95 protein-coding genes, 1 other RNA gene and 1 pseudogene (2 of these 97 only partly in view) are annotated in these 115,343 nt (G+C 48.1%); 89 read left to right on the top strand and 8 right to left on the bottom strand.

Annotation, left to right across the window (positions count from 1 at the left end; all coding sequences use genetic code 11):
• Positions 1–47, bottom strand: partial view of a helix-turn-helix domain-containing protein gene (locus DXD02_RS02075; RefSeq protein ID WP_022462523.1) — the start only. 187 nt of this gene lie to the left of the window's left edge; only the first 47 of its 234 coding nucleotides appear in the window; the start codon lies at positions 45–47; its stop codon lies beyond the left edge, outside the window.
• Between the two features lie 237 nt (positions 48–284).
• On the opposite strand from DXD02_RS02075, the gene DXD02_RS02070 reads away from it, so the two are divergent.
• From DXD02_RS02070 to rny, 27 genes are all read left to right on the top strand, one after another.
• Positions 285–1,058 carry a DUF6062 family protein gene (locus DXD02_RS02070; RefSeq protein WP_118666313.1) on the top strand — a complete coding sequence of 258 codons (774 nt, stop codon included), beginning with the start codon at positions 285–287 and terminating at the stop codon, positions 1,056–1,058.
• 31 nt (positions 1,059–1,089) lie between these two features.
• A complete protein-coding gene (locus DXD02_RS02065) occupies positions 1,090–3,159 on the top strand; it encodes an LTA synthase family protein (RefSeq protein WP_118666312.1) in 2,070 nt (689 codons plus the stop codon).
• Between the two features lie 121 nt (positions 3,160–3,280).
• Complete coding sequence (locus DXD02_RS02060; protein ID WP_022462526.1) at positions 3,281–4,912, top strand: ABC-F family ATP-binding cassette domain-containing protein; 1,632 nt, start codon at positions 3,281–3,283, stop codon at positions 4,910–4,912.
• A 2-nt stretch (positions 4,913–4,914) separates the two neighbouring features.
• Complete coding sequence (locus DXD02_RS02055) at positions 4,915–7,278, top strand: DUF2298 domain-containing protein (RefSeq protein WP_118666311.1); 2,364 nt, start codon at positions 4,915–4,917, stop codon at positions 7,276–7,278.
• 116 nt (positions 7,279–7,394) lie between these two features.
• Positions 7,395–8,069, top strand: coding sequence for a polysaccharide deacetylase family protein (locus DXD02_RS02050; RefSeq protein ID WP_158580099.1), 675 nt, complete (start codon positions 7,395–7,397; stop codon positions 8,067–8,069).
• A gap of 113 nt (positions 8,070–8,182) precedes the next feature.
• Positions 8,183–9,505 (top strand): replication-associated recombination protein A, encoded by a 1,323-nt coding sequence (locus tag DXD02_RS02045; RefSeq protein ID WP_118666309.1) that lies wholly within the window; start codon positions 8,183–8,185, stop codon positions 9,503–9,505.
• 14 nt (positions 9,506–9,519) lie between these two features.
• Positions 9,520–10,467: a TIGR01212 family radical SAM protein gene (locus DXD02_RS02040; protein ID WP_118666308.1), complete on the top strand. Its 948-nt coding sequence runs from the start codon at positions 9,520–9,522 to the stop codon at positions 10,465–10,467.
• Positions 10,464–10,982, top strand: a complete 519-nt coding sequence (locus DXD02_RS02035) for a DUF4364 family protein (RefSeq protein ID WP_022462531.1) — start codon at positions 10,464–10,466, stop codon at positions 10,980–10,982. The genes DXD02_RS02040 and DXD02_RS02035 overlap by 4 nt, the downstream gene beginning before the upstream one ends.
• A gap of 107 nt (positions 10,983–11,089) precedes the next feature.
• Positions 11,090–12,682: a peptide chain release factor 3 gene (locus tag DXD02_RS02030; protein ID WP_117804017.1), complete on the top strand. Its 1,593-nt coding sequence runs from the start codon at positions 11,090–11,092 to the stop codon at positions 12,680–12,682.
• A gap of 38 nt (positions 12,683–12,720) precedes the next feature.
• The gene (sdaAB, locus tag DXD02_RS02025) at positions 12,721–13,404 is read left to right on the top strand and encodes an L-serine ammonia-lyase, iron-sulfur-dependent subunit beta (RefSeq protein ID WP_117804018.1); all 684 of its coding nucleotides are present in this window, start codon (positions 12,721–12,723) and stop codon (positions 13,402–13,404) included.
• Complete coding sequence (gene sdaAA / locus DXD02_RS02020; RefSeq protein WP_055228454.1) at positions 13,394–14,266, top strand: L-serine ammonia-lyase, iron-sulfur-dependent, subunit alpha; 873 nt, start codon at positions 13,394–13,396, stop codon at positions 14,264–14,266. Before sdaAB ends, sdaAA begins: the two co-directional genes overlap by 11 nt.
• Before the next feature lie 70 nt (positions 14,267–14,336).
• A complete protein-coding gene (locus tag DXD02_RS02015; protein WP_022463352.1) occupies positions 14,337–14,729 on the top strand; it encodes an Asp23/Gls24 family envelope stress response protein in 393 nt (130 codons plus the stop codon).
• 127 nt (positions 14,730–14,856) lie between these two features.
• Positions 14,857–15,294, top strand: coding sequence for a transcription antitermination factor NusB (nusB, locus tag DXD02_RS02010; RefSeq protein ID WP_022463351.1), 438 nt, complete (start codon positions 14,857–14,859; stop codon positions 15,292–15,294).
• On the top strand, positions 15,284–16,510 hold the full coding sequence (xseA, locus tag DXD02_RS02005) for an exodeoxyribonuclease VII large subunit (protein ID WP_117509110.1): 1,227 nt from the start codon (positions 15,284–15,286) through the stop codon (positions 16,508–16,510). Before nusB ends, xseA begins: the two co-directional genes overlap by 11 nt.
• Positions 16,511–16,532: 22 nt before the next feature.
• Positions 16,533–16,778, top strand: coding sequence for an exodeoxyribonuclease VII small subunit (gene xseB, locus DXD02_RS02000; RefSeq protein WP_226906307.1), 246 nt, complete (start codon positions 16,533–16,535; stop codon positions 16,776–16,778).
• Positions 16,756–17,670 carry a polyprenyl synthetase family protein gene (locus DXD02_RS01995; protein WP_330410087.1) on the top strand — a complete coding sequence of 305 codons (915 nt, stop codon included), beginning with the start codon at positions 16,756–16,758 and terminating at the stop codon, positions 17,668–17,670. Before xseB ends, DXD02_RS01995 begins: the two co-directional genes overlap by 23 nt.
• An 11-nt stretch (positions 17,671–17,681) precedes the next feature.
• Positions 17,682–19,559 (top strand): 1-deoxy-D-xylulose-5-phosphate synthase, encoded by a 1,878-nt coding sequence (dxs, locus tag DXD02_RS01990; protein ID WP_118666307.1) that lies wholly within the window; start codon positions 17,682–17,684, stop codon positions 19,557–19,559.
• On the top strand, positions 19,556–20,365 hold the full coding sequence (locus tag DXD02_RS01985) for a TlyA family RNA methyltransferase (RefSeq protein WP_117804021.1): 810 nt from the start codon (positions 19,556–19,558) through the stop codon (positions 20,363–20,365). The genes dxs and DXD02_RS01985 overlap by 4 nt, the downstream gene beginning before the upstream one ends.
• Before the next feature lie 19 nt (positions 20,366–20,384).
• On the top strand, positions 20,385–21,242 hold the full coding sequence (locus tag DXD02_RS01980; protein WP_117804022.1) for an NAD(+)/NADH kinase: 858 nt from the start codon (positions 20,385–20,387) through the stop codon (positions 21,240–21,242).
• Positions 21,243–21,270: 28 nt separating this feature from the next.
• Complete coding sequence (argR, locus tag DXD02_RS01975) at positions 21,271–21,747, top strand: arginine repressor (protein WP_022463344.1); 477 nt, start codon at positions 21,271–21,273, stop codon at positions 21,745–21,747.
• A 64-nt stretch (positions 21,748–21,811) separates the two neighbouring features.
• Positions 21,812–23,503 (top strand): DNA repair protein RecN, encoded by a 1,692-nt coding sequence (gene recN / locus DXD02_RS01970; RefSeq protein WP_118666306.1) that lies wholly within the window; start codon positions 21,812–21,814, stop codon positions 23,501–23,503.
• A gap of 165 nt (positions 23,504–23,668) precedes the next feature.
• The gene (gene spoIVB / locus DXD02_RS01965) at positions 23,669–24,889 is read left to right on the top strand and encodes a SpoIVB peptidase (protein ID WP_158580098.1); all 1,221 of its coding nucleotides are present in this window, start codon (positions 23,669–23,671) and stop codon (positions 24,887–24,889) included.
• 206 nt (positions 24,890–25,095) lie between these two features.
• Complete coding sequence (spo0A, locus tag DXD02_RS01960; protein ID WP_055218233.1) at positions 25,096–25,896, top strand: sporulation transcription factor Spo0A; 801 nt, start codon at positions 25,096–25,098, stop codon at positions 25,894–25,896.
• Between the two features lie 192 nt (positions 25,897–26,088).
• Entirely contained in the window at positions 26,089–27,531 is a 1,443-nt protein-coding gene (gene glgA, locus DXD02_RS01955) for a glycogen synthase GlgA (RefSeq protein ID WP_118601205.1), read from the top strand.
• Positions 27,532–27,804: 273 nt separating this feature from the next.
• Positions 27,805–28,872 (top strand): recombinase RecA, encoded by a 1,068-nt coding sequence (gene recA, locus DXD02_RS01950; RefSeq protein ID WP_022463338.1) that lies wholly within the window; start codon positions 27,805–27,807, stop codon positions 28,870–28,872.
• Positions 28,873–29,499 (top strand): regulatory protein RecX, encoded by a 627-nt coding sequence (locus DXD02_RS01945; RefSeq protein ID WP_055218226.1) that lies wholly within the window; start codon positions 28,873–28,875, stop codon positions 29,497–29,499.
• Between the two features lie 148 nt (positions 29,500–29,647).
• Entirely contained in the window at positions 29,648–31,213 is a 1,566-nt protein-coding gene (gene rny, locus DXD02_RS01940; RefSeq protein WP_117800851.1) for a ribonuclease Y, read from the top strand.
• Between the two features lie 112 nt (positions 31,214–31,325).
• Here rny and DXD02_RS01935 read toward each other — a convergent pair whose 3' ends face one another.
• Entirely contained in the window at positions 31,326–32,156 is an 831-nt protein-coding gene (locus tag DXD02_RS01935; protein WP_118639918.1) for an AraC family transcriptional regulator, read from the bottom strand.
• 187 nt (positions 32,157–32,343) lie between these two features.
• Between DXD02_RS01935 and DXD02_RS01930 the strand changes: the two genes are divergently transcribed.
• From DXD02_RS01930 to DXD02_RS01885, 10 genes are all read left to right on the top strand, one after another.
• Entirely contained in the window at positions 32,344–34,926 is a 2,583-nt protein-coding gene (locus DXD02_RS01930) for a glycoside hydrolase family 3 protein (protein WP_117800854.1), read from the top strand.
• A gap of 214 nt (positions 34,927–35,140) precedes the next feature.
• On the top strand, positions 35,141–35,716 hold the full coding sequence (locus tag DXD02_RS01925; protein WP_022463333.1) for a stage II sporulation protein M: 576 nt from the start codon (positions 35,141–35,143) through the stop codon (positions 35,714–35,716).
• 111 nt (positions 35,717–35,827) lie between these two features.
• Complete coding sequence (gene xerD, locus DXD02_RS01920) at positions 35,828–36,709, top strand: site-specific tyrosine recombinase XerD (RefSeq protein ID WP_118601207.1); 882 nt, start codon at positions 35,828–35,830, stop codon at positions 36,707–36,709.
• A 288-nt stretch (positions 36,710–36,997) separates the two neighbouring features.
• Positions 36,998–38,524, top strand: coding sequence for a response regulator transcription factor (locus DXD02_RS01915; RefSeq protein WP_118601208.1), 1,527 nt, complete (start codon positions 36,998–37,000; stop codon positions 38,522–38,524).
• Positions 38,524–40,326, top strand: a complete 1,803-nt coding sequence (locus DXD02_RS01910; RefSeq protein ID WP_118601209.1) for a sensor histidine kinase — start codon at positions 38,524–38,526, stop codon at positions 40,324–40,326. The genes DXD02_RS01915 and DXD02_RS01910 overlap by 1 nt, the downstream gene beginning before the upstream one ends.
• Before the next feature lie 329 nt (positions 40,327–40,655).
• Complete coding sequence (locus tag DXD02_RS01905; protein ID WP_118601210.1) at positions 40,656–41,588, top strand: ABC transporter permease; 933 nt, start codon at positions 40,656–40,658, stop codon at positions 41,586–41,588.
• A 24-nt stretch (positions 41,589–41,612) separates the two neighbouring features.
• Positions 41,613–42,521, top strand: a complete 909-nt coding sequence (locus tag DXD02_RS01900; protein ID WP_118601211.1) for a carbohydrate ABC transporter permease — start codon at positions 41,613–41,615, stop codon at positions 42,519–42,521.
• 46 nt (positions 42,522–42,567) lie between these two features.
• On the top strand, positions 42,568–44,106 hold the full coding sequence (locus tag DXD02_RS01895) for an ABC transporter substrate-binding protein (protein ID WP_118601212.1): 1,539 nt from the start codon (positions 42,568–42,570) through the stop codon (positions 44,104–44,106).
• A 332-nt stretch (positions 44,107–44,438) separates the two neighbouring features.
• Complete coding sequence (locus DXD02_RS01890) at positions 44,439–45,263, top strand: MBL fold metallo-hydrolase (RefSeq protein ID WP_118666304.1); 825 nt, start codon at positions 44,439–44,441, stop codon at positions 45,261–45,263.
• 38 nt (positions 45,264–45,301) lie between these two features.
• Positions 45,302–46,648 carry a glycoside hydrolase family 30 protein gene (locus DXD02_RS01885; protein WP_118666303.1) on the top strand — a complete coding sequence of 449 codons (1,347 nt, stop codon included), beginning with the start codon at positions 45,302–45,304 and terminating at the stop codon, positions 46,646–46,648.
• 115 nt (positions 46,649–46,763) lie between these two features.
• Here DXD02_RS01885 and DXD02_RS01880 read toward each other — a convergent pair whose 3' ends face one another.
• The gene (locus tag DXD02_RS01880) at positions 46,764–47,798 is read right to left on the bottom strand and encodes a 3-deoxy-7-phosphoheptulonate synthase (protein ID WP_118601215.1); all 1,035 of its coding nucleotides are present in this window, start codon (positions 47,796–47,798) and stop codon (positions 46,764–46,766) included.
• Between the two features lie 211 nt (positions 47,799–48,009).
• A complete protein-coding gene (locus tag DXD02_RS01875; protein ID WP_118666302.1) occupies positions 48,010–49,371 on the bottom strand; it encodes a polysaccharide biosynthesis protein in 1,362 nt (453 codons plus the stop codon).
• 158 nt (positions 49,372–49,529) lie between these two features.
• Between DXD02_RS01875 and DXD02_RS01870 the strand changes: the two genes are divergently transcribed.
• The 36 genes and pseudogenes from DXD02_RS01870 (at position 49,530) to DXD02_RS01695 (ending at position 87,835) form a co-directional block, all read left to right on the top strand.
• Positions 49,530–49,985 (top strand): RrF2 family transcriptional regulator, encoded by a 456-nt coding sequence (locus DXD02_RS01870; protein ID WP_022463329.1) that lies wholly within the window; start codon positions 49,530–49,532, stop codon positions 49,983–49,985.
• 6 nt (positions 49,986–49,991) lie between these two features.
• Positions 49,992–51,173 (top strand): cysteine desulfurase NifS, encoded by a 1,182-nt coding sequence (gene nifS, locus DXD02_RS01865; protein ID WP_118666301.1) that lies wholly within the window; start codon positions 49,992–49,994, stop codon positions 51,171–51,173.
• Positions 51,174–51,280: 107 nt separating this feature from the next.
• Positions 51,281–51,718: a Fe-S cluster assembly scaffold protein NifU gene (nifU, locus tag DXD02_RS01860; protein ID WP_022463327.1), complete on the top strand. Its 438-nt coding sequence runs from the start codon at positions 51,281–51,283 to the stop codon at positions 51,716–51,718.
• Positions 51,719–51,720: 2 nt separating this feature from the next.
• Positions 51,721–52,815, top strand: a complete 1,095-nt coding sequence (gene mnmA / locus DXD02_RS01855) for a tRNA 2-thiouridine(34) synthase MnmA (RefSeq protein WP_118666300.1) — start codon at positions 51,721–51,723, stop codon at positions 52,813–52,815.
• Positions 52,812–53,612 carry a histidinol-phosphatase HisJ family protein gene (locus DXD02_RS01850; RefSeq protein ID WP_055226510.1) on the top strand — a complete coding sequence of 267 codons (801 nt, stop codon included), beginning with the start codon at positions 52,812–52,814 and terminating at the stop codon, positions 53,610–53,612. Before mnmA ends, DXD02_RS01850 begins: the two co-directional genes overlap by 4 nt.
• A gap of 263 nt (positions 53,613–53,875) precedes the next feature.
• Entirely contained in the window at positions 53,876–54,889 is a 1,014-nt protein-coding gene (gap, locus tag DXD02_RS01845) for a type I glyceraldehyde-3-phosphate dehydrogenase (RefSeq protein ID WP_022463324.1), read from the top strand.
• A gap of 211 nt (positions 54,890–55,100) precedes the next feature.
• Positions 55,101–56,294: a phosphoglycerate kinase gene (locus DXD02_RS01840; protein ID WP_022463323.1), complete on the top strand. Its 1,194-nt coding sequence runs from the start codon at positions 55,101–55,103 to the stop codon at positions 56,292–56,294.
• Between the two features lie 35 nt (positions 56,295–56,329).
• Complete coding sequence (gene tpiA, locus DXD02_RS01835; RefSeq protein ID WP_022463322.1) at positions 56,330–57,082, top strand: triose-phosphate isomerase; 753 nt, start codon at positions 56,330–56,332, stop codon at positions 57,080–57,082.
• Positions 57,083–57,328: 246 nt separating this feature from the next.
• Positions 57,329–58,609, top strand: coding sequence for a type I restriction endonuclease subunit R, EcoR124 family (locus DXD02_RS01830; RefSeq protein ID WP_442859394.1), 1,281 nt, complete (start codon positions 57,329–57,331; stop codon positions 58,607–58,609).
• Positions 58,610–58,693: 84 nt separating this feature from the next.
• Positions 58,694–60,202 carry an ATP-binding protein gene (locus tag DXD02_RS01825; protein WP_118666299.1) on the top strand — a complete coding sequence of 503 codons (1,509 nt, stop codon included), beginning with the start codon at positions 58,694–58,696 and terminating at the stop codon, positions 60,200–60,202.
• 347 nt (positions 60,203–60,549) lie between these two features.
• On the top strand, positions 60,550–60,933 hold the full coding sequence (locus tag DXD02_RS01820; protein WP_055218381.1) for a RidA family protein: 384 nt from the start codon (positions 60,550–60,552) through the stop codon (positions 60,931–60,933).
• A 13-nt stretch (positions 60,934–60,946) separates the two neighbouring features.
• A complete protein-coding gene (locus DXD02_RS01815; RefSeq protein WP_117509088.1) occupies positions 60,947–62,236 on the top strand; it encodes a homoserine dehydrogenase in 1,290 nt (429 codons plus the stop codon).
• 180 nt (positions 62,237–62,416) lie between these two features.
• Entirely contained in the window at positions 62,417–63,958 is a 1,542-nt protein-coding gene (gene gpmI, locus DXD02_RS01810; protein ID WP_022463319.1) for a 2,3-bisphosphoglycerate-independent phosphoglycerate mutase, read from the top strand.
• A gap of 577 nt (positions 63,959–64,535) precedes the next feature.
• Positions 64,536–65,879: a phosphopyruvate hydratase gene (gene eno / locus DXD02_RS01805; protein ID WP_022463318.1), complete on the top strand. Its 1,344-nt coding sequence runs from the start codon at positions 64,536–64,538 to the stop codon at positions 65,877–65,879.
• 86 nt (positions 65,880–65,965) lie between these two features.
• Positions 65,966–66,202 (top strand): preprotein translocase subunit SecG, encoded by a 237-nt coding sequence (gene secG, locus DXD02_RS01800; RefSeq protein WP_117760392.1) that lies wholly within the window; start codon positions 65,966–65,968, stop codon positions 66,200–66,202.
• 223 nt (positions 66,203–66,425) lie between these two features.
• A complete protein-coding gene (gene rnr, locus DXD02_RS01795; protein ID WP_442859393.1) occupies positions 66,426–68,255 on the top strand; it encodes a ribonuclease R in 1,830 nt (609 codons plus the stop codon).
• A gap of 19 nt (positions 68,256–68,274) precedes the next feature.
• A complete protein-coding gene (gene smpB / locus DXD02_RS01790; RefSeq protein WP_022463315.1) occupies positions 68,275–68,745 on the top strand; it encodes an SsrA-binding protein SmpB in 471 nt (156 codons plus the stop codon).
• Positions 68,746–68,873: 128 nt separating this feature from the next.
• Positions 68,874–69,231, top strand: a transfer-messenger RNA (tmRNA) gene (ssrA, locus tag DXD02_RS01785).
• A 745-nt stretch (positions 69,232–69,976) separates the two neighbouring features.
• A complete protein-coding gene (locus DXD02_RS01780; RefSeq protein ID WP_118666297.1) occupies positions 69,977–71,437 on the top strand; it encodes an RNA-binding domain-containing protein in 1,461 nt (486 codons plus the stop codon).
• 13 nt (positions 71,438–71,450) lie between these two features.
• Positions 71,451–71,888, top strand: a pseudogene (locus tag DXD02_RS16180) (DUF188 domain-containing protein).
• A 220-nt stretch (positions 71,889–72,108) separates the two neighbouring features.
• The gene (locus DXD02_RS01770; RefSeq protein WP_118666296.1) at positions 72,109–73,461 is read left to right on the top strand and encodes an ABC transporter substrate-binding protein; all 1,353 of its coding nucleotides are present in this window, start codon (positions 72,109–72,111) and stop codon (positions 73,459–73,461) included.
• 35 nt (positions 73,462–73,496) lie between these two features.
• Positions 73,497–74,345 (top strand): carbohydrate ABC transporter permease, encoded by an 849-nt coding sequence (locus tag DXD02_RS01765; protein WP_055266562.1) that lies wholly within the window; start codon positions 73,497–73,499, stop codon positions 74,343–74,345.
• 21 nt (positions 74,346–74,366) lie between these two features.
• Positions 74,367–75,131, top strand: a complete 765-nt coding sequence (locus tag DXD02_RS01760) for a carbohydrate ABC transporter permease (protein WP_147326093.1) — start codon at positions 74,367–74,369, stop codon at positions 75,129–75,131.
• Between the two features lie 16 nt (positions 75,132–75,147).
• Positions 75,148–75,768: a hypothetical protein gene (locus tag DXD02_RS01755; protein ID WP_022463309.1), complete on the top strand. Its 621-nt coding sequence runs from the start codon at positions 75,148–75,150 to the stop codon at positions 75,766–75,768.
• A gap of 607 nt (positions 75,769–76,375) precedes the next feature.
• Positions 76,376–76,969: a type IV toxin-antitoxin system AbiEi family antitoxin domain-containing protein gene (locus DXD02_RS01750; protein WP_118666295.1), complete on the top strand. Its 594-nt coding sequence runs from the start codon at positions 76,376–76,378 to the stop codon at positions 76,967–76,969.
• 116 nt (positions 76,970–77,085) lie between these two features.
• Positions 77,086–77,562 (top strand): LURP-one-related/scramblase family protein, encoded by a 477-nt coding sequence (locus DXD02_RS01745; protein ID WP_117509084.1) that lies wholly within the window; start codon positions 77,086–77,088, stop codon positions 77,560–77,562.
• 38 nt (positions 77,563–77,600) lie between these two features.
• Positions 77,601–77,777, top strand: coding sequence for a YccF domain-containing protein (locus DXD02_RS01740; protein WP_082424435.1), 177 nt, complete (start codon positions 77,601–77,603; stop codon positions 77,775–77,777).
• A 201-nt stretch (positions 77,778–77,978) separates the two neighbouring features.
• Positions 77,979–78,524, top strand: coding sequence for a hypothetical protein (locus tag DXD02_RS01735; protein ID WP_117509083.1), 546 nt, complete (start codon positions 77,979–77,981; stop codon positions 78,522–78,524).
• Between the two features lie 164 nt (positions 78,525–78,688).
• Positions 78,689–79,597 carry an aminoglycoside phosphotransferase family protein gene (locus DXD02_RS01730; RefSeq protein WP_147326092.1) on the top strand — a complete coding sequence of 303 codons (909 nt, stop codon included), beginning with the start codon at positions 78,689–78,691 and terminating at the stop codon, positions 79,595–79,597.
• 313 nt (positions 79,598–79,910) lie between these two features.
• Positions 79,911–81,461, top strand: coding sequence for an ATP-binding cassette domain-containing protein (locus DXD02_RS01725; protein ID WP_118666294.1), 1,551 nt, complete (start codon positions 79,911–79,913; stop codon positions 81,459–81,461).
• Positions 81,462–81,684: 223 nt separating this feature from the next.
• Positions 81,685–82,974 (top strand): ATP-binding protein, encoded by a 1,290-nt coding sequence (locus DXD02_RS01720; RefSeq protein WP_118594709.1) that lies wholly within the window; start codon positions 81,685–81,687, stop codon positions 82,972–82,974.
• 40 nt (positions 82,975–83,014) lie between these two features.
• Positions 83,015–83,419, top strand: coding sequence for a hypothetical protein (locus tag DXD02_RS15675; protein WP_243106329.1), 405 nt, complete (start codon positions 83,015–83,017; stop codon positions 83,417–83,419).
• A gap of 105 nt (positions 83,420–83,524) precedes the next feature.
• The gene (locus tag DXD02_RS01710; protein WP_118666293.1) at positions 83,525–84,628 is read left to right on the top strand and encodes a glycerol dehydrogenase; all 1,104 of its coding nucleotides are present in this window, start codon (positions 83,525–83,527) and stop codon (positions 84,626–84,628) included.
• 259 nt (positions 84,629–84,887) lie between these two features.
• On the top strand, positions 84,888–85,571 hold the full coding sequence (locus DXD02_RS01705) for a response regulator transcription factor (protein ID WP_055218183.1): 684 nt from the start codon (positions 84,888–84,890) through the stop codon (positions 85,569–85,571).
• Positions 85,568–87,166: a sensor histidine kinase gene (locus tag DXD02_RS01700; protein WP_226906309.1), complete on the top strand. Its 1,599-nt coding sequence runs from the start codon at positions 85,568–85,570 to the stop codon at positions 87,164–87,166. Before DXD02_RS01705 ends, DXD02_RS01700 begins: the two co-directional genes overlap by 4 nt.
• 120 nt (positions 87,167–87,286) lie before the next feature.
• Positions 87,287–87,835 (top strand): TetR/AcrR family transcriptional regulator C-terminal domain-containing protein, encoded by a 549-nt coding sequence (locus DXD02_RS01695; RefSeq protein ID WP_055226495.1) that lies wholly within the window; start codon positions 87,287–87,289, stop codon positions 87,833–87,835.
• 21 nt (positions 87,836–87,856) lie between these two features.
• On the opposite strand, the gene DXD02_RS01690 is transcribed toward DXD02_RS01695, so the two are convergent.
• Complete coding sequence (locus DXD02_RS01690) at positions 87,857–88,879, bottom strand: hypothetical protein (protein WP_118666292.1); 1,023 nt, start codon at positions 88,877–88,879, stop codon at positions 87,857–87,859.
• Positions 88,880–89,175: 296 nt separating this feature from the next.
• On the opposite strand from DXD02_RS01690, the gene DXD02_RS01685 reads away from it, so the two are divergent.
• The 11 genes from DXD02_RS01685 (at position 89,176) to DXD02_RS01635 (ending at position 104,250) form a co-directional block, all read left to right on the top strand.
• Positions 89,176–89,976, top strand: a complete 801-nt coding sequence (locus DXD02_RS01685) for a PHP-associated domain-containing protein (protein WP_055218178.1) — start codon at positions 89,176–89,178, stop codon at positions 89,974–89,976.
• A gap of 93 nt (positions 89,977–90,069) precedes the next feature.
• A complete protein-coding gene (locus tag DXD02_RS01680) occupies positions 90,070–91,242 on the top strand; it encodes a metallophosphoesterase (RefSeq protein ID WP_022463295.1) in 1,173 nt (390 codons plus the stop codon).
• A 387-nt stretch (positions 91,243–91,629) separates the two neighbouring features.
• Positions 91,630–92,964 (top strand): aspartate--tRNA(Asn) ligase, encoded by a 1,335-nt coding sequence (gene aspS, locus DXD02_RS01675; protein WP_330427168.1) that lies wholly within the window; start codon positions 91,630–91,632, stop codon positions 92,962–92,964.
• 323 nt (positions 92,965–93,287) lie between these two features.
• Positions 93,288–93,746, top strand: coding sequence for a hypothetical protein (locus DXD02_RS01670; protein ID WP_117800885.1), 459 nt, complete (start codon positions 93,288–93,290; stop codon positions 93,744–93,746).
• Positions 93,747–93,976: 230 nt separating this feature from the next.
• The gene (locus tag DXD02_RS01665; RefSeq protein WP_055226489.1) at positions 93,977–95,434 is read left to right on the top strand and encodes a radical SAM protein; all 1,458 of its coding nucleotides are present in this window, start codon (positions 93,977–93,979) and stop codon (positions 95,432–95,434) included.
• 185 nt (positions 95,435–95,619) lie between these two features.
• Positions 95,620–96,531, top strand: coding sequence for an AAA family ATPase (locus DXD02_RS01660; RefSeq protein WP_117800888.1), 912 nt, complete (start codon positions 95,620–95,622; stop codon positions 96,529–96,531).
• Between the two features lie 11 nt (positions 96,532–96,542).
• A complete protein-coding gene (locus DXD02_RS01655; RefSeq protein WP_118666291.1) occupies positions 96,543–98,330 on the top strand; it encodes a cobaltochelatase CobT-related protein in 1,788 nt (595 codons plus the stop codon).
• A gap of 236 nt (positions 98,331–98,566) precedes the next feature.
• Positions 98,567–99,028, top strand: coding sequence for a MarR family winged helix-turn-helix transcriptional regulator (locus DXD02_RS01650; protein WP_242991099.1), 462 nt, complete (start codon positions 98,567–98,569; stop codon positions 99,026–99,028).
• Complete coding sequence (locus DXD02_RS01645) at positions 99,022–100,770, top strand: ABC transporter ATP-binding protein (RefSeq protein ID WP_117760378.1); 1,749 nt, start codon at positions 99,022–99,024, stop codon at positions 100,768–100,770. The genes DXD02_RS01650 and DXD02_RS01645 overlap by 7 nt, the downstream gene beginning before the upstream one ends.
• Before the next feature lie 3 nt (positions 100,771–100,773).
• Positions 100,774–102,699: an ABC transporter ATP-binding protein gene (locus DXD02_RS01640; protein WP_118659129.1), complete on the top strand. Its 1,926-nt coding sequence runs from the start codon at positions 100,774–100,776 to the stop codon at positions 102,697–102,699.
• Between the two features lie 240 nt (positions 102,700–102,939).
• Positions 102,940–104,250, top strand: coding sequence for a M18 family aminopeptidase (locus DXD02_RS01635; RefSeq protein WP_118666290.1), 1,311 nt, complete (start codon positions 102,940–102,942; stop codon positions 104,248–104,250).
• A gap of 94 nt (positions 104,251–104,344) precedes the next feature.
• Here DXD02_RS01635 and DXD02_RS01630 read toward each other — a convergent pair whose 3' ends face one another.
• The 3 genes from DXD02_RS01630 to DXD02_RS01620 all read right to left on the bottom strand — a co-directional run bounded on the left by DXD02_RS01630 (position 104,345) and on the right by DXD02_RS01620 (position 109,038).
• Positions 104,345–107,938, bottom strand: a complete 3,594-nt coding sequence (locus DXD02_RS01630) for an ABC transporter ATP-binding protein/permease (protein WP_118666289.1) — start codon at positions 107,936–107,938, stop codon at positions 104,345–104,347.
• A 189-nt stretch (positions 107,939–108,127) separates the two neighbouring features.
• Complete coding sequence (locus DXD02_RS01625) at positions 108,128–108,451, bottom strand: helix-turn-helix domain-containing protein (RefSeq protein ID WP_118666288.1); 324 nt, start codon at positions 108,449–108,451, stop codon at positions 108,128–108,130.
• Positions 108,452–108,669: 218 nt separating this feature from the next.
• A complete protein-coding gene (locus tag DXD02_RS01620; protein ID WP_117509071.1) occupies positions 108,670–109,038 on the bottom strand; it encodes a DUF1292 domain-containing protein in 369 nt (122 codons plus the stop codon).
• Between the two features lie 278 nt (positions 109,039–109,316).
• Between DXD02_RS01620 and DXD02_RS01615 the strand changes: the two genes are divergently transcribed.
• The 5 genes from DXD02_RS01615 to DXD02_RS01595 all read left to right on the top strand — a co-directional run.
• Positions 109,317–110,381, top strand: coding sequence for a branched-chain amino acid aminotransferase (locus tag DXD02_RS01615; RefSeq protein WP_117509070.1), 1,065 nt, complete (start codon positions 109,317–109,319; stop codon positions 110,379–110,381).
• Positions 110,382–110,495: 114 nt separating this feature from the next.
• Positions 110,496–111,956, top strand: a complete 1,461-nt coding sequence (locus DXD02_RS01610; protein WP_158554953.1) for an aminotransferase class I/II-fold pyridoxal phosphate-dependent enzyme — start codon at positions 110,496–110,498, stop codon at positions 111,954–111,956.
• An 81-nt stretch (positions 111,957–112,037) separates the two neighbouring features.
• On the top strand, positions 112,038–112,793 hold the full coding sequence (locus tag DXD02_RS01605) for an exodeoxyribonuclease III (protein WP_117509068.1): 756 nt from the start codon (positions 112,038–112,040) through the stop codon (positions 112,791–112,793).
• Between the two features lie 96 nt (positions 112,794–112,889).
• Positions 112,890–114,785 carry an alpha-amylase family glycosyl hydrolase gene (locus DXD02_RS01600; RefSeq protein WP_118659132.1) on the top strand — a complete coding sequence of 632 codons (1,896 nt, stop codon included), beginning with the start codon at positions 112,890–112,892 and terminating at the stop codon, positions 114,783–114,785.
• On the top strand, positions 114,763–115,343 hold the 5' portion of the coding sequence (locus tag DXD02_RS01595) for a DUF5662 family protein (RefSeq protein ID WP_243106343.1). 37 nt of this gene lie beyond the right edge of the window; the window shows 581 of its 618 coding nt (coding positions 1–581); it begins with the start codon at positions 114,763–114,765; its stop codon lies beyond the right edge, outside the window. The genes DXD02_RS01600 and DXD02_RS01595 overlap by 23 nt, the downstream gene beginning before the upstream one ends.

Raw genomic sequence — 115,343 nt, 5'->3', positions numbered from 1 at the left:
ATGGTAAGACCGAGGAGGCGCATCTCCTCCGTATGACGTTCTCCCATTGCTATGGCTCCTTTCTGAACAGAGTGATACAAAGACTTATATAATATTTATCTTAAACGATTAAATACCAAAAAGAAACAACTTTAAATTTTTATAATGCACATGTAAATTGTGCAAAATATAGAAATTATCCATCAGAATAATAGGAAAACAGGAAAAAGAGTTCTTTTGACAAATGAGAGGTTTTTGTGTATGCTGTAGAAAGCACCAACAAATAAAATCGGAGGTTTTTGCATATGAAAGAGTCGATCCATACCATTCCGCTGATGGATGCATTCAAGGCGGAAGATGAGTGCCCGTTCTGCTATCTGGAGCGGGAAGCAGAGCAGCATGCGATTTCGTTTGCGCTCGGTTCCGGCGCATCCTATATGGAGGATGATGTGCGTGCGGAAACAGACGCGATGGGATTCTGCCGCCACCACTATAAAATGATGTACGATTACGGAAACCGTCTCGGAAGCGGTCTGATTTTATCCACCCATCTGAAAAAACTGAACCAGGAGTTTGCCGCACAGATGGATCTGTTTGCACCGGGAAAATCCTCGGTGTTCAAGCGGATGCAGAAGACATCCCTCGACAAACAGGGCCGTGAGACTGCGATCGGCCAGTGGATTGATGAGAAGACGCATTCGTGCTACGTCTGCGATCACTTCAAGGCAAACTATAACCGCTATCTTGATACGTTCTTTGATCTCTACAAAAAAGACGAGGAGTTTGCAAGACTGTTCCGCGAGGGAAAAGGCTTCTGTCTGCCGCATTTTGCGGATCTGGTAGAAACGGCGGAGAAAAAGCTGAATGATAAACAGAAAGCGGAATTTTACCCGGTTCTGTTCAAAATCATGAAAGAAAATTACCAGCGGCTGCAGGAAGAGGTAACATGGTTTACTGACAAATTCGATTACCGCAACAAGGATAAGGACTGGGGAAATTCAAAAGATTCCATCCAGCGCTGTATGCAAAAATTAGGCGGCGGCTATCCGGCGGACGAGCCGTTTACGGAAGGATTATAATTCTTGTTTATAAAAGGAGCATAAAGTTTCGATGCAGAAGTTTTATCAGAGATTAAAAGAGAATCAAAAGGAGCGCGCCCGGTGCGCGTTTCTTGTTTTGTATTTCGGCGTGCTGGCGGTACTGCTGTTTCTGGCGCGCCCGCTGCTGGATACGACGGCGGCAGACCGGGAGTGGAGTATTCACTTTCTGTTCCCGTGCCTGCTGGCGTGTATCATACTGACGACAGTCGTCAGTTTCTGCTGGTTTGCTGCAAAGCCGGACCAGAAACCAAAACCGCGCTATGTGGGATGGAAACAGCCGATTCTGATGCTGGCAAACGCAGCCTATCTGTTTGCCACACTGGAATTTGTCACAAACAGCCAGTTCCGGGAGATGAAATGGTATTATGCGTTGTTGAATATCGGTGTCATTTTCGTACTTTCCATTCTCGTTTCCCTCTTTCTGAACTCCATCCGCCGCGCGATGATTTTCATGAACATCTTTTATTTCTGCATGAGTCTGGTATTCTACTATGTTTATCTGTTCCGCGGAGAAGCGTTCCAGCTCATCGACCTGTACAGCATTGCGACGGCGGCGGACGTAGTCGGCGGCTACAAATTCGAGATCACAGGTGAAATCGTGACTTCGTTTATCACGATGATGCTCGTTGTGCGCCTCTGGCTGCAGAGCCGGGAATACCGTTTTGCACGGAAAACGAGGAATAAAATTCTGCTCCGCGTGGCTGCTGCTGCGCTGACGCTCGGAACATACCTGGCGTACATGAATCTGAACTGGAACGCCGAGTTCGGTGTCATCAGTGACCTCTGGAATCCGGCGAAGACATACCGCCAGTACGGAACGACAGTCGGTTTTACCGCGGTCGCCAAATACATGCGCCTGACACCGCCGGACGGCTATTCGAAAGACGAAGTGACAGCGATTGCCGATACGAGCGAGAAAGAGACGAAAACAGAAGATCTTCGAAGAGATAATGCGGATAGCGTGACACCCGTCAACATCATCGCGATCATGAACGAGTCGTGGTTTGACTACCGTTCCGTCGGCGATCCGCAGACGAGCGAGAGCTACATGCCGTTCCTCGACTCGCTGACCGAAAATATCATCAAAGGGCACACGCTGACGTGTACCAAGGGCGGCGGAACAGCAAAGACGGAGTATGAGTTCCTGACCGGAAACTCCTGCAAGCGGTTCCCGGGCATGGTGCCGTACGTCAGCTACTTTACGCACAGCCAGTATTCCCTTGTCACGACGTTAAAAGACCAGGGTTATCAGGCAATTGCGATGCATCCGAACAAGGCGACAAACTGGAAGCGGAGCACGGCATACCGTTTCCTTGATTTTGATGATTTCATCTCGATTGATCAGTTCTCCGATACGGCCAAGCGGTACCGCGGCATGATCAGCGATCAGGCGAACTATGAGAAGATCGTGGAAACCTACGAGAACAAGGAGCCGGGCAGCCCGTTCTTCCTCTTTGATGTGACGATGCAGAACCACAGCGGCTACACGAACCGTTATTTCCAGGCGGATATCAACTGCAACGGCTACGACAGTGATGAGGCCGATCAGTATTTCTCCCTGTTAAAGCTTTCCGATGAGGCAATTTCCTATCTGATCCGGTATTTCCAGCAGGTGGACGAGCCGACGATGATCATTATGTTCGGAGATCATTCCCCGAAACTGCCGGATGCGTTTGAAACATGGATTGCCGGAGACGCCTATCAGAATCTTTCGGTCGAGGATCAGGAGAAGTTCTATGGAACCCCGTTCTTCATCTGGACCAACTACAGCATGAAATCCGAGAGCAATGTCTGGATCAGCACAAACTATCTCTCAAGCTATGCGTTAAGCCTTACCGGCCTGGAACTGACGCCGTACAACGAGTATCTGCTTGACCTGCGCGAGAAGATGCCGGCGCTCAATCACCTCGGCTTTTTAGCAAGTGACGGAACCTGGTACCGCTGGAACGACAGCGATGCGCCGGAGGAGGATCTCGAGTACGAACGGCAGTATGAATGCCTGCAGTACAATGAACTGATCGACAAAAAAGACCGGGATGACAGCTTTTTTACAATTTCCGGTGAAAAAGACGAAGAATAAGGGCTTTCCCTACTTGCCAGAAAACGGAAATCTATGGTAGACTATACTCCGTATGACCGGGAAACCCCGGCGGTAACTTCACGTTTACAATTAAGAATAAGAAAATGAGGTTTTAAAAAGTATGATTGCAGCAAATAATGTGACACTTCGTGTCGGAAAAAAAGCGTTGTTTGAAGATGTCAATATCAAATTCACCGAGGGAAACTGCTACGGCATGATCGGTGCCAACGGAGCGGGAAAATCAACCTTTCTGAAAATCCTGTCCGGCCAGCTTGAACCGACAAACGGAGACGTAACCATCACACCGGGCCAGCGTCTTTCCTTCCTCGAGCAGGACCACTTCAAATACGACAGCTATCCGGTACTCGACACCGTTATCATGGGAAATGCCCGTCTCTATGAGATCATGAAAGAGAAAGAGGCGCTGTACGCAAAAGAAGACTTCACCGATGAGGACGGTATCAAAGCGAGCGAGCTCGAGGGTGAGTTTGCAGAGATGAACGGCTGGGAGGCAGAGACCGATGCAGAGCAGCTCTTAAACGGCCTTGGCATTGAGCCGGAACTGCACTACGCACAGATGGCAGACCTGACCGGCAGCCAGAAGGTCAAAGTTCTTCTTGCAAGAGCCCTGTTCGGAAACCCGGATATCCTTCTTCTCGACGAGCCGACCAACCACTTGGACCTCGATGCGATCGAGTGGCTTGAGGAGTTCCTGATCAACTTCGAGAATACCGTTATCGTTGTATCCCACGACCGTTATTTCCTGAATAAAGTCTGCACCCAGATCGCAGATATAGATTACGGAAAAATCCAGCTCTATGCCGGAAACTACGACTTCTGGTTTGAGTCCAGCCAGCTGCTGGTAAAACAGATGAAAGAGGCGAACAAGAAGAAAGAGGAGAAGATCAAAGAGTTACAGGACTTCATCTCTAGATTCAGTGCCAACGCATCGAAGAGTAAACAGGCTACTTCCCGTAAGAAAGCCCTAGAGAAAATCCAGCTCGACGATATCAAACCGTCCAGCCGGAAATATCCTTACATCGATTTCCGTCCGAACCGTGAGATCGGAAACGACGTTCTGCAGGTAGAGGGACTGACCAAAACCGTAGACGGCGTGAAAATCCTGGATAACTTAAGCTTCACCCTCGGAAGAGAAGATAAAGTTGCTTTCGTCGGAAGCAACGAGCAGGCGATCACCATGCTGTTCAAGATTCTGACCGGAGAAGAAGAGCCGGATTCCGGTTACTACAAATGGGGCGTAACCACTACACAGGCTTACTTCCCGAAGGACAACACCGCAGAATTCGACTGCGACCTGACGATCGCAGACTGGCTGACCCAGTATTCCGAGATCAAGGACGTAACGTATGTCCGCGGATTCCTCGGAAGAATGCTTTTTGCCGGTGAGGACGGCGTGAAACGTGTCAGAGTCCTTTCCGGAGGAGAGAAAGTGCGCTGCCTGCTCTCCAAGATGATGATTTCCGGTGCAAACGTTCTCGTTCTTGACGAGCCGACCAACCATCTGGATATGGAGTCCATCACTGCACTGAACAACGGTCTGATCAAATTCCCGGGCGTGCTGCTGTTCACCTGCCACGACCATCAGTTTGTACAGACTACAGCAAACCGTATCATGGAGATCCTTCCGAACGGCGCGCTGATCGATAAGATGACCACCTACGACGAGTATCTTGCAAGCGATGAGATGGCAAGAAAACGTCATGTCTATACAATGACAGAGGAAGATAATTAAAGATGAGCAAAAAGACGACAGTTTCCGGCATTCTGCTGGTGTTGCTTGTGCTGGCCACAACGCCGCTTCTTGGAACGGACAACGTTTCGTTCCTGAAGTGGTGGCTTATGACCCTGGTGCTCGGTATTGGATTTTATCCGGCTGCCGCAGCGCTGTTTCCGCGGTTTCATGACCGGGGATGGATGTTTTCTAAAGTGCTTGGCATCGTTGTTTCCGGTTTTGCTGTATTTGCTCTTGGAAGCTTCGGACTGGTTCCGTTTACCGCACCGGTCTGCCTGATCACAGTCGGTGTACTGATCCTGGCTTCTTGGATTTTCGGATGCTTTAAGGTACGCGTCCATGCGCCGGAAATCGACTTCCTGATGATGGAAGAAGTGTTGTTTTTCGCCTTTTTCCTTCTCTGGACCTACCTTGCGGGCTTTCACCCGGAGGCACACGGAACCGAAAAATTCATGGATTATGGTTTTATGAAGGCCATGATGCGCAGTACCGCCGTTCCGGCAGAGGATCTCTGGTACAGCGGAAGCAGTATTAACTACTATTACGGCGGCCAGTTCTATGCCGTATTTCTGACGAAGATTACCTTCACGGATGTAAAGCAGACATACCATCTGATGCGTACGATGGTGGCATCGTTCGCGTTTGTTCTGCCGTTTTCGATCACCTACCATCTGGCAGAGTCGCGTGCGTGCCACCGCATCCGGAAAGAGGGCGGCAATAAAAGCCAGATTGCACCGGTGCTTGGCGGTCTTCTTTCGGGAGGCGCCGTTTCCCTTGCCGGAAATATGCACTATGTGATTTACGGCTGCATCCGACAGTGGCTGGGACTGAACGAATCGGCTTACTGGTTCCCGAGTTCGACCCGCTATATCGGGTATGACCCGCTTGTGGAAAATGACCGCACGATTCATGAGTTTCCATCGTATTCCTTTGTGCTCGGCGACCTGCATGCCCATGTGGTGAATGTCATGTTCGTCCTGCTGGTGCTGGGCCTTTTATATTCCTACGTGAAAAATACCTGCCGTGATCCGGAAAAAGAGTGGAAATGGTCGTTAAAAGACGTTCTGTTTCAGCCGCAGATCATCGCGGCGGGCTTTCTGATCGGTGTGTTCCACTGGTCCAACTACTGGGATTTTGTTATCTATTTCGTCGTGATTGCAGGCTTCTCTCTGTACGGTGCGCTGTACCGGTATCATGCGCGGGCGAAAGAGACGATCGGAACGGTTCTCCTGCAGGCTGCAGAAGTTTTTGCAATTGGAACGATTGTCGCCCTTCCGTTTACAATGAAGTTTGAGACGATGGTTTCCGGTGTCGGCATTGCCAAGCACCATTCGATGCTGTATCAGCTGGCGATTCTCTGGGGCCTTCCGACGGTGCTCGTTGTGCTGTTTATCGCAGCCGTTCTGCTAGCATGGCGGAAAAACTGTCATCTTCCGGGCATGGAGCGGCAGGGACAGATTGTACTTGCCGATGGAAAGACGCAGGAAGAGGTGGAAGAGCAGGCCGTTGCCCTGATTCTGGGAGAGAAAAAACCGGAGCCGGGCGAAAAAGAAACGGCGGAAAAGCCCAAAAAAGTTTCTGCCTTCTGTAATTTCTGGAGAGAGATTGCGGTGAGCGATATGGTGATCGGTATTTTAGGCCTCTGTGCCATCGGCCTTATCATCATTCCGGAACTCGTCTATGTGCGCGATATCTACGAAGAATCGTATGCGCGCTCCAACACGATGTTCAAGCTGACGTATCAGGCATTTATCCTGTTCGGCATCTGCATGAGCTACATCATCACGCGGTTCCTGCTCTGGAAAAAAGAGCGGATTCTGCAGGTGTTCGGCGGAATCGGGCTGGTACTGCTTTTATGGACCTTCGGCTATTTTGGAACGAGCGTGTACTCCTGGTTCGGAAATATTTTCGATCTGTCCGAGTACCGCGGACTCGATGCGACAGCGTATCTGGAAAATGTCTTTTCCGAGGACGCAGGTGCCATCCGCTGGCTGGATGAAACAATAGAAGGACAGCCGGTTGTGCTTGAGGCGAACGGCGACAGCTACAGCGATTACGAGCGCGTTTCCGCAATGACCGGTCTTCCGACCGTGCTTGGATGGTATGTCCATGAATGGCTCTGGAGAGGGGATCCCGCAGACTTAAATGTCCGCGCCGAGGATGTGAAACAGATGTACACCTCGACCGATACGAATGAAGTGCTGCGCCTGCTGGAGCAGTATCATGTGACCTACATTTTTGTGGGAAGCAAAGAAAAGGAGAAATATGGCGATGCGCTGAACGAATCGCTGCTGCAGTCCATCGGAGATATCGTTTACCAGGATACTGCGTCCGGTACGTATATTCTTCAGGTACAGGATACATAAAGAACAAAAACAGGAGAAAAGAACCGCCGGGTGCGGCATCTTTTCTCCTGTTTTTCATATAATACAGAGAATGCAGAAGAAAGTGCGAAGGGCAGACCATGCGGAGATTCCGAAAAGTGCGGCACGTTCCTCTGCCGCTTCTGGCTGTGATGATGGCGGCTATTCTGTTTGCAGAGCTGGCACGGTGTGAAAGAGAAGGCGCGAAAGAGACAGCGGCGGAAGTAGAAAAAAGTGTGCCCCGCCGTGCGGCGCTGACATTTGATGACGGGCCGAATGCGTGCTATACGCCGGAGGTGCTTGAAATTTTAAAAGAAAATGAAATTCCGGCAACGTTTTTTCTGCAGGGGCAGTGTCTTGCCGGAAACGAAGAAATCGTCCGCCGGATGCATGCGGAAGGCCATCTGATCGGAAATCATACGTTTCATCATGTTCAGCTTACGAAAGTATCAGAAGAGGAAGCGAGGGAGGAGGTCGTGAAAACAAGCAATGCAATCTACGAGATCACAGGGGAATATCCCGTCTATATCCGTCCGCCGTTCGGGGAATGGAGAGAGGGGCTGGACCTTGCAGTGACGATGATCCCGGTACTCTGGGATGTGGATTCCCGCGACTGGGAGAGCCAGAACACTGCGTCGATCTGCAGCGCGGTGCTTCCGAATGTGAAGGATGGCAGCATTATTCTCATGCATGACGGCTACCGCGCGACGGTGGAAGCGCTGCGGCGGATCGTAAAAGAATTAAAAGAAGAGGGATACACGTTTGTGACGGTGCGTGAGCTGATTGAAGAATAGCTTCCGCGGATTCCATCGAACATAGTTGCGGAGAATCCGAGATTAAGGGGTTGAGGATACCCGCCAAAATGTGATAAGATAAATGGCAGGAAGAAAAATGGGGTGAAAAATACATGGATTTGTTTGATTATATGAAAGAAACCACAATGGAAAAAGAGTCCCCTCTCGCATCGCGCATGCGCCCGACAACGCTGGACGAGGTGGTTGGACAGGAGCACATCATCGGCCCTGGAAAGCTGTTGTACCGTGCGATCAAGGCGGATAAACTCGGCTCCGTCATTTTCTACGGCCCTCCGGGAACGGGAAAAACGACGCTTGCCCGCGTCATCGCCAACACGACAAGCGCAGAGTTTACCCAGCTGAATGCCACGACAGCCGGCAAAAAGGATATGGAAGAAGTCGTAAAAGAAGCGCAGCAGCGGATCGGCATGTACGGCAAAAAGACGATTCTTTTTGTCGACGAGATCCACCGCTTCAACAAGGGGCAACAGGATTATCTGCTTCCGTTTGTGGAGGACGGCACACTCGTTCTGATTGGCGCGACGACGGAAAACCCGTATTTCGAGGTCAACGGGGCGCTGATTTCGCGTTCCATTATCTTTGAATTAAAGCCGCTCGAAAAAGAGGACATCGAAAAACTGCTGGAGCGCGCGGTGACGGACCCGGTAAAGGGGCTCGGGACGTACAACGTTGTGCTCAATGCGGATGCAAAAGAGTTCCTTGCCGACATCGCAGGCGGTGACGCGAGAGCGGCCTTAAATGCAATCGAGCTGGGCGTCCTCTCAACGGAACGTCAGGCGGACGGAAAAATCCATATCGATCTCGAAACGGCATCGGAGTGCATCCAGAAGCGCGTCGTGCGGTACGACAAGACGGGCGATCAGCATTACGATACGATCTCTGCATTTATCAAGAGCATGCGCGGTTCTGACCCGGATGCGGCGGTCTTTTATCTGGCCAAAATGCTGTATGCCGGGGAGGATATCAAGTTTATCGCCCGCCGCATCATGATCTGCGCGGCGGAGGATGTCGGCCTTGCCGATCCGAATGCCTTAAATGTAGCAGTTTCCGCGTCCCTTGCCGTGGAACGCGTCGGCATGCCGGAGGCGCAGATTATTCTGGCGGAGGCAGCCACGTATGTTGCCTGTGCACCAAAGAGTAATTCTTCGTGCGAGGCAGTCTTTGCGGCGATGAAGACGGTCGGAAGTGTGCGGACGTCGGTTCCGCCGCATCTGCAGGACTCCCATTACAAAGGTTCTGCAAAACTCGGCCACGGTCAAGGCTATCAGTATGCACATGATTACCCGAATCACTACGTCGAGCAGCAGTATCTGCCGGACGAGATCTTAGGAAGCCGTTTCCTTCATCTTGGAACGAACGGCTATGAGCAGAAGATCCGGGAAAACTTCAAAAAAATTGGAAAAGACATCGAATAAAAGGGGAAGAAATCATGACAGACTGGCTTGGAAAGCCGTATTATTCGCTGGACGCCTATCTGAAAAAGACGTTCGGGGAAAAAGTGTACAAGCTCTCGCTCGACGGCGGGATGACGTGTCCGAACCGGGACGGCACCTGCGGTGACCGGGGCTGCATTTTCTGCAGTGCGGGCGGCTCCGGTGATTTTGCCGGGGACAGAAACAAATCCATCCCGGAACAGATCCGGGAGCAGAAATCCCTCCTGCAGCAAAAGCGGCCGGTGCATAAGTTCATCGCCTATTTCCAGGCGTATACGAACACGTACGCGCCGGTGGAATATCTGGAAAAAATTTTCCGGGAGGCAATTTCGGACGAGGAGGTCGTGGCCCTTTCGATCGGAACGAGACCGGACTGCTTAGGGGAAGAGGTTCTTTCTCTGTTAGAAGAGCTGAACCGGATCAAACCGGTCTGGGTGGAGCTGGGACTGCAGACGATGCATGAAAAAACGGCACAGTATATCCGAAGGGGCTATCCGCTTTCCTGTTTTGAACAGGCAGTAAACGAGCTGCACAGGCGGGGGATTCCCGTGATTGTCCACACGATCCTCGGTCTGCCGGGGGAGGGACAGGAAGAAGTCTTTGCAACAATGGATTATCTGAATGGACTTTCCATTTTCGGCATCAAGCTTCAGCTGCTTCATGTGCTGAAAAACACGGATCTTGCGGCGGACTACGCGGCCGGAAAATTTGAGGTGCTGGAGCAGGATGCGTATCTTACCCTTGTCATCGACTGCCTGCGGCGTCTCCGTCCCGATCTTGTGATCCACCGTGTGACGGGAGACGGCCCCGGGGATCTTTTGATTGCACCAACATGGAGCCAGGCAAAACGCACCGTCTTAAATGAGCTGCATCATCGCATGAAAGAAGAACATGCGTATCAGGGACAGCTTCTGGACGAAGAAAAAGGAGGAAACACACCGTGATTGAATCATCCTTTACGTTATACAAACTGATTATTCTCTACATGCTGCAGAATGTGAATTTTCCGCTGTCAAATACACAGATTTCGGATTTTATCCTGGAAAAAGAGTACACGAACTACTTTCATCTCCAGGAGGCGTTAAGCGAGCTGCAGGATACAAAGCTGATCGAGATCGAGAAGGTGCGCAACACCTCGTACTACCACATGACTGAGGAGGGCAGCAAGACGCTTTCCTTCTTCGAAAACGAGATCTCTCCGGAAATCCGGGAGGAAATCGACCGCTATATGAAGGAGCACTCCTATGAACTGCGGAAAAAAGCGTCCGTTGTGGCCGATTACTACAAGACCGCGGGAGATGACTACGAGGTCCGCTGTCAGGCGAGAGAGCGGAAGACAACTATTTTTGAGATTGTCGTGACGGTTCCGTCCGAGGAGGCGGCCAAAAAGATCTGCAGCAACTGGGAAAACCGGAGTCAGAAGATTTATGCTTCGATTATGAATGAACTGTCAAGATAACGATTGACAGGAATGGTGGCATATAATAGAATAAATTAGTATGTCTAAAAAGCATAAACATGGAAAACATAGTAAATAAGATTTTATATTCCAAAGGAGATAAAACTGTGCCTGATTATACAAAAGAAATTGAAAGACGGCGTACCTTTGCCATCATTTCCCACCCGGATGCCGGTAAAACCACACTGACTGAGAAATTCCTGCTGTACGGAGGAGCGATCAATCTCGCCGGTTCCGTAAAAGGAAAAGCGACTGCGCGCCATGCCGTATCCGACTGGATGGAGATCGAGAAAGAGCGTGGTATTTCCGTTACCTCTTCCGTTCTGCAGTTCAATTACGACGGCTACTGCATCAACATTCTGGATACCCCGGGACACCAGGACTTCTCGGAGGATACGTACCGTACCCTGATGGCAGCCGATTCCGCCGTCATGGTTATCGATGCATCGAAGGGTGTCGAGGCACAGACCAGAAAGCTGTTTAAAGTCTGTGTCATGCGCCACATCCCGATCTTTACCTTCATCAACAAGATGGACCGCGATGCGAACGATACCTTCGAGCTGCTCGACGAGATCGAAAAAGAGCTCGGCATTGCAACCTGCCCGATCAACTGGCCGATCGGTTCCGGAAAGAAATTCCGCGGTGTTTACGACCGTGACAAAAAGAAAGTCCTTACCTTCTCCGATACAATGAAGGGAACGAAGGAAGGTATCGAGGAAGAAATTGATATCGACGATCCGCATCTTCTCGATGTGGTCGATGAGGACCAGAAAGAACAGCTTATGGATGAGATCGAGCTGCTCGACGGCGCAAGTGCAGAGTTTGACCAGGAGCTTGTCAGCAAGGGAGAGCTCTCCCCGGTATTCTTCGGATCTGCGCTCACCAACTTTGGTGTGGAGACTTTTCTGCAGCACTTCCTCACGATGACGATGCCGCCGCTTCCGCGTACGGCAGACTGCGGCGTGATCGATCCGGTCAAAGAGGATTTCTCTGCGTTTGTCTTTAAAATCCAGGCAAACATGAACAAAGCACACCGTGACCGTATCGCATTCATGCGCATCTGCTCCGGCAAATTCGACGCCGGAATGGAAGTCTTCCATGTGCAGGGAGGAAAGAAAATGCGTCTTTCCCAGCCGCAGCAGATGATGGCGAGTGACCGTCATATTGTTGATGAAGCATACGCCGGCGATATCATCGGTGTATTTGACCCGGGTATCTTCTCCATCGGAGATACGATCTGTATGCCGGGCAGAAAATTCGCATACGAGGGAATTCCGACCTTCGCGCCGGAGCATTTTGCAAGAGTGCGCCAGCTCGATACGATGAAGAGAAAACAGTTCGTCAAGGGAATTTCCCAGATTGCACAGGAAGGTGCGATCCAGATTTTCCAGGAGTACAAAGGCGGCATGGAGGAGATCATCGTCGGCGTTGTCGGCGTCCTGCAGTTTGACGTTTTAAAATACCGTCTGGAGAATGAGTACAACGTGGATATCCGTCTGGAGAACCTGCCGTATGAGCACATCCGCTGGATCGCAAACAAAGAGGAGATCAACCTGGACCGTATTCAGGGTACATCCGATATGAAGAAGGTCATGGACCTCAAGGGAAATCCGCTGCTTCTCTTTGTCAATCCGTGGAGTGTCGGCATGGTACAGGATCGAAACAAAGACCTTGTGCTGACCGAATTCAGCAAAAACTAAGAACAAAAGAGCGGGATGCCGCTTAAAAAGGAGAAGGAATGAACTTATTCGATATTCTGGGCCCTGTGATGGTCGGTCCGTCGAGTTCGCACACAGCGGGGGCAGTGCGGATTGGATGGATGACGCAGAAACTTCTCGGGGAACAGCCGGTGGAAGCAAAAATACTGATGTACGGTTCCTTTGCCGCAACGGGAAAGGGCCATGGAACGGACCGCGGTCTCGTCGCGGGTCTTCTCGGCATGCGGCCGGATGACGAGCGGATTCCGGACAGCTTTGAAATTGCCCGGAAGATGAGTCTTTCCTATTCATTCGGCATCGCCAATCTGACGAGTGCCCATCCGAACAGCGTCGTTCTGGAAGTAAAGGGAAAGAGCGGCCGGACGCTCGAGGTGCAGGCGTGCTCCCTTGGCGGCGGCCGTATCATGATCAACCGCCTCGACGGGCTGGATGTCAACTGCAGCTGCGAGATTCCGACCCTGATCGTCCACAATCTGGACCAGCCGGGCCACGTAGCCGAGGTTACGTCGATGCTGGCACATAAGTCAGTCAACATTGCGAATATGTCCCTCTACCGCGACAAGAGAGGCGGATCGGCCGTCATGGTCGTGGAGATGGATCAGCCGCTTCCCAAAGAGTCGCTGGAATGGCTGGAGCATCTTGAGGGCATTGTAAAGGTAACATACATCAACGTAACGGAAGGAGAAGAGGACGATGTCTTATAATTCACTGGAAGAAATTGTCCGAGAGTGCCAGGAAAAAGACCTGCCGTTTGATGAAGTCATCCTTCTGGACGATATGAATGAGAGAAATGTAAGCCGCGAAGAGTCCATTGAGACGATGCGCGGCATGTGGGAAGCCATGAAAGGCGCTGAACGGAATTATGACGGTTCGCTGCAGTCGAGAAGCGGTCTTGTGGGCGGCGCCGGAAAGACGATGCGCGCGTATGTCGAGAGCGGGAACACGCTCTGCGGACCGTTTGTCGGAAAAGTTATGGCATCTGCACTTGCGATGGGTGAGTCAAACGCCTGCATGAAGCGGATCGTTGCAGCACCGACCGCAGGAGCGTGCGGTGTGCTTCCGGCTGTGCTCGTGAATTACCAGAAAGAGAAGGGGACAGCGGATGAGCAGATCGTGCGTGCGCTCTACACGGCAGCCGGTATCGGCCAGGTCGTTGCGGCGCGGGCCTACATTGCGGGCGCTTCCGGCGGCTGCCAGGCCGAAATCGGAACAGCAAGCGCGATGGCGGCAGGCGCACTGACCGCACTTGGCGGCGGCACTCCGTCCCAGATCACGCATGCGGCAGCGATGGCATTAAAGAACCTGCTCGGTCTCGTGTGTGACCCGGTCGGCGGTCTTGTCGAGGTCCCGTGCGTCAAACGGAATGTGATCGGTTCCGTGAATGCACTTTCTGCGGCGGACATGGCACTTGCGGGAATCATAAGCCGCATTCCGCCGGATCAGGTGATCGATGCGATGCGGGAAGTCGGCGACCAGATGCATCCGAGTCTGCGCGAAACCGGCCAGGGCGGCCTTGCCAACACGCCGGCAGCACGCGAGTGGTGCGCGGCACAGGAAGAAGAATAAAAAAAACTTTTATTTTCGGAAAACTTTTGGTATAATAAAGGAAAGTCAGCCAAGGAGGAGGTTCTTTAAGATGGCAGAGGCAAAAATTCAGAAAAGAAACACTTATACGATATATGATGACGAAGGAATCGGAACCGTGCAGATTGCAGACGAGGTGGTAGCTATTATCGCAGGACTTGCGGCAACGGAAGTGGACGGGGTAGCCTCCATGGCCGGAAATATTACCAACGAATTAGTCAGCAAGCTTGGCATGAAAAATCTTTCCAAGGGTGTCAAAGTTGATGTACTCGACGGCGTTGTCTGCGTGGATCTTGCCCTCAATCTCAAATATGGATACGAGATTCCGGCAACCTGCAAAAACGTACAGGAAAAAGTAAAAACAGCGATCGAGAATATGACAGGCCTGGAAGTTTCCGATGTCAATGTAGCCATTGCAGGCGTGAATATGGAACAGACGAAATAAAAAACAACGAACCGCGAGGGAATAAGGCGACCCCTTACAACCCCGCGGTTCTTGTTAACTATTCAGAGCCAGATGAAATGGAAGAAAAATAGTTAATTAACTATACAGGAAGGAATTAAAACAGACAATGAACAGAAGCAAACTTCGCGAAAATATTTTTAAACTTCTCTATACCGCAGAGTTCCAGGAGAAAGAGGAGATGCCGCAGCAGATGTCTCTTTACTTTACGTACTCTGACGACAACGACGAGGATGAAGAAGTAACCGTAAGCGAAAAAGATCAGACCTATATGGAAGAGAAATACCATCATGTGACCGAGCACATCCCGGAAATCGACGAGATGCTGAACCGTACTTCCGAGGGCTGGAAAACGACCCGTATGGGAAAAGTAGACCTGGCGATCCTGCGTCTTGCCGTTTACGAGATGAAATTCGACGAGGACGTTCCGGTCGGTGTAGCCATCAACGAGGCCGTTGAGTTGGCAAAACGCTTCGGCAGAGACCAGTCTCCGTCCTTTATCAACGGTATTCTTGGAAAACTGGCAAGAGAAGAAGATGAGAAATAAAAATCAGAATGTTTACACCGTAGGCCAGGTCAATTCATACATCAAAAACATCTTTGACCAGGACTATATGCTCCGCCGGATTTACGTCAGCGGAGAAGTAAGCAACTGTAAATACCATCCGTCCGGCCATATCTATTTTTCCTTAAAAGATGCGGAAGGAACCATTTCCTGTGTCATGTTCGCCGGTTCGCGGCGCGGCCTTGCCTTCCCGATGCGGGACGGCGATAACGTGATTGTCGGCGGCAGCATCAGCGTCTATGAGCGGGACGGAAAGTATCAGATCTATGCAAAAGAGATCACAAAAGAGGGCGCCGGCCTTTTATACGAAAAGTATCTGGCCCTAAAAGCAGAACTGGAAGAGATGGGCATGTTTGCCCCGGAGTACAAGCAGCCGATTCCTGCGTATGTAAAGAAAATCGGCGTTGTCACAGCACCGACGGGAGCTGCTGTGCAGGATATCAAAAACATTGCACTCCGCCGGAATCCCTTTGTCCAGATCATCCTCTACCCGGCCCTGGTGCAGGGAGAGGGAGCGGCGGACAGCATCGTGGAGGGCATACGCCGTCTGGACGTACTGAATCTGGATGTGCTGATCGTGGGCCGCGGAGGCGGTTCGATCGAGGATCTTTGGGCGTTCAATGAGGAAAAAGTAGCGCGTGCCGTTTTTTCCTGCCATACGCCGGTGATCTCCGCCGTCGGCCATGAGACCGACACAACGATCATCGATTTCGTGGCAGATCTGCGCGCCCCGACCCCGTCCGCAGCGGCGGAGCTGGCGGTCGCTGATGTCCGCGCGGTACTCAACACACTGGAAAATTATAAAAGCCGCATGAACCATGCGATGGCAAACCAGACGCAGAGAGCGAGAAGCCGCCTTCTGCAGTACGAGACAAAGTGGAAGTATCTCGGACCGGAAAATAAGATCCGTGACCAGAGAGCACGCCACGCCGAGCTGGAGCGTCGGTATACAGATGCGATGGAAGAAAAGCTCAAAGAAGCGCGCCACCGCCTTGCCCTTTACATTCAGGCGATGAAGGGTCTGTCCCCGCTGGACAAGCTGAACCAGGGCTATTCCTACGTGGAAAAAGAAGGAAAAGCCATCACTTCGGTGCAGGATGTCAAAGAAGGTGATCTGCTTGAAATCTGTGTATCAGACGGAAAGATCACAGCGCGCGCAGAGAAGACATCGGCCGTATCCTGGATGGAACAATCGTGAAAAAGCAGAGAATCGAGAAAACATGGGAAATATGGAAGCAGAAGAGAGAAAAGAAGAAGGAACCCCTTCCGGTGAGACACTGGAAGCAGCATTTGGAAAACTGGATCAGATGCTCGAAACGCTGGAGAGCAGCGATGTCAGCCTGGAAGACTCCTTTCGTTTATACAAGGAGGGAATGGAGCTTTTGAATGAATGCAGTCAGAAAATTGACCGCGTCGAGAAAAAAATGCTCCAGATGAATGAGGATGGAACATTCAGAGAATTTTAAAGCGGTACTCGAAGAAAAAACGCGGGAAACGGAAAGTATCATTGCCGCTTACCTGCCGAAAGAGGAAGGCTTTGCAAAGGAACTGGCAAAAGCCATGAATTACAGTATGACAGCGGGCGGAAAGAGGCTTCGTCCGCTGCTTTTGCAGGAGAGTTTCCGTCTGTTCGGCGGAACCGGGGAGGCAGTAAAACCATTTATGGCAGCCATGGAGATGATTCACACCCATTCCCTGATCCACGATGATCTCCCTGCGATCGACAACGACGATTACCGCCGCGGCAGAAAAACGACCCATGTCGTCTTCGGGGAGGCCGTCGGCGTGCTGGCAGGAGATGCCCTTTTAAACTATGCATACGAGACAGCCTGGAAAGCCTTTCCACTGGAGGAGCACACCGACCGCGTAGTGCGTGCTTTTGGCATTCTCTGTCAGAAAACCGGAATTTCCGGCATGTTGGGCGGTCAGAGTGTTGACGTGATGAATGAAAAAGCCGGCCATTTCGCCATCGACCGTGAGATGCTGGACTACATTTACGAGAACAAGACTTCGGCGCTTTTAGAGGCTGCCATGATGGCAGGTGCGGCACTTGCAGGAGCAAACGACGATGATCTTGACGCGCTCTGCCGGATTGCCTCCAAAGTCGGAATCGCGTTCCAGATCCGGGACGACATCCTGGATGTCACATCCACGATGGAGGAGCTTGGAAAGCCGGTTTTCAGTGATGAAAAGAATGAAAAAACAACGTATGTGACGATGTTTGGCACAGACGGGGCGGAGCAGGAGGTAAAACGGCTCACGAAAGAGGCCGTAGACGAACTGAAAAATCTGTCCTGTCCGGGAGATAAAATATTTCTGGAAGAGCTGTTTGAATCTCTGACTTCCAGAAAAAAGTAAGGGATGATTTCATGTTAGAAAAAATACAGAAACCAAACGATATTAAGAAGATTCCGGCGGACCAGCTTCCGGCGCTTGCAGAGGAAATCCGGGAATTTATTATCGAGTCTTTGAGTAAAACCGGCGGCCATCTGGCGTCCAATCTTGGTGTCGTGGAACTGACGATTGCGATGCACCGCGTCTTCGATCTTCCAAAAGACAAGCTGATCTGGGATGTGGGACACCAGTCCTACACGCACAAGATTCTGACCGGGCGGAAAGACGGGTTTGAAACGCTGCGCCGGGAAGGCGGCATCAGCGGATTCCCGAAGCGGAGCGAGAGTGACTGCGATGTATTCGACACCGGCCACAGCTCGACCTCGATTTCCGCAGGCGTCGGCTATGTGCGTGCACGGGAACTGAAAAAAGAAAATTATTCCGTTGTTTCGATCATCGGAGATGGTGCGCTGACCGGCGGCATGGCGTACGAGGCGCTGAACAATGCGGCCAGCCTGAAATCGAATTTTATTATCGTTTTAAATGACAACGAAATGTCGATCACCGAGAATGTCGGCGGTATGTCATCGTACCTGTCCGGCCTTCGGACGGCATCGGCGTACACGGATTTCAAGATGGACGTCACAAAGGCATTGAACCGCATTCCGGGCATCGGACCTGGCATGGTGGATGCGATGCGGAAGACGAAAAGCAGCATCAAACAGATCATCATTCCGGGCATGCTGTTTGAGGATATGGGACTTACGTATTTAGGTCCTGTGGACGGCCACAACATTCCGCAGCTGATCAAGACCTTCCAGGAAGCAAAACGGTTTGAAGGACCGATTCTGGTGCATGTCCTGACACAGAAGGGCCGCGGCTATGAGCCGGCGATGCGCCACCCGGCAAGATTCCACGGTGCGGGTCCGTTCGATGTGAAAACAGGATTGCCGGTTGGAAAATCCAATCCGACGTACACGGATGTCTTTTCCACGGTCATGCGGAAAATGGGAGATCGAAGAAAGGATGTTGCGGCAGTCACGGCGGCGATGATGACCGGTGTCGGACTGAAACGCTTCTCCAACATGTTCCCGGACCGCTGTTTCGATGTGGGAATCGCAGAAGAGCACGCGGTGACATTTGCAGCGGCACTGTCACTCGGCGGCATTACGCCTGTCGTTGCGATTTATTCTTCATTCCTGCAGCGGGCGTACGATCAGATCATGCATGACGTCTGTATGCAGAATCTCCATGTCGTCTTTGCGATTGACCGCGCCGGTCTTGTGGGCTACGACGGGGAGACACACCACGGCATTTTCGACCTTTCCTATCTGGGTTCGATGCCGAATATGACAATTCTTGCACCGAAGAACCTCTGGGAGCTTTCGGATATGATCAAATTTGCGGTCGATTACGACGGCCCGATCGCGGTGCGCTACCCGAGAGGGGAAGCGTATACGGGATTAAAAGAGTTCCGTGCGCCCATCTGCCTCGGAAAATCAGAAGTGATCCATGAGGGAAGCCGTGTTGCACTTCTTGCCGTCGGCAGTATGGTAAAAATGGCAGAAGAAGTGCAGAAACAGTTAAAAGAGCGGATGGATATGGATGCGGCGCTTGTGAATGCGCGGTTCGTCAAACCAATCGATGAAGAACTTCTTCGAAGCTTTGCCGATACGTATGAGCTTGTCGTAACACTCGAGGAAAATGTAAAAGACGGCGGCTTTGGAGAGCGCGTCCTTGCTTTTGCCGAGGAAGAAGACCTTCCGTTTGGCGTGGAGATCATTGCACTGCCGGACCGCTTTATTCCGCACGGAAGTGTATTATACCAGATGAAACAGGTCGGCTTTACGCCGGAAGATATCTGCGGCAGAATTGAGGAATACTACAGAAAACAGGGGCAGGAAGAAAGATGAAAAAACGATTAGATGTATTACTGGTAGAACGGGGCCTTGCCACATCGCGGGAAAAAGCGAAAGCCATGATTATGGCAGGAGAAGTTCTGGTGGACAATGAGCGGGAGGACAAAGCCGGTTCCATGTTCCCGGAAGAAGTGGAGATTGTCTTAAAAGGAAAACCACTGCCGTATGTGAGCCGCGGCGGCTTAAAGTTAGAGAAAGCAATGAAAAACTTTGACCTTACCCTGGATGGAAAGGTCTGCATGGATGTCGGAGCATCCACCGGCGGCTTTACCGACTGTATGCTGCAGAACGGCGCCGTCAAGGTATATTCCGTGGATGTCGGCCACGGCCAGCTCGACTGGAAGCTGCGGAACGATCCGCGCGTTGTCTGTATGGAGCGCACGAACATCCGTTACGTCGTGCCGGAGGATATCGAGGAGAGACCGTCCTTCGTATCGATCGACGTATCGTTTATCTCCCTGACCAAGGTGCTGCTTCCGGTCCGGAATCTGATGGAAGAGAACGGCGAAATTGCAGCTCTGATCAAGCCGCAGTTTGAGGCAGGACGCGAAAAAGTCGGCAAAAAAGGTGTTGTCCGTGATCCGGCTGTACACAAAGAAGTCATTGAGATGGTCATTTCCTATGCGAAAAGCATTTCCTTCGGCGTGCGCCATCTGGAATTTTCTCCGATCAAAGGACCGGAGGGAAATATCGAGTATCTCGTTCACCTTGTCCGGCTGCCGGACGGCGTGACAGAGGAAGAGACCAATGTCGATGTAGACGCCGTTGTAAAGAGCGCACACGATACACTGGATAAATAAAAGGGTTAAGGAGCATGATATGGAGCGATTTTACCTGATCACAAACAGAGCAAAAGACCCGGACCTTACCGTGACAGACCAGATCAGGCAATATCTGGAGGAGCGCGGAAAAACGTGTCTTCTCTGCGATAACAGCGAAAAAGGGGAAAAATACCATTATACGGATCCGGCGAAGGTTCCATCAGATATCGACGGCATTCTGGTGCTCGGTGGTGACGGCACGCTTCTGCAGGCAGCAGGCGACGTGGTGGATTTACAGATTCCACTGCTCGGCATCAATCTGGGAACGCTCGGCTATCTTGCGGAAATCGACCGTGACACGCTTTATCCGGCGCTGGATCATCTGATGGCGGATGAGTATACGATTGAGCACCGCATGATGCTCTGCGGATCGATTTACCGGGACGGAAAGCTGATTGCGGAGGACACGGCACTCAACGACATTACGATCACCCGTGAGGGAAACCTGCGTGTCGTCCGGTTCGACAATTACGTTAACGGGGAGTTTTTAAATTCCTACAGCGCCGATGGCATCATCATCGCAACGCCGACCGGTTCGACCGGCTACAGCCTCTCCGCGGGCGGCCCGATCATCTCACCGTCAGCCAGCCTGATGCTGATGACACCGCTTGCCCCGCACACCCTGAATACGAGAAGCATTGTCTTTCCGGCAGAGGATGTGATCGAGGTGGAGCTCGGGCCTTCGAGAGACGGCGGCATTGAACAGGGCATGGCCTATTTTGACGGCGACACCCGCGTTCCGATGAAAACCGGCGACCGGATCGTGATCAAAAAGGCCAGACGGGATACTCTGATTGTGAAGATCAGCAACATCAGTTTTCTGGAGACATTAAGAAAGAAAATGGCAAACATTTAAGATATAGTTACTGGGGAAGGATATTGAAATGAAAATCGCGAGACATGCACAGATTATCAAATTAATTAACCAATATGACATTGAAACACAGGAGGAGCTGGCAAAGAAGCTGGAGGAGAGCGGCTTTGCCGTAACGCAGGCGACGATTTCGAGGGATATCCGCCAGCTGAAGCTCACAAAAGTACCAAAAGAGAACGGCGGAAGCCGCTATGCGGTTCTGCAGAACGCACCGTCCGAGGTTGGGAGCCGCTATGCGCGCGTGTTAAAAGACGCGTATATTTCCGTTGATCTTGCCAAGAATATTCTGGTCATCAAAACCGTGTCTGGAATGGCGATGGCGGCGGCAGCGGCTTTCGATGAGATGAACTGGAATGAAATTGTCGGCTGCATCGGCGGAGACGATACGATTCTCTGCGTGGCAAGAGACGATGATGCGGCGCTTGTGGCGGCAGAACGACTGAAAAAAATGGTGGACGGCATGGAGGAGACGGGCGAAGAGTTCTAAAGAACGCACGTCTCTGCAAAAAGAGACAAAAAGATGACAGCAGGTGTGACACCGGAGGAAAAGAATGCTCACAAACTTACACGTAAAAAATCTGGCCCTGATCGACGAAGCGGAAGTGGAGTTCGGTCCGGGCCTGAATATACTGACCGGAGAAACCGGAGCCGGAAAATCCATCCTGATCGGTTCGATCAACGCGGCGCTTGGAAAGAAGATATCCCGCGAGATGATCCGGACGGGAGAGACAAGCGCGCTGGTGGAACTGGTCTTTGAAACCGAAAATCCGCATGTGCTGGAGCTGTTAAAAGAGATGGATCTCGAGGCGGAGGAGGGACAGGTGATTATTTCCAGAAAGATCACCGGATCCCGCAGCGTCTGCCGCATCAACGGCGAGGCATGCAATATCTCGCAGGTAAAAGTCCTTGCGTCCCTGCTACTCGACATCCACGGCCAGCATGAGCACCAGTCGCTGCTCTATCCGGACCGGCAGATCGCGATTCTTGACGCGTTTGCGGGAACCGAGGCGGCCACGGCAAAAGGAGAGGTCCGGGCGCTGTACCAGGAGTGGAAGAATGTCCGAAAGGAGCTCTCGGCGTACGAACTCGACGAGGAGGCAAGAAAGCGGGAGGCAGCATTTCTTACGTTTGAAATCAACGAGATTGATCAGGCAGAGCTAAAAGAGGGCGAGGACGAAGCGTTGGAAACTGCGTACCGGAAAATGGGCCATGCGAAAAAGATCGCGGAATCTCTGCAGACGGTATATGCGATCACCGGCTACGGTGCAGAGAACAGCGCCGGGGAGCAGGTCGGCCGCGCAATCCGGGAGCTGCAGCAGGCCGCGGTGTACGACGATGCACTTTCCGGTCCGTCGCAGACCCTTTCCGATATTGACGGACTGCTGAATGATTTCAACCGCGAAATTTCCGCATATCTTTCCGAACTGACCTTTTCCGAAGAAGAGTATTACGAGACGGAAAAGCGGCTCGATGAGATCAACCGCCTGAAAGCAAAGTATGGAAAGACGATGGAAGAGATCACCGCATATCGCGAAGAACAGCAGAAAAAACTGGAAAAACTGGAAAACTTTGAGAGCTGCCGTGCCGCACTGCAGGAGCAGTTACAGAAAACGGAGCAGAAACTGGATGCGGCCGCACATAATCTGTCCAAAATCCGCAGAAACTATGCAAAACGGCTCGAAACACAGATTATCGAAGGTCTGCGCGACCTGAATTTCCTGCATGTCGCATTTGAAATTTCATTTGAAAAGACAAAAAGCTACACCGAAAACGGAACCGATGCTGTGGAGTTCTTAATCTCCACAAACCCGGGCGAAGCGATCCGTCCGCTGGCGAAAGTTGTTTCCGGCGGTGAACTGTCGCGAATCATGCTTGCAATCAAGACGATTCTTGCCGACCGCGACGAGACAGAAACCCTGATTTTCGATGAAATCGACACCGGAATCAGCGGAAGGACGGCGCAGAAAGTTTCCGAAAAAATGGCACAGATCGGGCAGCGCCATCAGGTCATCTGCATCACCCATCTGCCGCAGATCGCAGCGATGGCAGATTCTCATTTTGAAATCGAAAAAAACGTCGAAGAAAACGAGACCGTCACATCGATCCATCCATTATCCGAGGAAGATTCTGTCAGAGAACTGGCAAGAATGCTCGGCGGCGCGAAAATTACGGATTCTGTTCTGGCAAATGCCAGCGAGATGAAGGAATTGGCACAGGTACAAAAATCTGCAAGACTCAAATAAAGAGAAGTCCGCATACTAAGAGGGAAATCACGAAACAAAGCGTGGTTTCCCTCTTTTTCGCGGGCGGCGAGTCAAAGTCCGTGCCTGCACGAGAACTTGACGACCGCCGCGAAAACAAAAGAAATGCCGCAGTTCTGCCCTGCGGCGGAAAGGATGGGAATGCAAATGACGAGAAAACAAAAATACCGAAGAGTCCTGCTTGCGCTGGCGGCGCTGTTTCTGATCCTCGCTGTTCTTCTTGGCTACGATGCCATGCGCGAATCCCTGCCGGATACGATGTATGTGGATGAGAACAGCGAAAGCCCGTTTCAGCCGCTCACGAAACATCCGCTTCTGACGATTTCGGAAGATACGAAGGAAGCAGAAAAAACCGAATTCGGAGAAACGGGAGAAACGGTTGTAGAATGTTCCGCCGCCGGGATCCCGCTGAAAAAGATCCGTGTGATCCAGGAAGAACGGCCGAAAGTTGCCGTCTGCGGCGCGCCGGTCGGTATCTATATGGAGACCGACGGTGTGATGGTGATCCGTACAGCCGAAATCCGTTCGTCCGACGGAACCGTCAGCCGTCCGTCAGAAAATATTCTGCGGGAAGGCGACTATATCACAAAAGTAAACGGACAGAGCATCCGCAGCAAGCAGGAGCTGATTGATGCAGTAAAAGTATCAAACGGTTCCCCGGTGTGTCTTTCCCTGCTTCGGGACGGGGAAACGATCGAGGTGCAGGTGACACCGCAGAAAAGCCAGGACGGCACCTGCCGCCTCGGGGCCTGGGTCCGCGACAATATGCAGGGAATCGGAACACTGACTTTCGTGGAACCGGATGGAACCTTTGCAGCGCTCGGCCATGGAATCAGTGATGTCGATACCGGAAAAATGCTCCAATTGAACGGCGGAGAATTGTATCTGACACAGATTCTGTCTGTGATCCCGGGAAAAGAGGGTGTACCGGGTGAACTGCAGGGTGTGATCCATTACGAAGAAAAGAACCGTATCGGATCAGTGGCGGAGAATACCATCTACGGTATCCACGGCGTTCTGGACAGGGAAAAAAGCAGTGCACTGCCGCTTACCGTGACGGAAATTGCCTATCGGCAGGAGATCGAGACGGGCCCGGCCACCGTGCGGATGTGCGTGGACAATACGGTAGAAGAGTATGAGGCGGAGATTACGGAAATCGATCTTGGAAGCGAGAATACGAACAAAAATTTTGTGCTCGAAATTACCGATCAACGGCTGCTACAGAAAACCGGCGGCATCGTACAGGGAAATTCCGGCTCGCCGGTGCTCCAGAACGGAAGGCTGATCGGCGCCATTACCCATGTTTTCGTAAACCATCCAGAAAAAGGCTACGGTGTCTTTGCGGAAAACATGCTTGCACGGAACTGAAAAAATATGCGTTAATTTGGTTGAAATTGTTACAAACTTCCGAATTTTTACGGAAAATGTCGATCGAATTTTCAAAAATTTACGGGAAATATATTGAAAATGCGAAAAAATAAAATTATAATGTCTGTGTGATTGGAAAAAGTTCAGAAGAAAACGGATGCAGTGAAATTCCGGAAAGACTATGAGTTTTTGCAAAGGAGAGCTTTATGGAAAAGATCAACATTGCCATCGCGGATGATAACGAACGCATGCAGGAAATGCTTGGGAACGTCATAAAACAGGATGACACGCTTGAACTGATCGGGCAGACCGGAAACGGAAATGATATCTACAGTATCATCCGCGACAAAGAACCGGACGTCGTACTGCTTGACATTTTCATGCCGAAAATGGATGGTCTGACTGTAATGGAGAAAGTCAATGAGGATAAAAATCTGAAAAAAAGACCTGCCTTTATCGTTGTCTCCGCCGTAGGAGAGGAGAGGATCACCGAAGATGCGTTCCGGCTCGGTGCTTACTATTACGTCTTAAAACCGTTCGACAACGAAACTCTTCTGAACCGGATCAAAGCAACAAAAGGAATGACAGCAGTAAGAAGATACCATCCAAGAAATTTTACAAACCCTGGAAAAGAGCCGATCTGTCCGCCGGAAAACAGTCTGGAAATCGATGTGACAAATATGATCCACGAGATCGGCGTTCCTGCCCATATCAAAGGATACCAGTACCTGCGCGATGCGATTCTGCTTTCCGTAGAGGACACGGAAATGCTCAATTCCATTACCAAGATTCTCTATCCGACCATCGCGAAACGCCACCAGACAACGTCAAGTCGTGTCGAGCGTGCCATCCGCCATGCGATTGAAGTGGCCTGGAGCCGCGGCAAAATGGACACAATCGACGAGCTGTTCGGCTATACCGTGAACAACCGCAAGGGTAAACCGACAAATTCTGAATTTATTGCATTAATTGCAGATAAAATACGTCTTGAACTGAAAAATCAGTAAAAAGTAACAAAAAAATCCGAACAAACGGAGAAATTACAGAAGTTTAGACTTTTTTTTCTGGACAAAGTACGGTATAATACAGACAGGACGTTGATTATCCTTTCGCGTTTCATAGGATCGTGACAAAAAGGAAGGAATTACAGAAAAACAAAGATGCGATAATCAGCATGAAATTACAGGAGGATTCTTTTCATGAAAAATATTTTGTTCGTGGCTTCAGAGTGTGTACCGTTCATCAAAACAGGCGGTCTGGCGGATGTAGTAGGTTCTCTGCCGAAATACTTCCCGAAAGAGTATTTTGATGTGCGCGTGGTGATTCCAAAATACGCAGGAATCAAAGAACAGTTTAGAAATCAGATGCAGTATGTGACAAACTTCTACATGGATCTGAACTGGAGACAGCAGTATGTCGGCATTTTCGAGATGGAATATGAAGGCATTAAATTCTACTTTATCGACAACGAGGAGCATTTCGGAGGAAGCACTCCATATGCGGGCATGCCGTGGGATCTGGAAAAATTTGCTTACTTCAGCAAAGCAGCGCTTTCCATTTTACCGACCATCGGCTTCCGCCCGGACCTCATCCACTGCCACGACTGGCAGACCGGTCTCGTTCCGGTTTACCTGCACGAGCGTTTCCAGGCAGATGAATTCTATCGGGGAATCAAAACCGTCATGACGATCCACAACCTGAAATTCCAGGGCATCTGGGACCGCAAGACGATTCAGAGCATTACCGGCCTTTCCGACTACTACTTCACACCGGATAAGCTGGAGTTCAAACACGATGCCAGCTACTTGAAGGGCGGTCTGGTTTACGCAGATGCGATCACCACCGTCAGCAATACATACGCGCAGGAGATTCAGACCCCGTTCTATGGCGAAGGACTCGACGGTCTGATGTGTGCAAGAGCAAACGATCTGCGCGGTATTGTAAACGGACTCGACTACAATGAGTGGAACCCGGAGACAGACGCTCAGATTGCAAAGAATTTCAATGTAAAGAACTTCCGTAAAGAGAAAGTGAAAAATAAACTGGCACTGCAGGAGGAGTTAGGACTCGAGGTCAATCCGAAGACGATGATGATCGGTATCGTATCCCGTCTGACCGATCAGAAGGGCTTCGACCTCATCAGCTATATGATGGATGAGATGTGCCAGGATGCCGTACAGTTTGTGATCCTTGGAACCGGCGAGGAGCGCTACGAGAACATGTTCCGCCACTTCGCATGGAAATATGACAAGAAGGTTTCGGCAAACATCTACTATTCCGATGCAATGTCGCACAAGATCTATGCATCCTGCGATGCCTTCTTGATGCCGTCCCTGTTTGAGCCATGCGGACTCTCCCAGCTCATGAGCCTCCGCTACGGAACCCTTCCGATCGTCCGCGAGACCGGCGGCCTCAAAGACACCGTAGAGCCGTACAATGAGTACGAGGGAACAGGAACTGGATTCAGCTTCACAAACTACAATGCGCATGAGATGATGGGTACCGTGCGGTACGCAGAGCGCATCTATTACGACAAAAAACGCGAGTGGAACAAGATGATCGACCGCGCAATGGTACAGGATTTCTCCTGGGCGAATTCCGCAAAACAGTACGAGGAAATGTACAACTGGCTGATCGGATAAGCTGGTCTGCATTCTGAAAAATAAGAAAAAAATCCCGAAATGGCAGAAGAGGAAAGAAAAGCCGTTTCGGGATTTTTTTGCAGTATTTTTGGGTTGCAGCAGGAGAGTGGAATATGCTACACTTGTGCATAAGGATATATTCGAAGCAGCTCCGGTGCAGAGGATTTGGGAGCTGAAAAAAGACACAAGAAAAACAGTTGACAACAAAGCAGATTTGTAATAGTATGGATACAGAAACGAACGGACGTTCGTATAGTAAGGAGAATATTCAGTATGGGAAATAATAACGAAGATAAACTGCGTGCACTCGATGCCGCACTTGGACAGATTGAAAAACAGTACGGAAAAGGAGCTGTCATGAAGCTCGGAGATTCCGCAGCAAACATGAACGTGGAAACCATCCCGACCGGCTCTTTAAGCCTGGATATCGCACTCGGTCTTGGCGGTGTGCCGAAGGGAAGAATTATTGAGGTATATGGACCGGAGTCTTCCGGTAAAACAACCGTAGCGCTCCACATGGTAGCCGAAGTACAGAAACGCGGCGGAATCGCCGGCTTCATCGATGCAGAGCATGCGCTCGATCCGGCCTATGCCAAAAACATCGGTGTTGATATTGAAAACCTTTATATCTCACAGCCGGACAACGGCGAGCAGGCACTTGAGATCACCGAGACGATGGTTCGTTCCGGTGCGGTAGACATCATCATCGTGGACTCTGTTGCAGCCCTCGTTCCAAAAGCCGAGATCGACGGCGACATGGGAGATTCCCACGTCGGACTGCAGGCGCGTCTGATGTCTCAGGCACTCCGGAAACTGACTGCAGCGATCAGCAAATCCAATTGTATTGTTATCTTTATCAACCAGCTGCGTGAAAAAGTCGGTGTCATGTTCGGAAATCCGGAGACCACAACCGGCGGCCGTGCACTGAAATTCTATTCTTCCATCCGTCTCGATGTCAGAAGAATTGAAGCCTTAAAGCAGGGCGGAGAGATGGTCGGAAACCGTACCAGAATCAAAGTCGTGAAAAACAAAGTAGCTCCGCCGTTCCGCGAGGCAGAATTTGATATCATGTTCGGAAAAGGAATCTCCAAAGAAGGAGACGTTCTGGATCTGGCAGCTTCCGTCGGCATCGTACAGAAGAGCGGCGCATGGTTCGCATACGGCGGCGACAAGATCGGCCAGGGACGCGAAAATGCGAAAGCATACCTGCGCGAGCATCCGGAAATCATGGATGAGATCGAGCACAAAGTGCGCGTGGCTTACGGCCTGATCAAGGAAGAAGCGCCGGAAGGCACAGAGGAAACAGCAGCAGTTCCGGAAACCGAAGGAGACGACGAATAAATGTTTGTGACAGAGATTCGTCCTCTGAATAAAAAGAAATCACGGATCCTCTTCGATGACGGAGAGGATCTGGTTCTTTATAACGGGGAAATCCGCGCTTCCCGCATCAAAGAGCAGGAGGAGCTTCCCGATGAGGTTTACGAAAAGCTGGCAGGGGAAGTGCTGACTAAAAGGGCCAAACACCGCGCGATGTATCTGCTGCTCGGACAGATGCGGACGAAAAAAGAGCTGGAAGATAAGTTACGAAAAGACGGCTATCCCGAGAGAGCCATTGAAGAGGCTGTCTCGTACGTGGAGAGCTTTCACTATATCGACGACCGCGCATACGTGGAGCAGTATCTTGCGGGCAGCGGTGCGAAAAAAGGGAAAAAGGCAGTCCTCTATGCGCTGGCACAGAAAGGCGTGGACCGGGAACTGGTGGAATCCGTCCTGGAAGAGCAGGAGGATGCCCGCGATGAGTATGAACTTGCAAAAAGTGCCGCCTTCGCAAAGCTCGGCACGCCGCACCGGCTGGATGAAAAAGAGTACCGCCGTGCTGCCGGTTTTCTGACGCGGAAGGGATTCGGCAGTTCCGAAATCCGTCGGGCACTGGAAGAATACCAAGATTCCGCTGACGAAGAATCCTGAATATTCCCGGCGATTCCGCCACATGCCGCGAAATTATGTGCAATAAATTACATGAATATTTTTAAAACATTGACAAATTTGTGAAAACAGTATAAAATTGTAGTGTTGTAAATGTGCAATGAAAACTAAATAAGGAGGTGCTCCGGTAATGAGTACAGGTATTACAATTCTGCTGGTATTCATTGCTGTAGTAGTCACGCTGCTTATTGCGGTTCCTGTTACCAGGAAAATTGCTGTGGACAATAAAATCAAGCAGGATGCTGAAAAAATTGGCACAGCGGAAGAAAAGGCGAGAAACATCATAGATGAAGCACTGAAAACTGCCGAAACTAAGAAACGGGAAGCCCTGCTGGAGGCGAAGGAGGAGTCTCTTCGTACCAAAAATGAAGTAGAAAAAGAGACCCGAGAGCGCAGAGCGGAACTGCAGAAATATGAAAAGCGCGTTTTATCGAAAGAAGAATCTGTAGATAAGAAAGCGGACGTATTGGAGCGTCGTGAAAACGAAATTGCAGCAAAAGAGGCAAGCGTCAGAAAGAAAGAAAAGGAAGTAGACGGTCTACACGAAAAAGGAGTACAGGAACTGGAAAGAATTTCCGGTTTTACCTCCGAGGAAGCAAAAGAGTATCTGTTAAAATCTGTGGAAGACGAAGTAAAAATCGACACAGCAAAGCTCTACAAAGAGCTGGAGAGCAGAGCAAAAGAGGAAGCAGGCCGTAAGGCAAAAGAGTATGTGGTAACAGCTATTCAGAAATGTGCTGTCGATCACGTATCCGAGAGTACCATCTCCGTGGTACAGCTTCCGAGCGATGAAATGAAAGGCCGCATCATCGGCCGTGAAGGACGAAACATCCGTACACTCGAAACCATGACAGGCGTTGACCTGATCATCGACGATACACCGGAAGCAGTCGTTCTTTCCTCGTTCGATCCGATCCGCCGTGAGGTGGCAAGAATTGCTCTGGAAAAACTGATCGTAGACGGAAGAATCCATCCGGCCCGCATCGAAGAGATGGTAGAAAAGGCCCGCAAAGAAGTAGAACAGAATATTCGTGAGGAAGGCGAGGCAGCCGCATTGGAAGTCGGTGTACACGGACTTCATCCGGAGCTGATCCGTCTCCTTGGAAGAATGAAATTCCGTTCCAGCTACGGACAGAATGCATTAAAGCATTCGATCGAGGTAGCACAGCTTTCCGGTCTCCTCGCAGGAGAGGTAGGATGCGATGTCCGCATGGCAAAACGTGCCGGGCTGCTTCATGATATCGGTAAATCCATCGACCATGAGGTAGAAGGATCTCACATTCAGATCGGTGCAGATCTCTGCAAAAAGTACAAAGAATCTCAGATTGTGATCAACACAGTAGAATCACATCACGGGGATGTAGAGCCCCAGTCTCTGATTGCATGTATCGTTCAGGCAGCGGATGCAATTTCCGCAGCAAGACCGGGTGCAAGAAGAGAAACACTCGAAACATATACCAACAGATTAAAACAGTTGGAAGACATCACGAATTCGTTCAAGGGTGTCGAAAAATCTTTTGCTATTCAGGCTGGTAGAGAAGTCCGCATCATGGTTGTTCCTGAGCAGGTATCCGATTCTGAAATGGTACTGCTCGCAAGGGATATCTCGAAACAGATCGAAGCTGAACTGGAATACCCGGGACAGATCAAGGTCAATGTTATCCGCGAGAGCCGTGTAACGGATTATGCGAAATAAAAGACTTTCTACAAAACAATTTAATAACGAAATCAAAAAGAGGCTGTGGACATGAGCAATCATGTTCCACAGCCTTTTCAGTGTGTATAAGAACAGTAAGTTTCAAAAGAATTTATACGTGCCGTATCCGGTTCGAGCGCATTTTCTGAGGTGTAGAGCCATACAGCTTTTTGAAGGTCCGCATAAAAATTTTGTAATTCGACAGCCCGTTTTTCTCCATCAGTACCGTGATCGTTTCGTCGGAATTCTGTAAATCTTCGTACAGGTGCATCGTGCGCACATCGTTCAGATATTCGAGAAAGGTCTGTCCGGTATACTTTTTAAAGAGCCGGCAGAAATACTCCTTCGAGAGTGCCAGGGAATCTGCGGCTGTTTCGAGGCTTAACGGTTCCGGGTAATGCACTTTCACCCAGTTCATAACGTGTGTCACGCGCTGCAGATCGCGCTGTGAACCCGTGAGGGATGCCGAAGGGATCTGGTGGGAATACGACCGGCAGAGATGGTACAGAAATTCGTACAGTCGTGAGGTAAAGAGAAGCTGGTATGAATCGGAAGGATTCTGCCGGATCTCGTTCATCTCCGAGAGCAGTGCGGGGAGCGGAGCCGGCTGTTCCGAGCAGGGAATGATCGTGTCGAAACGCATCGTATCAAAGTCCGGCAGATATTGGCGCATCTGGCTTGCGGAAATCTGCAGCAGAAGATATGTACAGGTGTTGGAGCGCGTCATATGGAGGTCGCCGGAGTTGATGATAATCAGATCACCCTCGTTTAACTGATACTCCGTTGCCTGGACAATCGCGGAAAACTGTCCCCTGATCAGATAGAGAATTTCCACATATTCATGCCAGTGCGCGGGAAAAACAAAAGTGAGTGCATCCAACTGTTCAAAACGGACATGCAGCAGATCGGTTTCGTGGATTGTTTCGTAAAAGCAGGATTCCATAAGTACCTCCAGGATGTGATAGAAATATACGTCAATTATAATCAAAAAAGATAAGAATATTGTACCAGAAATTGGGCGAAATATCAATATCAACCAGAGAAAGGACAAGAAAGGAACTAGAAGTTACACGAAAAAGGGAAGATAATGGAGACATTAGCACGAAACAAAGTTTGGGAGGAACAAAGACATGAAAGCAAAGGTAAGAACCTTTAACGGAACTACATCTCCGGAAGTAACCCAGCGTGAAACAGATCACCGCAAACTTGCCCGCGAGGCAGCAGCAGAGGGATTCGTTCTTCTGGAAAACAAAGATCATTTCCTGCCGCTGGCAAAGGGCAGCAAGGTAGGTCTTTACGGAGCAGGTGCGATCCGCACCATCAAAGGAGGCACCGGTTCCGGCGATGTCAATGAGCGTGACAGCGTTAATATTTTCCAGGGCATGAAAAATGCAGGCTACGACGTAACAAGCAGTGAATGGCTGGAGGATTACGATAAACTCTACGTACAGGCAAGACTGGACTGGAAAAATGAGATTTTCACAAAATTGAACGGAGACGACACAAAATTCTTTGATGCTTACTCTGCAACCCCGTTCTTTATGCCATCCGGAAACCCAATCGATGAAGAGAAAGCAGCAGCCGACGGTGCAGACACCGCATTCTTCGTTCTGGCACGTATCGCAGGAGAGAACAAAGACCGTTTTGATACGGAGGGTGACTACTTCATCTCCAAAGAAGAGAAAGCTATTCTGGCACAGGTTTCCAGATGCTATAAAAACGTTGTTCTTGTTATCAACACCGGCGGCCTGATGGATCTGGCATTCGTAGAAGAATTTGACAATATCCGCTCTATTTTACAGTACGTACAGGCAGGCCAGGAAGGCGGAAATGCATTTGCTGATGTTGTAAGCGGCGATGTAACCCCATCCGGAAAAATGACAGATACCTGGGCAAAAGATTACTATGATTATCCGGGTGCAGAGGTTTACAGCTACAAGAGCGGCGACCTCATGAAAGAAAAATACGAAGAGGGTATCTTCGTTGGATACCGTTACTTCGATACCTTTGAAGTACCAGTCCGTTACTCCTTCGGTTACGGTATGTCCTACACCGATTTCGAGATCAGAACCGATGACATCAAAGTAAGCGGCCGCGGTATGATGAATCCGAAAGTAAGCGTGACTGTTACCGTTACCAACACCGGCGATACTTATGCAGGAAAAGAAGTTGTACAGATCTACGCTTCCTGCCCGCAGGGCAGACTGGTGAAAGAGTTCCGCCGTCTGGCAGGCTTTGGAAAAACAAAACTGCTGGCTCCGAAGGAATCCCAGACCATGACCATCACCTTCCCGCTGTATCAGCTGACTTCCTATGAGGAGGAAAGCGCATCCTGGATTCTGGAGCCTGGCATGTATGGTATCTGGATTGGAAATGATCTGAATACATCTGTTCTCTCCGGCGCGCTGGAGCTGGACGAGAAAGCAGTCATGACAGCGTGTGAAAATATCTGCCCGCTGAAAGAGAAATTGAATGAGATTGTTCCTGATGCAGAAAAAGTTCAGGCAAGAGAGGCTGCATGGCAGAAGGAAGTAAAAGAAAAGAGAATGAGCGTGATCGAGCTCAAGGCATCTGAGATCCCAACTGAGAAAGTAGATTACCAGCCGGTACCGGAAGAGCTTCCTGGAAAAGCAGGAAAGATTGTGGAATCCCTTTCTGTGGATCAGCTGGCACTCCTTGCAACCGGTGATCCGGGAAGAGCACAGGGCAACGCGCTTGGCTCCGCAGGAATTTCTGTTCCGGGAGCAGCAGCGGAGACATCCCCGTGTGCTTCGGAGGAGCCGTGGAATGTAACCACCATTGCTCTGGTGGACGGACCTGCAGGTCTTCGTCTGAAGAGAGAATACCAGGTAGACAACGGAGAGATCGTAGCGAGCGATTTCCTGGCGGCACTGGAAGGCGGATTCTTCAGCAAACCGCAGGAAAAACGCGGAACAACCTATTATCAGTTCTGTACCGCAATTCCGGTTGGAACACTTCTGGCACAGAGCTGGGATGTAGAACTGATCAAGAGAGTCGGCGAGATGATCGGCCATGAGATGGAGCTGTTCAACGTAACACTGTGGCTGGCACCTGGCATGAACATCCACAGAAATCCGCTCTGCGGAAGAAACTTTGAATATTATTCCGAGGATCCGCTGCTTGCTGGTATGATGGCGGCTGCTATGACGCTCGGTGTACAGAAGGTACCGGGCTGCGGAACCACGATCAAACACTTCGCATGCAACAATCAGGAGGATAACCGTATGGGCTCCGATTCCATCCTGTCCGAGCGTGCCCTGCGTGAGATCTATCTGAAAGGCTTTGAAATCGCAGTCAAAGATGCACAGCCGATGTCCATTATGACATCTTACAACCTGATCAATGGTGTACACGCTGCAAACTGCTACGATACCTGCACGAAAGCAGCGAGAGATGAGTGGGGATTTGCAGGAGCCATCATGACCGACTGGACAACCACCAACGTACAGATCCAGGGCGAGTGTACGGCAGCGGGCTGCATGAGAGCCGGAAATGACATGGTAATGCCGGGTCTGCCGGAGGATCACGAGAACATCAAAAAAGAACTTGCAGATGGAACTCTGACGATGGCAGAATTGAAACGCTGCATCTATAACACGGTAAATATCGTACTGCAGTCCAATATGTACGAGGGCGCAGTCAGCTACCTTGATCAGTTCGATGATCTGGATACCTATCTTGTCGTGAAATAAAAGAAGTGAAAAATATCTTATGGGGATATACAAAAAGCAGGGTTTGAAATGAACGGACATTTCGGTGCGTGAGACATTGGGGGACCCTGAAAAGAGGAAAGAAGTGCCATTCGCAGATGGGGGTCTGCGGAGCAGGCACTTCTTTTACGTATATTGTCTATGAACCGTGAATACATTGACAGTAAGGCAGAAAATAAGGAGGCGCAAAAAGCAAATGAGAGAACGGGATGAGAATGCATATATTCGTTTTTTTGCCCTCTGGTTTGCGGCCGGTATGACCCTCGGTGTACTGCTGCTGCTTGCGGCATCCCACACGGGAATGAAGGAGGGAAATAGCGTCCGCCTATTTCAGGCGGAGGCGTTTTTTGGAAGAAAAATTTCCGCAAAGGCCTGCTTTTCCTATCTTCTAAAGGTACGGTTAGCACCGGCATTTGCGGGACTTCTCTTTGGATTGACGGCAATCGGTGCGTATTTTGCCACTGCTGCCGTTTGGGCATATGGTTTTCTGTGTGGCGTCTTTCTCTCGGCTGCCTATCTGCAGAACGGAATGGCAGGTCTTTTATTCTTTTTTTTGGCTCTTTTTCCGCAGATTTTCCTCTACCTTGCCGCGTTATTTCTGATGGCTGCTGCGTGTAGCCGGATGGCAGAGACGAATCACCTTGCCGGCGGCATACAGAAAAAGGAATATTTTTGCTTCGGCGTGCGCTACTTCTTTGCACTGATCCTGCTTCTGTGGGGTATTCTGCTTGAGAGTTATGTCAATCCGTGGTTTCTTGCGAAAATCCTGTAAAAACGGTCTGAAAAGGGAATTGCATTTTTGAAAAAACGTGTATATAATTAAAAGCATTGTTACCCTTTATCGGGCAGTGAGAGGGAGAAAAAAGCAAAAAGGAAAAAAGCTATGCAGGAAACGATACAGTCATTTACGGACTATCTACAGACGGAAAAGAAAGCGTCAAAAAATACAGAAGTCTCCTATCAGCGCGATCTTCGAAAGCTGGCAGTTTTTTTGAAGGAGCACGGAATAGAAAAACCGGAGCAGATGAATGCAACGGTTTTAAATTCTTATTTATTATATCTGGAGCGGGAACACTTCTCCCCGGCAACGATCTCGCGCAGCATTGCGGCGATTCATATGTTTTGCCAATATGCATGTCAGGAGGGAAAAATGGTATCTGACCCGTCGAAAGCACTGCAGCCACCGAGGGTTGAGCGGAAAATGCCGGAGATCCTTTCCATCGCAGAGGTCGATCTGCTGCTTCGCCAGCCCAAAACCGACACGCCAAAGGGGATCCGCGACAAAGCAATGCTGGAAATGCTGTATGCGACCGGTATCCGCGTCAGTGAGCTGATCCATTTGAAGATACAGGATGTCAACCTTATGATGGGCTACATCACCTGCCGCGATGAAAAGGAGCGGATCGTTCCGTTCGGCGGACCGGCGAAAAAGGCGTTGGAGCAGTATCTGGGGAGTGCGCGCGCAGCCCTGATGCATGGACGGGATGATGATGTACTGTTTGTCAACTGTTCCGGAGGTCCGATGAGCCGTCAGGGATTCTGGAAAATCCTGAAATCCTATGCGAAATCCGCAGGCATTACGGCGGATATTACGCCGCATACCCTGCGCCATTCGTTTGCAACCCATCTGCTGCAAAATGGTGCGGATTTAAAGAGCGTCCAAGAGATGATGGGACATGCCGATATTTCGACGACACAGATGTATCTCCATCTTGGCGTCAACAAAATCCGTGATGTTTACCAGAAAGCACACCCGAGAAAGTAGCAGTTTTACCAGAAAAAAAGCAAAGAAACAGCGTGTATGACAAATTTTTAACAAAAAGTTTGGCGTGTACGCTGCTTTTTTTGTTGTCATACATACAAGAAAAGGGATCAGTGGAACTTTTTCTTGTTCACAGAGTACAAAAAATATGATATACTTAGTTTTACGGTGTGTGTAAGGGTAAACGAAAGATTTTTTGTATATATAGTAGAAAAACGGACTTTCACGCACAGCGGTGTCTGCGTAAGCGGACGTATTCATTTAGAATGATAACAGATAAAGAGGTATCCTATGAAACTGATGGTAGTCGAAGACGAAAAAGTAATTCGGAATGGTCTTTTAAAGCATGTGCCCTGGCAGAAACTTGGCGTTTTGGAAGTGCAGGCAGCAGAAAACGGAGAAAAAGCGCTGGAACTGGCGGAAACGTTTCATCCGGACATCGTTCTTTCTGACATCCGGATGCCAGGCATGTCCGGAATAGAGCTTTGCAGAACATTAAGAGAAAAATATCCGGAAATAGAAATTATTTTTTCCACTGGCTATGCAGATAAAGAATATCTGAAAGCAGCGATCGATCTGCATGCGGTTGGATACGTGGAAAAGCCGGTGAATGTGAATCTTCTGGCAGAAAATGTAAAAGAGGCGGTAAAACGCGTCGGAGAGCGCAGAAAAAATGAGCGCGCAAAACTCCGAAATTATCTGCTGGAGCTGGATACCGATGTTTCCATGGAACAGGCAGAGGGTACGTACTTCCGGATTGTCAGAATTCATTTCGACAGGGAAGGCTGTGGAAATGGCTTTCTTCCAATGTTCGAAAAGGAACTGAAAGCGGTCTTTTTACAGCATGATATTTCGATGACAGCAACACTTCTTGATCCGTTTTGCCTGATTCTTCTTCTTGGAAGTGAGGAAGAAAAGCGGTGGAAGAAAATAGAACCCATCCTGCTGTCCGCTTTGAACAAATTCACATCGGACGGCACACTGGGCGGATATTTTGTTTCCAACGGAACAAGAGGAAGCGGAAAAGAAGAAATTCTGCGTTCCTACCACGAAGCAAAAGAGGCAGAGAAAGCGCTTTCCTGGCTTGGATGGGGAAAAAGTGTGTGCTTTGAAGAAGTGCCGCCGGAACTTCCCTGGGAATCGGAGTGGAAACAGGATGGTAAAAAACAGCTGGATGTTTTTTATCATCTGTTAATGGAAAAAGAGAAAAAAGAAGCCTGTCGTTTTCAGAAAAACTTATACGAAGAGCTGGTGCAGCGTCATATGCATATGAGCAGTACGGTTCGCTATATTTACTGCCAGATGCAGGAAATGCTGGAGAAAGCCGCAGAGTATTTTTATCCCGGAAACATGGAAAAACCGTGGGAACAGAACGGAACCGACTTTTTCTGGCAGGCAGAAACCTTTGCGGAGATGCGCGATGAGATGATCCGGCGGATCGAACAGCTTCTGGAGCGGTCTGAGGATGGAAAAGAGAAAAAGAAAACAGAGAATTCCTTTACCATCAGCAAGGTGACGGAATACATACAGGAACACTATGCAGAGACGGATCTGTCGATTGCCAGAATTGCCGATTCGGTTTATCTGACACCAACGTATCTGTCCGCTGTTTTCAAAAAGCAGACCGGGCTCACCATCGGACAGTATCTGCTGGGAATCCGTGTGGAGCGTGCTAAACAGAAAATGAAAGATCCGCAGCTGAAATTCTATCAGATCTCAGAGCAGGTTGGGTATGCGGATGCCAACTATTTTGCAAAAATTTTCAAAAAGATGACAGGCATGACACTAACAGAATATAAGGAGAGTCTGCGGCTGTGATGAGAAATCCAATACAGAAATTATCGATGCAAAAGCGGATGATGCTGTACTTCGCGGTTCCACTGATTCTGGTACAGATTATCCTTTGTTTTCTTTGCTATCCGCAGGTGATTCGCAGATATCGGGAGAAGACAGATTACACGGTAGAACAGTCCATTAATCAGACGATTTCTTTTACCGAAAGTTATCTGCAGAACATGACCTATCTGGCAGACATGGTGGAAAACAGCTGGGTGATTCAGGACACTTTGTCAGCAAAGGATTTTGGCGGAAACCGGCCTTATTTTGACCAGTGGCTTGAATATTATGAACTGAATCGGGAATTTAATTCGTATGAGCTGTCGAACTCGATTTACCGTTTCTGTCTGTATGTGCCGGATGACGTGATATATTCAGGAAATCATTATTTCTTTTTCGAAAACTCCCGTTTAAAAGAACGCAGTGATTATGTCGATTTGCGATATACATTAAATCAGGGAGAAGACTACGTTGCACTGAGTCAGGAACGTTCGGGGATTGATAAACAGGAAACATCACAGATGGTTACATTGTATCACCGGATTGTTTCGAAAGAAGCAAAGGATCAGGAAATTGGTATTTGCAGCATCAGCGTATCCGTGAGCTGTTTTCAGGATATTATGCAAAATGCCAATATCACGTCGAAAGGTCTGGTTTATCTGATGAGTGAAAACGGACGTCTGATTGCCAGTTCCAGCAGTACGATCCTGCAGAAAATGCAGAGGAGCGGAGGAATCTTAAGTTACGGGCCGGAAATTTCGATGGAAAAGAAAAAAGAAGGTCAGATGGAATATTATGCAGTCCGCCGGAACGTAAACGGTGCCGCCTGGCAGATGATTTCCATGATTCCAAAGAGCGAATATGAGGATCAGTACCGGATTCTCTGGCTTTCGGCGATTCTGATGATGGGCGGCATGATTGTTGTCATTGTGATGATATCTTATGTTCTTTCCGGCTATTATGTCGGAAGGCTGAAAAAGCTGAAAAGCGAAATGGCCGGTCTGCAAAATGGAAATTTAAATGCGAATCTGCCGCTCGAAACAGAAGGGGATGAAATCGAAGAAATTTACCATAACTTCAATGGCATGGTACAGGAAGTGCAGCGTCTGATGCAGGAACATTACAAGCTCGGTAAAGAAGTCAAAATGGCGGAAGTGCGGGCCCTGCAGGCACAGATCAATCCCCATTTTCTCTACAATACGCTGGATCTGATTAACTGGATTTCCATGGATTATGGGGCAGAGGAGATTGGCACGCTGACCTGGAACCTGGCGCGCTTTTACCGTTTGAGCCTGAATCACGGAAAGAGCCTGATTACGATCGGGGAAGAAGTGGAACATGTACAGGTTTATGTGAACATTGAGAATTACCATTTTGACAATCAGATTTCACTGAATGTTGATGTCCCGGAGGAATTAAAAGGCTTCGCCTGCCTCAACATCATTTTACAGCCCTTTGTGGAAAATGCGATTGTCCATGGCATTGCGGAATACAGCGAAATCGAAAGCTGCAGCATCGCAATCCGGGCACGGAAAGAGGAAGAGGATATTATCTTTACCATACAGGATGACGGCCCGGGCGTAAATGTGGAACAAATGCAAAAAGAAACGGAACAGGATATCAAGAAAGCCCGGCACGGGTACGGCGTGCGGAATATCAATTTCCGTTTAAAACTCTGCTTCGGAGAAAAATACGGCGTAACATATAAAGAAAGTGAAAAAGGAACGTGCGTAGAAGTAAAAATTCCGGCCATGACTATGGAAGAAGCAGAAGAGAAGATCTGACAGAAAAAAGGAGAGACATTTGTTCTCTCTTTTTTGCACAAAAGGAAAGAAAACCGATACAGAAAACCAGAAAAAACTATACAAGTTCACAAAAAAGCAGGAGAAAAACAAGAATTTTCCTGTACGAGATCACGGAAAACATAAAATATTACTAGAAATCAAAGTTTTGTTGGGTACAAAATAACCAAATTGTCCGGTATAATAAGTTCATCAGTTAAGAACAAGCCCCAAGACAAAGCGATGTGTGGAGGGTCTTGGGAGCACTTAAAGTTATCGCCGGCAAAAAACAGTTAAGTGCAGGAACTATGAAAAAGAAAGGAAGTCAACAAATGGGAAAGCATGTTAAGAGTTTTGTAACAGAAGTAAAGAAAAACAGAGCCCTTTTTGTTATGGCGATGCCTGCATTTCTGCTGGTATTGATTATGCAGTATCTTCCAATGTCCGGATTGGTACTGGCATTTAAGAACTATCGATATGACCTTGGTGTATTCGGAAGTGAGTGGAATGGATTTGCAAACTTCGAGTACCTCTTCTCATCCGGAACCGGATGGTTAATCACGAAAAATACCGTTGTGTATAACCTGTTAAACCTGGTTACCTCACAGCTTCTTGCCGTTTTGATCGCGATTTTTATTTCAGAGATCAACAAAAAAGTGTTCAAAAAAGTAACACAGTCCATTATCTTCTTACCGTACTTTATTTCCTGGGTTATCGTTGGTGTATTCGTTTACAACATCTTCAACTACGAAACCGGTATCCTGAACAGCGTTCTTACTTTCTTCGGAGCTGAAAAAGTAAACATGTACGATGCTTCCAAAGCAGGCATCTGGCCATGGATCATCTGCCTGTTCAACTCATGGAAATGGTGTGGATATAACTCCGTTATCTACATTGCAGCAATTACCGGTGTAGATGCCGAGATTCACGAGGCAGCTTCGATCGACGGAGCAAACATTTTTGAGAGAATCCGTTACATCACCATCCCGTGCATCCTTCCAACCATCATTACCATGCTTCTTCTGCAGGTAGGACGTATCCTTCGTGGTGACTTCGAGATGTTCTATCAGATCGTTGGAAACAACGGACAGCTCTTCAACAAGACAGACGTTATCGATACTTATGTATTCCGTTCCCTGCTTCAGAACTCTAACCTTGGTATGACAGCAGCAGCGTCCTTCTACCAGTCCGCCATCTGCTTTGCAACCATCATGATCGTCAATGCAGTTGTAAAACATGTAGAAGAAGATCTGGCACTGTTCTAAGACAGAGAAAAGGAGGAATTCGTTATGCAAGCTGTTGCAAAATCACAGAAAATCAAGAAAAGTACTTCGACAAAAGTATTTTACGTAATCTGCTATGTATTCGTAGCACTGATGGCTCTTGTATGTCTCCTGCCGTTTGTTATGGTAGTTTCCGGATCATTTTCATCTGAGCAGGCGATTCGGTTCCAGGGCTATGGCATTCTCCCAAGAGACTTTACCACCGCTGCTTACTCACTGATTTTTAAGAGCCCGATGACCGTTGTCCGTGCTTATGGCGTATCTATTTTCATCACCTTAGTCGGAACAGCAATCGGCCTTCTGCTTACCACAATGACCGCTTATGTTATCAGCCGTAAAGATTTCAAGTACAGAAACGCTCTGTCTTTCTTCTTCTACTTTACAACCCTGTTCAACGGCGGTATGGTTTGCTCTTACATTTTCTACATTCAGTACCTGCACTTAAAAGACAGCTATCTGGCCCTGATTTTACCAGGTGTATTCAATGTCTTCTATCTGCTGATTATGAGAACTTTCGTATCTGCAATCCCGACTGCACTGATCGAATCTGCAAAGATCGACGGCGCCGGTGAGTTTAAAACATTCTTCAGTATCATCCTGCCGCTTCTGAAATCCGGAATGGCAACCATCGGTCTGTTCCTTGCCCTTGGCTACTGGAACGACTGGTACAACGCAATGCTGTACATGAACTCAGAAACAAAATACCCGCTGCAGTACATGCTGTACGCCCTGATGCAGAAAACACAGGCGATGTCCCAGATGGCAAGCTCCGCAAACATTCCGTTGCAGGATATGCCGTCCAACTCCCTGAAACTGGCGATGGCAGTCGTAGCAACCGGTCCGATCATTCTGGTATATCCATTTGTACAGAAATATTTTGTTAAAGGTGTTACAATCGGTTCTGTCAAAGGTTGATGGACTGATTTTATAAAGGCAACACAAAAAAGGAGGAAAAAGAAATATGCAGAACAAAAATTTAAGAAAAGCACTTGCTGTTTCCATGGCAATCGCCATGACAGGCGGACTGCTTGCAGGCTGCGGTAACAGTAGCTCCAGCGGATCTTCTAACAGCGGAACCACAAACAGCGGTTCTACCGCATCCGCAGATGGAGAACTCGATACATCTGAGTTTGTAGAACTTTCGATGTATGTCATCAGTGACCGTCCATCCGGACAGGATGAGATCGATGAGAACCTGAACAAACTGTTAAAAGAGAAACTGAACTGCTCCTTAAAGATCAACTGGATCGGCTGGGCAGAGTATGCAAACAAATATCCGCTGCTGTTCTCTTCAGGAGAGGAATTCGATATGGCATACAGCGCAACATGGCTGAACTTTGCATCTCTGGCACAGAAAGGTGCATTCAAGAGCCTGGATGAGCTCTGGCCAACCTACGCTCCGAAGAACTTTGCAGCACAGTCTGAGGAAGCAAAACAGCAGGCTACTGTAAACGGAAGCTACTACTGCGTACCATCTCTTCTGTCTACCTACAATGCATACGGTCCAATGTGGCGTGGCGACCTGGTAGAGGGAACCGACTGGGACGGAAAGATGGAAACTTTTGAAGATATTGAAGAGTACTGCGATCTTGTTAAAGAGACTCATCCGGAGATGGAGTGTATCGATCTTTACTCTACCGCACCGGAAATCTTCTTCATGTACATGGAAAATCAGGGACTGGCTACCTTCAATGGTATCCGTTATCTGTGGTATGATCCGACAGCAGAGAATCCAACCGTTATGACTTCCTATGAGCTGGAGAAAACTCCTGAGTTCCTGGAAATGATGGCAAGATGGAATGAGAAAGGCTTCTATTCCAAATCTGCTCTGTCTGATACCGACAGCACCAAATTCCAGAACGGCAAAGCTGCTCTGAAGATCCACAACATTGATACTTACGTAGGACAGGCAATTCTTCATCCGGAAAATGATATCCATTACGCCAATATGGTAAAAGATGTTGCTCATCTTCCATATACTCAGGACTGCATGGTTATCTCCAACACATCCAAACATCCGGAAAGAGCAATGGCTCTGTGGGATCTGATCACCAACGATCAGGAAGTATATGATGCATTCTATTATGGTATCGAGGGAACTTCCTATGAGCTGAACGATCAGGGACAGTTCAAGATCCTGGATACTGACAAATATGGCACCAACGCAATGTGGTCTGCAAGAAGTGACGCTCTGAACCGTCAGCAGCAGGGAACTCCGGATGATTATCAGACAAATGTAGATGATTTCGAGTCCAAAATTGTTTCCGGACAGGGAAATGAGAAATTTGCAGGTTTCGTACTGGATACTTCTTCCTTTGAGACCCAGCTTGCTGCATGCAACAACGTACAGCAGCAGTACTGGTGGCCACTGGAGCTCGGATATACCGAAGCTGAGTCTGGTTTAGCCGATTATCAGTCCCAGATGGAAGCAGCTGGTATCGAGACTATGAAAGAGGCAGCTCAGAAACAGCTTGACGATTATATTGCAAGCCTGAAATAAGACTTCCATAAAATAAAAATAGTAAAAGACCCGGCGGGAGAAATCCTGTCGGGTCTTTTGTGGTGCCATACATCCGAAAGAAACTGCCGGCGGCAGCTCTGCCGGTGACGGCGAAAGCAAAAGGACAGATAAAATTCTATAAAATGTTGCAAAAATAAAGGGAAACGATTTGAAAACTATACAAAATAACGGAAAAACGTAGGATATTACTAGAAAACGTAGTTTTGTAGCCTACCAATGCAATATGGAATTTTATATAATGACGTTACCAGAAAATTTCGGACAAACAATAGTAAAAGGAAACAGCGATCCGAAAGGAAAGGAAACAAAACATGATAAAAGAACCAATGGTCATTGAAATAGCAAAAAATACGTATGCAATTAACGAGTTTGGCCTGTCTGCGTGCTATTTCCTGATTGGAGAGGAACGGGCGCTTCTGATTGACACCGCGTGCGGACTTTCTGATTTAAAAAGTATTGCAGCAAGTCTGACAGATAAACCATATGATGTTGTCCTGACACATGGGCATCACGATCATATTGGAGGGATTGGTGCATTTTCGGATGTCTATCTTCAGGAAGACGATTTTGAAATGGTGCGGAATGTAGATGTGGAGGTGCGGCGTAATTTTGCAGAAGAGCTTGGAAGAGCAGGCGGCTACGAAGCGTTTTCCTATGATCCGAAAAAAATTCAGCCGTTTGAAAGATTACCAAAGTTTCATGCTTTGCACGAGGGTGACTGCTTTGAACTTGGAAACCGTCGTGTGGAATGTATTGCGGTTGCCGGCCATACACCGGGCGGCATCTGTTTTCTGGACGAAATTACAAAGATTCTGTTTTCGGGAGACGCCTGCAACCAGAACCTTCTTGTGCTCGGATGCAGTGTGAGAAAGACACTGGAGGGCTTATATCATCTGAAAACGTATGAAAACCGTTATGAACGCTCCTACAGCGGTCATATTGGCTTTGGCGGGGAACCGTGCTTTTTCAGTCAGCCGGAGACGATTCTGGATGACTGTATCAGAACAGCGGAACAGATCCTGTCCGGTGAAGTGACGGGAAGAGAAGCGCCGCGCAAAGGCATGCTTTACGCGGAGTATGGAACCGCAAGACTTAGTTATTACCCGGATTGCCTGGAAAAGGCGCCGGAGCAATAAATCTATCTGCAAAAGCAGAGAAAAGGAGAGGTAATTGTATGGCAAAAGTAACATTACATGCAACCATCTTTGGGGAAGATGGCATCAAAACAAGAGACTATGAGACAGCACTGATTCCGGACGCGAAAAATCAGGAAATGCAGGTCATTAACCTGTACCCGGACAAAACGTATCAGAAAATTGAAGGATTTGGAGCAGCACTGACGGAATCTGCAGGCTATGCGCTGTCCCGCATGAGCAAAGAAAATCAGAAGAAAGTAGTAGACGCTTACTATGGAAAAGACGGCATTGGCTATACGATCGGCCGTATTCACATGGACAGCTGCGATTTCTCCGTCGGCAACTACTGCGCAGTTGAAAATCCGGACGATCCGGAATTCAAAGACTTCAATCTGGAACGGGATGCAAAATACGTACAGCCGCTTGTAAAAGCAGTATCCAAAACACTTGGAAAACCAGTTTCGCTTCTGCTTTCTCCGTGGAGCCCGCCGGCCTTCATGAAAGAGACAGGCGTAAGAAACGGCGGCGGACACCTGAAAAAAGAGTGCTACCAGGATTACGCAAATTATATTGCAAAGTACATCACCGAGTACGAAAAACTTGGCATGCCGATTTCCTGGATGACCGTACAGAACGAGCCGCTGGCCGTTCAGACCTGGGATTCCTGCGAGTATACAGCGGCAGAGGAAAAAGAATTCCTTCGTGACTATCTGTATCCAACCTTAAAAGAAAAAGGCCTGGAGTATGTAAAACTGTATATCTGGGATCATAACAAAGAGAGAACGTACGAGAGAACGCGAGATATCGTAGATGAGACGACAAAAGACATGATTGCCGGTGTTGCATATCACTGGTATTCCGGCGATCATTTTGACACCCTTTCCATGGTAAAAGAAGATTACCCGGATCTGATGCTGATGCACAGCGAGGGCTGTGTGGAACTGGCACGCTATGGCGCGGCAGCCGGAAACTCCCTGCGCCATGCCAAACAGTACGCACACGATATCATTGGGGATCTGAACCACGGTATGAACTACTGGATCGACTGGAACCTTGTGCTGGATGAAATCGGCGGACCGAACCACGTAGACAATTTCTGCGGTGCACCGATCATCTGCGACGGAACAACGGATACCATTGAGGTGAAACCAATGTTCCACGCGATTGCACATTTCTCAAAATACATCAAACCAGGTGCTGTCCGCATTGCAAGCTCCGTTTATTCACCGGATCTGGAAATCACTGCGGCAAAGAACCCGGATGGAACGATTGTCCTTGTTGTGATGAATACGTCAGAAGAGGATAAACTGGTCAATCTCCGTATGAACGGAACCACGACCCGTCTGACCTTCTGGGGCAACAGCATTGCGACCGTATTGATTTAACGAAATTAAAGAAGTGGGTTGCAAATATCCTTAAAAAATATCAGAGATAAGCAAAAACCTCCGCTGCAGACCGGTAAAAATCTGCAGCGGAGGTTTTTCTATCATGCGGTGCAAGTTAGCACTCCTCAGCGATATCATAAATCAGGCGCTCTGTCTGATCCCATCCAAGGCATGGATCGGTGATGGATTTTCCATAGACATGGGTTCCACATCCGATTTTCTGGTTGCCTGACTCGAGATAGCTCTCGATCATGACACCTTTTACGAGACCTTCGATGTCTTTATTGCATCGTCTGGTGTGCAGAACGTCTTTGACGATACGGATCTGCTGCTCGTATTTCTTTCCTGAGTTGGAATGGTTGGCATCGATGATGGTAGCCGGGTTTACGAGATGTGTTTCGTTGTATTTCTCCAGCAGAAGCTGGATATCTTCGTAGTGATAGTTCGGTACGGAATTTCCGTGTTTGTTGGTCGCACCGCGGAGAATGGTGTGTGCCAGCGGGTTTCCGCTTGTCTTTACTTCCCAGGTACGGTAAATAAAGGAGTGGGAGCCCTGTGCGGCGATGACGGAGTTAATCATAACGGAAAGGTCACCGCTGGTCGGGTTTTTCATGCCGGCCGGAATGTCGATGCCGGAAACGGTCAGGCGGTGCTCCTGATTTTCTACGGAACGTGCGCCGACAGCAACGTAGGAGAGAATATCGGACAGATAGCTCCAGTTGGATGGATACAGCATCTCGTCTGCAGAAGTCAGATCGGTCTCCTCGACCACGCGCATATGCATTTTACGCATGGCAATCAGTCCGTGCAGCAGGTCCGGTTTTCCTTCCGGATCCGGCTGATGAACGATGCCTTTATAGCCTTCGCCGGTGGTACGCGGTTTGTTGGTGTACACACGCGGGATGATAATCAGCTTGTCGGATACTTTGTCAGCTACTTTTGCCAGACGGTGGTTGTATTCCAGAACGGCGTCTTCGTTATCTGCGGAGCAAGGTCCTACGATAACAAGAAATTTATCGGAATCCCCGGTAAAAACTTTTGCGATTTCTGCGTCGCGCTGTTTTTTGATTTCGGTTGCGCGGGCACTTAAAGGGTACTGCTCCCGGATCTCTGTTGGGGTGGGAAGTTTTCTTACAAATTCAAGGCTCATTTTGTTTCTCCTTTATCTTAGATGCACTTCTTTTTCGTTTGCGGACAGAAAAGGCATGTTACTGCTTTGCATACGAAAGAAGCTGCCGGCAGCAGGTTCTGCAGGTGCGCTCCGTCGCAAACTATCTATAAATTATAATACATAACGCGAAGATTGTCGATGTTTTTTCGGCGAAAATTCTGTTTCTCTTAAAAAAGATAGAAAAAAGGTATCAATGAACAGCAAATCCGTTTGCAGATTCCCGATGCAGGAACAAAAGTGCCATTGTCATAATGGTAAGTTCACTTGCAAGAATACCATAGAGATAGCCACGGATGCCGAAAACCGGGACGAGAAAAAGAATTGCAAGAATACGAATTACATCTCCGGCAAGGTTCTGGAAAAAAACGAGAGAAGTTTTTCCAAGGCCGTTTAAAATGCTTCCAAGTGTTGTTTCCAGATAGAGAAAAGGACTTAAAAATGAAAGGATACGCAGAAAAACGCCGACTTCTTCGTTTTGAAAAAGGAAACGTCCAAGCCACGGACCGAAAAAGAAAAAAGCAAAAACAGCGGAAGTGCCAAGCAACACACAGAAAGAAATTGTATAACGGATCGTGTCTGATATTTGCTCCGGCGTACCGTCGGCCTGCTGTTTTGCTACGCCGGGCAGAAGCATGACGGACACTGCGTGGGTGATGGCAGATGGAAAAAAGATCATCGGAAGTGCCATACCGGTGAGAATGCCATACTGCGAGAGCGCTGCTTTCCGGGAAAGACCGGAGGTGACCAGACAGCCGGGGAGCAGAGCACTTTCAATGCTGTGGAGGACATTCAGAAGAATACGGTTCAGCGTAAGCGGAAGATTCAAAACAGCAAGCTCTCGGAAGGTATCGTACCAGAGGGTCTTTTCTTTGAAAAAAACAGAAATCGGGCGGTGTTTCTGAGGGGACCTGCTGTGCGAGACGGACAGGCAGGCCATCAGAAAGAGACACGAAAAGAGTTCGCCGGCGGCAGTACCGAATGCAGCAACAGCGGCAGAGGGGAGGCTTGTGGAAAGACAGAAAAGCCAGGCAAGGTAGGAAGCGCCCATGCGCACGAACTGTTCCAAAAGCTGGCAAAAAGAAGGCAGTGCCGTCTGATTCTGGCCAAGATACCATGCCGAGAGACAGTTGTGGATCCCGGAGGGGAGAATGCCGAGTGATAAAATCCGGAGGAGCAGAATCGTCCGCGGCTCAAAAAGAAGCCGTGTTCCGATAAAATCCGCGCTGAAAAAGAGAAAGATGGAGGCGGAGAAGGAAAGTATCACTACAATGCCGCATCCGGCCGCCAGACAGATCTTTGCCCGTCTGGAATCCTTTTTGGCAAGGTACGATGCGACAAAGCGCGAGAGCACCGTCTGCATGCCGCCTGCGCCAAGGGAGAGCATCAGTGCGTAGAGTGGTGTGGCGAGCTGGTAGATACCAAAGGCTTCCGCACCGATCCGGCGCGACAGGAATATTCTATAGAGAAATCCAAGAATTCTGCAGATGATCCCGGACGCGGTCAGGATCAGTGTGCCAAGAAGAAGCGTGTTCTTTCTTGTGATTTTCAGCATGGGATAGACTCCTTTCACGGCATTGCGCAGATAGTCTAAAATATGCGAAAAAACTCCTTGACAGAACCCCGTGATAGGTGCTATTCTGAGTGAGAAATAAATCCGATTAAAACTGTCGGAATTGGAAAACGACAGCACAGGAAAAAGGAGAACCAGGAATGAAATTATCGACCAAAGGAAGATATGGTCTGCGTGCCATGATCGATCTGGCGAGTCACGAAGAAGAGGGTGCAGTGTCCATTGCCAGCATTTCAGAACGCCAGAATATCTCAGAGAGCTATCTGGAGCAGCTGGTGCGTCCGCTTCGAAAAGCCGGATTCATTGAGAGTGTGCGGGGAGCAGGCGGTGGATATGTACTTGCAAAACCGGCAGATTCCATTTCGGTAGGAGATGTTCTCCGTGTGCTGGAGGGCGGACTCGAGGCAGTCACGTGCTCGGTCAATGAAGGCCTGGGCGGCTGCGATGCGGCCGATTTCTGCGTCACGCGTTTTGTGTGGCAGAGGATCAATGAGGGAATTACGAACGCTGTGGATTCCATCAGCCTCGGAGAGCTGGTTCAGCAGAGCCGGCAATTAGAGAAAAACAGAAACAGCGATAGAAATGACAAGGAGTGAACAACAATGATTTATCTGGACAATGCGGCAACAACAAAAACAGCCCCGGAAGTTGTCGAGGCTATGCTTCCTTATTTCAGCGAATACTACGGAAATCCATCCAGTATTTATGCAATTGCAGGAAAAAGCAAAGAAGCCATCACCAAAGGAAGAGAGCAGATCGCAAACGTGCTCGGCGCAAAACCGGAGGAAATTTATTTCACAGCCGGCGGCAGCGAGTCCGATAACTGGGCGTTAAAAGCTACCTTTGAAGCATATAAAAATAAAGGAAACCACATCATCACCACAAAAATCGAGCATCATGCGATTCTTCATACCTGTGAGTATCTGGAAAAAGAGCGCGGTGCGAAAATCACCTATATCGGCGTCGATGAGAACGGCGTTGTCAATCTGGATGAACTCGAAGCAGCCATCACACCGGAGACCATTCTGATTTCCGTTATGACGGCAAACAACGAAATCGGAACGATTCAGCCGATCAAGGAAATCGGAAGAATTGCAAAAGAACACAATATTTTATTCCACACAGATGCCGTACAGGCATTTGGCCAGATCCCGATCAATGTGGATGAGTGCAATATTGATATGCTCAGTTCCAGCGGTCATAAGATTAACGGACCGAAAGGAATCGGCTTCCTTTACATCCGAAAGGGTGTGAAAATCCGCTCCTTCGTACACGGCGGTGCGCAGGAAAGAAAACGCCGTGCCGGAACGGAAAATGTACCGGGCATCGTAGGATATGGAGTTGCGGCAGAGCGTGCGGCAAGAACTATGGCGGAGCGTACCGCAAAAGAAATCGAAGTACGTGATTATCTGATCAACCGTATTTTAACCGAGATTCCGAACTGCCGTCTGAACGGCGATCCGGTAAAACGTCTGCCGAACAACTGCAACATCAGCTTTGAATTCATCGAGGGAGAGTCCCTTCTGATCATGCTGGATATGAAAGGTATCTGCGCATCCAGCGGTTCTGCATGTACTTCCGGATCCCTGGATCCGTCCCATGTACTGCTGGCCATCGGACTGCCGCACGAGAAAGCACACGGTTCCTTACGTCTGACTTTAAGTGAGGAGATCACAAAAGAGGACGTTGATTTCGTTGTAGAGCAGATCAAAGCGATCGTAGACCGTCTGCGCAGCATGTCCCCGCTGTATGAGGATTACATCAAAAAACAGCAGGGTAAATAAGTTTAAAAAAATAAGACAGTCCATCCAGAAAGCCGGTACAGAAAAATTCAGGTAAAAGCTGTGCCGGAGGAGGACTGCTTTGAAATAGTTCAGGAGGAAGAATAACAATGTACAGTGAAAAAGTAATGGATCATTTCCAGCATCCGAGAAATGTAGGAGAAATTGAGAACGCAAGCGGTGTAGGTACCGTTGGAAATGCAAAATGCGGCGATATCATGAGAATGTATCTTGACATCGACGATAACGGAATCATTCAGGACTGCAAATTCAAAACCTTCGGCTGCGGCGCCGCAGTTGCAACCAGCAGTATGGCAACCGAGCTGGTAAAAGGAAAAACCATCCAGGAAGCTCTGGAAGTAACCAACAAAGCTGTTATGGAAGCACTCGACGGACTTCCGCCGGTCAAAGTTCACTGTTCTCTGCTTGCAGAAGAAGCAATTCACGCTGCACTCTGGGATTACGCAGAGAAACACCACATCAAGATCGAAGGTCTTGCAAAACCGAAGTCTGATATCAGCGAGGGCGAGGAAGAGGAAGAATACTAAGTATGGGAAAAAAGAAAGTAGTCGTTGGAATGTCCGGCGGCGTAGATTCCTCGGTGGCAGCGTATCTCCTGAAAAAAGCAGGATACGATGTCATCGGGGTGACCATGCAGATCTGGCAGGATGAGGCCGAGACAGTCCAGGAGGAAAACGGGGGCTGTTGCGGCCTTTCTGCTGTTGATGATGCAAGGCGCGTGGCACAGGTGCTGGACATTCCGTATTATGTCATGAACTTCAAAAAAGAGTTCCGTGAGAACGTCATGGACTATTTCACGAACGAATATCTCTGCGGCAGAACACCGAACCCGTGTATCGCCTGCAACCGCTATGTGAAATGGGAAGCGTTGCTTCAGCGCAGTCTTTCCATTGGAGCGGACTACATTGCGACCGGACATTATGCAAGAATCGAACAGCTTGCCAATGGACGGTATGCGATTGCAAATTCGGTAACAGCGGCAAAAGACCAGACGTATGCACTGTATAATCTGACCCAGGAGCAGCTTTCGCATACGCTGATGCCGGTCGGAGACTACACAAAAGATCAGATTCGTGAGATTGCAGCAAAAATCGGTCTTCCGGTAGCAAAAAAGAAGGATTCCCAGGAAATCTGCTTCGTGCCGGATCAGGATTACGCTTCCTTTATCCAGAACGAGACAGGAATCGTGGCACCGAAAGGCAATTTCGTGAATACAAAGGGTGAAATCCTCGGTACCCATGAGGGGATTACCCATTACACCGTAGGACAGCGCCGCGGACTCGGCCTTCCGATGGGACACCGCGTGTTCGTACTGGAAATCCGTCCGGAGACGAACGAGGTTGTGGTCGGCGAAAATGAAGAGGTTTTCGCAAAAGTAGTAAAAGCAAACAAAGTAAACTATATGGCAATTCCGCCGCTGGAACTTGGAGAAGAGCTCTACTGCACCGCAAAAATCCGGTACGGGCACAAAGGCTCCCCGTGCGTGATCAAACGGACCGGGGAAGATGAGATTACCTGTACCTTCCCGGACGGCGTGCGTGCTCCGACACCGGGACAGGCTGTTGTCTTCTACGTGGACGGCTGTGTCGGCGGAGGCGGAACGATTACGGAGGCCGAAAGATGAAAATAGCGGACTGTCATATGCACAGTTTCTTTTCAAGTGACAGCGAAGCACCAACAGAAGAGATGGTAAAACGGGCAGTCGAGCTGGGACTTCCGGCAATCTGCCTGACGGATCACTACGATATGGATTACAGTACCGGCGAGTTCCAGCTCGATACACCGGCATATGCGGCAAAAATCCGGGAACTGCAGGAAAAATACCGCGACAGAATCGATATCCGATTCGGCGTGGAACTGGGACTGCAGCTCCACTTAAAAGAACGGATGGAAGAGTATGTAAATGCGTGGCCGTTCGACTATGTGATCGGCTCCATGCATGTCATTGACGGAAAAGACCCCTATTATGAGGATGCTTTCCCGGACTGGACAGCAGAAGAGCTGTACCGGGCGTATTTTCGGGCTACAGCAGAAAATATCCGGTTCTTCCACAATTTCCAGACGCTTGGTCATCTGGATTATGTGGTACGCTACTGCAGAGAAAAGGGAAAAGATTACAGCTACCGCGCATTTGCGGACGAGATCGATACCATTTTAAAAGAGCTGATTCAGTACGATATCGCGCTGGAAATCAACACCGGCGGCTACAAGGCAGGCCTTGGCGTGCCGAATCCGACGCCGGATGTCATCAGAAGATACCGGGAACTGGGCGGCGAAAAGATCACCTTCGGTGCCGATGCCCACAAACCGGAACATATAGCGTTTCATTTCGCGGACGCGGCAGCCATCGCGCAGGAAGCTGGATTCCGGTACTACGTGCGGTTTAAAGAGAAGAAGCCGGAATATCTGCCGATCCAATAGAAAACGCGCAGGAAAAGCCGGAAAAAGCCCCAGAAAGGCTGGATTCCGGCTCTTTCTGCAATAGACGGATCTTTCGAAATTTTGCAGAAATACGGATTGGCATCCGGCTTCTTCACAAATTTTAGAAATAATTTCGTATTTTCTTGAAAATAGAACTTGAATTTTCCGACGAAATTAGGTATTATACAGATAAGGTTGATGTTTCTTTAACAAAGTACAGAGACTCAAAATTAAAATTCACTTTTTAGGAGGAATTGAAAATCATGGCAGTAAAAGTAGCAATCAATGGTTTTGGCCGTATCGGACGTCTTGCATTCAGACAGATGTTTGGAGCAGAAGGTTATGAAGTAGTAGCAATCAACGATTTAACATCCCCGAAGATGTTAGCTCATCTGTTAAAATATGACTCTTCTCAGGGAAAATATGCTCTGGCTGATACCGTAACATCCGATGAAGATTCCATCACAGTAGATGGCAAAAACATCAAAATCTATGCTTTCCCGGATGCTAACAACTGCCCATGGGGAGAGCTTGGCGTAGACGTAGTTCTGGAGTGCTCCGGATTCTACACCTCCAAAGCAAAAGCTCAGGCACACATCAATGCAGGCGCCCGTAAAGTAGTTATCTCCGCTCCGGCTGGTAACGACCTTCCGACCATCGTTTACAATGTAAACCATGAGACCCTGACAGCAGACGATAACATCATCTCCGCTGCATCCTGCACCACAAACTGCCTTGCACCTATGGCAAAAGCTCTGAACGAACTGGCTCCGATCAAATCCGGTATCATGGTTACTATCCATGCTTACACTGGAGATCAGATGACTCTGGACGGACCGCAGAGAAAAGGCGATCTGAGAAGATCCCGTGCAGCTGCAGTTAACATCGTTCCAAACAGCACCGGTGCTGCAAAAGCAATCGGCCTTGTTATTCCGGAACTGAACGGCAAACTGATCGGTTCTGCACAGCGTGTTCCAACCCCAACCGGTTCTACCACAATCCTTACAGCAGTTGTAGAAGGAACTGTAACTGTTGATGAGATCAACGCAAAAATGAAAGCATCTGCAACCGAGTCCTTCGGATACAACACAGATGAAATCGTATCCAGCGACATCGTTGGTATGAGATATGGTTCTCTGTTCGATGCAACTCAGACCATGGTTCTTCCGCTGGACAACGGAACAACAGAGGTACAGGTTGTTTCTTGGTATGATAACGAGAACTCCTACACAAGCCAGATGGTTCGTACCATCAAATACTTCAGCGAGTTAGCATAATTTAACAAACTGAACGGCAAAATTTCAGAGCCCAAAGGGTCCGGTCTGTTAAGGACCGGGCCCTTTTTGCGAATGCGACGGAAAAATACGGCATAAAAACAGCCATTTTCCGTGTGCAAAAATTATAAACTGCAGGAGAAAAAGACCGCGATCCCGTAAAACAAAAAGGTGGAGGCGGCAGCTGCAGTTGGATATATGGAGGGAAACGCCCATGTTAAACAAAAAAACCGTAGATGATATCAACGTAAAAGGAAAAAGAGTCCTTGTAAGATGTGACTTCAACGTTCCGCTGATCGATGGAAAAATCACAGATGAGAACCGTCTGGTAGCAGCTCTTCCAACGATCAAAAAACTGATCGCTGACGGCGGAAAAGTAATTCTCTGCTCTCATCTTGGAAAACCGAAAGGAGAACCAAAACCAGAGCTTTCTCTTGCACCGGTTGCAGTTCGCCTTTCCGAGCTTCTTGGACAGGAAGTTAAATTTGCAGCAGATCCTGAGGTTGTAGGACCGAACGCAAAAGCAGCTGTTGAGGCTATGAAAGACGGAGATGTAATCCTTCTGGAGAACACCCGTTACCGTGCAGAAGAGACCAAAAACGGTGAGGAGTTCAGCAAAGAACTGGCTTCCCTGTGTGACGTATTCGTAAACGATGCATTCGGAACCGCACACCGTGCTCATTGCTCCAATGTTGGTGTTACCAAATATGTTGACACTGCTGTTGTTGGTTACCTGATGGAGAAAGAGATCGCATTCCTTGGAAATGCTGTCAACAATCCGGAGCGTCCGTTTGTTGCCATCCTTGGTGGATCCAAAGTATCCAGCAAGATTTCTGTTATCGACAACCTGATCGATAAAGTTGATGTCCTGATCATCGGCGGTGGTATGGCTTATACCTTCGCAAAAGCAGCAGGCGGCACCGTTGGTGATTCTCTGCTTGAGATGGATTATCTGGATTATGCAAACAAAATGAAAGAAAAAGCAGCAGCAAAAGGCGTGAAACTGCTTCTTCCGGTAGACAACGTTGTTGCAGATGCATTCTCAAACGACGCAAATACACAGGTTGTTCCGGCCGGACAGATTCCGGATGGCTGGGAAGGTCTGGATATCGGACCGGAAACTGCAAAACTGTTCGCTGATGCTGTTAAAACTGCTAAAACCGTTGTATGGAACGGACCGATGGGATGCTTCGAGATGCCGAATTTTGCAGCAGGAACCAAAGCAGTTGCAGCAGCACTGGCTGAAACAGATGCAGTTACGATCATCGGCGGCGGAGATTCCGCAGCAGCTGTAAACCAGCTTGGATATGGCGATAAGATGACTCATATCTCCACTGGCGGCGGCGCTTCCCTGGAGTTCCTGGAAGGAAAAGAACTGCCGGGCGTTGCAGCAGCAAACGACAAATAAGAATTTATATTCAAAACTAAGGAGATCAAACGATCATGGCAAGAAAGAAAATTATCGCCGGAAACTGGAAAATGAACATGACTCCGAGCGAGGCAGTAGAATTAGTCAATACATTAAAACCACTGGTAGCAAATGACGACGTTGACGTTGTTTTCTGCGTACCGGCCATCGATATCATCCCGGTTGTAGAGGCTGCAAAAGGCTCCAACATCCAGATTGGTGCTGAAAATATGTATTTTGAGGAGAAAGGTGCTTTCACAGGCGAAATCTCCCCGGCTATGCTGACAGACGCTGGCGTGAAATACGTTGTACTTGGCCACTCTGAGAGAAGAGAATACTTCGCAGAGACCAGCGAGACCGTAAACAAAAAAATGCTGAAAGCTTTCGAGCACGGCATCACCCCGATCATGTGCTGCGGAGAAACTCTGGAGCAGAGAGAGCAGGGTGTAACGATGGATTTCATCCGTCAGCAGGTAAAGGTTGGATTCCTGAATGTAACAGCAGATCAGGCAAAAACAGCCGTTATCGCTTACGAGCCAATCTGGGCAATCGGAACCGGCAAAACTGCTACAACAGAGCAGGCTGAGGAAGTTTGCAAAGGCATCCGCGAGTGCATCGCTGAAATCTATGATGATGCAACAGCAGCAGCTATCCGTATCCAGTACGGCGGCTCTGTAAACGCAAAAACTGCACCGGAACTGTTCGCACAGGAGAACATCGACGGCGGTCTGGTAGGCGGAGCATCCCTGAAACCAGATTTCGGAGCTATCGTAAACTACAATAAATAATTGATTTTGTACGAAATCAATCAATAAAACGGGCTAAAACGTCACCAAACACGGTGAATTCGGCAGAAATGCTGAAGGTGAGGTGTTTGGTGGCGTTTTGCTGTTTTTTATGCAACATATAACCCTTGATTTAGCTATAGAGAGTGCCAGTTTGTGCAAAAAGAAATCACTTCGTTTCTGTGTTTTGAAGCGGAGTGATTTTTTGCGCGGATTGAAAAATTCACGTTTTCGTGATATGCTTGTTTTATATCTGTCGACCAGCCGTCCAGAGAGTTTCTGGAAGAAGTAATCAAGGATTATAACAAAATGTTCCATACGAACTACGATACCTCAAGTGATAAATTCCAGAATTATTATAAAGATGTGTCGCTTCGCATGAAGAATAAGGAATTGGACATTCTGATCGTAGTCAATATGTTTCTTACCGGTTTTGATGCGACGACTATGAATACGCTGTGGGTAGATAAAAATCTGAAAATGCACGGACTGATACAGGCGTTTTCCCGTACAAACCGTATTCTGAATTCTATCAAGACCTTTGGAAATATTGTATGTTTCAGAAATCTGCAGAAGCGAGTAGATAGTGCCATTTCCTTGTTTGGGGATAAGAATGCCGGGGGCCTTGTTTTGCTGCAGAGCTTTAAGGATTACTATTACGGATATGAATCCGTAGATGGTAAGCCAATGCCAGGGTATGTGGATCTGATGGAGGAATTGAATCATAAGTTTCCGCTGTCAGAACCGCAGATTGTCGGAGAGCAGAACCAGAAGGATTTTATTGCTTTGTTTGGTGCTATTCTTCGTATGAGAAACCTTCTGCTTTCCTTTGACGAATTTAAGGGGAATGAGCTGATTTCTGAGCGCAATTTGCAAGACTACCTTGGACGTTATCAGGATTTGCGTGACGAGTGGAAACGGAAACGCCGGGAAAGTACGGATATTACAGATGATGTGGTGTTTGAAATTGAATTGATCCGGCAGGTAGAAATCAACATTGATTATATTCTGATGCTTGTAAAGAAGTATCATGATACCCGCTGTGAAGATAAGGAAGTGCTGATAACCATCAATAAAGCGATTGATGCCAGCCCGGAGCTGCGCAGCAAGAAACAGCTTATTGAAACCTTTATTGCAGGAATCAATGATGTGGACGATGTTATGGATGAGTGGCATGAATTTGTTGTGGAACAGCGCGATTATGATCTTAATGTAATTATTACGGAAGAAAAATTGAAGCCGAAAGACACACGAAAGTTCATAGAGAATGCGTTTCGGGACGGAGAGATCAAAACAGCGGGAACGGATATAGATAAAATCATGCCGCCAATTTCTCGTTTTGGTGGTGGCGGAAGAGCCAGGAAAAAACAGAGAGTCATTGAAAAACTGAAAACGTTTTTTGAAAAATATTTCGGTATCGGTGGTTCGTCTTCCTTTAATGAGCCAGAGCATAAAGCCGTGACATACGATCTGAGCGATCAGGAAACAGTGTTGATGGCGGCAGAATCTGAAGCACCATACGGAAAATAGTCATAAATGAATGGAACCACATTGGAAGCAAAAAGCAAAATAATAGAGTCATCATGGACAAAACTTAATCATGGAGGTGATCGGATGACAATAGAAGAAATCCTTGCTGGAGAATCCAAGAACGTTGAATTCAAAGTACAACGTCCAGACAAGAGCATGAAATATATGAAAACGGTTGTTGCTTTCGCTAACGGAAAAGGTGGGAGGATTATATTTGGTATTGACGATAAAACAAGAGAAGTTGTTGGCATTCCGGAGGATAAAGTTTTTCGGGAGATTGATGCGATTACGAATGCTATTTCTGACAGTTGTGAACCTACAATTATCCCGGATGTTTATTTGCAAAATATAAATGATAAACCTGTAATTGTTGCAGAAATCAGGACGGGACGTCGGAAACCATATTATATTAAGGCAGAGGGGCTGGAGAATGGTGTATATATTCGAGTTTCTGGAACAACACGCCCTGCTGACCGTGATATGTCAAGAGAATTATATTATGAATGCGATGCTCGTTCTTTTGATTCAATAATCCGCAGAGATATAGAAGTGACCGATGAAGATATTAAAAGTCTCTGTGAACAAATGAAAGAAGTTGCTATTGCCAACTGCAAATCCAATCTTCAGCGATCAGAAGTTAAAGATGTAACGAAAAATATTTTGCTCAGTTGGGGAATTTTGAAAAAAGATGAGAACGAAAAAATCTATCCGACAAATGCGTATATTTATTTAACGGGACAAGGTGGACTCCGTTCCATGATACAGTGCGCTGTGTTTAAGGGAACGACGCGAGCTGTCTTTTTGGATCGACGTAATTATGAAGGACCGCTTTGGAAGCAAGTAGAGGAAGCGGTGCAGTTTGTCCTTAGAAATATTCGTATGGGATGTCGGCTGGAAGGCGTATATCGACAGGATATTTATGAACTGCCGCCGGATAGTATCCGTGAGTTGATCGTTAATGCAGTTATGAATTGCAGTTACATTCAGAATTCTAATATTCAGGTGGCAATTTATGATGATCGCTTGGAGATCACATCTCCTGGTGGATTGCTTCCTGGCGTAACGATTGAGTTGATGAAGGAAGGATTTTCAAAAATCCGAAATCGTTCGCTTGCCAATGCTTTTGCCTATATGAACCTTGTGGAAGCATGGGGAAGTGGTATTCCGAAACTTATGCAGGCTATGCAGGAATACGGATTGCGTGAACCGGAATTTATTGATATGGAAGTAGCTTTCCGCATCAATCTTTATCGCGGCCAGAATGAGGTCATTGAGGTCAAAAATCGAGATCATGACCTCAATCATGGGTCAAATGATCTCAATCGTGAGCCCGATAATCTCAATCATGAGCCTGTTGACCTCGATCGAGATCCCAATGACCCCAATCATGATCCCAAAGATGACCTTGAAATTCAATTGTCAGAAATGATTTATAAAAATCCGAAACTGACTCAGAAAGAATTAGCAAAAGCGCTTGCAGTTTCTACGGCAACGATTAAGCGTATGCTTACAAAAATGCAGCATGAAGGTAAAGTTATCCGTGAGGGGTCTAATCGAAAAGGAAAATGGATATTGACGGATAAAATGAAATAGGATTGATGATTTGATTGGAAAAGGCAAATGAATTTACCGGCTTTTTTAAGAAAATCAGACGAACTTACAGAACAGTTATCAAAGAAACAAGTGATTGCTGTTATGTCGACATATCACAAAAGATATCCTAGACGGAGTGCGTTCATACATGAATTAATAGAATTTGGATATGTGAAATGAACGATTCTGAACTTTTCTTGTGTCCGGGAGCGGCTTTTTCGCACTTGCGGACATCTCCCACATGTGATATGATGGGAACGACAAAAGTGTCGGAAAAACCGCATGATAGAGGGAAAAAACGCGGCAAATCAGACGACGCGAAAGAAAGCATAAAGGAGAATATGATTATGGCAAGAGAAATCATTAATACAGAAAAAGCACCGGCAGCAATCGGACCTTATGTACAGGCAGTCGCAGACAACGGCCTTTTATTTATTTCCGGACAGCTTGGCTTTGATGTAGAGCATGGCAGCGTGATCCCGGAGACTGTAGAAGAGCAGGCAACCCTCTCTTTAAAGAATCTGGACGCAATCATGACAGCAGCAGGAACTGACCGCACGAAAGTGATGAAAACAACCATTTTCCTGACCGATATGAACGATTTTGCCAAGGTAAATGAAGTATACGGTGCTTTCTTTGGCGAGTCCAAACCGGCTCGTTCCTGTGTAGCAGTTGCTGCTCTTCCGAAAGCAGCAAAAGTAGAAATTGAATGCATCGTATCCCTGAAATAAGAGAGAGATGAGTATGGCAGAGGAAAGAGTAATTAAAATCGGAATGCTGGGTCTTGGCACCGTCGGTACCGGTGTGTACAAAGTGCTGAAAAGCCAGCAGGAGGAAATGCTTCCGAAGCTGGGAGCGCGTGTGGAGCTGAAAAAAATTCTCGTGCGCAATGTGGAAAAAGCAGCTGCAAAGGTTGATGATCCGTCGATCGTTACCATGAACTTTGAGGACATTGCCAATGACCCGGAGATTGAGATTGTTGTTGAGGTTATGGGTGGAAAACAGCCGGCTATGAATTACATTCTTGCCTGCCTGGATGCAGGAAAGAATGTTGTAACGGCAAACAAAGACCTGGTGGCATCTGAGGGTAAAAAAATCCTTGCGGCAGCAAAGAGAAACGGAAAGGATTTTCTCTACGAGGCATCCGTGGCGGGAGGAATTCCGATTATCCGTCCGGTGAAACAGTGCCTTGCAGCCAATCATATCACAGAGCTGATGGGTATTTTCAACGGTACCACAAATTTTATTCTGACAAAAATGTCGCAGGAAGGCATGGAGTTTGGCGATGCACTCCGTCTGGCGCAGGACATGGGTTATGCGGAAGCAGACCCGACCGCAGATGTGGAAGGTCTTGATGCCGGCCGGAAAGTGGCAATTCTTGCTTCAGCAGCGTTCAATTCCAGAGTGACATTTGAAGATGTTTACACCGAAGGCATTACCAAAATCACGGCGACCGATATCCAGTACGCAAAAGAGATGGGATGCACGATCAAGCTGCTCGGCGTGGCAAAAGATACCCCGGAAGGAATCGAAGCTCGCGTTCATCCGATGCTGATCGACAGCAATCATCCGCTTGCGACTGTCAATGACTCCTACAATGCCGTATTCCTGACAGGCGATGCCGTACAGGATACGATGTTTTACGGACGAGGTGCCGGAGAGCTTCCGACTGCGAGTGCCGTTGTGGGCGATATTTTCGATGTTGTGCGCAATATTTTATGGAACTGCTGCGGCAGAATCGGCTGCACATGCTACCGGGAATGCCCGATCAAGCGTGTCGGCGAAATTAAGTCGAAATATTTTGTACGCATGCAGATTGAAAATCGGTATGGAACGCTGGCATCGGTAGCTTCTGTCTTTGGAAACAACAAGGTTTCGATTGCACAGATGCTTCAGAAACGTGTCAATGGAAAATACGCCGAGATCGTCGTCATTACGGACGAGGTCAAAGAGCGCCATTTTGAGGATGCCATGCAGATTTTAGGCGGAATGTCGATGATCCAGGAGATTTCTTCGACAATCCGGGTATACTAACAAAATGTAACAATTCAGAGCCAGGCGAACTGGAAGAAAAATCGCGAATCATGCTTGCATGAAGGAGCGCTTTTTCTTGAGTTTCATATGGCGAAAAGCAACATCGAGATGCAGCGTAAGCGGAATCGAGACGGGGCTCTGGATTGTTACCCAAAATTTAAGTAAAGAAGGGAATTCACAATGAGTAAAAAACCAACCGTATTAATGATTCTTGACGGATATGGACTGAATGACAAATGCGAGCATAACGCTGTCTGCGAAGCGAAAACTCCGATTATGGACCAGCTGATGAGCCAGTGCCCGTACGTAAAAGGACAGGCCAGCGGACTTGCTGTAGGTCTTCCAGACGGACAGATGGGTAACTCTGAGGTAGGCCATCTGAACATGGGCGCAGGCCGCGTTGTATATCAGGAGCTGACCAGAATCACGAAAGCAATCCAGGACGGTGATTTCTTCGAGAATGAAGAGCTGGTAAAGGCTGTTGAAAATGCAAAAGCAAATAATTCCGCACTGCACCTGTTCGGACTTCTTTCTGACGGCGGTGTTCACAGCCACATCACCCACGTATTCGGACTTCTGGAGCTGGCAAAACGTAAGGGTCTCGAGAAAGTTTATGTACACTGCTTCCTGGATGGCCGTGACACTCCTCCGGCATCCGGAAAATCCTATGTTGAGCAGCTGCAGGCAAAAATGGATGAGATCGGTGTCGGCGAAATCGGCGTGATCTCCGGCCGTTACTATGCAATGGACCGTGATAACCGCTGGGATCGTGTCGAGCTGGCTTACAAAGCTCTGACAAAAGGGGAAGGCGTAGAAGGAACCGATGCGGCAGAGGCTGTTCAGGCTTCTTATGATGCTGAAAAAACCGATGAGTTCGTTCTGCCGACCGTTCTGAAAAAAGACGGAAAACCGGTTGCAACGATTCAGGATAAAGATTCTGTGATTTTCTTCAACTTCCGCCCGGACCGTGCAAGAGAGCTGACAAGAGCATTCTGTGCAGATGAGTTCACCGGATTTGAGAGAGAAAAACGTCTGGATCTGACCTACGTATGCTTCACGGAATACGATGAGACCATCCCGAACAAATCCGTTGCATTCAAAAAAGAAGAGATCACCAATACCTTCGGTGAGTATCTGGCAGCACATAACATGACGCAGGCTCGTATCGCCGAGACCGAGAAATATGCACATGTAACCTTCTTCTTCAATGGCGGCGTTGAGGAACCAAATAAAGGTGAGGACAGAATCCTTGTGAAATCCCCGAAGGTTGCTACTTATGACCTGAAACCAGAGATGAGTGCTTACGAAGTATGCGACAAGCTGACGGATGCCATCCGTTCCCAGAAATACGATGTCATCATCATCAACTTTGCAAATCCGGATATGGTTGGCCATACCGGCGTTGAGAGCGCAGCAATCCAGGCAGTTGAGGCTGTTGATGAGTGCGTAGGCAAAGCAGTTGATGCATTAAAAGAGGTTGACGGCCAGATGTTTATCTGTGCGGACCACGGAAATGCAGAGCAGCTTGTAGACTATGAGACCGGCGAGCCATACACCGCTCATACCACCAATCCGGTTCCGTTCATTCTGGTTAATGCAGACCCATCCTACACGTTAAGAGAGGGCGGATGCCTGGCAGACATCGCACCGACCCTGATCGAGCTGATGGGAATGGAGCAGCCAAAAGAAATGACAGGAAAATCCCTGCTGATTAAGAAATAAAGAGAAATCGTGAAAATGTCCCTGCCGGATTCGTTTTGAAACGGGTGCGGCAGGGATATTTTATCATAATAATCTGAAAATAAAAATAATTACGCAATAAGAGACAGAATAAAAATGAAAAACAGATAAAAAATCAAAATAAAGTGTTGACAAACGGTGAGAAAACTGATATAGTAAAGTCAACAAAAGAAAACGGAAGAAAAAAACAGAAAGAGAGGACGGACCACCGAGAACATAACGAATTACCCCATAAACTAAGAAAGCGAAGGTATGGACCCAAGAAAACGTAACGAAGTACCCCAAAGCGAAACAAAAGAACAAAAGAACAAAAGAACAAAAGAACAAAAAAAGAAAGGATTCAGTCCAATGCACAGTTCTAACTTATGAAAGCCATCCGAAAATGGAAAAATCGGATGGCTTTCATATTGCGTTTTTTTATGTTTGAAAAGAATAAGGACTGGAAAAAAGAGGTTTCGACAGAGAGAGCAACATATTTTTCCCATAGCACGGTCATACTGTGAACGCAGAGAAGAAACTTGGTTACTGTTCACTTTGCAGCAAAACAGGAGGGAAAACTATGTTTCGATATTTACCAATTCGAAGCGTGACAGGAAGAGAAATTCTGGATTCGCGCGGAAATCCGACCGTAGAGGTGGAAGTGGCCGTCGGGGAGGGGATTCTCGGGCTGGAAGGCCATATGGGGCGTGCTCAGGTGCCGTCCGGGGCATCGACAGGAAAATTTGAGGCACTGGAAAAAAGAGATCAGGAAGTGCGCTATCTGGGGCAGGGCGTGAGAAAGGCTGTAGAAGCGGTCAATACCGTGCTGGCCGATGCCGTTGTCGGCGAGAATGCGCTCGAGCAGGAGCGGATTGACCATATCCTGTGCCAGGCAGATGGAACCGAAACGAAAGAAAACCTCGGGGCAAACGCCATTCTCGGTGTCTCACTTGCTGTGGCGCGCGCGGCGGCAAATGCGCTTCATCTGCCGCTGTACCAGTACCTGGGCGGCTGCCACACAAGCCGTATGCCCGTGCCGATGATGAATATTTTAAACGGCGGCCGTCATGCCGACAACACCGTCGATCTGCAGGAATTTATGATTATGCCGTGCGGCGCTCCCTCATTCCGGGAGGGTCTTTCCATGTGCGCGGAGATTTACCATACGCTGAAGCAGCTCCTGAAGGAGAAGGGATACTCGACTTCTGTCGGCGATGAGGGCGGCTTTGCGCCGGATTTAAAGGATTCCGATGAAGCACTGCAGCTCATTGTCAATGCGGTCCAGAAAGCCGGCTATGCGCCCGGAAACGACGTGATGATCGCGATCGATGCGGCGGCAAGCGAGCTCTACGAGGAGAGCAGGAACGTCTACTACTTTCCCGGGGAATCCCGTCAGTGCGGAAAGACAGTATTTCGGGATACCGCAGAAATGGTTGCCTACTATGAGGAACTGATCGAAAAATACCCGATCGTATCCATCGAAGACGGGCTGTGCGAGGACGATTTCGAAGGCTGGAAACAGATGACGGAAGCGCTCGGGAACAGAGTACAGCTGGTCGGGGATGATCTGTTTGTGACGAATGTAAGAAGGCTTTCCTGCGGCATTGCACTTGGCACGGCAAATGCGGTTCTGATCAAGGTAAACCAGATCGGAACGCTCTCTGAGGCGCTGGATGCGGTGGAGATGGCGCAGAGAGCAGGGTACCGCGCCGTCATTTCACACCGGTCCGGAGAGACAGAGGATGATTTTCTGGCAGACCTTGCCGTCGCGACAGGCGCCGGCCAGATCAAAACCGGAGCACCGTGCCGGTCGGAGCGGAATGCGAAATACAATGAGCTTCTCCGCATCGAGGAACGCCTCGGTGAGGAAGCGAAATACCGAAATCCGTTCCCGCAAAAGGGAACCGGCGTAAGAGAATGGTGAAAAACGGCGTAAAACAGGCAAATAACAGTTGAAATCGTTCTTCCGCTATGGTAAAATAATATAAGTTGGCCGTAGGAGGTGTAATTGTGGAAATTTTAAGAACGATTTTGACAGTCATTTATGTCATTGATTGTATTGCTTTAACCGTTGTTGTATTGATGCAGGAAGGAAAACAGCAGGGTCTCGGTGCTATCGCAGGTATCTCAGACACTTACTGGGGAAGAAACAAAAGCCGTTCTGCAGAAGGAACTCTGATCCGTGCAACAAAAATCATGGCAGTTCTGTTTGTTGTACTGTCGGTTGTATTAAACATGAATTTTTAGCAAAGTAAAGACATCCTTATTCCCACGAGAAGGCGTAAGGGTGTCTTTTTCTACAAAGAGGAGATAATAGATGAAAGATAATAAGAAGAAAAAAGATCGGAGGAAATATCCGCAGGGCAGCGCGGCGTCCCATGCAGGACAGAACAGCGGGAACCATGGCGGTCATGCGGGCCATCCGCGTTCCAGAAGTTCGAAACTGCTGAAAAACCGCAAGACGCTGCTCATGGATCTCGTAAGCTCGAAAAACTATGAGCCGATGCGTCTGAAAGACATTGCCATGCTGCTGCAGGTGCCGAAAGCAAAACGGTCGGAGCTTGCGGAGGTTATGGAAATCCTGGTAAAAGAAGGAAAAATCGATGTGATCTCCGACGGCCGTTACCAGAAGAGCCGCGGTGCATCCACAACGACGGAAAAACGGGAAAAAAGAGACCGCCGCGCCGGAGAGCAGTGCAGAAGAGGACGCGATGACCGATTCCGCAGAAAGAATGGAAAGGACGGCGACACAGAGAAGAAGCCGCGTATCCAGACTGTCGATATCCAGGCAGTCGTGGACGCTTACCAGATCCCGGAGGAGTTCCCGGCACGCGTGATCACACAGGCAGAAAAATGCCCGGAGGAAGTAATTCCAAACGATTACAACGGCCGCCTCAATCTGAAAAGCTGGCAGATGGTGACAATCGACGGCGAGGATGCCAAAGACCTCGATGACGCCGTATCCGTCACAAAAGCGGGCGATACGTGGACGCTTGGCGTTCATATCGCTGATGTCAGCAACTATGTGCAGGAAAATTCCGCCCTCGACCGTGAGGCGTTAAAGCGCGGCACCAGTGTCTATCTGCCGGACCGCGTCATTCCGATGCTGCCGAAGTGTCTGTCAAACGGCATCTGTTCCCTGAATGAAGGGCAGGAGCGCCTGGCACTCTCCTGTATTATGACGATCAACGAGAAAGGCCGTGTGATCGGCCATCAGATCGCTGAGACGGTGATCCGCGTGGACCGCCGCATGACCTACACCGCCGTCAATGCAATCCTGACCGAGCCGGAAGCACATCCGGAGCTGCTGGAGGAATATCATGAGCTGGTTCCGATGTTCCGCCAGATGCAGGAACTGTCTGCACTGATCCGGAGCTGTCGGAAAGAACGCGGAGCAATTGATTTTGAATTCCCGGAGAGCAAAGTAATTCTTGATGCAGAAGGGACGCCGGTGGAGATCCGCCCGTATCCGTCGAATGTGGCAACACGGATGATCGAGGACTTCATGCTGATGGCGAACGAGACCGTGGCAGAGGAATACTGCACACGCGAAATCCCGTTCTTATACCGGACGCATGACAAGCCAGACGGAGACCGCATGGAGGCAACGCTGACGCTGATCCGTGAACAGGGCATCAAAGTCGAAAAGCGTTCCCATGAGATTACGCCGGGTGAGGTGCAGAAGATTCTCACCAGCATCGAGGGAACCCCGGAAGAGCCGCTGATCAGCCGCCTGCTGCTCCGGTCGATGGCAAGAGCCATTTATACCCCGGAATGCAGCGGCCACTTCGGACTGGCAGCGTCATATTACTGCCATTTTACCTCACCAATCCGCCGTTACCCGGATCTGCAGATCCACCGCATTATCAAGGATGATCTGCGGGGACGTCTCGACAAGGGCGGCAGAATCGGCAAATATTCGTCCATTTTGCAGCATGTGGCGGAGCAGTCGAGTGCGATGGAGCAGCGTGCTGCAGAGGCAGAAAGAGAGGCTGTGAAGCTGAAGAAAGCCGAATATATGCTGGAGCATGTCGGCGAAGAGTACGACGGCGTCATTTCCGGCGTGACCGGATGGGGCTTCTATGTGGAGTTGCAGAATACCGTTGAGGGACTCGTTCACATCATGACACTGAAAGACGATTATTATAATTTTGATGAAGAAAATTACCGTCTGGTCGGAGAGCAGCACGGAAGAGTATTCCGCCTTGGTGAGCCGGTGCGTGTCCGTGTACGAAACGCCGAGCCTGCCAACCGGACAATCGATTTTACGTATGTAGAAAAAGAAACCGAGACAGAATAAATCCCTGGAGGAAAAAGCTATGGCAAAACAAAAAGGAAATCGAATGATTGCCAACAATAAAAAGGCATATCATGACTATTTTATCGAGGATAAATACGAGGCCGGCATCTCCCTTGCCGGTACCGAGGTAAAATCCCTCCGCATGGGAAAATGCAGCATCAAGGAGTCCTTCATCCGCATTGAGCGTGATGAGGTATTCATCTACGGCATGCACATCAGTCCGTACGAGAAGGGCAACATATTCAATAAAGACCCGCTGCGCATCCGGAAACTGCTGCTGCACGACTATGAGATCCGCAAACTTGAGGCGCAGATCAAGGAAAAAGGCTACACGCTCGTTCCGCTGCAGGTGTATTTTAAAGGCAGCCTCGTAAAAGTCGAGATCGGTCTGGCACGCGGTAAAAAACTGTATGATAAACGGCAGGATATCGCAAAGAAGGATCAGAGACGTGAGGCGGAGAGAGATTTCAAAGTTAAAAATCTGTATTAAAAATCCTTGACAAAAAGTATGGGGAAAGACTATAATACAATATACGGCAGTTGAAAGAGAGTTTTCACTGCACCGGGACGATCTGTTTGCGTCCCCGTATCAAAGAAAAGCGTCTGTAGAGCCAGCACGGGCTTGTACTGGTTTCGACGGGGGTTTTGAAGTTTGGGAAGCCATTCGTGGACTCCGGGACCGCGTCATCAACCTGGAACCTAAATTTAAACGCAGACGATAATTACGTAGCGTACGCTGCCTAAGTGCGGCGTTGTCAGCTGAATAGTTTTCCGCGGCTATTCTCCTGGCATCAAACAGATGCGGAGCACTTCGTTTCCAAAGCTTTGCGGAGATGGAAGATTTTATGAAGCTACCGAAGCGGCAAGCCTGTCATCCGGCGTGCCGATGGGGGAATCTTTAATAGAATGACTGTAATGGGAGATGCCTGAATGAATAGGCTTTCGGACAGGGGTTCGATTCCCCTCAGGTCCATACCTGAAAAACCGCTAAAATCCAGTGTTTTAGCGGTTTTTTTGTACATTTTTGATGGAAAAAACAGGGCAAAAATGCCGCTTTAGACCGTTTCAGACCGTTTAAAACCGCATGAATTTTGGTCAAAAAAGAAAGGAAAAATTCGAAATTTTGTCAAACTTTATCTTTATTCGCACTGTTAAGAACGTAAAAGAGACCGTTTCAAAGTGCTGCAGGCACATGAAGTAGAGATACTTGATGTGCCTGCTTTTTTGTACAATAGGAAAGTTCGACTTCCGTCGAACTCTTGATAAAAAGAGCCCGCACAAAGGCGGGCATGGCAAACAGACGATAGATTAAAAGAAGTCAATGTAAAAGCCTTCTTCAAATTCATCCTCATCAAGATCGTCATCTTCGGTAAGAAAATAGTGCATATGCACTATTTAAAAACGGTGGCTCCTTATAACAAAGATTTCTGTTCACAATATAAAAAAATATCCAGCAGGTTAACTTTTGAAGCGGTAAAACAAATGCTTAAGGATGTTTTGAGTTGGTAAGGGACTAATAGATTCTGTACTTTTCGCCCTATGATTGAATCTGATCATGCGCGAGAAAAGGAAAATAATAGAATTGACAGACTTGAAAAAATGAATTACGATTTTTAAAAGTACTGCATTGCTTGAATGAGAATTATATGTTAAGGTAACAGATATAAAGAGAACTTTAAGCATTGATTTATTAAAATAAACACGGATAGCGAGGTGTATTTATGACCATAGAAGAAATTCTTGCAGGAGAATCCAAAAACGTAGAATTCAAAGAGAACCTGCCGGAAAAGAGCATCAAATATATGAAGTCTGTGGTTGCCTTTGCAAATGGAACCGGAGGAAAAATTATTTTTGGAATTGCGGACAAAACCCGAGAAGTGGTTGGCTTTGACAAGGAAGATGTATTCAAAAAGATGGATGCGATTGCCAATGCCGTCTCGGATAGCTGTGAACCGGCAATTATTCCAGATATTACGCTGCAGACAGTTGATGGCAAGACGGTTATTGTGGCAGAAATTTCTGAAGGCAGACAGCGGCCATATTACATTAAAGCGCTTGGACGAGAGAGAGGCGTATATGTCCGTGTTGCTGGAACAACCCGGCTTGCTGACGAGTATATGATCAAAGAGCTGATGCTTGAGGGAAGCAATCGTTATTTTGATCAGGCGTTATGTACTGGACTGAGTGTTACAGAAGAAGAAATTGATACGCTTTGTAAAGCGATGAAGGAGCAGGCAGTCAAAAATGCCCATAATGAGGAGCAGAAAGCATCGGTAAAAGACGTTGGAAAGCAGCAGCTTCGGTCCTGGGGTATTTTGATTGAACGTGATGGAAAAGACTACCCTTCTAACGCTTATGCTATCTTAACGGGCTGTGGAGGGCTTCATGTTGCCATTCAGTGCGGTGTGTTTAAGGGAACAACGAAAGCGGTTTTTGTTGATCGAAGGGAATATACGGGTCCTTTGTGGGAACAAATAGAGGAAGCATTTCAGTTTGTTCTGCGAAATATTCATCTGGGAGCTACACTTGTCGGCATTTACCGTCAGGATATTTATGAAATCCCGCCGGATGCAATTCGTGAGCTGATTATCAACGCGGTGGTGCATCGCAGCTATCTGGATCATGGTACAATACAGGTTGCGGTGTATGACAACCGACTGGAAATCACATCGCCGGGGAAATTGCCGATGGGACAAACGTTGGAGCGTATGAAAGAAGGCTATTCCAAAATCAGGAATGAAGCCCTTGCACATGCCTTTTCGTATATGAATCTGATTGAACATTGGGGAAGCGGGATTCCGAGAATTATACACAAGGTAAAATCTGCTGGACTACAGGAACCGGAGTTTATTGGTGGAGAAGTTGACTTGCGTATCAATATCTATCGAGGACAAAACGATACAAATAACGCCAGAATCAACGCCAAGAAAACAAAAAATGGCGTTAATGATATAAAAAATGGCATTGATGGCGTTAAAATATCACGAACGAAGGAACAGGTTCAGATAGAAAAACTGTTACAGGCTATAGAAAAGAACCCATTTGCAACCCAGGCGTATTATGCGGAACAGATCGGTGTGTCCAAAAGAACTGTTTCACGAATATTTGTTTCTTTACAGCAAAATGGTGTGTTGGTACAAAATGGAACAAACAGAAAATCGAATTGGGTAATCATAAAGTAGGAGAAACAGAAGAATGCAAATATTGGTCGATGCAGATGCCTGTCCGGTAATTGAGACGGTTGAGAAAATTGCAAAAGAGCATTGTGTTCCGGTAACACTGTTGTGCGATACCAATCATGATTTGATATTTGATATCGGATTATAGCGAAATAGTCGTGGTTGGTGATGGAGCAGATGCTGTGGATTATGAACTGATCCGTGTCTGTCATAAAGGCGATATTGTCGTATCGCAGGATTATGGTGTGACGGCGATAGCGTTGGGAAGAGGTTCTTATGCGATTCATCATTCTCATGGAGCGTTATTTAAACAACGAAGTGAAAAAATACCCGCATCATCGTGTCAGAAGGACAAAGAAGCGAAAAAAAGGCGGATACTGAGGGATTTGAACAGTCTTTTGAAAAAATGTTAGGGATGATACAGGAGAAAGAAGGAAAAGAGTTTAGAAGATAAAATTATCAGAGAGTGAAATAAAGTGATTTGATAATATTAGGAGATATGCCCGGATGCTATTTTTCAAAAAGGAAAAAGTGTCAGGGCATTTTTAGGTGCAAAACTAATAAAAATAATTCTGAAAATATAGTAAAAATAAGCATATTGTCAAATGAAACGGAGGGTATATAATAAAATATAGAAATATAAGCGGTGAGAAAAATTGAAAGGAAAAGTGCCTATGAAAAAACTCGGAAAATATGGTAAAAAGGTATCCTGCGTGGTAATTGGAATGCTATGTGCAGCAGCGATTGGCGCCTGTGGAAGCACACAAAGTGGGTCCCAAGATGAAAAAGATGTGAGAAATGATATTTCTGTCTATGAAGAGGGAGCTGATTTGGAAGGAACGCTTACATATGGAACCTTATTTATTGAGCCGCAGACCCAGCATATGATTGATTTATTTATGAAGGAGCATCCAGGCGTAAAAATTGAAACAAAGGTTGTTTTTGACAATGATGTTACGGATGAACAGTATAATGAAGGCTTAAATACCTTGCTTACAGAACTTGCATCGGATCAACGGGCGGATATTTATGATGCAACGTATTTACCATCGGAAATTAAGACGAAAGGCAGCGGCTATTTCGAGGACTTAAATCAGTATATTGATGCAGATCCTAATTTTAACAGAGATGATTATTACGATAATATCCTGCGAGCAGCAGAAGTCGATGGAAAACTGTATCAAATTCCGGAAGGTTTTTATTATGTTATGCTTCGGTTGAATAGAAACATAACGGATGAACTGAATTATGAAGTCCCGGACGAAATGGATATCAATGATTTATATGAGTTATATCAGCAGGCCAAGCCAATTGCAGATGATGATTTTACGATTGATGTACAAAACAATATTTACGTGTTTCTGCCGATGACAGAGGACAGAGCTTATTTGAAGAAGGAAGAAGTAAATTTTGATTCAGAAAATTATGTGGATTTTCTGAGAAAAATGCAGGAACTGTATCAATATCAACCATCCTATGCGACCCATGCATTCACGAATATTAAAAGCTTTTCCGGAAAGAGTGTCCTGCTGAATACATTTACAAATTTACTCGAAGGTTCTCCGAGCGGAATGTTTGAAGAAACCGATACGGCAACAAAACCGATCCTGTTGAAATCAACGGATGGAAAAATTCCTTTCTGGAGAATTGGTGAGGACTTTTCCATGAGTTCAGGCTGCAAAGATAAAGCGCTTGCATGGGAATTTATCAAATTCTGCATTGGTCAGAAACAATTTGAGTTCGAAGATGCAAACAGTGATTCTTACTACAGAAATTTCTTTACCTATGGCAGTATGCTGAACAAAGAAAACACACGGCAGCTTGTTGCGTATCAATTGGAAAATGATGACGACACAGCAGAAAAATGGGAAGCATACAATGAAAAAGTTTCTGCAAAAGCTTTTCGGGATTTACAGTTAGACAGTATTTTGACTGAAATTCGAAACGAATGTATGGAGCAGAAAATCACCCCAGAGGAATGTGCGAAGCTTTTTCAGCAAAGAGCAGAGCTTTATGTTAATGAGTAGAAGCTGTCCTTAATCCATGGAATCAGGTATATGAAATGAAAAAACGAAATTTTATTTATATGTGTTTTATCCTTCCAAGTTTTATCGGGATCATGGCTTTTTACATCGTGCCGTTTCTTCTGTCCTTGTATTTTGCAGTGATTGACAACATGATGAACAAGGAATGGGTGGGTCTTAAAAACTTTAAACTGTTATTCGAAAATGAGTTATTCCTTTCAGCACTCCGTAATACCGGAATTTTTTGCGGGATTGCAATACCGCTGGGAATGGCGATTGCTTTGCTTCTGGTACTGGTTTTGAAAAAGCAGAGGAGAGGTCGAATTCTTCTTATCCTGCTCCTGATCCCATTAATCGTTCCATCTGGAACGGTGATTGCTTTCTGGAAATATTTGTTTGAGAGAAATGGTTTTCTGGATGGGTTTTTACAGCTTTTTGGAAAAAACATGTTCGATATTGAGAATTCCAGATGGGCCATTTTGATTATTATCCTGATGTATCTATGGAAAAATATCAGTTTTTCGATTGTCCTTTTCTGGTCCGGGATAAACTGGATTCCGCAGATCTATCATGAGCAGTGCCAGCTGGATGGAGCTACAGGGCGGCAGGAATTCCAATATATTACATGGATCTTATTAAAACCAACGACGTTAGTTGTGCTGTTGATGTCGATCGTGAATTCTTTTAAGGTTTTTAAAGAGATCTATATGCTGTATGGGGCCTATCCATCACCGTATGTTTATATGCTGCAGCACTATATGAATAACCAGTTTTTGTCACTTAATATGCAGAAACTGTCTGCTGCAGCATGGTGTATGTTTCTCATACTGGGAATCTTTCTGGGCATCATTTATCGGGTCCAGAGGAAGAATCTGGATTATTTGTAAAGATCTTTTGTGGGTGATTTTATGAAAAAGAGATATTCGAATTTTTTCGAAAAGCTGATCTGCATGGGAGCTGTCATTTTGGCAGTCATTCCGTTGTTGTTTGTGGCTGGAAAGTCGGTACAAGTTCCAGAAGAGTATCTTATATTGCTCTTTAAGAGACCTTTGTATTTGCGGATGATGTGGAATTCCCTGATTATTACTATTCCGGTTTTGATTGGACAGCTTTTGCTTGCACCGCTTGCCGCATACGGCTTTTGGCAATGCAGGTGGAAATACAAGGAGATTTTGTTCTATCTTTACATGATTGTCATGCTTATGCCGCTGCAGCTGACTTTAGTGCCAAATTATTTAGTGGCGAATTGGCTGGGCATTCAAAATTCGTCCTTGGCAATTATTCTTCCGGCAATGTTTCAGCCATTGGGGGTATTTCTGATTCGTCAGCAGATACAGGATTTTCCGCAGGAAACGTTAGAAGCAGCCAGATTGGACGGAGCCAGCGAATACAGAATTTATCGTTCCATTGTAAAGCCTAATTTGAGTTCAGCCATTGCTGCTGCATTAATCCTGATTTTTATTGACAATTGGAATATTGTAGACCAGGCGGTCATTTTTTTGAGAGAGCCATATCAGCAGCCGTTATCCGTGTATCTTTGCCAGATTTTAGAGGAACAGCCGGATATCTTTTATGCAGCGTCCGTTTTTTACGCAGTACCAGTTTTATTGATATTCTTAATGGGACAGGACTATTTGATACAGGGAATCAGTATGTCCGGTGTGAAAGCGTAGAGGGGAAGAAAGTACGATGAAGTTCAAAAAAATAAGTATAGGGTTAATCGCTCTGTGGTTTCTGTTTTTAACTGCCGCAACGTTTTGGTCGGTCAAAGAAGAGAACAAAACGCTTCCTTCCGTCTGGACAGAGGAGGCACAGGAAGGCAGCATTGAGTATGAATTTCCAGTTGATTTGGAAGTAAGCGCAGCTGATCAGGCAATTGGCTATATCAGCGTGTATGATAACGTTCCGGAATCTTTGCTGCAGGAGGGCAGAGATCTTCTGGTTGGAAAAGTGTGTTCTGTCATTCGAAAGGATGATTTGTATGAGCTTACGGTAGATCTGTATGAAAAACATTCGATTGGTGAAAACGTTGAGGGAAAAATCGAAATCACTTCTGAAGATGTTTTTCCAAAAGTGATCACACGGCAGGCGATTCATGAAGGAGACTTTGGAAAAACGTGTGTCTATTATATTAAGCGTCAGAAGGGAGCCTGGGGGTATGAAAATATTCTGGAAGAAAAAGCTGTGACATGTTTTCCAAATAGAAATTCAGATTTCGTGGTACTTTTATCAGAAGTAGACGAACCGATGGTCGTAAGCACATCAGAATTGACAAATGGAGAACGGGTGAAATTAACAGAAAAAGATTAAGGAAAAGAATACAGCCTCACTACCGGGACTTTCAGGGGTGAGGCTGTTTCATTATGTTCTATGCATGTGCCGATTTGTACAGGCTTTAAAACACATTATCATCCGAATAATGCGTCATGATACCTTTCGCATTGTAGCCCAATATATTCCGTAACTTATCAATTGCATTTGCTTCTATATATTGATTATACCATAACCGCTTCATAAGAACTACGGTCCTAATCGTAAGAACTGGAAACATTGTGAATGACAATGAAAAATGTACGACTATCACCAAAGCCGGAAGCCTAGAAACAGGAGATGCGACCTTGACCGGCATTTTAATGGCGCTGGTGGCAGGATTTTTCGGTGTGCTGGAAGAAACCGTCCGCAGAAAAAACGCCAGTAATGCGGTGGTAATTTAAAAAATATGGAAACAAGGAACGATATAGCTTAACGGCTATGCCGTTCTTTGTTTTTTACTTAAGTACATGTTAGAAATTCCCTGGTATCTGACAATCACACATTATTTTTACGTAATTTAATGTGTGTTCGTCACTTTATGGTTGACAATCACACATTATTTCAATATAATATAATGTGTGATTGTCAAAGAGGGGTGAGAAACATGAATGTTAAGGAGAAAATCAAAGAACTGCGAGAGGCGTCAGAGGACGGTACGATTACCGCAGCGCAAGTAACAGAAGCCGGACTGCACCGCAGCGTTTTACAGAAGTTTGTCAAGAGCGGCGAGATATACCGCTTCGGGCGTGGCCTGTATGTGTGGAGCGACGTATGGGAGGATGATTTCTACCTTTTACAGCGAAAGTATGGGCGCGGAATTTATTCGCACGATACTGCTTTGTATCTGCGGGGCTATTCGGATCGTACCCCGGCAAAATATACGATGACCTTTCCCAAAGGCTACAATGCTTCATCCTTGAAACGGGAAAATCTAATTGTCAAGCGCGTTGTGCCGGAGAACTATGAACTTGGCAGAATTGAAATGAAATCCCCATCCGGCAATCCAATTCGTGTTTACAATTTGGAACGGACGCTGTGTGACATCCTGCGCGGCAGCGGCAGTGATATACAGATTGTCGGAGAAGCTATGAAACGCTATGCAGCATCCAAGGATAAGAACATTCACAGACTGATGCAGTACGCAGATCAGCTTCGTGTGAAGCCCAAGGTGCTGCGATATATGGAGGTTTTGCTATAGACCGTTTCAGACCGAAAAAAATGGGGTCAAAATCGCGGCCGAAAATTAAGGGGAAAAGGAAAAATTTTCCATAAAAAAGTTGATTGTCTGATAGAAAAATGAAAAGGGGAGCAGATATGCAGTTACTAATCAAACAACGTGTATTTTCCTGGTCAGACACGTATGATATCTATGACGAGCAGGGGAACCAAAAGTATTTTGTGAAAAATGAATTTATCTCGCTGGGACACCGTCTGCATGTGTACGATGCGGCGCATAATGAAATTGGGTTTATCAAACAGAAATTATTTTGCTTTCTTCCGACTTTCGAAATTGAATGGAACGGGCAGTTAATGGGACATATCGAAAAACGTTTTGCACTGTTCCGCCCCAAATACGATGTAGATTTCATGGGATGGCGTGCAGAAGGTGACTTCATGGGATGGGATTACGATGTATATGAAGCCTGCAGTGCAGTCGTCCACGTACATAAAAAACTTCTGAGCTGGGGTGACATGTATGTCATCGAATATGATAATCCGAGCAATGAAATTCCGGCATTATTACTGGTGCTGGCGATCGATGCGGCAAACTGTTCACAAAATAATGGATAGCTGGTGGTGTCTGGAATGGCGTCAGGGGAGATGCGGATATGAGAACTTTGGGAAATATTCTGTGGTTTATATTTGGAGGCATGTTCGGCGGACTTGCATGGATTTTTGCAGGATGCATCTGGTGTATTACGATTGTTGGAATTCCGTTTGGACGGCAGTTTTTCAAGATGGCAAGGCTTTCGTTTATGCCATTTGGCACGAGTGTAATTGGATAAAAGGTGTATGGAAAAAGATCGGGTTACCGGTCTTTTTCTATGCATATCATGAGGCGGCCATTCCTTTGATGCAAATAGAAACATGATAAAAGTATTGCGCAGCAGAATAAAGTATGATACCATAAATTTACAGAAAAAATAAAGAAACGATAGAATATTCAGTATTAATTAAAAAATCAGGAAACAGAAGGGGGGAAGTTTATGAAGATAAGACAGACAATCTTTTTATTACCTTTGTTTTTGCTGGCGGGCTGCGCATCTGCAGGAGGATCACAGAGCAGAGATCTGGATTTAAAGGAACTCTGTACAGAGGAGCAGGTTTTCCAGTATGCGGATTTTGAATGGGGAACGGATTCGGAACAGCTTTTCAAACAGAGCTTTCTGAAGTTTGATGAAAAAGATCTGGGACAGGGTGATGAGAGCAGCACAAAGACATACGAGAGCAAAGAAAAATTTTCCCTGGAAAATGCAGAATCTAACATGGATCTGGAATTTTCGGACGGTCAGCTGAGTCAGGTTTCCTTTACTTTTGACATCGAACAGGATGCCAATACATGGATTCAGAAAGAAGTAGACGAACTGAATTCTTTATACGGCGGAGGAATTGCAACTGGACTCGGAAATCAGATTTATCAGTGGCAGGGGGAGCAGGATACGGTTCTGCAGCTGACGGCTTTTACGGAAGGGGATGAAAGCGCAACCGTTATCTTAAGCGTGGCATCGATGGAATACTCGATTGGATCATAAAATTGACAGATACGGGCGCATCAGACGGCAATGTCTGGTGCGCCTGCTTTTTTGTGAAAAACTTTCCAAAGCTTTTAAAAGCCAGAAAGATAGAATGACAAAAGTGTCACAGATGTGATATAGTAGTAGAATAATGTGAAAAAGAGAAGGATTTGACAAAAGAGATGGAGTTAGGAAATTTTCAGAAATCAGTAGATTCAGATGAAATCAAAACAATGGCATTTGAAATCATCGGAGAACCGGTAAAAGCAGTTTCCCGCATCTGCGAGCAGTGGGGCGAGGCGGAAGATGAAGTGCGGGAGTACGATGTGTATGTGATCGAGACAGATGCAGGAAAATATACACTGAAGAAAACCGGCAGCAAAGAAGCGCAGATTTATGCGCAGTATCTGTCAAAAGGAGAGTTTCACGTACCGCAGTATGTCGGCATGCGGCAGGCAGAGGATGCGGACTGGATCTGCATGAAGTATGTAGAAGGAAACGACATGCGGGATATGACGGACGAGACAACAGAAAAAGCGGCAGAAACCTTAAGTAAAATTCAGTCGTATTTCTGGACACCGTCGATGGACAAAGCGCCGGAAAATGAAGTGGAGCAGAGATTTGTCGAATACTGGAAACGCGTTCTGCGCCGAGCATCGTCCGTAGCGGATGATCCAATTCTGCGGAAAGCGTATCAGATGTTCCTGGACCGCCAGCTGACTTGTCCATGTACGATGTCAAACGGTGATTTCCTGCAGTGGAATGTGATCTATGACGGCGAAAATGTTGTCATGATTGACTGGGGATTTGGTGGAATGATGCCGTATTCTCTGGACATTGCAAGATTCCTGGCACATGCGACCGAGACACGGAGTACTTTCCCGTTCTACATGGACGATGCACAGAAAGAGCTGTTTCTGGATCGGATGTATGAAGCGTTAAAGACAAAGATTTCACGCGAACAGTTCAATCTGGATGTGAAGCTGGCCACGCTGAATGAGTATATCGAGTTTGTGGAAGCAGAAGAGGACGAAGACGGCTGGTATCTGGAGCATGCACAGGCGCTGGCAGAGGAACTTCTCAATTTGTAAAAAAACGGATTGCATTTATCTGTAAGTTGTCCTATAATAGGGAACAGAAAATAAAAAGAAAGAGCACCATTGGTGTAAAGGTGAGGGAATGTTTCTGCGATAATCGACTTTAAGAAAAACACAAAGAACGGACAGCCTGGAAAACAGGCCTGTTTTTCGTGTACGCTTAAAGACGAGAATCGCTGAATCATTTCCTTTTTTTATGAGAATAGAACAGGGATATTTTTTTGCGGGTCTGTTTTGCGTACGCAGGACAGGCTCGTTTTGCGTAAAAAAGCAGAAAAGAGGCTGCCGGAGCAAAGGGGGCTTCTGTATGATGCAGATAAAAAAATTAACACTGACACATAAAAAAGATCTGCGAGTGATTCTCGAAGATTTTCAGCTTGTACTGAATGACGGTGATAAGGCCGTTATCATTGGAGAGGAGGGAAACGGAAAATCGACGCTGCTGAAGTGGATGTACGATCCCGCACTGACGGAAGATTACATCGAATCCACAGGCGAGCGCATCATCGGAAAGGAGCGGCTTGGATATCTGCCGCAGGAACTTCCGGAGGCGGAGAAAACGAAGACGGTGTATGAGTATTTCTATGAAAAAGAAAAGTTCTGGGATCAGACACCGAAGGATCTGGCGGTGCTGGCAAGAAAATTTGGTCTGACGGAAGAATTTTTCTACCGGGATCAGCAGATGAGTGAGCTCTCCGGCGGCGAGAAGGTGAAAGCGCAGATGATGCGTCTTCTCATGGAGGATGTCACAGTCCTTCTGCTGGACGAGCCGTCAAATGATATTGATCTTGCGACACTGGAACTTCTGGAGAAACTGATCCGCGAATGGGAGCATATTGTTGTTTTTATTTCGCACGATGAAACGCTGATTGAAAACACGGCAAATATGGTCATTCATATTGAACAGATTGTGCGGAAGACAAAATCGAGATACACGGTTGCGAAACTTCCCTATCGGACGTATGTAGAGGAGCGCCTGCAGAATTTCGAGCGCCAGGAACAGAAGGCGCAGAGTGACAGGAGAGAGAAAGCGCTGCGCGATGAGAAATACCGAAAGGTATACCAGAGCGTGGAGAACGCCTTGAACAACTGTTCCCGTCAGGCACCGTCCGTGGCGAAAAATCTGAAGGACAAAATGCATACCGTAAAGGCGATGAACCGCAGATTTGAAAAAGAAGATGCCCGCATGACAGAAATGCCGGAGCAGGAGGAAGCGATTTATTTCCAGCTTGGAGGAGCAGAGGCAGCCATGCCCGCCGGGAAAACGGTCATCGAATATCAGCTTCCGAAACTGGAAACGCCGGATGGGGAGCGGGTTCTGGCGGAAAATATCACCTTAAAGATAAGAGGACCGGAAAAAATATGCATTGTCGGCCCGAACGGGGCAGGTAAAACGACACTGCTGAAAAAGATTGCGGCAGAGCTGAAAGAACGGGAGGATCTCCGCGTAGATTATATGCCGCAGAATTATGAGGATCAGCTGGATCTTTCCATGACGCCGGTCGATTTTCTGGATTCCACCGGGGAGAAGAGTGAGAGGACGAAGATTCGGACGTATCTCGGATCGCTGAAGTACACGGCAGACGAGATGGATCACCCCATCCGCGAACTGTCCGGCGGCCAGAAGGCAAAAGTATTGCTTCTGAAAATGAGCCTTGGCAATGCCAATGTGCTGATTCTGGATGAACCAACCCGAAACTTTTCACCCTTATCGGGACCGGTCATAAGAAAAATGCTCCGCGAATTTCCAGGCGCCATCATCAGCATTTCGCATGACAGAAAGTATATCGGAGAGGTGTGCGGGAAGGAGTATCTGCTGGAAAAAGACGGACTCAGACTGATCAGAGAAGAAAAATAAAAATATTTGATAACGAAAAATACGACGGTGGCTGGCCGTCGTATTTTTCCGTGGAGAGATTATGTTTGTCTTAAGAGAAGGTTTCACAGCAGATTCTGTTCCGGTGAAGTCGGGAAAAATGTTAATTTTATATTGAATTAGGTCGGGAAAAATGTTAAATTAGGGTAAGAATAACACGGGAAAAATGTGAAATAATAAAAAAGAGAAATGGAGGAAGATCAGCATGCGTCGATTTGCAATGGATAAACTATTAGACTGGAAGAAAAAAAGTAACAGAAAACCACTGATTTTAATGGGAGCCCGGCAGGTTGGTAAAACGTGGTTAATGAAAGAATTTGGTAAGACATATTATGAAAAAACCGCCTACATTTCTTTTTACAATAATCAGAGAATGCAGGCGGTTTTCGATACGGATTTCGATATAAAACGTATTATTATGAACCTCAATATTGAATCAGGCGTAACGATCACCCCAGAGAATACATTGATTGTTCTGGATGAAATTCAAAATGCACCGAAAGCGTTGGAATCTTTGAAATATTTTTGCGAAGAAGCACCGGAATATCATGTAATAGCAGCAGGTTCACTTCTTGGCGTGGCGCTTCATGAGGGAATATCCTATCCGGTGGGAAAAGTAGATTTACTGGATTTATATCCATTCAATTTTAGAGAATTCCTGTGCGCTATGGACGAAGAAGGGCTGGAAAGTGCATTGGAAACAAAGGATTACAATTTAATTGACAATTTTGCGGATAAATATTTGTTCTGGCTGAAAAATTATTATTATACAGGCGGCATGCCAGCAGTTGTAGATGCATTTCGCTTGAATAAAGATTATGCAGAAGTACGACAGATACAGAGTGATATTGTACGGCAGTATGAGGGTGATTTTGGAAAGCATATTGAAGCAAAAGTTCTCCCAAGAATACGAATGGTATGGGATTCTATTCCGATGCAGCTGGCGAAGGAGAATAAAAAATTTTTCTTTGGACAGATAAAGAAAGGAGCCAGAAGCAGCGAATTTGAAATAGCAATTCAGTGGCTTCTGGATTGTGGATTAGTATATAAAGTCAACCGGGTAAATGAGCCTCATATGCCGCTGAAGGCGTATAAAAATATGAATGCATATAAATTATTCGTACTGGATGTAGGACTGCTCGGAGCAATGAGTGAACTGCCAGCAGAATCCATATTGGAGGGTAACGATATTTTTGTTGAATTTAAAGGCGCGCTTACAGAACAGTACGTTCTGCAGCAGTTGATTTCAGATACCCCTTATACGCCATATTATTATGGAAATGAAAAAGCAACTTTCGAGCAGGATTTTCTGATTCAGAAGGCAAAGAGTATTGTGCCGATTGAAGTAAAGGCGGAACAGAACATTCGATCCCATAGTCTTAAAACATATTGCGAAAAATTCCAGCCGGAAGAAGCAGTTCGATTTTCAACATTGAAGTATAAAGAGCAGGAGCGGATGGTAAATATACCATTATACGCTGTTTGCAACTTATAAATTAAAACAGCTATAAATCCCACGAAAGAAGGTGATCCCCATGCCATTTAAAATCATCCGAAACGACATCACAAAAGTTCATGCCGATGCGATTGTCAACACAGCTAAGCCTCAGACAATTTACGTGAAAACGTATCAGAGGGGCGGTTACCTTAATCAAAGCCAGACGTTCCACCCGTTTTACCAGCCGGAGCAGATCAAAAAGGAAGAACTGGACAAGATTCTCGAAGCCGACAGCATTGCTGATGACAGCACAATCCAGAATGCTTTTTACGATGCCCCGACAGTTGTCTATCTGTTTGCACCGTATACCTCCCCAAACGACGAACAGGACTGCTGCGTTGCAAAATCATTTACGATCAGGCAGAATAAACCGAAAAATCCCGGGGCAATATGTGAACTTCCGGGGTTCATTTTGGATGGAAATATTCTTGCAATTTTATAGCACAGTTATTATAATAAAGACAAGTTCTGCGGTAAACTCATTTTTCGCAGAAAACGCCAGAAGCGGAGGCTGACGTTCAAAAAACAAAAAAGGAGCGTAAGAGAAATGGCAAAAATTTTAATCAGCCCTTCCAAATATTTACAGGGCGCAGGGGAAATGAAAAACATCGGAACATATGCTGCAAAATGCGGAAAGAAAGCACTGGTTCTGATCAGCCAGGGAGGCTACAGACGGATCGGAGCAATGATCGAAGAAAGCTTTGCGGGAAGCGACTGCGACGTTGTTTTTGATTATTTCAACGGCGAGTGCTGTGAGAGTGAGATCAACCGTCTGGTTGCTATCGTGAAAGAAAAAGGCTGTGATCTGGTCATCGGTGTCGGCGGAGGCAAAATTTTTGATACCGCAAAAGCAGTTGCCTACTACGCAGAAATACCAGTATTCATCTGCCCGACCATCGCATCGACCGATGCACCGTGCAGCGCACTGTCTGTTGTATACACAGAAGAGGGTGTATTCGAGAAATACCTCTTCCTTCCGGCAAACCCGAACCTGGTTCTGATGGATACCGACATCATCGTAAAATCTCCAGTCCGCCTGACCGTAGCCGGAATGGGTGATGCACTTGCCACCTATTTTGAAGCAAGAGCCTGCCAGAGAAGCGGAGCTACTTCCTGCGCCGGCGGAAAAACAACCGAGGCAGCGATGGCACTCGCGAAACTCTGCTTTGACACTCTGATGGAAGAAGGCGTAAAAGCCAAAATCGCTCTTGAAGCCGGCGTATGCACCCCGGCAGTCGAGAAAGTCATCGAGGCCAACACCCTCCTTTCCGGAATCGGTTTTGAAAGCGCAGGCCTCGCAGGAGCCCACGCCATCCACAACGGCTTCACCGTACTCGAGGAATGCCATCACATGTACCACGGTGAAAAAGTAGCCTTCGGAACCCTGACTCAGCTCGTCCTGGAAAACGTACCGCTTGATGAACTCGAAGACATCATCTTATGGTGCATCGAAGTCGGTCTCCCAGTCACCTTGGCTGAACTCGGTGCCGGAAACGTAACCGACGACCAGCTCATGGAAGTAGCCAAAACCGCATGCGCAGAGAACGACACCCTCCACAACATGCCATTCGAAGTAACCCCGGAGACCGTCTTCGCCGCCATTAAAGCAGCCGACGCCTACGGCAGATACTATCTCGACGAAGAAGAATAACCCGTATGAAAAAAGATCTTCTGCCAACCCCAGGAGATCTTTTTTCATACCCAAATTTAATCAATACAAAAAATAGAAGTTTCCAACTCCCTTCCTATATGTTAAAATAAACTCACCCCATTTCACAGAAAAAACATAAACCCATGTTAAAGTAAAATGGTAAAAATATCAAACATAAAAACACAACGAGATCAGGAAAAAGCACGAGCGGGCGGGCAGCCGGGCGTTTTCCGTCCGTCATATAAAGGAGACAAAACTCATGGAAAAATTAAAAATCCTAGTAGTAGACGACGAAAGCCGCATGCGCAAACTCGTCAAAGATTTCTTAGTAAAAGCCGGATACGACGTCATCGAAGCCGGTGACGGCGAACAGGCCGTAGACACCTTCTACGCCCAGAAAGACATCGCCCTCATCATCCTCGACGTCATGATGCCCAAAATGGACGGCTGGCAGGTCTGCCGCGAAATCCGCCAGAACTCCAAAGTCCCGATCATCATGCTCACCGCCAAAAGCGAAGAACGCGATGAACTCCTCGGCTTTGACCTCGGCGTAGACGAATACATCTCAAAACCATTCTCCCCGAAAATCCTCGTCGCCCGCGTCGAAGCCATCCTGCGCCGCAGTGGCAAAACCGGCGAAGACGACGTATTAGAAGCCGGCGGCATCCGCATCGACAAAGCCGCCCACATGGCATCCATTGACGGAAAACCAATGGAGTTAAGCTATAAAGAATTCGAACTCCTCACCTACTTCCTCGAAAACCAGGGAATCGCCCTCTCCAGAGAAAAAATCCTGAACAACGTCTGGAACTACGACTACTACGGCGACGCACGCACCATCGACACCCACGTCAAAAAACTCCGCAGCAAAATGGGCGACAAAGGCGATTTAATCAAGACCATCTGGGGCATGGGCTATAAATTCGAGGCGGACGAATCATGAACGGAACAGAAAAACAAAATGAGACTTCCATGGAGATGCCTGCAGAAGATTCCCGTGTGACAATGGGAAACCAGACGGAGAAAAAGCACCGGTTTCATTTGAAAATGCCACAAAAGGGAAGAAAACACTCCGTCAAAAAACGAATTGCCTACACTTTTATTGCGACCATGGCAGCTACCCTGCTTATCATCGGCCTGATCAATTACTTCTTTCTCGGGTCCTTTTATATCCGGGATAAAGAACACATTCTGGCAGAGAGCTTTCAGAAACTGAATGCGACAGGCGGAGACAGCGACAATATCCCTGATACCTTCGAGCAGTTCTGTGCTACCAACAACCTGAAAGTCATTATTACCGGACCGGAGCTCAGCAGCTTCGTCTATTCCAACGCAACCGACCGCCAGAGCCTCCAGACCCTGATCTTCGGCCTGATCAGCGGAAACGAGCAGGCAAATACCAAAGTCGTTGACAGCAAAGACAACTATCAGATCCAGAAATTCTACGACAGCCACGCCGATGCCGAGTATCTGCAGATCATCGGCTGGTTTGACAATGGAAATTGCTACTTTGCAAGATGCCCGCTGGAGAGCATCACGGATGCGGTCGGCCTTTCCAACCAATTTTACCTCTTTATCGGCATTCCGATCATCATCATCGGTGCCATTGTGATCTGGATCATCACCCGCCAGATCGTCCGTCCGGTGCAGGAGCTGACCGAAATTTCGAAAAAAATGGCAGCCCTTGACTTCGATGCCCGCTACGTGAGCGGCGGAAAAGACGAGATCGGCGAGCTTGGAAACAACTTCAATGTCATGTCCGAACAGCTTGAGCAGGCGATTTCCGAGCTGAAAAGTGCGAACGTTGAGCTGCAGAAAGATATTGACAAAAAAACGCAGATTGATGAAATGCGCCGCGAGTTCCTCTCAAATGTCACACATGAGCTGAAAACCCCGATCGCTCTGATTCAGGGTTATGCGGAAGGCCTGAAAGACAACATCAACGACGATGAGGAAAGCCGCGAGTTCTACTGCGATGTCATCATCGACGAGGCGGCAAAGATGAACGAGATGGTCAAAAAACTCCTGAACCTGAACCAACTCGAGTTCGGTGAGGATCAGGTCAATATGGAACGGTTCGATCTGAACGCCGTGATCAAAGGCGTGCTGCAGTCCTCCGACATCCTGATCCGCCAGAAAGAGGCAAAAGTGCTCTTTACCGGCGGCGACCCGCTCTATGTCTGGGGCGATGAATTCAAAGTCGAGGAGGTTATCACCAACTATCTGACGAATGCCCTCAACCATCTGGACTACGACCACACGATTGAGATCACCTGCAAAAAAGAAGGGAATGTCGTAAAGACAACCGTTTTCAATACCGGGGACCCGATCCCGGAGGAGGATCTCGACAAGGTATGGGTGAAATTCTTCAAGGTGGACAAAGCGAGAACAAGGGAATACGGCGGAAGCGGCATCGGCCTTTCCATCGTAAAAGCCATTATGGATTCCTTCCAGCAGCAGTGCGGCTGCCAGAATTACGACAACGGTGTGGCATTCTGGTTCACACTGGAGGCAGATGGAAAAACGGAAGAAGCATGATTGCAAAAAGCGTGCCAGAAAAAGGAAATACAGCCTTTTCCTGGTGCGCTTTTCTTGCATAAAGGAAAAAGATGGTGTAGAATAATAGCACAAACGGTCGAAAAGAGAGGGAGAGAAGAGATGGCGGATTCCAACAGTACAAAGAGTGCGCTTGCAGATGCGATGAAAAAATTGATGGTACGCAAGTCTTTTGCGAAAATCAGTATTTCAGATCTCTGCGAGGAATGCGGTCTGAACCGGAAAAGCTTTTATTATCATTTTAAAGATAAATACGATCTGGTAAACTGGATCTTTTATGTGGACTTTCTGACAAACATGGGCGGAAAGAACTTTGAGAATGAATGGGATGTGCTGGTGGCGGTCTGCAATATTTTCTATCAGAATAAAGCATTTTACCAGAGTGCCCTGAGGATCGAAGGGCAGAACAGTTTTAAGGATTACTTTTACGAGATGCTCGAGCCGGTCATGGCGTTTTTTGTACAGGATCTCTTTCAGGTACAGAATCAGAAACTGTTTGTAACGTTCTTCTGTGATGCCTTCCTGACCGCGGTTCTGCGCTGGTTTTCCATGGAAAGCGAGCTGGAACCGGAAACGTTTGTCGAAGAACTGAAAGAAGTGATATACAGATCATCAGAAAAAATAGCAGCCAAAGCGGAACCAAAGAAATAAAATTCCGCTTTGGCTGTACTTTTATGCATCTGCGAGCAGTTCACGGTAAAATATATTCCGAAGAGACAATTCTCCAAAGGAAACGGTGGGCGTATCGAGTGTGCGGGCCATGTGATCCGGCAGAAGCAGCAGATACGCCGGATTGGCGGTGATAATCTGCTCAATTTTGCGGGAGTCTTCCTGCACTTCGATCGGGAAGAATGGCTGTATGGGGGTGAAGCGGTACTGTTGAACAACATCGGAAACAGCCCGGATACTTTCTTTTGAGCACGAATCATCTGCGACCAGAAAGAAAAAGACACTCTGTTCCATCTGGGAATACAGGTGGTCAAAAGAGAGCAGATAAGCGGCAGCATCTGCATCCTGATAGACTTTGTGCATACCGAACAGCGTTTTCTGATGGCGCAGGGCTTTTGCCATGGAAGCCGTTGAGGGGGCATCAATTGGAAGAGAAACCATCAGGTTCGGGCAGGATAAAAGCAGTTTCTGCTGTTTTTCGGTAAGCGGCGTATCGGAAAGAAACCAGAGAAACGCGCATTCCGGATGCGACTGGATGACGGCAAGGTAGGATTCCATATCCTCATGATGATCCATGGAGCGGAGCTGATAAGAGTAGATGCCGTATGTCAGACCAGTTCTGACCACGGATGCAAAAAACGAGGAATCATAAGTGTCCGGGATGCGGCTGTCGAGACGGAGCTTGACAACCCAGGGAACAGCAAAGGAAAGTTCTTTCTGCTTCTGGCGCAGAATCTGCGCACCGTAGGTAAAACTGTTGTAGCCGATGTTGATGCCGAACTGACGAAGCGCTTCCGGATCGTTGCTGCGCAGCAGAAAGTCGATCGCCTGATAATACGGGCTTTCATCGTTGCGCAGAAGATCCTGAAAAATGGCAAAAATCTGATTCTGAAAGCGGCCGCGGGAAAATTGGCGGCCAAGATCGCAGAGCTTGCGGACGCTGCGTTTCGGATCTGCGTCCATCTCCACCATCGCGCGTGCAACTGTTGTGTCGATCAGTGCGCGGGTGATGTCCTGTGAATTCATAATGTGTTCCTCCGATCAAGTAAAATAAGCTGTTTTTATCATAGCAAAAAGAACACGGTAAAAACAGGGACAAAGAACAGGAATTGTCTAAAAACTCCATTCCTTAAGGAAAATTTACCAGATCTTCAGAAGAAATTTCTTTTTCTTTTGTGGAAAAAGTGGTAAAATAAAGTTAGATGGTACAAACTATCGATTCTGCCGCGCCAAAAACGCGGCGGAACCATCCGAAACGATTCCAGAAAAATAGGAAAAACGAAATGGTTTTCGAACATGGAAGATAAAAGGAGGCGTTTTGCATGAAATTTGATATGCACTGCCACACAAAAGAGGGTTCGATGGATGGAAAAGTCATGATTGAGGAGTACATCCGAACACTGAAACGAAAAGGATTTGGAGGAATGTTGGTATCCGACCACGATTCCTATGACGGATACCGCGAGTGGAAGAATGCCATCAAGGGAAGAGCACACCAGGATTTTGTGGTATTAAAAGGTGTTGAGTACGATACGTGCGACTGCGGCCACATTCTTGTGATTATGCCGTTCGGCGTAAAATTAAAAATTCTGGAGCTACGCGGTCTGCCGGGATCGATCCTTGTCAAGATCGTCCATGCGTACGGCGGAATTTTAGGACCGGCGCATCCGTACGGCGAAAAATTTATGAGCATGATCAGCACGAATGAACGGAAGAAAAAGTATCAGCAGCGGATTGCCCAGCTTCTCCCGCAGTTCGATTTTGTTGAAATTTTCAATGCGTGTGAGAGCGCGGAGACGAACGCAAAAGCGAAACGGCTGGCGGAGAAATTCAATAAGCCCGGCTTTGGCGGAAGCGATGCGCACCGGCTGGACTGCATCGGAAAAGCGTATACCGAGCTGCCGGATACTATCAGAAGTGAGGATGATCTGATCGCCTACGTAAAAACGTGCCCGCAGATCGAATGCGGCGGCGAACATTACAACGGAACGACGAAAGACCGGATCGGCCGCCTGAACATGGTGCTTGTGGATTCGTTCTATTTCTACAACAAACTTGCAAATGGCTGGCGCTGGCGGAAGCGGAGACGTGAGCTGTTTGATATCATAGAGAAAAAACTCTGATGAATGCCTGGCAAAAAAGCGTGCCGGAAACGTTTCGTTCGGCACGCTTTTTCCTGCCCTGTATTTGAATCGAAAAAGAGAGGAAACATACGTATGCTTGCAATATTTCTTGCGCCGGTCTACATACTGGCAAATGTATTTACCGCCTACTGGCTGCTGCGGTGGATGAAGGAGGTGCATCCTTTGTTCCGCCATCCGGCCGTGCTGGGTGTCATTTTGGTGCTGTATGCATTTTTTGCACTTTCCCTGCTGACGAGCTTTCTGATCAAAAGAGATCCCGTTCACCGGATTTTAAAGGTCATCAGCAACTGCTGGCTTGGCATGTATCTGTATTTTCTTGGCTTCACCGCGATTCTGGTGCTGCTGCGCTTCATTTTTGCGCATACGGCACTGACGAAAACTTGGCTGTATTCTCCGATGGGATTGAAAGCGGTCGGCCTTGGCGCGATCCTTTTTGTGACGGGAATGTGCATCTACGGAATGGTGCATGCAGTCCATATTTACACGACACGATATGAGGTTCCATCGAAAAAGGATGCACATCTGAAAATTGCTCTCGTCGCAGATCTTCATCTGGGGTACAGCATCGGCAGTCATCAGATGGAAGAGATGGTGGAAAAAATCAACGCTGAGGAGCCGGATGTCGTTGTGATTGCCGGGGATATTTTTGATAATGAGTACGATGCCATCTATGAGCCGGACCGCGTGGCGGATCTTCTGGCGGGCTTAAAGAGCCGGTACGGCACGTACGCCTGCTACGGCAACCACGATCTCGATGAGAAGATTCTCGCGGGCTTTACGTTTGAGACGAAGGAGGAGCGCATCGCCGACCGCCGGTTCGGTGAGTTTCTGGACCGCGCGAAGATTCATCTGCTGGAGGATGATGTGGTCTGTATCGATGATGCCTTTTATCTGGCGGGCCGAAAAGATCCCGACCGGATCCGCAAAACGCAGGAGACACGCGACACGCCGTCCGAACTGCTTACCGGACTGGACCAGTCGCTTCCAGTTTTTGTGATTGACCACCAGCCGTCGGAGCTGACCGAGCTGGCAGAGGCAGGCGCAGACCTTGATCTTGGCGGTCATACGCACGACGGACAGCTCTTCCCAGGCAATATCCTTACCGGCCTGATGTGGGAGAATGCCTGCGGGATGAAGAAAGTCGGAGACATGTACAGCATCGTCACATCCGGCGTGGGTCTCTGGGGACCGCCGATGCGGATCGGGACGAAAGCGGAAGTGGTGATCATCGATTACGGAAAATAAGGGTTGACAAAACCGGAACGCAGAACTATAATACAACAAAATTACGAAACAGAGGTTATCAACGATGAACGAGATGCACAGCGTACAGATGCACAGGGACGACGATTGATAGCGCTTGTATCAAAGTGAAGACTACTATACTTCACAGGTACAGGCGCTGATTGTGTTGTACCTGTGTGGAAGATAAGGCAAAGGGAAACCACACTGGGAGAAAAAGAAATACCCCGTGTGGTTTTTCTTTGCCATTTTTTATCCATGCGGGAATGACTTGAAATTTACATCAGAGAAGGGTTGTGATCGTATGGGACATACAGATTATGTCCATATGGATTTTCTGCTGATTTTGCGGCGATAAAGAAAAATCAGAACAGAAAGGCAGAAAAGACTATGAAGACAGAAATGAATACCGTAAAAGTAAGAAAAACAGAGGAACTCGAAGCAGAGCAGTTAGGAGCACACATCGGCGAAATCGTGCGGCTGCATGGAAGCATTTACAAAATCCGAAAAATGAGCTCATTTGCATTTGTGCTGCTTCGGACGAAACGGCAGATGGTACAGTGCGTGTACGAGCCGGCGTATGCCCGGTTTGCGTTGGAGGAATTAAAAGAAGAGGCGTGTGTCCGGTTTACCGCGGAGGTGATCCGTGAAGAGCGTTCCAGAAGCGGGTATGACCTGCATCTGTTAGACGTGGAAATCCTCTCCGAGCCGGAAGAAGTACCGCCGGTTGTCATCAACCAGAAGCGGGTCAACACTTCCATCGAGAACCTGCTGGACTACCGGCCTATCACGCTGCGAAATGAAAAAGAGCGCGCGGTTTTCCAGATTCAGGCCAGGATCTGTCAGGCGTTCCGCGAATTTCTGGATGGACAGCACTTCACCGAAATCCACACACCGAAGCTCGTAGCAGCGGGAGCCGAGGGCGGAGCTAATATCTTCTCCCTGTCGTATTTCGGCGAACAGGCATATCTGGCGCAGAGCCCGCAGTTTTACAAGCAGATGATGGTCGGCGTCTTCGAGCGTGTCTATGAGATCGCACCGGTCTTCCGGGCGGAGAAGCACGACACGGCGCGTCATCTGAACGAATATACAAGCGTGGACTTTGAGATGGGCTATATCGAGAATTTTGAGGACATCATGGCGATGGAGCAGGAAATGCTGCGGTACACATTTGGACGGCTGCAGGAGACATGCGGAGCGGAGCTTTCGCTTTTAAAAGCAGAGGTGCCGGTGATCACGGAGATTCCGAGAATCCGTTTTTCCGAGGCGAAAGAGCTGGTGAGCCGCGTATACAAAAGAGCCTTTTCGGAGAAACTGGACTTTGAACCGGAGGAGGAAAAACTGCTGTGCGAATATGTGAAGAAAACGACAGGCAGTGACTTCGTATTTGTGACACATTATCCAAGCGCCAAGCGCCCGTTCTACGCGATGGACAGCAGAGAAAACCCGGCAGTGACGGAAAGCTTTGACCTTCTCTTCCGCGGCCTTGAGGTGACGACCGGCGGCCAGCGCATCCACAATTACCGGGAGCAGGTGGAAAAGCTCGAAAGCCGCGGCATGCATGTTGAAGCGTTTGAGAGCTATCTAATGATGCACCGCTGCGGCATGCCCCCGCACGGCGGCCTCGGTCTTGGGCTGGAGCGGTTTACGGCACGGCTTCTCGGATTTGAAAATGTGCGGAACGCATCCCTGTTTCCAAGAGACATTCACCGTCTGATTCCGTAAACCAGAAGAGTGTAAAAAACTCCGGCGAAGCCGTGGCGCAGATCCACGGGCTTAGCCGGAGTTTCATAAGATTTCCCTCCCTTTTGAAAGATAGCGTAACCGTTTGGATATTTCTGTTATACATCAGGGGAGTGAAAATGACAAATTGTTTATTGCAGACAGGATTGCTGTATAAAAGTCAGAATTTTTGCAGAAATGAGCCTTGTAAAGCGTCCGAAAATAGGCTATACTAAACAAGGTTTGGCTGCCGGAAGAATCTGGCAGTATCGGCAAATATTGGAAAAAAGAAAGACGGGAGTTTCCCGGTTTGAGGATAGGAAAATATGAAATTATATGACATTTCCGGAGAGCAGTTTTCCGCAATGGACGCGCCGCGTCATCTGATGACGGAGGAAGGAACGGCGCAGACGACGCTCGACCGATCACTTGGCATCTGTCAGGTGGCGGAGCTTGAGGGAAAAGTGACAAGAGAAGTGCTCGAGGAGGTCATGGAAGAAGACTGTGAACGTCTCCTGATCCGCGGCGATGCGCAGATTACACGCGATGGGGCAGATTACCTGGCAGAGAAAAAACTGGTGCTGCTCGGTGTGGAGCAGGAAACTGTCGGAAATGAGACATCAGGGAATGATGTTCATCAGCAGTTACTGAAAAAAGGCACGGTGATTGTTGAAAATCTGAATCTGGAGAAAGTGACCTCTGGTCATTATTTTCTCGTGGCTGCGCCGATCCAAAAGAAACACCAATACGGCGGCCCGATCCGTGCGGTTCTGATCGAAAATTAGGAAATGCCCTGTGTGAATCCGAAAATGCAATGTGAAACATAACAGAAAGAGAAAAACAGGAAAAAGTGTTCCCTCGTGGGACACTTTTTTTGATATGTCCAAAACGAGGGAATTTTGGGTTGTATTTTCCAAATATGGAGAATATAATGGGAAAAAGCCAGGATGTGGTATTCAAAACCAGATCAATTCCGGGCGAAAATATTAAACTATTACAAAGGAGATCGTGAACAATGGATGCAAAAATGAAAGTAGAAAGAGCCGCTGCAGGCGCTGCGATCGATGGTGTTTTAAAATATGTGAACCACGGAGATGACAGAACAAAAGCACTGCTGAATCTGACGGATTTTGTACAGAAATTTACCGGAAATATGTTTGCGGAGAAAACGTTCGACAATATCCGCACCATGCTGCAGAATCCGGACAACAAATGGGTACAGTATGTCAACCGCGGACTGGACGAGCTGGATCCGCAGGTGATCAAAATGACTGCTTTGAACCTGGGATTCCAGGCAGCTTTCGTCGGAACGAAACAGATCCGTATGAACCGTGAAAAATACAACTGCAACATCCCATGGACGATGCTGATGGACCCGACAAGTGCCTGTAACCTGCACTGCACCGGATGCTGGGCAGCAGAATACGGCCACAAGCTGAATCTTTCCTATGAGAAACTTTCTGATATCATAAGCCAGGGAAAAGAGCTGGGAACCTACTTCTACATGTTCACCGGCGGCGAACCGCTTGTGCGCAAAAAAGACATCCTGCGTCTGGCAGAAGAGCATCATGACTGTGAATTCCACTGCTTCACCAATGGAACCCTGATCGACGAGGAGTTCTGTGAGGCGGTTCAGAAGCTCGGCAATATCTCCTTCTCCCTGTCTCTGGAAGGCTTCGAGGAGGTCAACGACGGACGCCGCGGCGAGGGTATTTTCGATAAAGTTCTGGCAGCCATGGATCTGATGAAAAAACACGGTCTGCTTTTTGGTACTTCCATCTGCTACACAAGAGCAAACCTCGAGACCGTTACAAGTGACGAGTTCCTGGATCTTTTGATCGAGCACGGATGCCGTTACAGCTGGTATTTCCACTTCATGCCGGTCGGCATGGACGCTGCACCGGAGCTGATGCCGACGGTTGAGCAGAGAAAATATATCTATCACAGACTGCGTGAGATCCGTTCCGATAAGAGTGACAAACAGATCTTTGTTATGGACTTCCAGAACGACGGTGAGTTTGTCGGAGGCTGTATCGCAGGAGGAAGAAACTACTGCCATATCAATGCAAACGGCGATGTGGAGCCGTGTGTTTTCATCCATTACTCCGGCGCCAACATCAACGAAGTTTCCCTGATCGAAGCACTGCAGCAGCCGCTGTTCCAGGCATACCGCGATGGACAGCCGTTCAACCGCAACCACCTGCGTCCATGTCCGATGCTCGAAAATCCGGAACTGCTGCGTGAGATGGTAGAGAAGACCGGCGCGAAGTCAACCGACCTGCAGTCTCCGGAGAGCGCAGAGCATCTGTGCGGAAAATGTGATCTGTATGCTGCTGAGTGGAAAAAAGCCGCAGACGAGCTGTGGGCAGAGAATCCGCATCACAAACAGAGATATGAGAACTATAAGAAAGAGAACCTGGACGAGGAGGCAAAAGCTTCCACAGAGGAGATTCTTTCCGGAATCCGTGGATAATGCGATCGATGAATCGAAGATAAAATAGAAGCAAGACACCGGAAAATGGGACGAAAACCTGTTTTCCGGTGTCTTTTTGTGCGGGCAGTGAGCCAAAGTCCGACCTTGCAGAAAGCGGCCGGATCCCGTATACTATAGAGAAGCAAAGCGATATTTTAACGACAGAGAGGATTAAAAAATAGAAGATGAACGATTCATTTTTACAGGAACAGGGCGTAAGCGGGGCGTTAATTGAGAGTGTGCGGAAATTCCGCGAGAGCTATCCGGTGGCGGAGGGCTTAGAGAACCGCATGAGCACGCCGGAAATCCCGTTTTTCGGAAAAGAGATTCTGGAGATGGCAATTGCCGCGCTGCTGCAGGGCGAAAATCTGCTGCTGACCGGCGAGAAGGCAACGGGAAAAAACGTGCTGGCAGAGACACTGGCGTATGTTTTCGGAAGACCGACGTACAACGTTTCCTTCCATGTAAACACAGGAAGCGCCGAGCTGATCGGAACAGATACGTTCCAGAACCAGGAGGTCACACTCCGGAAAGGCAGCATTTACCGCTGTGCAGAGGAAGGCGGTTTTGGCATTCTCGATGAGATCAACATGGCGAAAAACGATGCGGTCAGTGTTCTTCACGCCGCGCTCGACTACCGCCGCATCATCGATGTGCCGGGCTACGATAAAATTCCGCTTCACCCGGCGGCGCGGATGATCGGAACGATGAATTACGGCTATGCGGGAACGAGGGAGCTGAATGAAGCGCTGGTGTCCCGCTTTCTGGTGATTGACATGCCGCCGCTTACAGAAGAGACACTGTTTTATTTGATGCAGTCAAAATTCCCGGATCTGAAACCGGCGGCACGCGAAGCGCTGGCCGGCCTTTACCTCGATCTGCAGAAAAAGGCAAAACAGGCGGAAATCACCACGCGCGCGCTCGACCTCCGCGGTCTGTTCGGAGCGATCGGCACGATGCGCCAGGGGCTGTCCCCGTATCTTGCGGTGCAGATCGGCATTGTCAATAAATGCTTTGACCTGTTTGAAAAAGAGATCGTGCGGGATGTCGTGCGCACGCGGATTCCGGAAGAGTGGACGCCGCAGGATATTTTTTAGAGGAAATACGTATGGTGACAGAGGAAACATTAAAAACGCATGAGATGGAGCTGGAAAGCCGGATCCGCAATCTCGTCTGGACTGTCAGCGGCGACTACACGCTGAAGCTGAACCCGGATGTGGAGCGGTATGCGAAGGAGCCGGATACGGTACTGTACGACACAATCCGCCAGGGCGCCTTTTCGTGTTACTTTGATCGGGAAGCCTACAGCCTGTATCTGGTGAAGAAGGTTTACAGCGGCGCAGCGGAGGGAGAACTGATGATGCTCGCCCAGCTGGTGACGGAGGAGGCCGTATCGAAGCGGCTCGAAAGCGAGCGCCCCGGTGTCAAGGGCTTTCGAAGGAGAGCAGCGGAGGAAATACTGGACCACTCGTTTGAATCTTTATCCAAAAATGAGACAGGCCGCCTGAAACTGGAGTATCTGCGCGGAAGAAGAGAGGAGGACGAGGGGAAAAGCCCTTCATACTCGGGAAAAACGCGGGAGTGGATGAAACTGCTGAAGCACGCATCCGAAACAGCGGATACAATGGAACTGATCCGGGTGACGGACGAGCTGTACAATAAGGTCGTCGATCCCGCATTTGTGAAAAAGCACGGTGATCTTGCCTCGGTTCTTGCGGTAACGATCGAGGAGCTCACCGAGTATTCCTGGAAGGATTTCCTTTCGGAAGAGCTGTATGAGGACGGGCTCGAGACATATCTGGAGCGAGTTTCGCTTGATATGACAAATTTCACATCAAAAGAGGCGGAAGAGAAGAAAGAAAAAACAGCGGGAAGCGATACCAAAAAGGTCGTTGTCGTCGATGAGAAAGCGCTGGCACGGATGTATCAGTACATTCAGCGCAATTACGGAAAAACGTGGCTCTCGGAGAGTGAGGAGAAAAGCCGGAATTACCAGCTCTGCCGCGGCATCCACAGCGACTGCAGCCTCTATTACACGGAGGGTGTGCTGAAAAATCCGGTCGGAAAGTATTATCAGCTCTCCTACGCGCAGAAGCAGAAGGATAAAAACCTTCATGCCTATTACGACCAGCACCGCGCGGTGCGGCAGAACATTTCGCTGCTGTATCAGGAACTGAAAAAAGCGATGCTGCTGCAGGAGGATCAGTCGTTTGCGGATGCAGACCACGGAATTTTACAGCCCGCGCGGATGTGGAAGGTGGGACGGAGCCAGAATGCGGATCTGTTCCGGCTGGAGCAGCGGCGGAATTCGCTGGATTTTGTCGTGGATATTCTCGTAGATGCGAGCGGTTCCCAGCGGCCGCGCCAGGAGAATGTGACACTGCAGACGTACATTCTGGCGGAGACCTTAAGCCGCCTGCACATCCCGTTCCGCGTGATGAGCTTCTGTACGTTCTGGGATTACACGATCCTGCACCGGATGCGCGATTACGACGATCCGCGGGAGAAGAACAGCAATATTTTTGAGTATATCACATCCTCAAACAACCGCGACGGGCTTGCTGTCAAGGCGGCGGGGATGGATCTTTTAAAACGCCAGGAGGACCGGAAGCTGCTGATCCTCTTAAGCGACGGAAAGCCGTACGATGTGCTGGTGAACCGGCCGAATGCGAGAAATCCAAAGCCGTACCGGGATGACTATGCACTGCATGACACGGCAACTGAGGTGCGGCGCCTCAGGCAGCAGGGTGTCTCGGTGCTTGGGGTCTTTGTAGGCGAGGAGACGGAGCTTATGGCGGAGCAGAAGATTTTCGGCAAGGATTTCGCGTATGCGCGCGATATCCGCAACTTTTCCCATATGGTGGGAAGCTATTTAAGAAGAAAAATCGAAGAATAAACGAGCGGAATGCTCTGGGCGGAAAGTGAAAAACTTTTATCCGGAGCATTTTTTTCGATTTTTTTACGCAAACAGGTTGACATTTCCCACAAAATCTCCTAGAATGTTCTATAGCGAACTGTTTAATATGAAACAGTCATCTATAGAACAGTTGCTTATGGAACAGTCCTTATTCAAACAGTTTTATAACGAACAGATGGGGACGGCAGCAAAGGGGAAAGGAGGAAAAAAGCAGCGTGTGTTGTAAAAAAAGAAAAATCGGCCACGAACTGCGGACGCTGGACAATATGATGTCACGGAACCTGATGGCAGCCGCCAGAGAGCGGGGCGTCGATGAACTGACGGCCATGCACGGGTGGATTTTGGGCTATCTGTGCAGGAACGAGCACAAAGATATTTTCCAGAAAGATATTGAAGCGGAATTTAAGATCTGCCGCTCTACCGTGACCAACATTTTAAAGCTCATGGAGAAAAAGGGCTACATCAAACGGGAGTCCGTTCCCTATGACGCGCGGCTGAAAAAACTGGTGCTGACCGATACCGGAAGAGAGCTTCACGAGAAGACGAAAGATATGATCGATATGCTGGAAGAACAGACGGTTGCGGGAATTTCAAAAGAAGATCTTGACACTTTCTACCGTGTCATCGATCAGGTCAAAAACAACGTAAAAAATATGTTAGGAGAGACATCATGTTAAAAACACTTGGAGCACAGGTAAAAGAGTTTAAAAAAGCCTCCATTGCCACTCCGATTTTCATGATTCTGGAGGTTATCATGGAGATGATCATTCCTCTTATGATGGCATCCATTATCGATAACGGTGTAGAAAAAGGCGATCTCCATCACATTTACGTGGTGGGAGCATTCATGGTAGTGGCAGCAGCCATCGGTCTGTTTGCAGGTATCATGGGCGGAAAATATGGAGCAAAGGCATCTGCCGGATTTGCAAAAAATCTGCGTCAGGCCATGTTTGAAAATATCCAGGAATATTCTTTTTCCAATATTGACAAATTCAGTACAGCAGGTCTTGTCACCCGTCTGACCACAGATGTGACGAATCTGCAGAATGCATATCAGATGATCCTTCGTATGTGCATGCGTGCACCGGCGAGTATGATCATTGCAATGATTATGTCGTTTTACATCAATGCACGCCTTGCGAGCATTTATCTGGTGGCCGTTATTCTTCTTGGAACGTGTCTGTTTCTGATCATGCGGTCTGCAACCAAATATTTCGAGCAGGCATTTCCAAAATATGATGAATTAAATGCGAGTGTGCAGGAAAACGTATCCGCAATCCGTGTGGTAAAAGCGTATGTGCGCGAAGATTATGAGACAGGAAAATTTCACAAAGCGTCCGAAAATATTTATAAAATTTTCTGTAAAGCAGAAGAAAATCTTTCCTTTAACGCACCGCTGATGCAGCTGACCGTGTACAGCTGTATTCTTCTGATCAGCTGGCTCGGCGCCAAAATGATTGTCGGAAGCAGTCTTTCGACCGGAGAACTGATGAGCCTTCTGACCTATTGCATGAACATTCTGATGAGCCTTATGATGCTTTCCATGGTATTCGTTATGATCACAATGAGCCTTGCAAGTGCGCGCCGTATTTCAGAAGTCCTGAATGAGAAGAGTGATCTCGATAATCCGGAGAATCCGGACTTTTCGATTCCGGATGGAAGCATTACCTTCGATCATGTCTATTTCAACTACAAAAAAGGAGCCGGCGAGCCGGTTCTTTCGGATATCAATCTTTCCATCCAATCGGGTGAGACAATCGGTATTATCGGTGGAACCGGAAGTGCGAAAACAAGTCTTGTCAACCTGATCAGCCGTCTGTATGATGTAACAGATGGATCCGTTAAGGTCGGCGGAAAGGATGTCCGCTCCTACGATATGGAAACGCTGCGAAATGAAGTAGCCGTTGTTTTACAGAAAAATGTGCTGTTTTCCGGTACCATTCTCGACAATCTTCGCTGGGGTGATAAAAATGCTTCGGAAGAAGAGTGCAAGCGTGTCTGCCGTCTTGCCTGCGCCGATGAATTTATCGACCGGATGCCGGAGGGCTACAACACCTACATCGAGCAGGGCGGATCCAACGTATCCGGCGGCCAGAAACAGCGCCTCTGTATCGCAAGAGCACTGCTGAAGAAACCAAAGGTGCTGATTCTGGATGACAGTACAAGTGCTGTCGATACCGCAACCGACGCGAAAATCCGGAAGGCATTCCTGACCGAGATTCCTGAGACGACAAAGCTGATCATTGCACAGCGTATTTCCAGTGTGCAGGACGCAGACCGCATCATTGTCATGGAGAACGGAAAAGTAAATGGTTTTGGAAGCCACGAGGAATTACTGAAAACCAATGAAATTTACCGGGAAGTATATGAGTCTCAGACCGGTGGCGGCGGAGACTTTGACGAAAAGAGAGGTGAGTAAGGAATGGCAGAGAGAGTACAGCAGGTAAAGGGGCCGGGAGCAAGACCTCCAAGAGGGGTGAAACCGCAGGTCAAGAATCCGATGAAGATCTTTACCAGAATTATGAAATATGTATTAAAGGATTATACGGTACACTGCATCGCTGTTGTCATTGCGATTTTTGTCAACGTCCTGGCAAATGTACAGGGAACGATGTTTATGAAAACGCTGATTGACGGCTATATCACGCCGATGCTGACCCAGCCGGATCCGGATTTTGGCCCGCTGCTCCACGCAATTTTGCGGGTGGCCGGATTTTACGGAATCGGTATTGTGGCTGCGTTCGTTCAGAACCGTACCATGATTTATGTATCCCAGGGAACCCTGCGGAATCTGAGAAATGATCTGTTCGGCAATATGGAAAAGCTGCCGATTAAATATTTTGATACCCATGCGCACGGCGACATCATGTCGATTTATACAAATGATATTGATACCCTGCGTCAGATGATCAGTCAGAGTATCCCGCAGATCATCAACAGTGCAATCACGATTGTCAGTGTCTTTGTCAGTATGCTGATTCTGAACATCCCGCTGACGATTACAACGCTGGTTATGGTATCTATCATGCTGGGAGTGACAAAAAAGGTGGCCGGATTTTCCGGAAATTTCTTTGTAAAACAGCAGAGGGATCTTGGTAAAGTCAACGGCTTTATCGAAGAGATGATGGATGGCCAGAAGGTTGTCAAGGTATTCTGTCATGAAGAGGAGAATATCGAAAAATTCAAAGAAATTAATAACAATCTGTATGAGAGTGCTTACAATGCCAATGCGTTTGCAAATGTTATCGGACCGATCAATGCACAGCTTGGAAATATGAGCTATGTTGTCTGTGCAATTGTAGGCGGTGCACTTGCCCTTGGCAGCGTCGGTGGCTTTACGCTCGGTGGTCTGGCAAGCTTTCTGACCTTCAACAAGAGTTTTAACATGCCGATCAACCAGGTCAGCCAGCAGCTGAACGCAATTGTTATGGCACTTGCAGGAGCGGAACGTATTTTCCGACTGATGGATGAAGAGCCGGAGCTGGACGAGGGGTATGTAACGCTTGTCAATGCGAAGAAAGAAAACGGAAAACTCACCGAGACGAAAGAGCGTACCGGAAAATGGGCATGGAAGCATACGCACCAGGCAGATGGATCTGTGGATTACCGCGAGCTGCAGGGCCGTGTGGTATTCGAACATGTTGATTTCGGCTACAATCAGGATAAAATTGTTTTGCACGATGTATCGCTGTTTGCAGAGCCGGGTCAGAAGATCGCGTTTGTCGGTTCTACCGGAGCCGGAAAGACAACCATTACCAATCTGATCAACCGCTTCTATGATATTCAGAAAGGTAAGATCCGTTACGATGAGATCAACATTGGAAAGATCAAAAAAGATGACCTGAGAAGATCGCTTGGCATTGTTTTGCAGGATACACATCTGTTTACGGGAACGGTAAGAGAAAATATTGCCTTCGGAAAGCTCGATGCGACGGAGGATGAGGTTGTAGCAGCAGCAAAACTGGCGAATGCGCACGGATTCATTATGCGTCTGCCGCAGGGCTATGACACAATGCTGACCGGAGACGGTGCGAATCTGTCCCAGGGTCAGCGGCAGCTTCTTGCGATCGCGCGTGCAGCCATTGCAGATCCGCCGGTACTGATTCTCGATGAGGCGACAAGCTCCATCGATACCCGTACCGAGCGCATTGTTCAGGATGGTATGGATAAGCTGATGAGCGGAAGAACAACCTTTGTTATCGCACATCGTCTGTCTACCGTACGAAACGCCGATTGTATCATGGTTCTTGAGCAGGGACAAATTATTGAACGCGGTACCCATGATCAGCTGATGGAACAGAAAGGAAAATATTACCAGCTGTATACCGGAAATCAGGTTTCCGCATAGCAGAAAAAACGGAAAAAGTAAGTCCCGCACGACAGAAAATAAAAATCTGTCTGTGCGGGATTTTTTTGCGAAGCAGCGGCTGGTTTTATGTGCGAGTAGCGAAGCGGATTGCGAATATCCGCTTCGAAATGATGATTGCGAGTGATACAGTAAGTTCCCACAGGTTTTTGGGTCTTGAAAAAGACAGCGGGATTTTATAAAATAGAAGAAGCGTTTGAATATATGCAAAGGAGAAAAACTATGGAATACCTGAATACAGCGCAGGAGCTGCTCGATTTTATCATGCGGTGCAAAAGCCCGTTTCATGTGGTAAAAGAAGCCGGCGATCTGCTGAACGAAAATGGATATACAAAACTGGAGGAGACAAAAGAATGGAGTCTCGTTCCGGGCGGAAAATATTATGTGACGAGAAATGAATCCTCGGTGATTGCGTTCCAGATCCCTGAGAGCGCATTTTCCAGCTACCAGATCATCGCAAGCCACAGCGACTGTCCGACGTTTAAAGTAAAGGGAGAGGATCCATTCGTGACGGATGGTCATTACACCCGCCTGAACGTGGAGGGCTACGGCGGAATGATCCGTTCCCCATGGTTTGACCGTCCGCTTTCCCTGGCGGGCCGCATGGTGGTACGTGACGGAAACAGCGTGAAATCCGTGCTGGTTGATGCCGGACGAGATCTGGTGACGATCCCGAATCTGCCGATTCATCTGAATCGTGACATCAACAACGGAATCAAATACAGTGTGCAGACCGACATGCTCCCGATTCTCGGTGATGAGACAGCGAAAGATCATTTTTACGAGCTGTTTCTGCCGGATACCGCAAAAGAGGATATTCTCTCCATGGAGCTTTATCTGTATAACCGAGTGGAAGGATCCATCTGGGGTGCCGGAAAAGAGTTTTTATCCAGTGGGCGTCTGGATGACCTGCAGAGCGCGTTTGGCTCCTTAAAGGGCTTTCTTGCTGCAAAGGCAACAGGCCAGGTCAATGTCTGCGCAATCTTTGACAATGAGGAGGTAGGAAGCCTCACAAAGCAGGGCGCAGATTCGTCGTTCCTGACTGAGACCCTGCAGCACATCAACGCAGCGTGCGGAAAAGACACGACCGCTTACCACAGAGATCTTGCGGGAAGCTTTATGGTTTCTGCCGATAATGCACATGCGTTTCATCCGGCGCATGCGGAGAAATACGATCCGAAGAGCCGCGTCTACATGAACGGCGGCGTTGTCATCAAACAGAGTGCAAACCAGAAATACACGACCGATGCTGTTTCGGAAGCCGTAACAAAGATGATTTGCGAGAAGGCCGGCGTACCGTGCCAGGTATTCGCAAACCACGCTGACATTCCGGGCGGAAGCACGCTCGGCGCAATTCTGAACTCTCTTGTCTCGGTGACAAGTGTGGATATCGGAATGGCTCAGCTTGCGATGCATTCCCCGTATGAGACGGCAGGTGCCAAAGATACTGCTTATCTGGTGCAGTTCGCAAAGACCTTTTATGAGACGACACTGGTGCGGACAGAGCATGGATTTTCTCTGGAAGAAAAATAAAAGTTTAAGATAGAAAAAAGCGGCCGGCGGGACTTTTGAAAAGCCTCTGCCGGCCGCTTTTTGCGTACTTGCAAAGTGTGTTTTAAGGATCAGATTATTCTGTCCGGAGTGCCGTAACCGGATCGCTTTTTGCCGCTTTCTTCGACGGAATCAGACCGCCGATCAGGGTCAGAACGACGCTGAGTGCAATCAGAACAAGCGCCGGGACGAGTGGAAGAGAAGCACTGACCTTCGTCGTATCCGCCAGATGGTGGATCAGAAGGTTGCCCGGAATCATCAGAAGCAGCGAGAGTCCGATGCCGATCAGTCCTGCACAGAGTCCGATGATGAAGGTTTCGGCATTGAAGACCTGCGAAATATTGCGTTTCGAAGCACCGATCGCGCGCAGGATACCGATCTCTTTCTTACGTTCCAGAACACTGATATAGGTGATGACGCCGATCATAATCGAGGAAACCACAAGGGAAATGCCGACAAAAGCGATCAGCACGTAGCTGATGATGTTGACGATATCCGTGACGGAGGACATCAGAGTGCCGACCACATCGGTGTACGAGATTACCTGCTCGTTTTTGCCTTCTTTTTCCATCGTGTCATTGTAACCGTCGAGGATGGAGACAACGTGTTCCTTGCTCTCAAAGTTTTTCGGGTAAATGCTGATCGAAGAGGGTTCGTCAAAATCAGCGTAGCCCAGTTTCTGCAGATTGCCCTCATAGGTGGAAGAGCCGGAAGAACTAAGAGAAGCGAAGAGCTCCTTCATATCATCCTCAGTCATATTCATCTGGAAGGCACTTGCAAAGGCATCGGTGTCAATCTTCATGGCATCGCCCATCGAATCCTGCAGAGAATTACCGACCTGCGTCATGGCGCGCTCCATCTCGGACTGAATTGCAGAGGCCATCTGCGTCATCATCTGTTCCATCGCGGAAGTGATCTGTGTCTGCAGAACCGAGGCGACAGAAGCGGAGTAGCTTCCCATAACGCCTGCCATGTAGTTTGTGAGCGCAGAAGAAACCTGGGACTGCAGTCCGTCGAGATCGACGATTTTTGTGATACCGCTGTTCAGCCGCTGCTGGCCGTCCACCGTGTTCAGGTAGGCGATAAAGTGCTGGCCCATCTCCGTCGGATCCGGCAGGCCGTTCTCCTTCACGTAAGCGAGATAACCGTTGGAAAGCTCCGTCGCAAGCGCAGTGAGCTGGTCGGATGTAATTTCGATATTGCCGTTGTTCTGCATCACCTCGGAAATCCAGTCGTTGATGATCTGAACAGCTTCTTCGGTCTGCAGATACTCCGCAAGATAAGCATCAAACTGTTCCGGATCGGTGTAGCCCATCTTGATCAGGTATGCCTGATACCCTTTGAAGATCCGCTGAATGAGTTCCTGGATCTGTTCCTGTGTAATGGAAACACCGCCGCCGTCTGCAATGATGGTCTGGATGTGGCGCCGCAGGATTTCCTGTGCTTCCGTGGAATTGATGTAGGAGACGAAATCCTCCTGTAAATGGGAATAATCCGCCTCCGGGTGCTCCGAGGCGTAGCCCTGATAGCCCTCCATGAGGCTGGAAGCCAGTTCCTGCATGCCGTCTTCACTGACATTGAGAGTAAGCCCGGATAAAATCTGGCCAAGATCAAGCTGCGGCAGTCCGTCGAAATTAAGAGAGATCTGACTGAGGTCAATCGCACCCGCGAGATCCATGCTGCTTCCGGCGTCCGCAAAGGCGCTGGAAAAATCAAGGTTCATGGAATCACCGGAAAAAGCACCGGAGAGTGCGGAATCGTCGAACTGGAAAGCGTTCTGCAGCTTGTCCTCATCGACAGTGATAAAGGAATCCATATCAAGACCGCTGTTCTGATCCACGGTGCCGAATTCCTGATTCGTAAAGACATCGATGGAGGAGTCCGCCATCTGCTGTTTCACAATCTCGGATTTCTTTGCTTCCTCCACAACGTGGCGGGTCAGCGATGCCGGGTAATTGATGCCGGCGGTCAGGGCAGAGGCGGCAGAGTCAGGGGACGGCTGGACAATACCGGTGATTGTGAGCTTTTCGCCGTTGGCAACGAGTTTTTTCATATAGTCTTCGTTGTCGCTTTTATCTTTCCAGACCTGATACTGACTGTCGTATTCGTAGCAGTCTGCGCTGTTCACAAGACGGAACGTGGTGCCGAGAATATCATCGTAGGAATACGTGCCGATGGAGGAAGGGGTCTCGACGGTTTCTTCATTTAAAAACTGGCGGACCATCTCATCCAGCTCGAGTGCATCGCGGAGCCCCAGGGTGTAGAGCAGAAAATCACTCATTCCGCCGTCGGAAGTGAGGACAAGCACACATTCGTTATAGTTTTCCGGCCAGTGTCCGGCTTTTAAGTCGTACTGGTTCTCGTACAGGGAAGCCGTGTCCGGCATCTCGTAAAAGACGTTGGTGCTCATCATGGATGACATGATGCCGTTGGAGCTTGCGCCAAGGCCGAGCGAGCGGAACGACTGGTCCGGGTGCACCTGGCGGATGGAATCGCCGTCTTCGCGGTAGATCTGCGGCGTGACGGAGTAGGAATATTCGATGGCATTTGTGTAGTCGGAAATGCCGTCCGCACCGCCGTCAAGGTACTTTTTCAGGGAAGCGAGATCGTTGGAGTTCATGGTGGAGAACATGTTGGTCACGACTTCCTGGACTTTGATTTCATTCTTTTTGCCGGAATCTTTTGCGTCTTTGCCGGCATTCTGTGAGCCGACCATCATCGAAGTGAGGTCAAAGCCGGTGCTCTGGATCTGAAGCGGATATTCGGAGAGAGTTTCCTCTTCCATATTCTGAATATACTCGTTGACACCAGAGGAGAGTGCCAGAATCAGTGCAATGCCGATGATGCCGATCGAGCCGGCAAACGAGGTGAGTAAGGTCCGCGCTTTCTTGGTGCGCAGGTTATTAAAACTTAAGGAGAGCGCCGTCAGAAAGGACATCGACGATTTGCCCATGTTTTTGTGCTTGGGAGGAAGCAGGGTTTCGGAATCCGGCTCAAACGGGTTCGTGTCGGAGCAGATCACACCGTCGCGCAGGGTGACGATCCGGTTGGCGTAAAGCTCGGCGAGCTCTGGATTGTGTGTGACCATGACGACAAGGCGTTCTTTGGCAACTTCCTGCAGCAGGTCCATGACCTGAATACTGGTGTCGGAATCGAGCGCGCCGGTCGGCTCATCGGCAAGCAGAATTTCCGGGTCATTGACAAGAGCGCGGGCGATGGCGACACGCTGCATCTGACCGCCGGACATCTGGCTCGGCCGCTTGTGGAGCTGTTTTCCAAGACCGACCTTTTCAAGTGCCGCGATTGCTTTTTTGCGCCGCACCTCTTTGGAAACACCGGAAATGGTAAGCGCCAGCTCTACGTTTGCAAGGACGGTCTGGTGCGGGATCAGGTTGTAGCTCTGGAAGACAAAGCCGATCGTGTGGTTCCGGTAGGAATCCCAGTCGCGGTCCTTATACTTTTTCGTGGAAATGCCGTTGATGATCAGATCGCCGCTGTCATAGCGGTCGAGGCCGCCGATGATATTCAGAAGCGTCGTCTTTCCGGAACCGCTCGGCCCTAAAACAGCGACAAACTCGTTGTCGCGCAAATTTAAGGACACATCGTCGAGCGCTTTCTGTACCAGCGTCCCGGTCCGGTATTCTTTTTTGATATGCTGAATCTGTAGCATGAAAGGGTAACTCCTTCTGTGATTAATATGTGAACAGTTGTCCTTTATTCTACAACGAAATACGGGAAAAGTCCCGGGCTTTAGAAAAATTTAAGAAAAGTTTATCGACAGAAAAAAAGTTCCGCCTCTGTTTCAGAAAAACAAAAAACGGAACTTTCTTTATCTGTGATACTTATGATGCCGGAAAAGTCAGACTTCCATCAGAAGACCTTTCATATAAGCCTTTAAGATTTTCTTTTTCTCCAGTGAAAGATTATTGTAAAGCGTAATGATTTCCTGTTGTCCTTCGGTAAGCTGCAGGGCATCCGGCTGGTCGAGAAAGAAATCGGCAAGTGTGATGCCGAAAGCGTCGCAGAGCTTCTGCAGGGTAGGGATGGTTGGAATATTGGTGCGGTTTACCATATTGTTTAAGGTAGAATAGGGAATGTCTGCCTCTTTTGCAAGGCGGTAATAAGTCCAGGAGCGCTCGCGGCATAAATCCTGAATGTGCTGTATCACATCTTTATCTCTCATAAAAAGATACCTCGTATTCCTATGTAATGTAGCGGCATGAAAATTGCTACTCACATATATTATACGTCTGTAAAAGAATAGAAACAGATCTTAAAGAGAGATGCAGAAAAGCTGTACAAATAAGAAATAATGGGAATTTGAGAGAAAAAGAGAGAAAAACCCGGCAGGAAAATAAGGTCTCCCGCCGGGTTCTGCAATCGTTTCAAAGTCTGTGATTCTTACTCTTCGGTGGAATTTTCTTCCATCTCGTTGAACTGCTCGGTATCCATCAGCTCGTCGAATGCGTCTGCTGCAATTTCGTACTCTTCATCGGAATCGATGTTGTCGAGGTTCGGCTGGCCGTTCTCTTCGTAGTAACGATACAGATAAACTTCGCCGTCTTCGTTCTCGCCGTTTTCATCGAGCGGCAGAAGAGCGATGTACTCTTTCTGGTTCGGAGCTGGGAAAATGGTCAGTACGGCACATTTTACTTCGGTATCGTCGTCCAGTGTCAGGGTAACAGTCGGCTGATCCAGATCCTGGCAGTCGCTGCCGCAGTCTGCGCAGTCTCCGCTGCAGGATGCGCTGTTGAATAATTCTTCACTCATTTGTATTACCTTCCTTTTTCGTGTTCAAGTCTTATCAGGTTCTTGTCTGCCATTCTAACAGATAATAGAAAAAAACACAATGGCTGTGCCGGGAAAGCAGAAAAAATGCGGCTGATACAGGAAAATACGGAAAAGATACAATAAATAAGAACGAAAAAATGAAAAATTAGTCGTATTTTCTATTGACTGTTTTCGGGTACAGTTTTATACTATCACTATTGAATCTAAATATACAGGCAGCTGAACAAACTTATCCTCAACTGCCGGGGAGGCAAAAAATGGATATCAGATTTGAAAAAAGAGAACATTTACAGGAAAAACCGGATCAGAAAAATCTTGGATTCGGAAAACACTTTACAGACTATATGTTTGTCATGGACTGGGACAAAGAGCAGGGATGGCATGACGCAGCAATCGTACCGTACGGCGGAATCCCGATGGATCCTGCAACCATGGTACTTCACTATGCACAGGAAACGTTCGAGGGACTGAAAGCCTACAGAACAGCAGAAGGAAAGATCCAGCTGTTCCGTCCGGAAATGAACGCACGCCGTATGATTAAATCCAACGAGAGACTCTGCATGCCGGGCGTACCGGAGGAGATGTTTGTAGAGGCTGTCAAAGCACTGGTTAAAGCACAGGAAGACTGGGTACCGTCTGAGCCAGGTACATCTCTTTACATCCGTCCGTTCATGTTCGCTACTGAGGCAAGCCTTGGCGTACATATGGCAAAATCCTACAAATTCGTTATCATCACCACTCCGGTTGGAGCATACTATGCAGAGGGCATCAACCCGGTTAAGATCCTGGTTGAGGATGAATATGTTCGTGCAGTCAAAGGTGGCACAGGATTTACAAAATGCGGCGGTAACTATGCAAGTTCCATCGCAGGCCAGGTAAAAGCAGAGAAGATGGGATGCACCCAGGTTCTGTGGCTGGACGGCGTACATCGTAAATATGTAGAGGAAGTTGGAACCATGAACATCATGTTCAAGATTGCCGGCGAAATCTACACCGCACCGCTGGAAGGAACTGTTCTTCCGGGCGTAACCCGTGATTCCCTGATCCATATCTTAAGAGACTGGGGATATAAAGTAAACGAAACACATCTGTCGGTTGACGATCTGATGAAAGCAGGTCATGACGGCACACTGGAAGAAGCATTTGGTACTGGTACAGCAGCAGTTGTATCTCCGGTTGGTGAATTTGTATACAAGGACGATTCTGTTGTTGTAAATGACTTCAAGATCGGTGAGCTGACCCAGAAACTGTACGATACCCTGACCGGTATCCAGTGGGGTAAACTGGAAGATAAATATGGCTGGACTACTCCGGTAGAATAAACCATATAAAACAGAAAAATGCAGATAAGGGGGTCCTTCCCGCACAGCGGTGCGGGGAGGATTCTTTCGCTTCAGAAAAAGATTCAGAAATCGTTTGAAAGGAAACAAAGCAGAATGGATCAGAATCGAATGCCTCTTGTGGAGGCGTTACAACAGTTCCGGGAGGAAGCACCGGCCTATTTCCGTATTCCGGGACACCGGTTTGAGCGCGGGCTGGATGAGACGTTAAACGGAGCGTCGCTTGCGGCGTATGACCTCTCGGAGGCAGAAGGGCTTGATGATCTGCATCACGCGGAGGGCGTGATTGCAGAGGCGCAGAAACTGGCGGCGGAAACGTGGAAGGCAAAAAAAACTTTTTTTCTTGTCAACGGCACAACATGCGGCAACGAGGCGATGGTGCTTTCGTCTGTGAAAGAGGGCGAAAAAATCATTGTTCCGCGAAACGTGCACAAATCGGTGCTGATGGGCCTGATTTTAAGCGGAGCCACACCGGTTTATGTGATGCCGGAGTACAGCACGAAATGGCAGATGTGGGGCGGCGTAACGCCGGAGACGATCGAAAAAGCCTTCGCGGAAACGCCGGATGCGAAAGCCGTACTTCTGGTCAGCCCGACGTACTACGGTCTTTGCAGTGATCTGCAGGCGATCGCAGAAATCTGTCACTGCCACAACGCAGCGCTTCTTGTCGATGAAGCACATGGATCGCACCTCTATTTTTCCGAACAGCTTCCTCTCGGCGCACTGGAAAGTGGTGCGGATGCCTGCGCGCAGAGTATCCACAAAACGGCGGGTTCCTTTACACAGAGCTCCTTCTTATCACTCGGTTCTGGCCGTCTCGATGAGGCAAGAGTGGCCGCCAATCTGCAGATGGTACAGAGTACATCGCCGTCCTACCTTCTGATGGCATCCCTCGATGCGGCGCGGCGCGGGATGGCGCTGCACGGAAAAGAGCGAATGGAACGCGCGCTGGAACTCGGCCAGAGGGCGCGGCAGGAGCTTGCAAAGATCAAAGGAATCGAAGTTCTTGGGACCGAGATGGAAGGAACGTGCGGCGTATGGAAGATCGACCTGACGCGTCTTGTATTCTCGGCAAGAGAACTTGGTATTTCCGGCTACGATCTGCAGGTGCGTCTGTACGAGGAATACCGCGTCAGTACAGAGCTTGCCGACGAGGAGAACGTGGTCTGCGTTATTACCTGGGCAAACAGCGAGGAAGATATCACACGGCTGATCGATGCGCTGGCAGGAATTTCGGCAGCAGAGAGCGGGAAAACGACGGGGCGGACGAAGTTTACAGAAAAGCAGTGGCTGTTCCGCAGCCTGCCGGAGATGGTAAAGACACCGCGCGAGGCATATTTTGCGGAGAAGGAAGCCGTTCCGTTTGCAGAAGCGGAAGGACGAATTGCAGCCGAGATGGCAGCCCCATATCCGCCGGGAATCCCGCTCATCTGCCCGGGCGAGCGGTACAGCAGAGAAATGTTGGAACTGATGCGCCAGTATAAAGCAGACGGCTGCGAATTTCACGGACCGTCGGATGCGTCGCTGGAAGTGCTGTATGTTCTGAAAGAGGAATAAAAGAAAACGGAAGTCGGTTCCCAGCGTTTTGCAACAGAAACCGCAGAGAACAGACTGTAAGGAAAAGGAGATGAATTGCGTATGAAAAAAATGATATCCTGGAACGTAAATGGACTGAGAGCCTGCATGAAGAAAGGCTTTCAGGAATACTTTGAGGCGGCAGATGCCGATATTTTCTGCCTGCAGGAGACAAAGCTGCAGGAAGGACAGATCGACCTTGAGCTGCCCGGCTATCATCAGTATTGGAATTATGCGGAAAAGAAAGGATATTCCGGCACGGCCCTGTTTACCAAAGAGGAGCCGATTTCTGTTCGCTATGGTATCGGAATCGAAGAACATGATATGGAAGGCCGTGTGATCACGGCAGAGTTTCCGGAATACTTTGTTGTAACCGTCTACACACCGAATTCGCAGGATGAATTAAAACGCCTTGCCTACCGGATGGAGTGGGAGGATGCGTTTCTTTCTTACTTAAAAGGACTGGAGCAGGAAAAACCGGTGATTTTCTGCGGAGATCTGAACGTCGCAGCGACCGAGATGGATATCAAAAATGCAAAGGCAAATGAGAAAAACGCCGGCTTTACGAAAGAGGAGCGCGAAAAATTTGCTGTGATCAAAGAAAAAGGCTTTGTTGATTCCTTCCGTATGCTGTATCCGGACACCGTGACGTATTCCTGGTGGTCATACCGCTTCCAGGCACGCCAGCGGAATGCAGGATGGCGGCTTGATTACTTTATGGTATCAGAGTCCTTAAAAGATGCAGTTGCAGATGCCAAAATCCATACCGAAATTCTCGGTTCCGACCATTGCCCGGTGGAACTGGATTTAGAGGTATAACAATTGGTAACATTGGTCAATTGACAATTTTATTCAAATGATTTACATTAATAGTATGACAATTGCAACAAATTATAAAAAATAAGGGCGGGAATTATGATACAGACAAAAAACAGAGGAAAATATCGAATTTTACCGGGAAATCCGGAGAAAATGGGCGCATCGGCGACGAAAGACGGATACAATTTTGCCGTAGAAGTATCAGATGGAAAAAAAGCAGAGCTTCTGCTGTACCGGAAAGGTCACCAGAAACCGTTTCTTACCGTGCCGCTTCCGGAAGAGGAGCGCACTGGCGTGATCAGTTCCGTGGAAATCACAGGCCTGACGGTAGGAAAGTTTTCGTATGCCTACCGGATGGACGAAGCTTTCTGCTTGGATCCGTATGCGGGAGCAGTAGAAGGAAGAGAAACCTTCGGTGCACCGATGGAAAAAGAAGAGGGCGCCTGCTGCTGCCTTCTCCCGGAGTACCCGGTAATGCGCACCACCTCACTGCACCGGCCGTATGAGGAGACGATTCTGTATAAGCTCCATGTGCGCGGTTTCACCAAAGACGGAAGCTCCCGTGTAAAGAACAAGGGAACGTTCCGCGGCGTGATCGAAAAAATTCCATACTTAAAAGAACTCGGTATCAATGCAGTAGAGTTGATGCCGTCCTATGAGTTTTTTGAGTGGACCTCCCTTACGGAGCCGGCCTATGTATATCCGGCGCCGGTGGAAGAGAAGCGCGTGAATTATTGGGGATACGGCACAAAGGCCCTGTATTTTGCTCCGAAAGCTTCGTATGCTGCATCCGCAGATGCCGTCGCAGAGTTCGCAGAGATGGTCGATGCCCTGCATGAGAATGGTATCGAATGCCTGATGGAATTCTGTTTTGCCCCGGGAACGCCTTCTGGTTTTGTCCTGCAGGTTCTGCACCACTGGCAGCTCCGCTACCAGATCGACGGTTTCCATCTGGTCGGCGATGCATCGCTGGCAGAAGAAGCGTCCAAAGATGCACTCCTTCGGAAGACGAAACTGATTTTCCTCGGTTTTGACGGCGAACGGATCTATCAGGGAAAACGCCCTTGGTTCCGGAATTTAGGGGAACACAATCAGGGCTACCAGTACCATATCCGCCGCTTCTTAAAAGGCGATGAGGGCAGCCTTTCCGACTTCACCTATTATCTGAGAAGAAGCCCGGAGACACACGGTGTGATTAATTATCTTGCGGATCACGACGGTTTTACCCTGTATGACAGCGTTTCCTACGAACAGAAACACAATCTGGACAACGGCGAAGACAATATGGATGGTTCCAACGAAAACCTGACCTGGAACTGCGGCGCAGAAGGCGTGACCCGGAAACCGGCTGTGCGCGCGCTGCGTCTCCGCCAGCTGAAAAATGCCGTTCTCATGCTGATGACAAGCCAGGGAACACCGCTGATTTACGGCGGCGATGAATTCGGCAACAGCCAGAAGGGCAACAACAACGCCTGGTGCCAGGACAACAAAACCGGCTGGATCGACTGGAAAGCAGCCGCCCGGAATCCGGAGTTTGCCGCCTTTGTAAAAGCAGCAATCGCTTTCCGGAAGGCGCATCCGGCGCTGCACGGCGAACGCGAGCCGCGCCTCATCGACTACAAATCCTACGGCTGCCCGGATATGTCCTTCCACAGCCAGAGAGCCTGGTTCTCCCAGATGGAAAACACATGCCGTTTTATTGGCGTCATGTACTGCGGAAGCTATTTCCAGGATAAAGACGGCAACAAGGACGACGACCTCTATATTGCCTACAACATGCACTGGAATCCGCATGAGCTGGCACTGCCGTCCCTCCCGGAGCAGAAGGTCTGGTATCTGACGGCCGACACCAACACACCGGAAGTCTTCCTGACAGAAGAAAATCAGAAAAAAGTCAGCGCAAAAACGGTCATCGTGCCGCCGCGCAGTATCATAATTTTAACAGGAAAGCAGGAGAAGAGGCAGAATGATGAAAGCATGGCAGCACTTTAAAACCATTACCACACACAAAATGTGGGTCATGCGGTACTGCTTCAAAATAGGACTGTACTGGCAGGGACTGACCCACGACCTCTCGAAATATTCGCCGACGGAATTTCTGGTCGGCATGAAATACTACCAGGGCGACCGGAGTCCCAATAACGCCGAGCGCGAAGACACCGGCATGTCAAAATCCTGGATGCACCATAAAGGGCGCAACAAACATCATTTTGAATACTGGATTGATTACGGTATCAATTGTGGCACCATCATCAAAGGCGTCCCAATGCCGCGCCGCTACGTTGCCGAGATGATTATGGACCGCATCAGCGCGTCCCGCGTCTACCTCGGAGACGCTTATACCGATCAGGCGCCGTACCAGTATCTCAAAAAAGGAATCGGCCACCTCTGGTTCGTCCATCCCGAGACACTTTCACAGCTCGAATTTCTGCTGCGCATGCTCTCGGAACGCGGCGAAGACGATACCCTCTATTACATCCGCTACCACTTCCTAAAAGGTGACCCCGTCCCGCGAATGCACTGTCCTCAAGAATGCACCGTCTACGAAGA

This window comes from Blautia sp. TF10-30 (assembly GCF_003481245.1).
GTDB lineage: Bacteria > Bacillota > Clostridia > Lachnospirales > Lachnospiraceae > Fusicatenibacter > Fusicatenibacter saccharivorans.
This window is presented reverse-complemented; position numbering and strand designations above follow the sequence as displayed.

Bases quoted from the DNA above. Each gene is read 5' to 3' on its own strand.
- DXD02_RS02070 (WP_118666313.1), top strand. From the start codon at position 285: ATGAAAGAGTCGATCCATACCATTCCGCTGATGGATGCATTCAAGGCG.
- DXD02_RS02065 (WP_118666312.1), top strand. From the start codon at position 1,090: ATGCAGAAGTTTTATCAGAGATTAAAAGAGAATCAAAAGGAGCGCGCC.
- DXD02_RS02060 (WP_022462526.1), top strand. From the start codon at position 3,281: ATGATTGCAGCAAATAATGTGACACTTCGTGTCGGAAAAAAAGCGTTG.
- DXD02_RS02055 (WP_118666311.1), top strand. From the start codon at position 4,915: ATGAGCAAAAAGACGACAGTTTCCGGCATTCTGCTGGTGTTGCTTGTG.
- DXD02_RS02045 (WP_118666309.1), top strand. From the start codon at position 8,183: ATGGATTTGTTTGATTATATGAAAGAAACCACAATGGAAAAAGAGTCC.
- DXD02_RS02040 (WP_118666308.1), top strand. From the start codon at position 9,520: ATGACAGACTGGCTTGGAAAGCCGTATTATTCGCTGGACGCCTATCTG.
- sdaAB (WP_117804018.1), top strand. From the start codon at position 12,721: ATGAACTTATTCGATATTCTGGGCCCTGTGATGGTCGGTCCGTCGAGT.
- sdaAA (WP_055228454.1), top strand. From the start codon at position 13,394: ATGTCTTATAATTCACTGGAAGAAATTGTCCGAGAGTGCCAGGAAAAA.
- DXD02_RS02015 (WP_022463352.1), top strand. From the start codon at position 14,337: ATGGCAGAGGCAAAAATTCAGAAAAGAAACACTTATACGATATATGAT.
- nusB (WP_022463351.1), top strand. From the start codon at position 14,857: ATGAACAGAAGCAAACTTCGCGAAAATATTTTTAAACTTCTCTATACC.
- xseA (WP_117509110.1), top strand. From the start codon at position 15,284: ATGAGAAATAAAAATCAGAATGTTTACACCGTAGGCCAGGTCAATTCA.
- xseB (WP_226906307.1), top strand. From the start codon at position 16,533: ATGGGAAATATGGAAGCAGAAGAGAGAAAAGAAGAAGGAACCCCTTCC.
- DXD02_RS01995 (WP_330410087.1), top strand. From the start codon at position 16,756: ATGGAACATTCAGAGAATTTTAAAGCGGTACTCGAAGAAAAAACGCGG.
- dxs (WP_118666307.1), top strand. From the start codon at position 17,682: ATGTTAGAAAAAATACAGAAACCAAACGATATTAAGAAGATTCCGGCG.
- DXD02_RS01985 (WP_117804021.1), top strand. From the start codon at position 19,556: ATGAAAAAACGATTAGATGTATTACTGGTAGAACGGGGCCTTGCCACA.
- DXD02_RS01980 (WP_117804022.1), top strand. From the start codon at position 20,385: ATGGAGCGATTTTACCTGATCACAAACAGAGCAAAAGACCCGGACCTT.
- argR (WP_022463344.1), top strand. From the start codon at position 21,271: ATGAAAATCGCGAGACATGCACAGATTATCAAATTAATTAACCAATAT.
- recN (WP_118666306.1), top strand. From the start codon at position 21,812: ATGCTCACAAACTTACACGTAAAAAATCTGGCCCTGATCGACGAAGCG.
- spoIVB (WP_158580098.1), top strand. From the start codon at position 23,669: ATGACGAGAAAACAAAAATACCGAAGAGTCCTGCTTGCGCTGGCGGCG.
- spo0A (WP_055218233.1), top strand. From the start codon at position 25,096: ATGGAAAAGATCAACATTGCCATCGCGGATGATAACGAACGCATGCAG.
- glgA (WP_118601205.1), top strand. From the start codon at position 26,089: ATGAAAAATATTTTGTTCGTGGCTTCAGAGTGTGTACCGTTCATCAAA.
- recA (WP_022463338.1), top strand. From the start codon at position 27,805: ATGGGAAATAATAACGAAGATAAACTGCGTGCACTCGATGCCGCACTT.
- DXD02_RS01945 (WP_055218226.1), top strand. From the start codon at position 28,873: ATGTTTGTGACAGAGATTCGTCCTCTGAATAAAAAGAAATCACGGATC.
- rny (WP_117800851.1), top strand. From the start codon at position 29,648: ATGAGTACAGGTATTACAATTCTGCTGGTATTCATTGCTGTAGTAGTC.
- DXD02_RS01935 (WP_118639918.1), bottom strand. From the start codon at position 32,156: ATGGAATCCTGCTTTTACGAAACAATCCACGAAACCGATCTGCTGCAT.
- DXD02_RS01930 (WP_117800854.1), top strand. From the start codon at position 32,344: ATGAAAGCAAAGGTAAGAACCTTTAACGGAACTACATCTCCGGAAGTA.
- DXD02_RS01925 (WP_022463333.1), top strand. From the start codon at position 35,141: ATGAGAGAACGGGATGAGAATGCATATATTCGTTTTTTTGCCCTCTGG.
- xerD (WP_118601207.1), top strand. From the start codon at position 35,828: ATGCAGGAAACGATACAGTCATTTACGGACTATCTACAGACGGAAAAG.
- DXD02_RS01915 (WP_118601208.1), top strand. From the start codon at position 36,998: ATGAAACTGATGGTAGTCGAAGACGAAAAAGTAATTCGGAATGGTCTT.
- DXD02_RS01910 (WP_118601209.1), top strand. From the start codon at position 38,524: ATGAGAAATCCAATACAGAAATTATCGATGCAAAAGCGGATGATGCTG.
- DXD02_RS01905 (WP_118601210.1), top strand. From the start codon at position 40,656: ATGGGAAAGCATGTTAAGAGTTTTGTAACAGAAGTAAAGAAAAACAGA.
- DXD02_RS01900 (WP_118601211.1), top strand. From the start codon at position 41,613: ATGCAAGCTGTTGCAAAATCACAGAAAATCAAGAAAAGTACTTCGACA.
- DXD02_RS01895 (WP_118601212.1), top strand. From the start codon at position 42,568: ATGCAGAACAAAAATTTAAGAAAAGCACTTGCTGTTTCCATGGCAATC.
- DXD02_RS01890 (WP_118666304.1), top strand. From the start codon at position 44,439: ATGATAAAAGAACCAATGGTCATTGAAATAGCAAAAAATACGTATGCA.
- DXD02_RS01885 (WP_118666303.1), top strand. From the start codon at position 45,302: ATGGCAAAAGTAACATTACATGCAACCATCTTTGGGGAAGATGGCATC.
- DXD02_RS01880 (WP_118601215.1), bottom strand. From the start codon at position 47,798: ATGAGCCTTGAATTTGTAAGAAAACTTCCCACCCCAACAGAGATCCGG.
- DXD02_RS01875 (WP_118666302.1), bottom strand. From the start codon at position 49,371: ATGCTGAAAATCACAAGAAAGAACACGCTTCTTCTTGGCACACTGATC.
- DXD02_RS01870 (WP_022463329.1), top strand. From the start codon at position 49,530: ATGAAATTATCGACCAAAGGAAGATATGGTCTGCGTGCCATGATCGAT.
- nifS (WP_118666301.1), top strand. From the start codon at position 49,992: ATGATTTATCTGGACAATGCGGCAACAACAAAAACAGCCCCGGAAGTT.
- nifU (WP_022463327.1), top strand. From the start codon at position 51,281: ATGTACAGTGAAAAAGTAATGGATCATTTCCAGCATCCGAGAAATGTA.
- mnmA (WP_118666300.1), top strand. From the start codon at position 51,721: ATGGGAAAAAAGAAAGTAGTCGTTGGAATGTCCGGCGGCGTAGATTCC.
- DXD02_RS01850 (WP_055226510.1), top strand. From the start codon at position 52,812: ATGAAAATAGCGGACTGTCATATGCACAGTTTCTTTTCAAGTGACAGC.
- gap (WP_022463324.1), top strand. From the start codon at position 53,876: ATGGCAGTAAAAGTAGCAATCAATGGTTTTGGCCGTATCGGACGTCTT.
- DXD02_RS01840 (WP_022463323.1), top strand. From the start codon at position 55,101: ATGTTAAACAAAAAAACCGTAGATGATATCAACGTAAAAGGAAAAAGA.
- tpiA (WP_022463322.1), top strand. From the start codon at position 56,330: ATGGCAAGAAAGAAAATTATCGCCGGAAACTGGAAAATGAACATGACT.
- DXD02_RS01825 (WP_118666299.1), top strand. From the start codon at position 58,694: ATGACAATAGAAGAAATCCTTGCTGGAGAATCCAAGAACGTTGAATTC.
- DXD02_RS01820 (WP_055218381.1), top strand. From the start codon at position 60,550: ATGGCAAGAGAAATCATTAATACAGAAAAAGCACCGGCAGCAATCGGA.
- DXD02_RS01815 (WP_117509088.1), top strand. From the start codon at position 60,947: ATGGCAGAGGAAAGAGTAATTAAAATCGGAATGCTGGGTCTTGGCACC.
- gpmI (WP_022463319.1), top strand. From the start codon at position 62,417: ATGAGTAAAAAACCAACCGTATTAATGATTCTTGACGGATATGGACTG.
- eno (WP_022463318.1), top strand. From the start codon at position 64,536: ATGTTTCGATATTTACCAATTCGAAGCGTGACAGGAAGAGAAATTCTG.
- rnr (WP_442859393.1), top strand. From the start codon at position 66,426: ATGGATCTCGTAAGCTCGAAAAACTATGAGCCGATGCGTCTGAAAGAC.
- smpB (WP_022463315.1), top strand. From the start codon at position 68,275: ATGGCAAAACAAAAAGGAAATCGAATGATTGCCAACAATAAAAAGGCA.
- DXD02_RS01780 (WP_118666297.1), top strand. From the start codon at position 69,977: ATGACCATAGAAGAAATTCTTGCAGGAGAATCCAAAAACGTAGAATTC.
- DXD02_RS01770 (WP_118666296.1), top strand. From the start codon at position 72,109: ATGAAAAAACTCGGAAAATATGGTAAAAAGGTATCCTGCGTGGTAATT.
- DXD02_RS01765 (WP_055266562.1), top strand. From the start codon at position 73,497: ATGAAAAAACGAAATTTTATTTATATGTGTTTTATCCTTCCAAGTTTT.
- DXD02_RS01760 (WP_147326093.1), top strand. From the start codon at position 74,367: ATGAAAAAGAGATATTCGAATTTTTTCGAAAAGCTGATCTGCATGGGA.
- DXD02_RS01755 (WP_022463309.1), top strand. From the start codon at position 75,148: ATGAAGTTCAAAAAAATAAGTATAGGGTTAATCGCTCTGTGGTTTCTG.
- DXD02_RS01750 (WP_118666295.1), top strand. From the start codon at position 76,376: ATGAATGTTAAGGAGAAAATCAAAGAACTGCGAGAGGCGTCAGAGGAC.
- DXD02_RS01745 (WP_117509084.1), top strand. From the start codon at position 77,086: ATGCAGTTACTAATCAAACAACGTGTATTTTCCTGGTCAGACACGTAT.
- DXD02_RS01740 (WP_082424435.1), top strand. From the start codon at position 77,601: ATGAGAACTTTGGGAAATATTCTGTGGTTTATATTTGGAGGCATGTTC.
- DXD02_RS01735 (WP_117509083.1), top strand. From the start codon at position 77,979: ATGAAGATAAGACAGACAATCTTTTTATTACCTTTGTTTTTGCTGGCG.
- DXD02_RS01730 (WP_147326092.1), top strand. From the start codon at position 78,689: ATGGAGTTAGGAAATTTTCAGAAATCAGTAGATTCAGATGAAATCAAA.
- DXD02_RS01725 (WP_118666294.1), top strand. From the start codon at position 79,911: ATGATGCAGATAAAAAAATTAACACTGACACATAAAAAAGATCTGCGA.
- DXD02_RS01720 (WP_118594709.1), top strand. From the start codon at position 81,685: ATGCGTCGATTTGCAATGGATAAACTATTAGACTGGAAGAAAAAAAGT.
- DXD02_RS15675 (WP_243106329.1), top strand. From the start codon at position 83,015: ATGCCATTTAAAATCATCCGAAACGACATCACAAAAGTTCATGCCGAT.
- DXD02_RS01710 (WP_118666293.1), top strand. From the start codon at position 83,525: ATGGCAAAAATTTTAATCAGCCCTTCCAAATATTTACAGGGCGCAGGG.
- DXD02_RS01705 (WP_055218183.1), top strand. From the start codon at position 84,888: ATGGAAAAATTAAAAATCCTAGTAGTAGACGACGAAAGCCGCATGCGC.
- DXD02_RS01700 (WP_226906309.1), top strand. From the start codon at position 85,568: ATGAACGGAACAGAAAAACAAAATGAGACTTCCATGGAGATGCCTGCA.
- DXD02_RS01695 (WP_055226495.1), top strand. From the start codon at position 87,287: ATGGCGGATTCCAACAGTACAAAGAGTGCGCTTGCAGATGCGATGAAA.
- DXD02_RS01690 (WP_118666292.1), bottom strand. From the start codon at position 88,879: ATGAATTCACAGGACATCACCCGCGCACTGATCGACACAACAGTTGCA.
- DXD02_RS01685 (WP_055218178.1), top strand. From the start codon at position 89,176: ATGAAATTTGATATGCACTGCCACACAAAAGAGGGTTCGATGGATGGA.
- DXD02_RS01680 (WP_022463295.1), top strand. From the start codon at position 90,070: ATGCTTGCAATATTTCTTGCGCCGGTCTACATACTGGCAAATGTATTT.
- aspS (WP_330427168.1), top strand. From the start codon at position 91,630: ATGAAGACAGAAATGAATACCGTAAAAGTAAGAAAAACAGAGGAACTC.
- DXD02_RS01670 (WP_117800885.1), top strand. From the start codon at position 93,288: ATGAAATTATATGACATTTCCGGAGAGCAGTTTTCCGCAATGGACGCG.
- DXD02_RS01665 (WP_055226489.1), top strand. From the start codon at position 93,977: ATGGATGCAAAAATGAAAGTAGAAAGAGCCGCTGCAGGCGCTGCGATC.
- DXD02_RS01660 (WP_117800888.1), top strand. From the start codon at position 95,620: ATGAACGATTCATTTTTACAGGAACAGGGCGTAAGCGGGGCGTTAATT.
- DXD02_RS01655 (WP_118666291.1), top strand. From the start codon at position 96,543: ATGGTGACAGAGGAAACATTAAAAACGCATGAGATGGAGCTGGAAAGC.
- DXD02_RS01645 (WP_117760378.1), top strand. From the start codon at position 99,022: ATGTTAAAAACACTTGGAGCACAGGTAAAAGAGTTTAAAAAAGCCTCC.
- DXD02_RS01640 (WP_118659129.1), top strand. From the start codon at position 100,774: ATGGCAGAGAGAGTACAGCAGGTAAAGGGGCCGGGAGCAAGACCTCCA.
- DXD02_RS01635 (WP_118666290.1), top strand. From the start codon at position 102,940: ATGGAATACCTGAATACAGCGCAGGAGCTGCTCGATTTTATCATGCGG.
- DXD02_RS01630 (WP_118666289.1), bottom strand. From the start codon at position 107,938: ATGCTACAGATTCAGCATATCAAAAAAGAATACCGGACCGGGACGCTG.
- DXD02_RS01625 (WP_118666288.1), bottom strand. From the start codon at position 108,451: ATGAGAGATAAAGATGTGATACAGCACATTCAGGATTTATGCCGCGAG.
- DXD02_RS01620 (WP_117509071.1), bottom strand. From the start codon at position 109,038: ATGAGTGAAGAATTATTCAACAGCGCATCCTGCAGCGGAGACTGCGCA.
- DXD02_RS01615 (WP_117509070.1), top strand. From the start codon at position 109,317: ATGGATATCAGATTTGAAAAAAGAGAACATTTACAGGAAAAACCGGAT.
- DXD02_RS01610 (WP_158554953.1), top strand. From the start codon at position 110,496: ATGGATCAGAATCGAATGCCTCTTGTGGAGGCGTTACAACAGTTCCGG.
- DXD02_RS01605 (WP_117509068.1), top strand. From the start codon at position 112,038: ATGAAAAAAATGATATCCTGGAACGTAAATGGACTGAGAGCCTGCATG.
- DXD02_RS01600 (WP_118659132.1), top strand. From the start codon at position 112,890: ATGATACAGACAAAAAACAGAGGAAAATATCGAATTTTACCGGGAAAT.